Source organism: Cyclobacterium xiamenense, assembly GCF_042140265.1.
Classification (GTDB): Bacteria; Bacteroidota; Bacteroidia; order Cytophagales; family Cyclobacteriaceae; genus Cyclobacterium; species Cyclobacterium xiamenense_A.
Genome location: NZ_CP159481.1, coordinates 1,186,201 through 1,301,543, shown reverse-complemented (window position 1 = coordinate 1,301,543; position 115,343 = coordinate 1,186,201). Strand labels below are relative to the sequence as shown.

Annotated in this window: 104 protein-coding genes, 1 tRNA gene and 1 pseudogene (2 of these 106 only partly in view); 35 read left to right on the top strand and 71 right to left on the bottom strand. The window is 49.8% G+C overall.

Annotated elements, in window-relative coordinates; translation table 11 throughout:
• Positions 1-405, bottom strand: the 5' portion of a protein-coding gene (locus ABWH99_RS05590; protein WP_375585307.1) for a S1C family serine protease. 1,062 nt of this gene lie to the left of the window's left edge; the window shows 405 of its 1,467 coding nt (coding positions 1-405); it begins with the start codon at positions 403-405; its stop codon lies beyond the left edge, outside the window.
• Positions 406-673: 268 nt separating this feature from the next.
• Between ABWH99_RS05590 and ABWH99_RS05585 the strand changes: the two genes are divergently transcribed.
• The 4 genes from ABWH99_RS05585 (at position 674) to hslU (ending at position 7,234) form a co-directional block, all read left to right on the top strand.
• The gene (locus ABWH99_RS05585) at positions 674-1,837 is read left to right on the top strand and encodes a 1-deoxy-D-xylulose-5-phosphate reductoisomerase (protein WP_375585306.1); all 1,164 of its coding nucleotides are present in this window, start codon (positions 674-676) and stop codon (positions 1,835-1,837) included.
• 3 nt (positions 1,838-1,840) lie between these two features.
• Complete coding sequence (gene rseP, locus ABWH99_RS05580; RefSeq protein WP_375585305.1) at positions 1,841-3,160, top strand: RIP metalloprotease RseP; 1,320 nt, start codon at positions 1,841-1,843, stop codon at positions 3,158-3,160.
• Between the two features lie 189 nt (positions 3,161-3,349).
• Positions 3,350-5,836: an endopeptidase La gene (lon, locus tag ABWH99_RS05575; RefSeq protein WP_375585304.1), complete on the top strand. Its 2,487-nt coding sequence runs from the start codon at positions 3,350-3,352 to the stop codon at positions 5,834-5,836.
• Positions 5,837-5,839: 3 nt separating this feature from the next.
• A complete protein-coding gene (gene hslU, locus ABWH99_RS05570) occupies positions 5,840-7,234 on the top strand; it encodes an ATP-dependent protease ATPase subunit HslU (protein ID WP_375585303.1) in 1,395 nt (464 codons plus the stop codon).
• A 14-nt stretch (positions 7,235-7,248) separates the two neighbouring features.
• Here hslU and ABWH99_RS05565 read toward each other — a convergent pair whose 3' ends face one another.
• Genes ABWH99_RS05565 through ABWH99_RS05555 form a run of 3 tightly spaced genes read right to left on the bottom strand, consistent with a single transcriptional unit; the run spans position 7,249 to position 9,824 of the window.
• Positions 7,249-8,340 carry a xanthine dehydrogenase family protein molybdopterin-binding subunit gene (locus ABWH99_RS05565; RefSeq protein ID WP_375586546.1) on the bottom strand — a complete coding sequence of 364 codons (1,092 nt, stop codon included), beginning with the start codon at positions 8,338-8,340 and terminating at the stop codon, positions 7,249-7,251.
• Positions 8,341-8,349: 9 nt separating this feature from the next.
• Positions 8,350-9,366 (bottom strand): resuscitation-promoting factor Rpf1 domain-containing protein, encoded by a 1,017-nt coding sequence (locus ABWH99_RS05560; protein WP_375585302.1) that lies wholly within the window; start codon positions 9,364-9,366, stop codon positions 8,350-8,352.
• Positions 9,363-9,824, bottom strand: coding sequence for a (2Fe-2S)-binding protein (locus tag ABWH99_RS05555; protein WP_375585301.1), 462 nt, complete (start codon positions 9,822-9,824; stop codon positions 9,363-9,365). The genes ABWH99_RS05560 and ABWH99_RS05555 overlap by 4 nt, the downstream gene beginning before the upstream one ends.
• A gap of 298 nt (positions 9,825-10,122) precedes the next feature.
• Between ABWH99_RS05555 and ABWH99_RS05550 the strand changes: the two genes are divergently transcribed.
• From ABWH99_RS05550 to ABWH99_RS05520, 7 genes and pseudogenes are all read left to right on the top strand, one after another.
• Positions 10,123-11,118: a beta-ketoacyl-ACP synthase III gene (locus tag ABWH99_RS05550; RefSeq protein WP_375585300.1), complete on the top strand. Its 996-nt coding sequence runs from the start codon at positions 10,123-10,125 to the stop codon at positions 11,116-11,118.
• A 25-nt stretch (positions 11,119-11,143) separates the two neighbouring features.
• Positions 11,144-11,707 carry an elongation factor P gene (gene efp / locus ABWH99_RS05545; protein ID WP_375585299.1) on the top strand — a complete coding sequence of 188 codons (564 nt, stop codon included), beginning with the start codon at positions 11,144-11,146 and terminating at the stop codon, positions 11,705-11,707.
• 108 nt (positions 11,708-11,815) lie between these two features.
• The gene (accB, locus tag ABWH99_RS05540) at positions 11,816-12,283 is read left to right on the top strand and encodes an acetyl-CoA carboxylase biotin carboxyl carrier protein (RefSeq protein ID WP_375585298.1); all 468 of its coding nucleotides are present in this window, start codon (positions 11,816-11,818) and stop codon (positions 12,281-12,283) included.
• A 31-nt stretch (positions 12,284-12,314) separates the two neighbouring features.
• Complete coding sequence (gene accC / locus ABWH99_RS05535) at positions 12,315-13,676, top strand: acetyl-CoA carboxylase biotin carboxylase subunit (protein WP_375585297.1); 1,362 nt, start codon at positions 12,315-12,317, stop codon at positions 13,674-13,676.
• 195 nt (positions 13,677-13,871) lie between these two features.
• Positions 13,872-16,185, top strand: a pseudogene (locus ABWH99_RS05530) (PSD1 and planctomycete cytochrome C domain-containing protein).
• A gap of 1 nt (position 16,186) precedes the next feature.
• Complete coding sequence (locus tag ABWH99_RS05525) at positions 16,187-17,644, top strand: DUF1501 domain-containing protein (protein ID WP_092173898.1); 1,458 nt, start codon at positions 16,187-16,189, stop codon at positions 17,642-17,644.
• Complete coding sequence (locus ABWH99_RS05520) at positions 17,628-19,811, top strand: c-type cytochrome domain-containing protein (protein ID WP_375585296.1); 2,184 nt, start codon at positions 17,628-17,630, stop codon at positions 19,809-19,811. Before ABWH99_RS05525 ends, ABWH99_RS05520 begins: the two co-directional genes overlap by 17 nt.
• 73 nt (positions 19,812-19,884) lie before the next feature.
• Here the strand turns inward: ABWH99_RS05520 and prfB are convergent.
• From prfB to ABWH99_RS05475, 9 genes are all read right to left on the bottom strand, one after another.
• Positions 19,885-20,992 (bottom strand): peptide chain release factor 2 gene (prfB, locus tag ABWH99_RS05515; protein ID WP_375585295.1). Its coding sequence is split into 2 segments (ribosomal slippage): positions 19,885-20,940 and positions 20,942-20,992, totalling 1,107 coding nucleotides; the frame shifts between segments, so codons are not numbered across the junction.
• Between the two features lie 79 nt (positions 20,993-21,071).
• Positions 21,072-21,584, bottom strand: a complete 513-nt coding sequence (locus tag ABWH99_RS05510) for a hypothetical protein (protein WP_375585294.1) — start codon at positions 21,582-21,584, stop codon at positions 21,072-21,074.
• 24 nt (positions 21,585-21,608) lie between these two features.
• Positions 21,609-22,676, bottom strand: coding sequence for a branched-chain amino acid aminotransferase (locus tag ABWH99_RS05505; RefSeq protein ID WP_375585293.1), 1,068 nt, complete (start codon positions 22,674-22,676; stop codon positions 21,609-21,611).
• Between the two features lie 6 nt (positions 22,677-22,682).
• Positions 22,683-23,231, bottom strand: coding sequence for a cob(I)yrinic acid a,c-diamide adenosyltransferase (locus ABWH99_RS05500; protein ID WP_375585292.1), 549 nt, complete (start codon positions 23,229-23,231; stop codon positions 22,683-22,685).
• Between the two features lie 20 nt (positions 23,232-23,251).
• Complete coding sequence (locus ABWH99_RS05495; RefSeq protein WP_375585291.1) at positions 23,252-23,968, bottom strand: ABC transporter ATP-binding protein; 717 nt, start codon at positions 23,966-23,968, stop codon at positions 23,252-23,254.
• A gap of 83 nt (positions 23,969-24,051) precedes the next feature.
• The gene (locus ABWH99_RS05490; protein WP_375585290.1) at positions 24,052-26,838 is read right to left on the bottom strand and encodes a tetratricopeptide repeat protein; all 2,787 of its coding nucleotides are present in this window, start codon (positions 26,836-26,838) and stop codon (positions 24,052-24,054) included.
• Positions 26,838-27,125, bottom strand: coding sequence for an Asp-tRNA(Asn)/Glu-tRNA(Gln) amidotransferase subunit GatC (gatC, locus tag ABWH99_RS05485; protein WP_375585289.1), 288 nt, complete (start codon positions 27,123-27,125; stop codon positions 26,838-26,840). The genes ABWH99_RS05490 and gatC overlap by 1 nt, the downstream gene beginning before the upstream one ends.
• On the bottom strand, positions 27,122-27,751 hold the full coding sequence (locus tag ABWH99_RS05480; RefSeq protein WP_375585288.1) for a lysophospholipid acyltransferase family protein: 630 nt from the start codon (positions 27,749-27,751) through the stop codon (positions 27,122-27,124). The genes gatC and ABWH99_RS05480 overlap by 4 nt, the downstream gene beginning before the upstream one ends.
• Before the next feature lie 214 nt (positions 27,752-27,965).
• Positions 27,966-29,333, bottom strand: a complete 1,368-nt coding sequence (locus ABWH99_RS05475; RefSeq protein ID WP_375585287.1) for a nodulation protein NfeD — start codon at positions 29,331-29,333, stop codon at positions 27,966-27,968.
• A gap of 147 nt (positions 29,334-29,480) precedes the next feature.
• On the opposite strand from ABWH99_RS05475, the gene ABWH99_RS05470 reads away from it, so the two are divergent.
• The 4 genes from ABWH99_RS05470 to rpmF all read left to right on the top strand — a co-directional run bounded on the left by ABWH99_RS05470 (position 29,481) and on the right by rpmF (position 32,711).
• A complete protein-coding gene (locus tag ABWH99_RS05470; RefSeq protein WP_375585286.1) occupies positions 29,481-30,683 on the top strand; it encodes a LysM peptidoglycan-binding domain-containing protein in 1,203 nt (400 codons plus the stop codon).
• A 178-nt stretch (positions 30,684-30,861) separates the two neighbouring features.
• Positions 30,862-31,884, top strand: coding sequence for a 4-hydroxythreonine-4-phosphate dehydrogenase PdxA (gene pdxA, locus ABWH99_RS05465; RefSeq protein ID WP_375585285.1), 1,023 nt, complete (start codon positions 30,862-30,864; stop codon positions 31,882-31,884).
• Between the two features lie 66 nt (positions 31,885-31,950).
• Positions 31,951-32,502 (top strand): DUF177 domain-containing protein, encoded by a 552-nt coding sequence (locus ABWH99_RS05460; RefSeq protein WP_375585284.1) that lies wholly within the window; start codon positions 31,951-31,953, stop codon positions 32,500-32,502.
• Positions 32,503-32,519: 17 nt separating this feature from the next.
• Complete coding sequence (gene rpmF, locus ABWH99_RS05455) at positions 32,520-32,711, top strand: 50S ribosomal protein L32 (RefSeq protein WP_092173857.1); 192 nt, start codon at positions 32,520-32,522, stop codon at positions 32,709-32,711.
• 74 nt (positions 32,712-32,785) lie between these two features.
• Here the strand turns inward: rpmF and ABWH99_RS05450 are convergent, their stop codons facing one another.
• Positions 32,786-34,351, bottom strand: a complete 1,566-nt coding sequence (locus ABWH99_RS05450; protein ID WP_375585283.1) for a hypothetical protein — start codon at positions 34,349-34,351, stop codon at positions 32,786-32,788.
• A gap of 141 nt (positions 34,352-34,492) precedes the next feature.
• Here ABWH99_RS05450 and ABWH99_RS05445 point away from each other — a divergent pair, with 141 nt between their 5' ends.
• The 3 genes from ABWH99_RS05445 (at position 34,493) to ABWH99_RS05435 (ending at position 38,150) form a co-directional block, all read left to right on the top strand.
• Positions 34,493-35,665, top strand: coding sequence for a 2-isopropylmalate synthase (locus ABWH99_RS05445; RefSeq protein ID WP_375585282.1), 1,173 nt, complete (start codon positions 34,493-34,495; stop codon positions 35,663-35,665).
• 156 nt (positions 35,666-35,821) lie between these two features.
• Positions 35,822-37,096 carry an amidohydrolase/deacetylase family metallohydrolase gene (locus ABWH99_RS05440; protein WP_375585281.1) on the top strand — a complete coding sequence of 425 codons (1,275 nt, stop codon included), beginning with the start codon at positions 35,822-35,824 and terminating at the stop codon, positions 37,094-37,096.
• 16 nt (positions 37,097-37,112) lie between these two features.
• Complete coding sequence (locus ABWH99_RS05435) at positions 37,113-38,150, top strand: metallophosphoesterase family protein (protein ID WP_375585280.1); 1,038 nt, start codon at positions 37,113-37,115, stop codon at positions 38,148-38,150.
• Between the two features lie 7 nt (positions 38,151-38,157).
• Here the strand turns inward: ABWH99_RS05435 and ABWH99_RS05430 are convergent, their stop codons facing one another.
• Entirely contained in the window at positions 38,158-38,508 is a 351-nt protein-coding gene (locus ABWH99_RS05430; protein WP_375585279.1) for a Spx/MgsR family RNA polymerase-binding regulatory protein, read from the bottom strand.
• Between the two features lie 106 nt (positions 38,509-38,614).
• On the opposite strand from ABWH99_RS05430, the gene ABWH99_RS05425 reads away from it, so the two are divergent.
• Together ABWH99_RS05425 and ABWH99_RS05420 are read left to right on the top strand one after the other, a co-directional pair.
• On the top strand, positions 38,615-39,094 hold the full coding sequence (locus ABWH99_RS05425) for a DUF4168 domain-containing protein (RefSeq protein ID WP_375585278.1): 480 nt from the start codon (positions 38,615-38,617) through the stop codon (positions 39,092-39,094).
• Positions 39,095-39,257: 163 nt separating this feature from the next.
• On the top strand, positions 39,258-42,389 hold the full coding sequence (locus tag ABWH99_RS05420; protein ID WP_375585277.1) for a DUF5107 domain-containing protein: 3,132 nt from the start codon (positions 39,258-39,260) through the stop codon (positions 42,387-42,389).
• Between the two features lie 131 nt (positions 42,390-42,520).
• Here ABWH99_RS05420 and ABWH99_RS05415 read toward each other — a convergent pair whose 3' ends face one another.
• Positions 42,521-43,048 (bottom strand): hypothetical protein, encoded by a 528-nt coding sequence (locus ABWH99_RS05415; RefSeq protein ID WP_375585276.1) that lies wholly within the window; start codon positions 43,046-43,048, stop codon positions 42,521-42,523.
• A gap of 221 nt (positions 43,049-43,269) precedes the next feature.
• Between ABWH99_RS05415 and ABWH99_RS05410 the strand changes: the two genes are divergently transcribed.
• Positions 43,270-44,784 (top strand): IS1634 family transposase, encoded by a 1,515-nt coding sequence (locus ABWH99_RS05410; RefSeq protein ID WP_375583274.1) that lies wholly within the window; start codon positions 43,270-43,272, stop codon positions 44,782-44,784.
• Between the two features lie 7 nt (positions 44,785-44,791).
• On the opposite strand, the gene ABWH99_RS05405 is transcribed toward ABWH99_RS05410, so the two are convergent.
• Positions 44,792-45,202, bottom strand: coding sequence for a hypothetical protein (locus ABWH99_RS05405; protein WP_375585275.1), 411 nt, complete (start codon positions 45,200-45,202; stop codon positions 44,792-44,794).
• A 457-nt stretch (positions 45,203-45,659) separates the two neighbouring features.
• The gene (locus tag ABWH99_RS05400) at positions 45,660-46,427 is read right to left on the bottom strand and encodes an energy transducer TonB (protein WP_375585274.1); all 768 of its coding nucleotides are present in this window, start codon (positions 46,425-46,427) and stop codon (positions 45,660-45,662) included.
• Between the two features lie 218 nt (positions 46,428-46,645).
• Here ABWH99_RS05400 and ABWH99_RS05395 point away from each other — a divergent pair, with 218 nt between their 5' ends.
• Positions 46,646-47,206, top strand: coding sequence for a DUF2975 domain-containing protein (locus tag ABWH99_RS05395; protein WP_375585273.1), 561 nt, complete (start codon positions 46,646-46,648; stop codon positions 47,204-47,206).
• A 2-nt stretch (positions 47,207-47,208) separates the two neighbouring features.
• On the top strand, positions 47,209-47,415 hold the full coding sequence (locus tag ABWH99_RS05390) for a helix-turn-helix domain-containing protein (RefSeq protein ID WP_375585272.1): 207 nt from the start codon (positions 47,209-47,211) through the stop codon (positions 47,413-47,415).
• Positions 47,416-47,670: 255 nt separating this feature from the next.
• Here ABWH99_RS05390 and ABWH99_RS05385 read toward each other — a convergent pair whose 3' ends face one another.
• From ABWH99_RS05385 to ABWH99_RS05370, 4 genes are all read right to left on the bottom strand, one after another.
• Positions 47,671-48,051, bottom strand: a complete 381-nt coding sequence (locus ABWH99_RS05385) for a hypothetical protein (RefSeq protein ID WP_375585271.1) — start codon at positions 48,049-48,051, stop codon at positions 47,671-47,673.
• 105 nt (positions 48,052-48,156) lie between these two features.
• On the bottom strand, positions 48,157-49,188 hold the full coding sequence (locus tag ABWH99_RS05380; protein ID WP_375585270.1) for a serine hydrolase domain-containing protein: 1,032 nt from the start codon (positions 49,186-49,188) through the stop codon (positions 48,157-48,159).
• A 126-nt stretch (positions 49,189-49,314) separates the two neighbouring features.
• Entirely contained in the window at positions 49,315-50,424 is a 1,110-nt protein-coding gene (locus tag ABWH99_RS05375; protein ID WP_375585269.1) for an acyltransferase family protein, read from the bottom strand.
• A 16-nt stretch (positions 50,425-50,440) separates the two neighbouring features.
• On the bottom strand, positions 50,441-51,001 hold the full coding sequence (locus ABWH99_RS05370; RefSeq protein WP_375585268.1) for an ankyrin repeat domain-containing protein: 561 nt from the start codon (positions 50,999-51,001) through the stop codon (positions 50,441-50,443).
• A gap of 231 nt (positions 51,002-51,232) precedes the next feature.
• Here ABWH99_RS05370 and ABWH99_RS05365 point away from each other — a divergent pair, with 231 nt between their 5' ends.
• Positions 51,233-53,281 (top strand): helix-turn-helix domain-containing protein, encoded by a 2,049-nt coding sequence (locus ABWH99_RS05365; protein WP_375585267.1) that lies wholly within the window; start codon positions 51,233-51,235, stop codon positions 53,279-53,281.
• Positions 53,282-53,304: 23 nt separating this feature from the next.
• On the opposite strand, the gene ABWH99_RS05360 is transcribed toward ABWH99_RS05365, so the two are convergent.
• The 13 genes from ABWH99_RS05360 to ABWH99_RS05300 all read right to left on the bottom strand — a co-directional run bounded on the left by ABWH99_RS05360 (position 53,305) and on the right by ABWH99_RS05300 (position 65,768).
• Positions 53,305-53,772, bottom strand: coding sequence for a DinB family protein (locus ABWH99_RS05360; protein WP_375585266.1), 468 nt, complete (start codon positions 53,770-53,772; stop codon positions 53,305-53,307).
• A 574-nt stretch (positions 53,773-54,346) separates the two neighbouring features.
• Positions 54,347-54,718, bottom strand: a complete 372-nt coding sequence (locus ABWH99_RS05355) for a VOC family protein (protein ID WP_375586545.1) — start codon at positions 54,716-54,718, stop codon at positions 54,347-54,349.
• Positions 54,719-54,964: 246 nt separating this feature from the next.
• Positions 54,965-55,555: a hypothetical protein gene (locus ABWH99_RS05350; RefSeq protein ID WP_375585265.1), complete on the bottom strand. Its 591-nt coding sequence runs from the start codon at positions 55,553-55,555 to the stop codon at positions 54,965-54,967.
• 133 nt (positions 55,556-55,688) lie between these two features.
• Positions 55,689-56,720 carry a serine hydrolase domain-containing protein gene (locus ABWH99_RS05345; protein WP_375585264.1) on the bottom strand — a complete coding sequence of 344 codons (1,032 nt, stop codon included), beginning with the start codon at positions 56,718-56,720 and terminating at the stop codon, positions 55,689-55,691.
• A 120-nt stretch (positions 56,721-56,840) separates the two neighbouring features.
• Positions 56,841-57,011 carry a hypothetical protein gene (locus tag ABWH99_RS05340; protein ID WP_375585263.1) on the bottom strand — a complete coding sequence of 57 codons (171 nt, stop codon included), beginning with the start codon at positions 57,009-57,011 and terminating at the stop codon, positions 56,841-56,843.
• 64 nt (positions 57,012-57,075) lie between these two features.
• The gene (locus ABWH99_RS05335) at positions 57,076-58,050 is read right to left on the bottom strand and encodes an NAD(P)-dependent alcohol dehydrogenase (protein ID WP_375585262.1); all 975 of its coding nucleotides are present in this window, start codon (positions 58,048-58,050) and stop codon (positions 57,076-57,078) included.
• Positions 58,051-58,355: 305 nt separating this feature from the next.
• On the bottom strand, positions 58,356-59,072 hold the full coding sequence (locus tag ABWH99_RS05330) for a hypothetical protein (RefSeq protein ID WP_375585261.1): 717 nt from the start codon (positions 59,070-59,072) through the stop codon (positions 58,356-58,358).
• Positions 59,069-60,226, bottom strand: coding sequence for a serine hydrolase domain-containing protein (locus ABWH99_RS05325; protein ID WP_375585260.1), 1,158 nt, complete (start codon positions 60,224-60,226; stop codon positions 59,069-59,071). The genes ABWH99_RS05330 and ABWH99_RS05325 overlap by 4 nt, the downstream gene beginning before the upstream one ends.
• A gap of 99 nt (positions 60,227-60,325) precedes the next feature.
• Positions 60,326-61,123: a LytTR family transcriptional regulator DNA-binding domain-containing protein gene (locus ABWH99_RS05320; RefSeq protein ID WP_375585259.1), complete on the bottom strand. Its 798-nt coding sequence runs from the start codon at positions 61,121-61,123 to the stop codon at positions 60,326-60,328.
• Positions 61,124-61,484: 361 nt separating this feature from the next.
• Positions 61,485-62,015, bottom strand: a complete 531-nt coding sequence (locus ABWH99_RS05315) for a DUF1643 domain-containing protein (RefSeq protein WP_375585258.1) — start codon at positions 62,013-62,015, stop codon at positions 61,485-61,487.
• 223 nt (positions 62,016-62,238) lie between these two features.
• On the bottom strand, positions 62,239-64,812 hold the full coding sequence (locus ABWH99_RS05310; RefSeq protein WP_375585257.1) for a penicillin acylase family protein: 2,574 nt from the start codon (positions 64,810-64,812) through the stop codon (positions 62,239-62,241).
• 70 nt (positions 64,813-64,882) lie between these two features.
• Positions 64,883-65,368 (bottom strand): hypothetical protein, encoded by a 486-nt coding sequence (locus ABWH99_RS05305; RefSeq protein ID WP_375585256.1) that lies wholly within the window; start codon positions 65,366-65,368, stop codon positions 64,883-64,885.
• Positions 65,361-65,768, bottom strand: coding sequence for a hypothetical protein (locus tag ABWH99_RS05300; RefSeq protein ID WP_375585255.1), 408 nt, complete (start codon positions 65,766-65,768; stop codon positions 65,361-65,363). The genes ABWH99_RS05305 and ABWH99_RS05300 overlap by 8 nt, the downstream gene beginning before the upstream one ends.
• A gap of 96 nt (positions 65,769-65,864) precedes the next feature.
• Here ABWH99_RS05300 and ABWH99_RS05295 point away from each other — a divergent pair, with 96 nt between their 5' ends.
• Positions 65,865-66,227, top strand: a complete 363-nt coding sequence (locus tag ABWH99_RS05295; protein WP_375585254.1) for a MerR family transcriptional regulator — start codon at positions 65,865-65,867, stop codon at positions 66,225-66,227.
• 150 nt (positions 66,228-66,377) lie between these two features.
• Here the strand turns inward: ABWH99_RS05295 and ABWH99_RS05290 are convergent, their stop codons facing one another.
• The 13 genes from ABWH99_RS05290 to ABWH99_RS05230 all read right to left on the bottom strand — a co-directional run bounded on the left by ABWH99_RS05290 (position 66,378) and on the right by ABWH99_RS05230 (position 78,195).
• On the bottom strand, positions 66,378-67,298 hold the full coding sequence (locus ABWH99_RS05290; protein WP_375585253.1) for an alpha/beta hydrolase family esterase: 921 nt from the start codon (positions 67,296-67,298) through the stop codon (positions 66,378-66,380).
• Positions 67,295-67,462: a hypothetical protein gene (locus ABWH99_RS05285; RefSeq protein ID WP_375585252.1), complete on the bottom strand. Its 168-nt coding sequence runs from the start codon at positions 67,460-67,462 to the stop codon at positions 67,295-67,297. The genes ABWH99_RS05290 and ABWH99_RS05285 overlap by 4 nt, the downstream gene beginning before the upstream one ends.
• Positions 67,459-68,037, bottom strand: a complete 579-nt coding sequence (locus ABWH99_RS05280; protein ID WP_375585251.1) for a YdeI family protein — start codon at positions 68,035-68,037, stop codon at positions 67,459-67,461. The genes ABWH99_RS05285 and ABWH99_RS05280 overlap by 4 nt, the downstream gene beginning before the upstream one ends.
• A 128-nt stretch (positions 68,038-68,165) precedes the next feature.
• A complete protein-coding gene (locus ABWH99_RS05275) occupies positions 68,166-68,870 on the bottom strand; it encodes an endonuclease/exonuclease/phosphatase family protein (protein ID WP_375585250.1) in 705 nt (234 codons plus the stop codon).
• 19 nt (positions 68,871-68,889) lie between these two features.
• A complete protein-coding gene (locus ABWH99_RS05270; RefSeq protein WP_375585249.1) occupies positions 68,890-69,750 on the bottom strand; it encodes a GIY-YIG nuclease family protein in 861 nt (286 codons plus the stop codon).
• Positions 69,751-70,187: 437 nt separating this feature from the next.
• A complete protein-coding gene (locus ABWH99_RS05265; protein WP_375585248.1) occupies positions 70,188-70,649 on the bottom strand; it encodes a hypothetical protein in 462 nt (153 codons plus the stop codon).
• Positions 70,650-70,941: 292 nt separating this feature from the next.
• Complete coding sequence (locus ABWH99_RS05260; RefSeq protein ID WP_375585247.1) at positions 70,942-71,832, bottom strand: cation diffusion facilitator family transporter; 891 nt, start codon at positions 71,830-71,832, stop codon at positions 70,942-70,944.
• A gap of 214 nt (positions 71,833-72,046) precedes the next feature.
• Positions 72,047-73,480 carry an amidohydrolase family protein gene (locus ABWH99_RS05255; RefSeq protein ID WP_375585246.1) on the bottom strand — a complete coding sequence of 478 codons (1,434 nt, stop codon included), beginning with the start codon at positions 73,478-73,480 and terminating at the stop codon, positions 72,047-72,049.
• Complete coding sequence (locus ABWH99_RS05250; protein ID WP_375585245.1) at positions 73,477-74,148, bottom strand: DUF4386 domain-containing protein; 672 nt, start codon at positions 74,146-74,148, stop codon at positions 73,477-73,479. The genes ABWH99_RS05255 and ABWH99_RS05250 overlap by 4 nt, the downstream gene beginning before the upstream one ends.
• A 7-nt stretch (positions 74,149-74,155) precedes the next feature.
• Positions 74,156-74,878 (bottom strand): DUF4386 domain-containing protein, encoded by a 723-nt coding sequence (locus ABWH99_RS05245; protein WP_375585244.1) that lies wholly within the window; start codon positions 74,876-74,878, stop codon positions 74,156-74,158.
• Between the two features lie 22 nt (positions 74,879-74,900).
• Positions 74,901-75,272: a DUF6567 family protein gene (locus ABWH99_RS05240; protein WP_375585243.1), complete on the bottom strand. Its 372-nt coding sequence runs from the start codon at positions 75,270-75,272 to the stop codon at positions 74,901-74,903.
• Entirely contained in the window at positions 75,269-76,300 is a 1,032-nt protein-coding gene (locus ABWH99_RS05235; RefSeq protein WP_375585242.1) for an NAD(P)-dependent alcohol dehydrogenase, read from the bottom strand. Before ABWH99_RS05235 ends, ABWH99_RS05240 begins: the two co-directional genes overlap by 4 nt.
• A 95-nt stretch (positions 76,301-76,395) precedes the next feature.
• Positions 76,396-78,195, bottom strand: a complete 1,800-nt coding sequence (locus tag ABWH99_RS05230; protein ID WP_375585241.1) for a tetratricopeptide repeat protein — start codon at positions 78,193-78,195, stop codon at positions 76,396-76,398.
• A gap of 536 nt (positions 78,196-78,731) precedes the next feature.
• Between ABWH99_RS05230 and ABWH99_RS05225 the strand changes: the two genes are divergently transcribed.
• Positions 78,732-80,246: an IS1634 family transposase gene (locus ABWH99_RS05225; protein WP_375583274.1), complete on the top strand. Its 1,515-nt coding sequence runs from the start codon at positions 78,732-78,734 to the stop codon at positions 80,244-80,246.
• An 851-nt stretch (positions 80,247-81,097) separates the two neighbouring features.
• Here ABWH99_RS05225 and ABWH99_RS05220 read toward each other — a convergent pair.
• From ABWH99_RS05220 to ABWH99_RS05210, 3 genes are all read right to left on the bottom strand, one after another.
• Positions 81,098-81,469, bottom strand: a complete 372-nt coding sequence (locus ABWH99_RS05220; protein ID WP_375585240.1) for a hypothetical protein — start codon at positions 81,467-81,469, stop codon at positions 81,098-81,100.
• Positions 81,470-81,574: 105 nt separating this feature from the next.
• On the bottom strand, positions 81,575-82,354 hold the full coding sequence (locus ABWH99_RS05215; protein ID WP_375585239.1) for a 2-keto-4-pentenoate hydratase: 780 nt from the start codon (positions 82,352-82,354) through the stop codon (positions 81,575-81,577).
• 122 nt (positions 82,355-82,476) lie between these two features.
• Entirely contained in the window at positions 82,477-82,926 is a 450-nt protein-coding gene (locus ABWH99_RS05210; protein ID WP_154853577.1) for a helix-turn-helix domain-containing protein, read from the bottom strand.
• Between the two features lie 129 nt (positions 82,927-83,055).
• Between ABWH99_RS05210 and ABWH99_RS05205 the strand changes: the two genes are divergently transcribed.
• From ABWH99_RS05205 to ABWH99_RS05195, 3 genes are all read left to right on the top strand, one after another.
• Positions 83,056-83,745, top strand: a complete 690-nt coding sequence (locus ABWH99_RS05205; RefSeq protein ID WP_375585238.1) for a hypothetical protein — start codon at positions 83,056-83,058, stop codon at positions 83,743-83,745.
• A complete protein-coding gene (locus ABWH99_RS05200; protein ID WP_375585237.1) occupies positions 83,738-83,947 on the top strand; it encodes a hypothetical protein in 210 nt (69 codons plus the stop codon). The genes ABWH99_RS05205 and ABWH99_RS05200 overlap by 8 nt, the downstream gene beginning before the upstream one ends.
• A gap of 364 nt (positions 83,948-84,311) precedes the next feature.
• The gene (locus tag ABWH99_RS05195) at positions 84,312-85,181 is read left to right on the top strand and encodes an SDR family oxidoreductase (RefSeq protein ID WP_375585236.1); all 870 of its coding nucleotides are present in this window, start codon (positions 84,312-84,314) and stop codon (positions 85,179-85,181) included.
• Between the two features lie 165 nt (positions 85,182-85,346).
• Here ABWH99_RS05195 and ABWH99_RS05190 read toward each other — a convergent pair whose 3' ends face one another.
• The 15 genes from ABWH99_RS05190 to ABWH99_RS05120 form a co-directional block, all read right to left on the bottom strand.
• Positions 85,347-86,636: a hypothetical protein gene (locus tag ABWH99_RS05190; protein WP_375585235.1), complete on the bottom strand. Its 1,290-nt coding sequence runs from the start codon at positions 86,634-86,636 to the stop codon at positions 85,347-85,349.
• Positions 86,637-87,144: 508 nt separating this feature from the next.
• The gene (locus ABWH99_RS05185) at positions 87,145-88,218 is read right to left on the bottom strand and encodes a hypothetical protein (RefSeq protein ID WP_375585234.1); all 1,074 of its coding nucleotides are present in this window, start codon (positions 88,216-88,218) and stop codon (positions 87,145-87,147) included.
• A 243-nt stretch (positions 88,219-88,461) separates the two neighbouring features.
• Positions 88,462-89,433: a hypothetical protein gene (locus ABWH99_RS05180; RefSeq protein ID WP_375585233.1), complete on the bottom strand. Its 972-nt coding sequence runs from the start codon at positions 89,431-89,433 to the stop codon at positions 88,462-88,464.
• A 212-nt stretch (positions 89,434-89,645) separates the two neighbouring features.
• The gene (locus tag ABWH99_RS05175) at positions 89,646-90,017 is read right to left on the bottom strand and encodes a DUF6567 family protein (protein ID WP_375585232.1); all 372 of its coding nucleotides are present in this window, start codon (positions 90,015-90,017) and stop codon (positions 89,646-89,648) included.
• A 115-nt stretch (positions 90,018-90,132) separates the two neighbouring features.
• Entirely contained in the window at positions 90,133-91,035 is a 903-nt protein-coding gene (locus tag ABWH99_RS05170; RefSeq protein WP_375585231.1) for an NAD-dependent epimerase/dehydratase family protein, read from the bottom strand.
• A 113-nt stretch (positions 91,036-91,148) separates the two neighbouring features.
• A complete protein-coding gene (gene hemL / locus ABWH99_RS05165; protein WP_375585230.1) occupies positions 91,149-92,435 on the bottom strand; it encodes a glutamate-1-semialdehyde 2,1-aminomutase in 1,287 nt (428 codons plus the stop codon).
• A 6-nt stretch (positions 92,436-92,441) separates the two neighbouring features.
• Positions 92,442-94,100 carry an ABC transporter substrate-binding protein gene (locus ABWH99_RS05160; RefSeq protein ID WP_375585229.1) on the bottom strand — a complete coding sequence of 553 codons (1,659 nt, stop codon included), beginning with the start codon at positions 94,098-94,100 and terminating at the stop codon, positions 92,442-92,444.
• Positions 94,101-94,251: 151 nt separating this feature from the next.
• Complete coding sequence (gene guaA / locus ABWH99_RS05155; RefSeq protein ID WP_375585228.1) at positions 94,252-95,781, bottom strand: glutamine-hydrolyzing GMP synthase; 1,530 nt, start codon at positions 95,779-95,781, stop codon at positions 94,252-94,254.
• A 78-nt stretch (positions 95,782-95,859) separates the two neighbouring features.
• Positions 95,860-96,858: a ligase-associated DNA damage response exonuclease gene (locus tag ABWH99_RS05150; protein ID WP_375585227.1), complete on the bottom strand. Its 999-nt coding sequence runs from the start codon at positions 96,856-96,858 to the stop codon at positions 95,860-95,862.
• Positions 96,845-97,246, bottom strand: a complete 402-nt coding sequence (locus ABWH99_RS05145) for an HIT family protein (protein ID WP_375585226.1) — start codon at positions 97,244-97,246, stop codon at positions 96,845-96,847. Before ABWH99_RS05145 ends, ABWH99_RS05150 begins: the two co-directional genes overlap by 14 nt.
• 65 nt (positions 97,247-97,311) lie before the next feature.
• The gene (gene greA / locus ABWH99_RS05140; RefSeq protein WP_092173757.1) at positions 97,312-97,785 is read right to left on the bottom strand and encodes a transcription elongation factor GreA; all 474 of its coding nucleotides are present in this window, start codon (positions 97,783-97,785) and stop codon (positions 97,312-97,314) included.
• Between the two features lie 141 nt (positions 97,786-97,926).
• Positions 97,927-98,859: a 2-hydroxyacid dehydrogenase gene (locus ABWH99_RS05135; protein WP_375585225.1), complete on the bottom strand. Its 933-nt coding sequence runs from the start codon at positions 98,857-98,859 to the stop codon at positions 97,927-97,929.
• Between the two features lie 7 nt (positions 98,860-98,866).
• Positions 98,867-100,234: a magnesium transporter gene (gene mgtE / locus ABWH99_RS05130; RefSeq protein ID WP_375585224.1), complete on the bottom strand. Its 1,368-nt coding sequence runs from the start codon at positions 100,232-100,234 to the stop codon at positions 98,867-98,869.
• A complete protein-coding gene (rsmA, locus tag ABWH99_RS05125) occupies positions 100,222-101,004 on the bottom strand; it encodes a 16S rRNA (adenine(1518)-N(6)/adenine(1519)-N(6))-dimethyltransferase RsmA (protein WP_375585223.1) in 783 nt (260 codons plus the stop codon). The genes mgtE and rsmA overlap by 13 nt, the downstream gene beginning before the upstream one ends.
• A gap of 146 nt (positions 101,005-101,150) precedes the next feature.
• On the bottom strand, positions 101,151-101,687 hold the full coding sequence (locus ABWH99_RS05120; protein WP_375585222.1) for a septal ring lytic transglycosylase RlpA family protein: 537 nt from the start codon (positions 101,685-101,687) through the stop codon (positions 101,151-101,153).
• A 168-nt stretch (positions 101,688-101,855) separates the two neighbouring features.
• Here ABWH99_RS05120 and ABWH99_RS05115 point away from each other — a divergent pair, with 168 nt between their 5' ends.
• From ABWH99_RS05115 to ABWH99_RS05105, 3 genes are read left to right on the top strand one after another with little or no spacing between them, the layout of a single operon-like run.
• On the top strand, positions 101,856-103,082 hold the full coding sequence (locus tag ABWH99_RS05115; protein WP_375585221.1) for an exonuclease SbcCD subunit D: 1,227 nt from the start codon (positions 101,856-101,858) through the stop codon (positions 103,080-103,082).
• Positions 103,079-105,952, top strand: a complete 2,874-nt coding sequence (locus ABWH99_RS05110; protein ID WP_375585220.1) for an AAA family ATPase — start codon at positions 103,079-103,081, stop codon at positions 105,950-105,952. The genes ABWH99_RS05115 and ABWH99_RS05110 overlap by 4 nt, the downstream gene beginning before the upstream one ends.
• On the top strand, positions 105,870-106,121 hold the full coding sequence (locus tag ABWH99_RS05105; RefSeq protein ID WP_375585219.1) for a hypothetical protein: 252 nt from the start codon (positions 105,870-105,872) through the stop codon (positions 106,119-106,121). The genes ABWH99_RS05110 and ABWH99_RS05105 overlap by 83 nt, the downstream gene beginning before the upstream one ends.
• Before the next feature lie 92 nt (positions 106,122-106,213).
• Here the strand turns inward: ABWH99_RS05105 and ABWH99_RS05100 are convergent, their stop codons facing one another.
• The 5 genes from ABWH99_RS05100 to ABWH99_RS05080 form a co-directional block, all read right to left on the bottom strand.
• On the bottom strand, positions 106,214-107,422 hold the full coding sequence (locus ABWH99_RS05100) for a glycoside hydrolase family 57 protein (RefSeq protein ID WP_375585218.1): 1,209 nt from the start codon (positions 107,420-107,422) through the stop codon (positions 106,214-106,216).
• 3 nt (positions 107,423-107,425) lie between these two features.
• Entirely contained in the window at positions 107,426-108,706 is a 1,281-nt protein-coding gene (locus ABWH99_RS05095; protein ID WP_375585217.1) for a glycosyltransferase family 4 protein, read from the bottom strand.
• A 10-nt stretch (positions 108,707-108,716) separates the two neighbouring features.
• Positions 108,717-110,633, bottom strand: coding sequence for an amylo-alpha-1,6-glucosidase (locus ABWH99_RS05090; protein WP_375585216.1), 1,917 nt, complete (start codon positions 110,631-110,633; stop codon positions 108,717-108,719).
• A gap of 576 nt (positions 110,634-111,209) precedes the next feature.
• Positions 111,210-111,285, bottom strand: a tRNA-His gene (locus ABWH99_RS05085).
• Positions 111,286-111,362: 77 nt separating this feature from the next.
• Positions 111,363-112,706, bottom strand: a complete 1,344-nt coding sequence (locus ABWH99_RS05080; protein ID WP_375585215.1) for a dihydroorotase — start codon at positions 112,704-112,706, stop codon at positions 111,363-111,365.
• 69 nt (positions 112,707-112,775) lie between these two features.
• On the opposite strand from ABWH99_RS05080, the gene ABWH99_RS05075 reads away from it, so the two are divergent.
• From ABWH99_RS05075 to ABWH99_RS05065, 3 genes are all read left to right on the top strand, one after another.
• Positions 112,776-114,128, top strand: a complete 1,353-nt coding sequence (locus tag ABWH99_RS05075; protein WP_375585214.1) for a DEAD/DEAH box helicase — start codon at positions 112,776-112,778, stop codon at positions 114,126-114,128.
• Between the two features lie 304 nt (positions 114,129-114,432).
• Positions 114,433-115,074 (top strand): hypothetical protein, encoded by a 642-nt coding sequence (locus ABWH99_RS05070; RefSeq protein ID WP_375585213.1) that lies wholly within the window; start codon positions 114,433-114,435, stop codon positions 115,072-115,074.
• Positions 115,075-115,139: 65 nt separating this feature from the next.
• On the top strand, positions 115,140-115,343 hold the 5' end (the start) of the coding sequence (locus ABWH99_RS05065) for a nucleoside deaminase (protein WP_375585212.1). It continues 234 nt past the right edge of the window; 204 of the gene's 438 nt are visible here — the first part of the coding sequence; the start codon lies at positions 115,140-115,142; its stop codon lies off the right edge, out of view.

The following is a 115,343-nucleotide window of genomic DNA, read 5'->3' as shown; positions in this document are numbered from 1 at the left end:
TTCGACTACATGATTGTTGGTGATAATGTATCCATCTTCAGAGAAAATCACTCCCGATCCGGTACTCACCGTCTGTTGAGGTACACCTTGTCCAAAGAAGTAATCAAAAATACTGTACCTGCGAGAATCCTGTCCGGAAAAGTTTTTTATGAACACCACCGATCCGGTGCTTTTCTCTGACGCCTCTACGAAGGAATCCGGGACGCTCACCGGATCGTAAGCGGCCGCTTCCTCTGGTGTATCCCGATTTTCCTCCACCCGAGAGGTACGATATCCCAGGTTTTCAACGATTTCCTCACTCGGAACGACCGGGCGAAGTTCTTGTATCAGCCCGACATAGGACCAGGCACCCAGGATTCCTCCAAAAAAAGCGATGATGGCGGTAACAAAATAGTGTTTTTGCATGACTCCACAATTGGTTTTGAATGGATTAAACGGAAATCCGCGCCAATTCGGCGGATATATTACCATAAATCAGCACGAATGGCCGGAAATCCCTACCCCATGTCTTCCCTTCCGAATTTTATGCCAAAAAAAAGAGATTCCTCAAAAAGCGTAAAAAAAACAGGGAAAACTGTTTTTCCCTTGTAAATTTGTCAGTAGTTTGAATAGAGGCTGCCGTCGCAACCAATTGGATAAGCAATATACTTTTTGACAAAAGTAAAACAACCCCATGTCTACAATTAAAAGAGTCGCCATCCTGGGTTCCACAGGAAGCATCGGTACCCAGGCCCTGGAGGTCATCAAACAACATCCCGAAAAATTTCAGGCAGAAGTACTGACTGCCCAAAACAACAAAGAGCTGCTCATCGAGCAAGCCATCGAATTTCAGCCCAATGCTGTGGTAATTGGAAACGAAAAATGGTACCCGGAGGTGAAGGAAAGACTCGCTGCACAGCCCATTAAAGTTTATACCGGGCAGGAGGCCATTGCTTCCATTGTAGAAATGGATTCGATCGATATTGTATTGACGGCTTTGGTAGGCTACGCGGGACTCATTCCTACCCTAAAAGCGATTTCGGCAGGAAAGCCCATCGCCCTGGCAAATAAGGAAACCATGGTGGTGGCAGGTGATCTGGTAACCCGCCTGGCCAAAGAAAAAGCCGTAAACATCTACCCGGTGGACTCGGAACACTCTGCCATCTTTCAGTGCCTGGTAGGAGAATTTCATAACCCGATCGAAAAGATCATTCTTACCGCCTCTGGAGGCCCCTTTCGGGGAAAAGATCGGGCATTTCTGGAAGGAGTAACCAAGGAACAGGCGCTAAAGCATCCGAATTGGGACATGGGTGCCAAGATTACAATTGATTCTGCTTCCCTGATGAACAAAGGCCTGGAGGTGATTGAAGCCAAATGGCTATTTGGGCTCAAAACCGACCAAATTGAGGTCGTTGTACACCCCCAATCCATCGTTCACTCCCTGGTACAGTTTGAAGATGGATCGATAAAAGCGCAACTTGGATTACCAGATATGCGTATCCCTATACAATTTGCGTTGTCCTTCCCCGATAGAATTAAATCGTCTTTCCCAAGGTTTGACTTTGCAAACTACCCCAATCTTCAGTTTGAGCAGGCAGATGTAAGTACCTTCAAGAACCTTGCTTTGGCCTACATGGCGCTGGAAAAAGGCGGAAATACCGCCTGTTCGCTCAATGCTGCCAACGAAGTGGCAGTGGCAGCATTTTTGCAGGATCGAATTAAGTTTCTGCAAATGTCGGACCTGATCGAACAGACCGTCGACAAAATTGGTTTTATTGAAACGCCAAGTTTGGATGATCTCATCCAAACCGATGAAGAAACGAGAAAATTATCAGAAGAAATAATCAGTAGAATTTAAGGAATGGATACATTAATAATGGTAGCGCAACTGCTACTGGGCTTGTCGATTTTGGTAGGGCTGCACGAAATGGGACATTTGCTGGCAGCAAAACTCTTCGGAATGAAGGTCGAAAAGTTTTCCATCGGCTTCCCTCCTAAAATTGCCGGCTTTCAATGGAAAGGGACCGAGTATTCGATCGGCGCCATTCCGCTGGGTGGCTTTGTAAAAATATCCGGGATGGTGGACGAATCGCTGGATGCCCAACAGATGGCATCCGAACCTCAACCCTGGGAATTTCGGTCCAAGCCTGCCTGGCAGCGATTGATTGTCATGCTGGCCGGCATCATTGTAAATGTCGTGGCGGGTATCGTGGTCTTCGTGTTTTTGGTTTACAACAACGGGGAAACCTATTACTCCCGCGACCAGGTCATCGAGCATGGAATCGTGGCATACGATATCGGGGAGCAGATTGGCCTACAAAAAGGTGATAAAATTCTGGACATCAATGGAATGCCCTACGAGTCGTTAAATGACATCAGTAGCGGAGATGCGCTGCTTAGTTCGGACGGCTATTATACCATTGAGCGGGATGGCGAGCGCATGAAGATTTCCATACCCCGCGGGTTTATCAATTCGTTTTCCAACGAAGAAAGCATATCAAACTTCATCCAAATTCGGTTTCCTTTTGCGGTATTGGATATATTGCCCGATGGGACAGCCAAAGATGCGGGTTTGCAGGCTGGCGATAAGATTCTAGCGGTAAATGATACCGAGATCTACTATTTTGATGAGTTGCAGGCGGCATTGGAAGCGAATAAAGGAGAGGAAGTGGAGCTTACCCTGGAGCGCGACCGGCAAGAGCTGCTCGCTCAGGTGCCCGTAAGCGAGCAGGGCACCATCGGAATCGCTGTAGAAAACCTGCTGAAACCGGTGAAAAAGACCTATTCATTTGCTCAGTCAATTCCTATAGGAGTCGAACGCGCCTTTAGTGTGGTCATCATCAATGCCCGGGCTATGGGGAAAATGTTTACCGGAGAAGTATCGGCAAAGAACGTCAGCGGACCGATAGGGATGGCAAAAATCTATGGATCCACCTGGGACTGGGCAAAGTTTTGGTCCATCACCGGACTGATCTCCATGATTCTGGCGTTTATGAATCTTCTCCCAATCCCCGCATTGGATGGAGGGCACGTGATGTTTTTATTGTACGAGATGGTTTCCGGCCGGAGCCCTTCGGACCGCTTTTTAGAAAACGCTCAGAAAGTTGGGATGGTTTTGCTCCTTGCGATCATGGTATTTGCGATTGGAAACGATATCCTAAAGCTATTTACCGGGACCTGATAACTGCCCTGCCGGAAAACGCTTACGATTGATCCGGCCAGGTTACCCCGCAGATCAACGGATACCTGACAATTTGATCTGCAATGTAACTTGGCACAGGCCTTGGACATTTTACACGATTCTCCGGATCATTGGAGTTTTTTTGTATATTAAAAAATAATATGACAGAACACCTGTCATTATGTCTGTATGAACAATAACGACAATCAACTATATCAATCATTACTGTTGGGCGACTATTCGGGCGAAGGAGATCTGATACAACTGATTACCGAAGATGAGGACGACGGCGCACTAACGGAGGAAGATCTTTCCAAGGAAATCTCCATCTTATCGGTTCGAAACACTGTTTTGTTCCCGGGCGTAGTCATTCCAATCACCGTAGGCAGGCAACGCTCGATCAAATTGGTGAAAAAAGCCCAAAAAGGGGACAAGTTAATCGGCGTTTGCGCGCAAAAAAACCCAAACATGGAAGACCCTTCCTGGGAAGATATTTACCACGTGGGGACGCTTGCAAAGATCATAAAAATGATCGTGCTGCCCGACGGCAATACGACCATCATTATTCAGGGTAAAAAGCGGTTTGAGATCGAGAACGAACTTTCGGAAGACCCCTATTTTCAGGCAAAGGTCCAGTATCTGGAAGAATCCTTTCCACAGAACAGCGAAAAAATAGAAGCGCTGGAGCAATCCCTGAAAGAGGCAGCGTTCAAGATATTGCAGCTGAACCCGGAAATTCCCCGTGAGGCTCAGGTAGCGCTGGATAACATCGACAGCACGCCTTTTCTGACCCACTTTCTTTCCTCCAACATCAACGCTCCGGTCGAATCCAAACAACGACTTCTGGAGATCAACGATGGCATCGACCGTGCCACGCTTTTGCTGGAATTCATGATGAAGGACATCCAAATGCTGGAACTCAAAAGCGAGATTCAGAAAAAAGTCCACACGGATATTGATCAGCAGCAACGGGATTATTTCCTCCGACAGCAGATGAAAGTCCTGCAAACCGAATTGGGCGAAGAAGGCCCGGAGAAGGAGGTAGAAGAACTTCGCGCCAAGGGCAAAAAGAAAAAATGGCCACGAGAGGTAGCGGTTCAATTTGAAAAAGAGCTGGACAAAATCCTCCGGATGAATCCCGCCGCGGCAGAATACCCCATTTCTCTTAACTACGCCGAGGTGTTGGTCGAACTTCCCTGGAACGAGTTTACTCCGGATAATTTTGACCTGAAACGAGCGAAGCGAATCCTGGATCGGGATCATTCCGGTCTGGACAAGGTGAAGGAGCGAATCATCGAATACCTGGCCGTATTGAAATTAAAAAAAGACCTGAAAGGACCCATTCTTTGCTTGTACGGCCCCCCGGGTGTAGGAAAGACTTCTCTAGGCAAATCGATTGCCAAGGCCTTGGGAAGAAAATACGTACGGATGTCGCTAGGCGGATTGCACGACGAAGCCGAAATACGAGGGCACCGAAAAACCTATGTGGGAGCCATGCCAGGAAAGATCATCCAAAACATGAAAAAGGGCAAATCTTCCAATCCGGTTTTCGTTTTGGACGAAATCGATAAGTTGAGTTCTGATTTCCGGGGCGATCCCTCCTCCGCTTTTTTGGAGGTGCTGGATCCGGAGCAGAACAACGCCTTCGTGGATAATTTTCTTGATGTGGAATACGACTTGTCCAAGGTTCTGTTTATCGCAACGGCCAACACTCTGGAAACCTTGCAGCCTGCGCTTCGTGATCGGATGGAAATCATCGAAGTGACCGGGTATACCCTGGAAGAAAAAGTAGAAATTGCCAAAAAGCACCTGGTTCCCAAGCAGCGTCGGGAGCACGGCTTGAAAGCAAAGGACATCGCCTTTTCAAACGAAGCCCTGGTCAAAATTATTGAAGACTATACCCGTGAATCCGGTGTCCGAACCCTGGAGCGGCAGATCGGTAAACTGGTCCGTAATATTGCTAAATCCATCGCTATGGAGGAGCCTTATCAGAAAAGGATTACCCCGCAATTGGTTCGGAAAATCCTGGGAGGTGAGCTATTCGATAAGGAAATTTATCAGGATAATTCACTTGCAGGGGTGGTCACCGGGTTGGCCTGGACCTCGGTAGGGGGAGAAATCCTGTTTATCGAAGCCAGTATCAGCCGGGGAAAAGGCAAGTTGACCCTCTCCGGGCAATTGGGAGACATCATGAAAGAATCTGCCATGACAGCGATCTCCTACCTAAAATCTCAGGCAGAAACGCTCCAGATTGATCACCGTGTATTTGACCAATACGACCTGCACATTCACGTTCCTGCGGGTGCCGTACCCAAAGACGGTCCTTCCGCGGGCATCACCATGCTTACTGCCATTGCATCCGTGTACACCCAACGAAAAGTAAAATCCAAACTTGCGATGACGGGTGAAATCACCCTCCGGGGAAAGGTAATGCCCGTAGGTGGAATCAAAGAGAAGATTCTTGCCGCAAGAAGAGCCGGTATCAAAGACGTGTTGTTGTGCAAACGCAACCAACGGGACCTGGAAGAAATCGACGAAAGTTACCTGAAAGGCGTCAACTTCCATTTTGTCGATCACGTTAGCGAAGTGTTGGATATTGCATTGCTTCCCGAAACAGTGGATCATCCGGTGAAGTTTACCTTTGACAACGACACCCGGACAACCGGAGCAAACTAAAAAATGAAAACCATGAATCATTTGACACCGAAGCAAATTGTTGCGGAACTGGATAAATACATCATCGGGCAGACGGATGCAAAACGAAACGTAGCCATCGCGCTGCGAAACAGGATACGTCGACTCATGGTCAAGTCAGATCTTCAAAAGGACATCGTTCCAAACAACATCCTGATGATTGGTTCTACGGGTGTGGGAAAAACCGAAATCGCCCGTAGGTTGGCAAAAATTGCCAACGCCCCCTTTACGAAAGTGGAGGCATCGAAATTTACAGAGGTGGGCTACGTGGGCCGCGATGTAGAATCCATGGTGCGGGATTTGGTAGAGCATTCCATCAATTTGGTGAAGGAATCCAAAAACGAGGAAGTAAAAGAAAAAGCTGCCCTGATCGTTGAAGACATGTTGTTGGACATATTGATTCCTCCCGTCAAAGGCGCGGGATTTACCGGAGCCTCGTCCAGGGAAAATTTCAACCCCGATCAGGCTTCCGAGCAAGAACTAAACGAAAAGACCCGTGAACGATTTCGTGAGAAATTGAAAAATGGAGAACTGGAATCAAGAAAGATCGAAATAAATGTCAAACAGTCTGCTCCCTCGGGCATTGGCATGATAGGAAACGGCATGATGGATGAAGCGAGCATGGCAGGCCTGCAGGACATGCTCAGCAATATGATGCCCAAACGGAGCAAAAAGCGAAAGGTAAGCATCGGGGAAGCACGAAAAATACTGATGGAAGAAGAGGCGTCCAAGCTGATCGATTTTGACGAGGTAAAAGAGCAGGCCATTCACCTGGCAGAAAACAATGGCATCATATTTATCGACGAAATCGATAAAATTGCCTCAGGATCCCGAAAGTCCGGCGGAGGCCCGGATGTAAGCCGGGAGGGTGTTCAGCGAGATTTACTTCCGATCGTAGAGGGCAGCGCTGTGAATACCAAATACGGCCTTGTCCATACGGATCACGTATTGTTTATCGCAGCAGGGGCTTTTCATGTGAGTAAACCGTCCGATCTCATTCCCGAGTTGCAAGGACGATTTCCGATACGGGTGGAATTGTCCAGCCTGACAGAAAATGATTTTTACCGAATCTTAAAGGACCCGAAAAATGCGCTGACCAAGCAGTATCAAGCTTTATTTGAAGCCGAGCAGGTCTACCTGGAATACACCGATGAGGCCATTCAGGAAATTGCCGCACTGGCTTTCCGCATCAACGAAGAAGTAGAAAACATCGGTGCGCGCCGGCTCCACACCGTCATGAGCCACCTGTTGAACGATTTTCTTTTCGAGGTACCGGATTCCATCGGTCCTAACAGCAAGATCATGATAACCCGAGAAATGGTGGACGAACGACTCAGTTCTTTGGTAAAGAACCGGGATCTCTCACAATACATTCTTTGATGCCTGAACTGTTGTCAGGATTCAGGAACTCGTCCGGTGGGTATCATGGGAAGTTCGTAGAGTTTTACCCCGACCGCATCGTCGATCGCATTTCGAATGGCCGGTGCAATGCAGACAATAGGGGCCTCTCCTGCTCCCGATGAAGGCAAATCTTTGCGGTTTACCAGCAGCACTTTGGTTTTCGGTATGTCTTTGAACCGGGGTACGCGATAGGTAGACAGAAAAGCATTGGATACATTTCCCTGGTCAAATTCCACTGCCTCAAAAAGCGCTCCCCCCAGCCCCTGCAAAACACAGCCGGTGACCTGACTCTCCAGGTGCCGGGGATTGATAATCGCCCCACATTCGAATGCCGTAACTACCGAAACAACACGAAGTTCCCGGGTATACGGATCTATCGCAACTTCTGCAAATGTGGCCACATACCCGCCTTTTACGGCACCGCAGGCCATGCCGAACCCATGGTTGGACGAGGGTTTGTCCCGGTGCCAGTCAAAGGCTTGTCCAGCTGCTTTGATAACAGATTTCAATCGCTCGTCCTCCAGGTTCTTTAATCGAAAATCCATGGGATCGGCACGAACCATTAGGGCAAGGTCATTGATTGTGGATTCCATGGCAAATACATTGGCTGTCGAAGCAAGAGCGCGATAGGACCCTTGCCGCAACGGAGAATCGGATCGGTGGTATTGCTCGTATTTGTTTTCTCCCAGGTAGGGAGAGGTAATGCCTGCACCTCCTGAATTATAATTGTGAAACTCCCAGGAAGCTAAACGGCTTCCTCCCAAGGCTGCTTTCACCCGAATCAGTCCCGCCGGACGGAAATACGCCCACTTAAACTCCTCTTCCCGGGTCCAGGTAACCTTAACCGGTTTGCCCACCGCTTTGGAAAGAATGGCGGCTTCTATTCCAGCCTCTCCGGTGTGTTTCCCTCCGTAACCGGAGCCGGTATCGGGCATGTATACCCGAATTTTATCCTTGGGTAGCGAAAAGGCTCGTTCCAACTCTTCCTGCACACCAAAGGGGCGTTGTGTACCCGTCCATACTTCCAGGGAGCCGTCGCTCCACCGGGCAAGGCCCGCTCTGGGCTCCAGGGGTACGTGCGCGATGTAGTTTATTTAAAATGCTTGTTCCAGCCTTTCGGAGGCAGCGTCGTACGCAGCCGTGATTTGCGCGGGTACAGGCTCCCCGTTTTCGGCAGTTCGCTCCAAATGGTCAAAAAGCGCTGCTCCAGCTACCTGAGGGGAGCGCTCCCATTCGGCTTCCACCGTTGCGAGGGCCATAGCGGCGGTACGGGAATTTTTCGCGGTGACTCCGATAAAGTCTCCTTGCCGTACCACACGAACCCCGGGCAAATTGGCAGCCGCATCCGTATTGGCGCGAACCAGTTTTGCCCCGTATACGGGTGGCCGCAGCACCTTCCCATACAGCATTTCAGGAAGCACCATGTCCGACACGTATTGGTGTTTGCCACGAACGAAATCCTCTCCATTTATTTTCCTTACGGATGTTCCCGCCACGGTCCATTTTTTCGGATCGATGGTTTTTACTTGCGCATCCATAGGGACCAGGAGTTCTTTGGCATTCGCCAGATTACCGTATCCCAATTGTTTTCCGTTGGTTGGGTGCTGCACGGAACCTTTCTCCAGCCGCAGTTCGACTGCTCCGAGTTTCCACGCTTTTCGGGCTTCCTGGAGCAGGATCTCCCGCAAACTTGCCGCAGCCTTTCGGAGGATTGGCGCCATTTGTGGGGTGGTCAAGCTACCGTAAGTACCCCTATCGTACGGGGTTCGGGCGGTATCTCCCATGACCAGCTGGATCGCCGAGACCGGTACGAAAAGCTCCTCGGCTACCACCTGTGTAAGGGAAGTGCGGATGTTTTGGCCGACCTCCACTTTTCCCGTAAATACCGTAATCGCTCCGGTTTCGGATACATGAATCCAGGAAGCAAGTGCATCCGGGTCAGCATGTACGTCATTTTCGGAAAGCAGGGATAAGCCTTCTGAGGCCAGGTAATCGGTCCATACGAAATAGGTGGCGATGCCCGCCCCCATGTATTTAAAGAAATTTCTTCGGCTAAGCCCTCGCCGCGGCAATGACTTTTTCCTGGGTGAGTCAATCGGGGTGGGGTTCATGCCTTGGTATCGTTTTGGGTTAGTTTTTTTAATGCATTCAGGATAGCCGGATAGGTGCAGCACCGGCAAATATTTCCATTCATTCCATCTATTAGCTCCTGTTCGCCCAGGGGTTTTTTACCTTCCACCAGAGCCACGGCTGTCATGATCATTCCCGAGGCACAGTAGCCACACTGAAATACGTCTTCCTCCAAAAACACTTCTTGCACCCGATGCAGGCGCCCATCGGCCTCCAGGCCCTCGATGGTTCGTATGCGTTTGCCCTGGACACTGGTCACCGGGGTGATGCATGCCGGTGTGGGACTGCCATTGACCAATACCTTGCAAGCGCCGCAAGCGGCCTCGCCACAACCATATTTTGTACCGGTGAGCTGTAATTGCTCCCGGAGAACTTCCAGCAAGCTTGGGTTGCCGTCCACGTCCACGGTATATTCGGTAGCATTGACGTTGATTTTCATAATATCATTTGGGTTTCACCATAAGTCACTTAATGTAGGTAAAATATGGAAAAAAAACAATGTAAGACCTTTTGGGAGGTACATCCGATGCTCCCGTTTTTCATTTATTTTCGACATATCCATAAAATCTTTGGTGGACAAGGACATTTTAAATAATTTTGGGCTTCTTAATTTAACACTGTGAAGGCCAACCCCTAAAAAACAGGAAAAAAACCGGAATTCGCCGAAATAAACTGTCGGAACAAAATAGTCGAAAGACAGTCCTACCCGATTCCTTTTTGAGACAAGAACACATTAAATGAAAAAAAGAGCTGTAATTACGGGCGTCCATGGCTGGGTGCCGGAGTACGTACTGGACAATAAAGAATTGGAGACGATGGTGGATACCAACGATGAGTGGATCACCAGCAGGACCGGAATCAAAGAACGAAGGATATTAAAAGGCGAGAATCAGGGAACTTCCGTGATCGGTACCGAGGCGGTGAAAGGGCTTCTGGAAAAAACATCCACCGATCCGGAAGATATTGACCTGATTATTTGTGCCACGGTAACACCGGACATGCTCTTTCCCGCGACCGCCAATATCATTGCCCATAACGTGGGCGCAACGAATAGTTTTAGCTTTGATGTTTCTGCCGCCTGCTCCGGTTTTTTGTACGCACTGACGATTGGCAGTCAGTTTATCGAAACCGGTGCGCACAAAAAAGTAATCGTGATTGGAGCGGATAAAATGTCCTCCATAGTAAACTACGAGGACCGTACCACCTGCATCATTTTCGGCGACGGCGGTGGAGCGGTGTTGCTGGAACCTACCGATGAGCCCTTGGGAGTGATGGATTCCTTGCTCCATACCGATGGATCGGGTGCTGATTTTCTTCACATGCGGGCCGGTGGGAGTCGGAAACCCGCCACGATGGAAACGGTGAAAAACCGGGAACATTACGTGTTTCAGGAAGGGTCTACCGTTTTTAAGTTTGCCGTAACGAAAATGGCCGATGTGAGCGCGCAAATCATGAAGAGAAATCACCTGGAAGGGACAGATATCGCCTGGTTGGTTCCCCACCAGGCAAACAAACGGATCATTGATGCCACAGCAAACCGGATGGGCATCGGGCCGGAAAAAGTGATGTTGAATATTGAAAAATATGGCAATACCACCGCTGGTACCCTGCCACTGTGCCTCTGGGATTACGAATCACGTTTAAAAAAAGGTGACAACTTGATTCTGGCAGCATTTGGTGGTGGATTTACCTGGGGAGCCGTTTATTTGAAGTGGGGATACGATCCAAAATAAAACGCAAACAAATTAATATTCAGATATGGCAAGTACCGCTGACTTTAAAAATGGACTTTGCTTGGTGTTTAACCACGACATCATGTCAATCGTAGAATTCCAACACGTAAAGCCCGGCAAAGGCCCTGCATTTGTAAGAACCAAACTCAAAAGCCTCACGTCGGGAAAAGTATTGGATAAGACCTTTAGTGCGGGGGAAAAGGTCACCACCGCCAGAGTCGAAAAACGGCCGCACCAATACATCTACAACGACGATTTTGGCTATCATTTCATGGATACCGAGACGTTTGAACAAATTCCCATCGAAAAAAACCTGATCGAACGGCCCGAATTGTTAAAGGAAGGTCAGGTAGTAGACATTCTGATTCACGCCGAAACGGAGAAGCCGCTGGGGGTAGAACTACCTCCATTCGTCGAATTGATGGTGACCTATACCGAACCAGGAATCAAAGGCGATACGGCTACAAACACCTTGAAGCCAGCCACCCTGGAGACCGGAGCGGTGGTAATGGTGCCGCTTTTCGTAGATCAGGACATTCTCATCAAAGTCGATACCCGAGACGGTTCCTATTCCGAAAGGGTGAAATAAAGCGGATAGTTCCGTAGAAATTCATTAACTTACCTAGTGTTAATACATAAAAACCAGACGATCGCCTCCCGGAAATCCGGTACCAGGACGATAACTAAATAAACGATTATGAAGGCAAAAGAAATACAAGAATTAATTGACTTTATTTCAAATTCCGGATTGGCCGAGGTTAAAATAGAGACGGATGAATTCAAGCTTTCTATTAAGAAAAACTCGGAAGTGGCTGTAGCGAGAGCAGCCGATATCCCCAGCGCCGCTCCTGCTGCCGTTCCGCAGCCAGCAGCCAGCCAGGCGCCCGACACCAACAACAACCACACTCCTTCGACGGCTTCGTTTCTGGAGGTAAAATCGCCCATGATTGGCACCTTTTACCGTTCTCCCAATCCTGACTCCGATTTTTTTGTCAACGTGGGCGACGTAATTCAAAAAGGACAAACCGTGTGCATCATTGAAGCCATGAAACTTTTTAACGAAGTGGAATCCGAGGTGTCCGGAAAAATAGTCAAAATCCTGGTTGACGACGCTTCTCCGGTGGAATACGACCAGCCGCTTTTTCTGGTTGAGCCTCAGAATTGATTGTTTTTTCCAACCAAACTGACCTAAAAACGTGTTCAACAAAATATTAATAGCCAATAGAGGCGAAATAGCTCTTCGAATCATTCGCACCTGTAAGGAGATGGGGGTAAAAACGGTTGCTGTTTACTCCACCGCAGACAAAGATAGTTTGCATGTGCGGTTTGCCGATGAAGCCGTCTGCATCGGGTCTCCTCCCAGCAAAGATTCCTACCTGAATATTCCCCGCATTATCGCTGCCGCAGAAATCACCAATGCGGACGCCATCCATCCCGGGTACGGATTTCTTTCTGAAAATGCCGAATTTTCCCGAATATGCGAGGAATACAACATCAAATTTATTGGTGCCAGTCCCGAGATGATCAACCAAATGGGCGACAAGGCTACCGCAAAGGCCACCATGGCGGCAGCAGGTGTCCCGACCATTCCGGGCTCGGAGGGTTTGCTGGACTCGGTGGAACAAGGTTTGTCCCTGGCTTCGGAAATCGGCTACCCGGTCATTCTGAAAGCCACGGCCGGTGGAGGTGGTCGCGGCATGCGCATCGTCAATGAACCGGCGGGATTTAAGAAGGCATGGGACGATGCCCGACAAGAGTCCGCCGCTGCATTCGGTAATGCCGGACTTTACCTGGAAAAATTCGTAGAAGAGCCCCGCCACATTGAAATTCAAATCATTGGGGACGCTACCGGAAAGGCCTGCCACCTATCGGAACGGGATTGCTCCATCCAACGGCGCCACCAGAAACTGGTGGAAGAGACCCCCTCGCCTTTTATTACGGATGAGCTTCGGGAAAAAATGGGAAAAGCTGCCATCAAGGGAGCGGAGGCAATTGCCTACGAGGGAGCCGGCACCATCGAGTTTCTGGTAGACAAAAACCGAAATTTCTACTTTATGGAGATGAATACCCGAATCCAGGTAGAACACCCCATCACTGAAGAGGTAACGGATTTTGATCTGATCAAGGAACAAATCAAGGTGGCAGCAGGCCAACACATCAGCGGGAAAAACTATTTCCCGAAACTTTATGCCATGGAGTGTCGCATAAATGCCGAAGACCCAGCCAATGGATTCCGGCCCAGTCCCGGTAAAATTGTCAACCTGCACCTTCCAGGCGGCAAAGGCGTTCGCATCGACAGCCATGTGTATGCCGGATACGTGATCCCTCCGAATTACGACTCCATGATCGCAAAATTGATCGTTAGTGCCCAATCCAGACAGGAAGTAATCGTCCGAATGAAACGGGCCCTGGAAGAGTTTGTCATCGATGGGATTAAAACCACCATACCCTTCCATCTGGCTTTGCTCGAGGACCCCGAGTTTGTTGCGGGTAATTTCACGACAAAGTTTCTGGACACCTTCGATTTTTCAAGGATCAAAAGTACCAAAGAGGCCTGATTTGGTGTAAAAATTGAATTATTGTGTGCAAGACGTTTAAGGGAAGGCTTTGGCCTTCCTTTTTTTGTAGCTCGCCTTGAGACGGCCGGTCTCCGTCCATCCGGTACTTTCGTGGCAATTTTAACTATTGCTTGTAATTTCACGTATTAATTGTGAAATTGTTGGTTGTTAACTCATTAAGAAAGCCCGTAACCGATGCGTAGGTATCCAATTTATTTCCTCAGTGCCCTTACCTTATTGGGAGCTTGCTCCGAAAAGCCTGCCGACGGGGAATACATGGCCTCGGGAGACCAAATCAGCTACAATTTCCACGTTCGCCCCATACTTTCGGACAACTGTTTTGCCTGTCATGGACCGGATGAAAACAAACGGGAATCCGGACTTCGGCTGGATAGGGCCGAAAGTGCCTACGCGGCCCTGAAAGAAAACCCGGACGCCCATGCGATCGTGCCCGGCAAGCCTGCCGCATCCGAAGTGATCAAACGTTTGGAATCCACGGATGCAGCAGAAATGATGCCTCCCCCGGAGTCCAACCTGAAATTGAGCGAAGCCGAAAAGGAAATCATCCGTAGGTGGATCGATCAGGGGGCAGCCTACGAGCCGCACTGGTCCTTTGTGCCACCGGTAAAAGCAGAACTGCCCGAACTATCCGATCCCTCCTGGGCCCAAAACGAAATCGATTATTTTGTCGGGCGTCAACTGGAGCAGCGTGGCCTGGCCCCGAACAGTCCTGCAGAAAAAATGCACTTGCTCAAACGCCTGAGCATCGATTTGACCGGATTGCCGCCGGACCTGGAACTGATGCAATCCTATCAGGCCGACGAATCTTCGGAAGCTACCGAAAAAATCATCGAACCGCCTGTTGGATAGTCCTGCCTTCGGCGAACGCATGGCCGTGCTTTGGATGGACATCTCCCGGTATTCGGATAGCTACGGCTACCAGGACGACAACATCCGCACCCAGTGGCCCTACCGGGACTGGGTCATCCATGCCTTCAATAACAACATGCCCTACGATCGGTTCATCACCTGGCAGTTGGCAGGAGACCTGTTACCCGACGCGACCAAAGAGCAAATCCTGGCCACGGCCTTCAATCGCAACCACAAGTATACCGAAGAGGGCGGCGTGATCCCCGAGGAGTACCGGGTGGAATACAACGTAGACAAAACCAATACCTTCACTAAGGCCATCCTGGGTCTGACCGTGGAGTGCGCGCAATGCCACGATCACAAATACGACCCCATCTCCCAGGAAAACTACTTTCAGCTATACGCCTTTTTTAACAATACCCCCGAAAAAGGCTACGAAGGCGATGTAAGTATCTCCAAACCTGCTAAGAACCCCATCATGTGGATCGAAAAAGAGGACCTGCAGGGCGTGCTTGATTTTGTCAACCACAAAGACACCAGCAATATCATGGTATCGGTCATGGCTGACTTTAAAGACAGTCTCAGGACCACCTATATTCTGGACAGGGGGCTGTACGACCAGCCCACCCGGGAAGTACAGCCATCCACTCCCGAAGCCATTTTTTCCTTTGACGAGAACAAATACACCAAGAACAGGTTGGGTCTGGCCGAATGGACCTTTGCCGAGGACAATCCCCTCACCGCACGGGTCTTTGTCAACCTGATCTGGCAAGAGCTCTTCGGAGCCGGGATTGTGCGTTCGGCCGGAGATTTCGGCATGCAGGGTGACCTGCCCACCCACCCCCAGCTGCTGGACTGGCTGGCAGTGGATTTCCAGCAGAGCGGCTGGGACATCAAACAGCTCATCAAAACCATCGTCAGTTCGGCCACCTATCAGCAGTCGGCGGAAGTAGACCAAAAGAAACTGGAAAAAGATCCGGACAATTTTTACCTGGCGCGCGCCCCCCGGATACGTATGAATGCCGAACACATCCGAGACATGGTGCTGTTTAGCAGCGGACTGATGGTACAGGAACTGGGCGGTCCCAGCGTAAAACCCTACCAGCCGGAAGGGCTTTGGGAAGCCGCTACCTCCGGCCGGGGAGAGCTGGCCGAATACCGGCAGGATGCAGGCAAAGCCCTGTACCGCAGGGGATTGTACACATTTATTAAGCTGACCTCGCCTCCACCCAAGCCCATCATTTTCGATGGGAGTAACCGGGACGTGTGCGAAGTGACCCGAAACCGCACCAATACCCCCTTACAGGCGCTGGCCATGCTCAACGATCCCCTGGTATTGGAGGCCTCCCGGGTGTTGGCCGCCCGACTGCTTGACCAGGGAAAATCCGAGAGCGAAGCGATTGAGGAAGCATTTGCCCGCATCCTCTGCCGTCCTCCCACTGCGGAAGAACGTGACTTATTAACCGACTACTACCGGGAGGAGTTAAAACGGTTTCAACAGAATCCGGAGAAAATCCTGCACGCAGTTAGTGCCGGAGAATCCCCCCTCGGCCCGATGGGAGACACTGCTCAGGCAGCCGCCCTCATGCAAGTAGTAGTGGCCATATACAATGTAGAAGAAGCGATTACCAAAACCTGATATGGAAAAAGAACAATTAGAAAACGGATTGAACGAAAACAGGAGAAAATTCCTGTCCAAGATAAGCCTGGGACTGGGGAGTGTCGCACTGGGCTCGCTTCTGATTCCCGACTTGTTTGATGGAAAATCCCAGCTGGACACCGATAAGCTGATGGCCAGCCTGCCCCATTTCGCTCCCAAAGCCAAACGGGTGATCTATTTGTTTCAAAATGGAGCCCCCAGTCAGCTGGAATCCTTTGATTACAAACCTACGCTGAACAAGCGACTTGGGGAGGAACTTCCCGACTCCATCCGCCAAGGGCAACGCCTAACCGGGATGACAGCCGGACAATCCTCTTTTCCACTGGTCGGTTCGTACCACGGATTCAAGCAATACGGGCAATCCGGAGCCTGGGTGAGCGACCTGTTTCCCTATACGGCCAAAATTGTTGACGATCTGTGCATCGTCAAATCCATGCATACGGAAGCCATTAACCATGACCCCGCGCTGACTTTCTTCCAGACGGGGGCACAGGTGGGCAACCGACCCAGCATGGGCGCCTGGCTAAGCTACGGCCTGGGGAGTGAAAACAACAACCTGCCCAGCTTCTGTGTACTGCTGTCCCGGGGAAAAGGAAACGGCCAGGGTGTGTATTCCAAACTCTGGACCAATGGCTTTTTGGACTCGGTGCATCAGGGCGTGCAATTTTCCAGCGGGGACGATCCGGTACTCTACCTGAACGACCCCGAAGGTATGAATAAGACCGACCGCAGGCGCATGCTTGATAAGATCTCCGCACTCAACCAGATGAATTACCAGTCCTTTGGCGATCCGGAGATCAGTGCCAAAATACAGCAATACGAAATGGCATACCGCATGCAAACGGCCGTACCAGAGGTCACCGACGTGTCCAAAGAGCCCGACAGCATTGTCAAACTCTACGGTCCCGAATGCCTGGTTCCCGGCACCTATGCAGCCAATTGCCTGTTGGCACGAAAACTTTCCGAAAACGGCGTACGATTTGTTCAGTTGTACCATCAGGGATGGGATCAGCACGGCAACCTACCCAACGAAATGGCCGGACAGGCGCTGGATACCGATCAGGCATCCGCTGCCCTGATCACCGATCTCAAGCAGCGTGGATTATTGGACGAAACCCTGGTCATCTGGGGAGGGGAGTTTGGAAGGACCAATTACTGTCAGGGCAGGTTCTCGGCAGACAATTACGGCAGAGACCATCACCCGAGGGCCTTCTCCATCTGGATGGCCGGAGGGGGCGTAAAGCCCGGTATCAGCTATGGAGAAACCGACGAGTTTGGCTACAATATTGTCAAAAATCCTGTTCACGTACATGATTTTCATGCCACCATGCTTCACCTGCTGGGCGTAGACCATGAAAAACTGACCTTCAAACACCAGGGCAGACGGTACCGGCTTACCGATGTGGCCGGTAACCTGGTCAATGACATCATTGCCTGAGTCTTCACCCTCCTTTTCGCACGTTATGTTATCCAATAAATTGAAGGCCATTCTGGGCCAGATTGTATTTGCCGTCAATGTCTTTGTGCTCTTTCTGGTCCTTGCAGAAAACCGGGTGCTCATCCCCGACTGGCTGCATGTATTCGGACGCATGCACCCCCTGCTGTTGCACTTTCCCATTGTGTTGATCCTGATGGCCCTGCTGCTGATCGGCCTGCCCGACTTGCTGAAAAATCAGGAAGACAGCCGTACGTACGGCCGGGACCTGCTGCTGCTGGGTACCCTCACGGCCGGATTTACCGTGGTCGCCGGCCTATTGCTTTCTCACGAAAGCGGCTACGCGCAGGATGCCCTGAGCTGGCATAAGTGGACCGGACTGCTGGTCTTCTGGTCTTCCTCCTTGCTTTATAACTTCCTGCAGCACCCCAATCGGCTGATGATCAAATCCTCCGCGGCCTTTATAGCCCTGATCGTGGTTGTTTCCGGTCACCTGGGAGCCTCCATTACTCACGGGGAAGACTTCATCACCGGACCTTTGAAATCCGACGAACAGCTCGTTGTCAGCCTGGAAGAGGCAGAGGTGTTTGCCCACGTCGTATACCCCATCATCGAAAACAAGTGTGTCAGTTGCCACAAGGCCTCCAAGCAAAAGGGCGAACTGCGTATGGATGAGGTAGAACGCCTGCTCAAAGGCGGCGAATCCGGGCCTGCCATCGTTCCGCATGACCTTGAAAATAGCCTGATGGTGCAACGCATCAACCTTCCCCAGGAAGACGAAGAACACATGCCGCCGGAAGGAAAACCTCAGTTGACCGCCGAAGAAAAATCCATATTGGAAGCCTGGATTCAATCCGGAGCTCCGACAGAAGGGAGGGTACAGGAGCTACCCGATAGCAGCAGCATCTACAGCCTGGCCGTAAACAAATTCAGCGCCCGGCAAGTAAGCTATGATTTTGACGAAGTCTCCTCCGCTACCCTGGAAGAGCTTACCAATTTTTACCGAAAAGTACAGCCCCTGGGACTGGAATCTCCGGCGGTCTCGGTAAGCTATTTTGGCCGGGCTAACTTTGATCCCGGCTCGTTGGAGGAGTTGGCACCGGTACGGGTGCAAACAGTCTCCATCAACCTGAACAACATGCCCCTGGAGGACCCCGACCTGCAATCCCTGGCGGATTTTGTCAACCTGGAAAAACTCTACCTGAACTTTGCCTCCATCCAGGGACAAGGCCTGCAGTACCTCAAAGGACTCGAAAACCTCCAGCTGCTGTCCCTGGCCGGCAATCCTTTACAAGATGATGCCGTGACACAACTGGCGGAACTCAAAAACCTGAAAAAACTCTATCTCTGGAATACCGGCCTGTCGGAAAGCGCCTTGGACGAGCTGCGGGCAGCACTCCCAGGTACCCACATTGAAACCGGGGCCAGCGTCAGTGAAACGGTCCTGACGCTCAATCCTCCCGTGATTACCTTCGACCGCGCATTTTTCCGGGACAAACTCACCGTCCAACTCAGCCACCCCATCGGAGCGACCACCATCGGCTATACCCTGGACGGAACCGAGCCCGACAGCAGCAATCACCTGGTCTACACCGAGCCCCTGGAAATTGACTCTGACAAAACACTCAAAGCCCGCGCCTTTGCGGTGGGATGGATCGGAAGCCAGACCGCCGAAGCAGAATTCATCCAATCCACCATCGCTCCGGATAGCTACCAGATGAATTACCTTCCGGAAGATCGGCACAAGGGAGACGGACAAGAAAGCCTCTTTGATAGAAAGAAAGCCATTCCAGACGGATGGAACCTCAACTGGCTGGGTTTTCTCAACAACCCCCTGGAGGTAGAAATGGATTTTGATACCCCTACCACGATCAACTCGATGGCCTTGTCAATCTGGCAAAATGGTGGCGCCCGGTTTTTTCCACCGAGTGAGGTACAGCTTTGGACCCGGAATAGTCCGGATCAAACCTGGACACTGGCAAAAACTTACCAGCCCCGTCCCCTGACCAAGGAAGATCCCTCCCTGCTGCGGCAGCTGGAGATCCCCTTTGCTGCCAGCGACGTTCGCCACCTGAAGCTATTGGCCAAACCGGTCGAGCGCCTGCCCGCCTGGCACGGAGCCGCCGGAAACAAGGCCTGGCTCATGGTAGACGAAATCGTGATTAACTGACGTTCATTCCCTGCAAGGCAGGTTCATAAAAAAAGGCAATCCTGAAATTGCCTTTTTTTATTGCAAACAAATGCTAGAGGGTATTATCCTTTGCTTCTTCTTCACTTTGAGCAAGCAGAAAGGCTTTGATAAAATCGTTCAGTCCCCCATCCAATACCGTTTGCACATCGGATGTCTCGTGGCCCGTTCGGGCGTCTTTTACCAACTTGTAGGGATGCAAGACGTAATTCCGGATTTGGGAGCCGAAGTCAATTTTCATTTTTCCTGACTCTACCTTCGCTCTTTCCTCGTTCCGCTTATCCATTTCCAACTGATACAGGCGGGACTTCAGCATCTGCATGGCTTTTTCCCGGTTTGCGAGCTGGGAACGTTCCACCTGACAGACAACCACTATACCGGTAGGCTTGTGCGTCAGTTGTACCTTGGTCTCTACCTTGTTCACGTTCTGCCCGCCGGCACCGCCTGAGCGGGAGGTATGAAATTCTACGTCTGCAGGATTGATTTCAATGGTAATGGTATCGTCTACTACCGGGTACACGTATACGGAAGCAAAAGAGGTATGCCGTCTACCGCCACTGTCAAAGGGAGAAATCCGCACGAGTCGGTGTACACCGCTTTCGGATTTTAAAAAGCCGTAAGCAAGGGGTCCTTCAAACTCAAGCGTTGCCGATTTGATACCTGCTACCTCCCCTTCCTGCAAATCAACCTCACGGACCTTGTATCCGTTCTTTTCGCCCCACATGATGTACATGCGAAGCAAAATGGATGCCCAGTCGTTACTTTCTGTTCCGCCTGCACCGGGATTGATTTCCAGCATTGCATTCAACTGATCCTCCTCGCCGCTGAGCATCTTTTTCAACTCAAGATCCTCCACTTTCTGCAGCTGCTTCTGGTACTCTTTCTTAATTTCTTCTTCAGATACCTCTCCAGCTGTATAGAATTCCAACAAGACCTCCAGGTCCTGAACAGCGGTATCCACGGATTCATACTGATTGGTCCAGGATTTACGAGCCTGAATCTGCTTCATGATTTTTTCCGCTTCATCGGGCTCGTTCCAAAAATCAGGTTGAGCGGAAATCGCTTCAAATTCTTCTATTTCCTTTTTCTTCCGGTCGTAGTCAAAGGTACCTCCTCAAGGCCGAAACACGGGCCTTCAAGTCTTTCAACTGGTCTGATGTCATAATTACGTTTATTTTGGTTAAAATTACATGCAAATTTGGTCATTTACTCCCAGAATACCTATCGGGGAACGAAATGAACCTATTTATCTCCGGACGGCTCCAGTAAAATGGTCTGAATCTTATTTCTTCCCTTCAGCTTAAACCGTTTGTACCGCAAGGGCTGAAGGACCAAGCCCAGGCCTACCAGGCTTGCAGCCGTAGAAAGGGTGCCGGTGGAATACCGCAGTCCTCCCTCCGCATACAGGCTATTGATCCCACCGGCAAGCAGCAGCATTCCCCCTGCGGCCATGGAGAGAAAACTGATGTTTGCCAGGGTGCGGTTGCGTTCGTCTTTATCCCGGATATCGATGGCTTCTATCTGTTGCAAGGAAAGTACATTCTCGTCCAAAATCAGAACATCCTGGTGTATTTCGCGAATGTGATCCCGGATATAATAATCCAGCCCCTTTTGCAAATAGACCAACTCATCCCCTACTTCATAAACCTGCCGGGTCTTTTCGTTGGCACCCCGCTGCAGTAGGAGGTAATTTTGGCCGTAGACAACCGGCCCTGCCAGCATACACAACAGAAAAACGCTAAATAGTCGGGGCATGTAGCGGGTGATTGGAAGCACTTTTTAATATTTCATTATCCAGCCTCGCTCGTCTGGTACCTTCCCATATTTGATATCATCGAGCAGCTTCAAAATCCGGTCTGAAAAAGCGTTTTCCGATTTCTCAGGAAGGATATGATCCTTTCCATGAATATTAATGAGACGAATAAAGGCAACTGTAGCTGCCGTACCGGTACCAAAAGCTTCCTCCAGGGTACCGTCGACAAGAGACGCTTCCAGTTCGTTGACCGATAAAAACCGCTCTTCAACCGGAAATCCCATCTCCCGGGCCAGGGTCAACACGCTGTCCCGGGTGATTCCCTTCAGGATGGTGCCGGTGGTAGTGGGTGCAGTAATGAGGGTACCCTTGATCACAAACATTACGTTCATGGTACCGCTTTCTTCGATGTATTGATGGGTTTTGCCATCGGTCCAGAGCAGCTGATCGTAGCCTTCTTTCTGGGCCTTTAAGGCAGGAAAAAGAGATCCGGCATAGTTTCCGGCTGCCTTCGCCGAGCCGGTACCTCCTTCGATGGCGCGGGCATAGTGAGTTTCCACTTTTACGGCCACTGGTTTGGCGTAATATTGCCCGACGGGAGAGGTGAGAATCATGAAGGTGTATTTTCTCGAGGGACGAATACCCAGGTAGTCGTCTGCGGCAAACACGAAGGGGCGAATGTACAGGGAGCAGCCGGGTCTTTTGGGCACCCATTCCCGATCGACTTCCAGCAGCTTTCGCATGCCTTCCATGAATACTTCCTCCGGAACTGCCGGGATGCACATGCGGGCGGCCGATTCGTTGAGTCGGCGTTGATTTGCGTCTCCCCGAAATACCAGCAACTCTCCCGCTTCGTTTCGGTACGCCTTGAGTCCCTCAAAAACGGACTGCCCGTAGTGCAGGGTGGCATTTGCCGGATTGAGCTGCATGGGGCCGTAGGGCTCTACACGCAGGTTTTGCCAGACCCCCTCCTCGTATTCGGCAACAAACATGTGATCACTAATGATTTGACCAAATGCCAACTCATCAAAATTGGTACGCTCCAACCTGGACTGCCGGACTTTCTTAACGCTGATCGTCAATGTCTTATTCATAGGTATCTACTTCTCTGAACGCCAGGTGACTTCATTAACTTTCAATTCCAAGGCGAGTTGCCTGCCCAAAACGAAAAGGTAATCCGAAAGTCGGTTGACGTATTCGGTAATCAAGGGGTCTACGGGAGAGGATTCGGCCAACAATACAACGGCCCGCTCCGCTCTACGGCATACGGTCCGGGCAATGTGGGCAAAGGAAACCACCGGATGTCCACCCGGTATGATAAAATTTCTCAGCGCAGGCAGATTGGTTTCCATGGAGTCTATTTCCTCCTCTAGAAAGGTCACATCTTCCTTCCGTAGGGCAGGTAGTTTAAACGTTTTTAATTCCGGATCGGTTGCCAGTGAAGCCCCGATGACAAAAAGTCGGTCCTGAATGGCGTAAAGTTTTTCGGATCGCTTTTGGTTGACCTCCTGATCTCTCAAAAGTCCCATCTGCGCATTCAACTCGTCAATCGTCCCATAGGCGTCGATTCGCAGGTGGGATTTATGTACCCGGGTGCCGCCTAGAAGCGAGGTTTCCCCCTTATCTCCTGTTTTAGTATATATTTTCATCTGATTTCCATGGAAATGGATTAAACTGCTGACTTGTCTACCACGGTGGGATTGGGATTGACTTCATCCGATTCTACCAGCCCGTCCCGCAAGCGGATGACCCGATGGGCATAATGGGCAATGTCGTCTTCGTGGGTAACCATGATGATGGTATTCCCCTTCTGGTGCAACTCATGAAAAAGATCCATGATATCGTAGGAGGTTTTTGAATCCAGGTTTCCAGTCGGTTCATCCGCCAGAATAATACTCGGATTGTTCACGAGGGCCCGGGCAATGGCCACTCGTTGCCGTTGTCCTCCTGAAAGTTCGTTGGGTTTGTGGTGGATACGGTCGTCCAGGCCCACACTCTTCAATGCCAGAAATGCTTTTTCGTCCCGATCTTTCTTAGTAAACCCTGCATATATCAGTGGGAGTGCCACGTTGTCCAGGCAGGTGGCACGCGGCAATAAATTAAATGTTTGGAAGACAAAGCCAATTTCCTTATTTCGTATTTCTGCCAATTCATTTTCACTCATGTCGCTGACGTCCTTTCCATTCAGCACATATTTTCCAAAAGAAGGTGTGTCCAGGCACCCGATAATATTCATTAAGGTGGATTTTCCCGAACCGGAGGGACCCATAAACGCCACGTATTCTCCCCTATCCACTTCAATGCTTACCGACTTCAGCGCATGTACTTCCTCTGCACCCATGCGGTAAACTTTTTGCAATTCTTTGGTTTTGATAATTTCTGGCATACTGGCAACAAATTTGTAAAATGTGAAGATAGGGGATTAAAGGCAAAAACAGGAATTCCGCAGGTTAAATTATATTAATGGAACTAAAGATACTCCAATTGCAACCAGGTAAGCTCCTCCTGTCCGATCCAGCCAGCCATGATCGCCAGGTTGTTGCTTGCATAATGGTCCAGACCAATGATTCTACAGTAGCGTACCAGTTCAATCCAAAGCAAGGGATCTTTGTTGAATTGACTGGCCTCCTGTAAATGACGGTAACGGTCCTCATCGTCTTCCAGCGTATCCAGGCCGGCTAACACCACCGGAGTCAGGTAGGCATTTCCCGGCCTTACCGCATTCGCCGGGCTACTTTCTGATGCTGATTCATCCAGTATATTTTTTTCGTAAGCCTCTAAAAATGACTTTTCCTCGGTGGAAAGGGTCTGGGATGCGGTTGCAATGGCAAGCAATTCCCTCCGCTCCTCCGCCTCCAGCCAATGCCCCTTCTTCAGTAAAATCTCTCTGGCCAAATACTGCCTGAGTGTTTCGTTCTCCAGCTTCTCCATCGCCGGCATCAATTCATCACCCAACATTTTCAGTAAATCAGCCCGTATGCGGAAAAAAGTAACCGTCTCGTTTGTCAGCAGCGCTCCTTCCGAATCAAACACCATCCAATCCGGAAAAGCCAGCTGCTGTGTCCCGGCGATAAACCGTGCCTCCTCTTCCATACCCCCAAAATACAGGAAAGGCAGGTGAGCCGTTGTAAACTGGCTAAAGCCTTTGAGCGCCGCCTGTTTCCATTCAATGGCTGCTTTTTCGAAATCCCCCTCTCTGGAAAGCACCCAGCCGGCAAAGGCATGGTAATACCCTGCATTCCCGGAAAACCGGAATGCCATGCCATTCAATCGCTTCACTAATTCGTTTATCGCGTCCGCCCGGAACTCGAGCAATAAACGGGACTCGCGAATGCTTTCTTCCTCTGCCAGGGTTAAGGTCTCTCCCTCCGGCAGGTTTTCGATAAGAACCCGAACAGCGGCTTCCGAACCGGGTGCTACCCCAGCCGTTACCTGATTTCGCAACAAGGCCCGATTTACCAGATTTCTTGCCTGCGTCAGCGTATCCAGAGAGAGCGATCCCGGAGCAGGTATTTCCCTCGCATTGAAGGAAGCGAGTAGATTTACCTGCTGCTTCAGGGGAAACGCTGAAAAATCGCCAATCTCTCCGAGTTGATCCTCCTCGATTTCCAACGCTAATACATTTAATGCTTGCGCCGGGTTGGTTTCTTCAAGGCCTCGTAGCAGGTGCAGTGCATCCTGCGGGCGGTTCATCCGCTGGTAGATGAGCGCCAGGTTAACCGAAAGGTAGGGATTGTCCGGAAAGCGGCGCAGGCCCTGTTCCAGGTAATAAATGGCCTCGTTGGTACGCTGCCGCTTATCCATAAGCTGACTGAGCAACAGGATATCCGTCACCCTGGGGTTTTCTTCAAAGCTTCTAATCAGGGTGTTCAATGCCAGGGTGGGTTGGTTTTGTTCCAGGTACAAGTGCGCCGCTGCGAGCAGTGCCTTGTCGTTTCTCCGGTACTGCTCAAAGGCGTTCTCGTACAATACCGTAGCCTCCACCGGCCGCTTACTGGCGTAATAATAGTCTGCCGAAAGTTGGGTCGAAGCAGTGCCAAACTGAACAGCGATGATGCCATCGGCGTATACCAAAAAAATCAACAAACTCATCGCCCCACCCAGGCGCAGGTGAAAGAAGGGGAAAAACGGGGGTCTGTACACAATTTTATCGATTTCCTTTCCGCTATTGATAATGCCGGAAAAATTTACCCAAACGTATAAAACAAACAATAGTCCAAACCCCAACTGGCTGTAAACGAACAGGTGATTCAAGAAATCCACCATGGGGGTATTTGCCGTTGCCATTCCTTTCAGAAGCACCCAGAGGCAAATCGCAAACCCGGTCAGGTAAAACAACTCCCCCACCCAGGGTGCACCGAAAACCTGTGGACTGTTTCGGATTTTATGAAGGGTAACGGGGTAACCCACAATACCCACCAGAAGCACCAAAAGTTGAAATGGAGGCAGGGGGAACCAGCCGTTGAGACTACCGGTGAGGGCTAGCAGCATCAGCCCCATTAGCACCAAATAAAGACCGGAAATAATCGCAAAATGCCAGGCAATTTTGATCCCAACGCCGGCATTTAACCGGGCCAGAAACAGGTACAGACCGGTAAGAAAAACATTGCCAATGTACACCAAAAATCCGCCGGCGATGACCAGGGCCATCAGGCTTCCGTTTTCTGAAAACAACAAGGTGGGATTCGGTACCGAAGAAAAATAAATCAATACTCCCAGGCAGATCGTACCCGAACCGAAGAGAATAAGGGCTCTCCGCCCCGCAGAAAGCGATTCTCCGAAGAAATGGATCAAGGCTGCTGGTAGCAACAAGAATAGCAAAGCCAGGACGAATCCCGAATTGCTGCCCACGGCCCCTATATTGAGTCCATTTATACCACTGACCGTCAGTAACAGAATCAGCAGTGCGGCACCGACTAAGAAGGCATTTCGGTTCAAAAACGTGAGCAACCAAACACCCACCAGGAGTAACATCCAAAAAACCAGGCCCAGCAATTGGGTGGCTATGGGAAAGGATAAAGGGGCTTCTGACACATACTGATCCAACAAAAGCAAATTTTGTGTGAACAGATGCAGGTCGTCCACGCCAGAAAAAAAATGCCCAAGAGGAACCTGAATTCTCTCGACTCCGGTACGAACCGCAAGGGGATGTGAAGTGATTTCGGCGACGTGTAGGACCAAAATCCCAAGCCCTGCCCCGCAAAGGATAAAAAGAACAGGATACTGAACGGCTCTTACCCAGGCATCCGAACGCATTATTCCATTACCTTCGGAACGCGGAAATAATCAGAGTCACGTTGCGGTGCATTTTTCAGCCCTTTCTCGTGATCCAAATGCGCTCCAACTTTGTCTTCACGCATGACATTCACTTCGGATGACATGGTTATCAACGGCTCCACCTCGGAGGTATCCAGTTCGTTTAGTTTTTCTACCCAATCCAGAATCTGCGTCATGTCCCGGGTCATTTTTTTCGCGCCTCGTTCGTCAAACTCCAGTCTGGCAAGGTGCGCAATTTTCTTCAAAGAATTGATATCTATCTTCATGTACGATGCATTTTACTAGTTACAGGAGCGTTGTCCTTCCACAATTGCTCCTGGATGATTCGGTGGCATTTTTCTTTAAGCGGGCCCAGGTCCGCCGCCCCCAGACCCTCCACGGCAAGGGGGGGATGGACGACTACTTTTACGGGCCGGTAGCGCAGCAAAAAGCGGCCATCATCTGGCAAAATTAAATGATTGTAAGATAAAGTGACAGGAATTATCGGAATTTGTTTGTCCAGGGCCGCTTTGAATGCCCCGTCCTTAAACCGTGCCATGTCCGGTGGGCGTTCGCTCGAAATTCCTCCCTCTGGGAAAAATACCACGCTGCTCCCCTGCGCCAGCGCCTCTTTTGCTTTTTGCACGGATACCCCCCGACTCTTCAGGCTGTTTCTGTCGACTGCAATATGCAGATTTTTAAACATGTATCCGAAAAGCGGCACCTTTGCCAGGGAACTCTTGCCGATAAATACCAAATCGAAGGGAATGAGACCCAATACCGGAATGTCCAGGTAAGAGAAGTGATTGGCCACAATTACGTAGGGGGTATTCGCCTTGAAATGGTGTAGGTTCTCTATTCGTACCTTGAAAAAGAGCATCCCAAAAAACACTTTGGACCAAATTCGATTCAATCTCCTGCCCCTGGATTTTACTCCTGAGAACCTCAATGGTGTAGACAAAAACCGGCAGCAACACCAGAAACGTGAGAATAAACACCAGGGACCCATAAAGGGAATACAGCCTTTGGACGATTTTCTTCATTCGAACGCGTACTTTGGGTCTCGAAAATAAACAAAAATCAGGACCCGGACCCGATTCGATTCGATTATCCTGCGGACACCCCCCTTAGGTCTGGACTTTTTTTACCCGGATCGAAGTCCCTTCGGTGCTGATTACCTCGATTTTCTCTCCTTTGTCGATAAACTCACCCCGGGAATACGCGTCGTACATTTCCTCATCAATTAGTACTTTGCCACTGGGCATCAGCCGGGTATGGGAAACCCCCTGTTTTCCAAGCAAGTCGCTGCTGTAAAAGGAAGACGTATACCCCTCTGATTTTTGCTGCGTGCTGGCCAGGGAGATTCTACTGAAACTCTCCCATTGATTGACCTTGGGGGTTAGGGTGAAAATCAATACGGTCGCAACTATTGCTGACAAAATGACCGTCAGCAGGGCCGTAAAAAGTTTTCCGGAGCTCACGAAGGTAAAATCAAATTGTTCGTTGGGTAGCATGCCCGTGGTGAGGCCTGCTAGAATACAGACGATGCCCAGAATACCAAACACACCGAAACCGGGAACCACAAAAATTTCCACCGCAAGCAGGATGATACCCAGGATAAAAACCACCAATTCCAGATTGCTCGCCAGCCCCGTAAGGTAATAGGGAATGAAATACAGTACCACCGCAATGGCGCTGGCAGCCAGTGGAAACCCGATTCCCGGAGTCTGGATCTCGAAATAAATCCCGGCAAATATTACCAAAATCAAAAATCCACTGACAGCGGGATTCAGAAAAAAGGCGATGATGTCCTCGGCCAGTGAGGGAGCGTACCGATAAATTTCGTAGTTATCCAGCCCATTTCGTTCGATAATCTCCTCTATGGAAGCCACTTCGGCTTCGCAAAAACCATTGGCAATTGCCTCGGATACGGAAAAGGTGATCACCTCGCCCGCTTCGGAAATGCCCTCCACCTCCAGGTCTTCGTCTACCATGGCTTCTGCAATCTGTGGATTCCTACCCCGCGCTTCTGCCGTACTGCGCATCATGGAACGCATGTAGGACTGGTATTTGTCCGGGGCGGCCTCACCCCCGCCCCCCATCACTACGGTGGCCGCTCCGATGCTTCCCCCTCTGGCCATGTAAATGCTATCACAGGCAATGGAAATCAAAGCTCCGGCAGACGCTGCATCCTTGTCTATAAAGGAGTGAATCGGTACCTCTGACTCCAAAAAAAGCGTACGTATGTCGTCTGCATCGTTTACCGCTCCCCCGTAGGTGTCCATGTGCACGATGATCATCGCGGCATTTTTCTCGGCCGCGTCTTCCAGCGCCAGGCGAACCTTCCGGTTCATCCGCGGGTCAATATCGCTTTTCATGTCAAACACGTAGACCATCTTCACCGAATCGGCCGCTTCATCGCCTTGCCCCCATACCGGTAGCAGGGGTACTAAGAATGTACTTGCATAAAACAATAAACTTATTGCCAATTTCATTTATTACTAGATTTAATTCCACCTCTTGAATATACCAATAAAAACCGTCATTGTTCCCATTGAACGAAAATGGTGTTGCAATTGATAAAATAAATATGAAATTTGCATGAACATTGGAGATTTCTTATCAGAAAACTGTTTTTAAACATGAAGTGCTGGATTTTGATTTTGGGGATCATCGGTTTCGCAGTCCCCGTCAAGGGAAGCGTGTCGGTGGCGATGGATTCGGTGGGTATCGAGCGAATTGGTGACAAATCTTACATCGTCCACGAGGTGGCCCCTCAGGAAACGTTGTTTGGAATTTCCCGACGCTACGGCACGCCAGTGGGGGAAATTGTCCAGAGCAACGACAACCTGAAATCCGGTTTGAAAATTGGACAACGGATCCGCGTACCGTTTGTGGAAAAGAAAGCCCTCCCGGCAGGCGCGAAATTGCATCAGGTAAAGCCCGGGGAAACGCTTTTCTCTATTTCCAAAACTTACGAGACAACCGTGGATGAGCTCATGAAGTGGAACGAGCTACAGGGTACCGATATCAGTGTGGGGCAAAGCCTGCTTATCCAGGGACTGAAAGAAAAAGAGGAACCCGTTGCGGAAGAAAAAATCGAAGAGACCGTTGAACTGGCGGATCAAAACGTGGGCCTCACCAACGAAAATGTAGGGCCGGTGGCGAAACCTTCCGACAAAAAAATAAAAAAGCAAGCCGAAAAGGCCACCCCGGAAGCGGCTGAATCGGGCACATCCAACCGCACATCCTCCGCCAGTGCACCTACGGTATCTACTACCGGTAATTGGATTTCTCACAAGGTGGTCCAGGGAGAAACCCTCTTCGCCATCGCCAGGAATTACGATGCCAAGGTGCAAGACCTGATCCAGTGGAACGGTCTCTCCTCCAATAATTTACGGATCGGCCAAACCCTTAAGGTAGGGCGCGATACCAATGCCCAAATTCCCGTAACGCAACTTCCCGGGCCTTCGGAACCAACTACCGAGGCTGTTCCCAGCAGCCCCAAATCCGCACCACAACCTGCATCCGCGCAGGGAGGTGCCAGTTCCTCATCGACGATCGATACCTCCACCGCTTTCAAAAACATTTCAGAAAACGGACAGGCGGAAGTAATTGCAGGTACGGGTAACCATAAAAAATACCTGGTGCTTCACCGCACCGCCCCTGTCGGTACCATTATGCGCATTCGGAACGAAGAAAACGACGTGACGGTTTTTGCTCGGGTAGTTGGGGTGCTTCCGGATACCGGTGACAACAACAAGCTGTTGATCAAGGTGTCCAAAGCTGCGTTCGATCAGCTAAAGGCAGTCAACCCCCGGTTTCGGGTGGCCATCTCGTATTGATGGATTTTTGGAACACCGCAGGCGCATGAGCTCCCTGGTCCGTGGTAACGCCCTTCCCGCAGCGCTTTCCCGATCTTATCGGCCTACCGCTCCCGGATTTTACAAATGCAGGGATTCCGGATAAATGGTTAAATTGCGGGAATGGATGAAAATGGTATACACACAGGTTTGATACACGATGAACGTAAGAAAGAATAAACCCGTTATAGGCATAAGTATAGGCGATATCAATGGCATTGGCGCCGAGGTAACGATGAAAGCATTGCAAGACAGCCGCTTGCAGAAGATGATTACCCCGGTGATATACGGTCATGGGAAAGCGATCACTTACTACAGGAAAACGCTGGAAATGAATGACTTCAACTTCATGCAGGTGCGAAGCATTGAGGAAATTCACCATAAAAAAACCAACGTAATCAATGTGGTCCAGGACTCCCCGGAGGTAAATCCCGGTGTAGAAACCAGAGAGGCAGGAAAAATGGCCCTTGCAGCCCTGGATCAGGCCATCGTAGACCTCAAGGCCGGCCACCTGGACGCATTGGTCACTGCTCCGCTGAACAAAAACAACATCAATACGGAGGAAACGCCATTTATCGGACACACGGAATACCTGACAGAGGCCTTTGAGGCGGGAAAAAGCCTGATGTTTATGGTGTCTGAGGACATGCGCATCGGCCTGGTAACGGGACACCTACCCCTTCGAGAGGTGGTATCTTCCATCAATGCCGAGACGATCAAAGAAAAACTAAAAATTATGCTGAAATCCCTGAAACAGGATTTTGGCATTGCGAAACCAAAGATCGCCGTGTTAGGCGTCAATCCCCATGCCGGCGAGGACGGGCTATTGGGCTCAGAAGAGAGAGAAATCATCGAACCGATGGTCAAGGAATTCAAAGACAAAGGAAACCTAATCTTTGGCCCCTACCCTGCGGACGGTTTTTTTGGCATGATGCACCAGAAAAAATTTGATGGGGTTCTGGCAATGTACCACGATCAGGGCCTGGTCCCATTTAAAACTGTGTCCTTTGATTCCGGCGTTAACTATACGGCAGGGCTCCCCATTATCCGCACCAGTCCGGACCACGGTACGGCCTACAACATTGCCGGAAAAAATTGTGCAGAAGCAGGCTCCATGCGCGCAGCCATTTACCTGGCCCACGATATCATTAAACGCAAAAATGACTGGGGTCCAGAGAATTAAAATAAAAAGCGCCCATAGTTTAGAAAACAAAAATTATTCCTTAAATTTGCGGTCTTAATTCGGAAAATGAAATTCATAAGGAACTTCGACATTGACATCATCCGGTTGAAAGAAGGGGAGCATCTGTTCCACTTTGAAATAGGTGAGGAATTTTTGGCTCACTTTGAAAAAATCAAAGAGGTGGTTCATGCAGCTGCCATTCAGGTGGAGGTAAGGCTGGATAAGCGCATCAACCTGATTGAAGTAGATTTCGACGTAAAGGGTACTGTGGGGCTGACCTGTGATAGGAGTTTGGAGAAATTCGACCAGGGAGTTGACGTGCAACACAAAATCCTGTACAAATACGGAGAGGAGGAGAAAGAGATCAACGAGGAGGTTTTTTTGATCACCAAAGACACTCCTGCCATCAACGTCGCCCAGTTGATGTATGAGTTTATTCTCCTGGCTATTCCGGCGAAGAAAATTCATCCGGATCACCGGATCGAGGGAGAAGAAGCGGAAGAAGAAGACGGATGGATTGTATACGAAGCAGGGGACGAAGAAAACGAAGACGATACCAATAAAGCCGAACAAAATCCATTTTGGGAGGCGTTAAAAAATCTAAAAAGTAACGAATAATCTAAAATCAGGTAGATATGGCACATCCTAAAAGGAAAATTTCCAAAACCAGAAGAGACAAGCGACGAACGCATTATAAATTAAACGCTCCCGGTTTGGCACAATGCCCAACCACCGGTGAATTTCACTTGCCGCACCGTGCCTTTTGGCTGGATGGCAAACTGTATTACAAAGGACAGGTCATTATTGAAAAAGAAGTGGTGGCCTAATCGCTCTGAAAATACCTTTTTTGAAACTGCCCGGAAAAAATTTTCCGGGCAGTTTTTTTATCTCTCGCATCCACTTATTTTTCTTTTTCAAGCAAGGACTTCTCCAGAAACTTTTGTCGGATGATCTGCTGTACGGGTCGGTTTTCGATTTTGCTCTCCAGCCAGGAAATGATATCCAGGTACAAAAAAGCCCGTTTTTCGTACGGGTGATGCTCGTATACAATTAGTTTTTCCCGCAGTTCAATAAACGCCGCTTTCAGTTCGTGGTCATAAATCCGGCTTAGGTTTCGAACAAATCGGACCATTTCTTTCTGTACCTGGTGCAAATCGTCCATTTTGATCAAAAACCGGTATACATTCCGAATTTGCCCGTCCAATTTTTCGTCTCGTCCGGCTTCGTAGCTGGCAATCAATTTGAGGATGTGCGCAAAGCACTGCAAGTCCTCCCGAAGTCCATCCTGATTGTTTTGGATCACCTGATCCAGGTAGTAAATGGTCTTTTCGTTGTCCCCATGCCCAAAATACAAACAGGCAACCTTGTAGTGCAGGACCATGAGGTGATGCACGTCCAGCTTACTCCGGAGGGGCTTCATGTCCTTCAACAAGGCCGGCACCACCTCTTCCACCCCTTTGGTGAATTCGCCCTTCAAAAAATGGATGTTCACCAAATTGGAATACAGGTACAAAAACGCCAGAATCCGACTATTGTCATCCATCTCGCATGCGCGGCGCTTGAGGCTCACCTGAAATTCCTCCAGTACCGTCGAGAACCGGTCGTAGTACCCCAGGTAAAAAAGGGTATCCAACAGGTAATGGTAGGCTTTGAGGTAGTTCCCGGTGGCTACATTGATCATGTGGGGGTGGGAATAAAACAGGTCTACCCAATGCTGTGCCGCCCGGTAACACAAGGGAAAGTCCTGAATGATATGAAAATACCATACCTGTGCCTGGTACAGGTACATTTTCTCGTAAAAGCCCAGCGCTGCCAGGTCGAAAGCCGGCATGCTTTGTTTGTAAAACCTTTCTAACATGAGGCGCCCTTCCCGATCCTTGATGTATCCGGTCTTGAGGTAAATACCATACAGCTGAAGTGAAAGGCTGGAAAATCGGTTTTTCAAGTCCACACTTTCGGACAAGGCGGCAGACTCCCGACTGAGTACCTCCGCACGATTCCGGATACTCCGGGTGATGTGTTGGGATTCAATGACTTTTTCCATTTCCACCACCCGCAACATCACCGTATCCAGACCGTATTGACTGGCCATTTGCTTCGCTTTGTCCAACACCTTCAGGCTTTGCATGTACAGGCCCTTGTTAAACAGAATCCGACCAAAGTCAATCTGCTCGTTGAGCTGCAATTCGATATTACGATCGGCGTACAACAACCGCAGGGAGGTTAGGAGTTGTTTGTACAGGTGCGCCTTCATGTTGGGAAGCTGCTTCTTACTTACCGGCACCTTTTCGAGCAGCTGCTTTTCGTCGTAGATCTCCATTTTGTCCAGGACATCAAAAAGCTGCAAGAATTTAGCGCCTTGATTGGAAGAAAGCCGCCTCGCAAAAAGCGTGAAGTTTCGCTTTTCAGAAGGCGATAAACTGGCTATCAAATCAAATAAAGAATCTTTTTTTAAATTGGATATCATGAAAATTAAATTATAAAACACTGATTTTCTGATTTTTATACCAAAATATTGCAAATCAGGCATCGGACATACCAAGGTAATTGAATTTATCGACCCATGCGAAGGTTTTACATTAGTTTCTTCTAAAAAAAACCTACCACCATGGATGAGAATCACGTAATGATCTTTGACACCACGCTCAGGGACGGGGAGCAGGTTCCTGGCTGCAAATTGAATACGCCGCAGAAGATCGAGATCGCCCGTCACCTGGAAGCTTTGGGTGTGGATGTGATCGAAGCGGGGTTTCCCATCTCCAGCCCCGGAGATTTCAAGTCCGTCGTTGAAATTTCAAAACACGTCACCGAGCCCATCGTGTGTGGCCTTTCCCGAGGCGTCAAAAAAGATATCGAAACTGCCGCGGAGGCCCTTAAATACGCCCGGAAACCGCGCATCCATACGGGAATCGGTACCTCTGATTCACACATTAAATACAAATTCAAAAGCAACCGGGAGCGCATCCTGGAATGGGCAGCCGAAGCGGTAGCCCATGCCAAAAAATATGTGGAAGACGTAGAATTTTACGCCGAAGATGCAGGCCGTACGGACAACGAATACCTGGCACGGGTCTGCGAAGCGGCGATAAAGGCTGGCGCTACGGTGTTAAATATTCCGGATACCACCGGTTACTGCCTGCCGGACGAATACGGTGCAAAGATAAAATACCTGAAAGATCACGTGAGGGGCATAGAAAACGTGGTGATCTCTGCACACTGCCACAACGACCTGGGACTGGCCACGGCTAATTCCATCGCTGCCGTTATGAATGGCGCCAGACAAATCGAGTGCACCATCAACGGTATTGGTGAGCGGGCAGGGAATACCGCGCTGGAAGAAGTCGTCATGATCATGAAACAACACCCCCGGCTAAATGTACACAACCGCATCAATGCCAAGCTTCTGAACCCCATCAGCCGGCTGGTTGCCGAACGCATGGGCATGCTGGTGCAGCCGAACAAAGCCATCGTGGGAACCAATGCCTTCGCGCATTCTTCGGGCATCCACCAAGATGGAGTAATCAAAAACCGGGAAACCTACGAAATTATCGACCCCATCGAAGTGGGTGTGGACGAGTCGATGATAGTCCTAACCGCGCGCTCGGGTAGAGCCGCCCTCGCCTACCGCGCTCACAAAATCGGCTATCAGCTTACCAAACTGGAACTCGACAAGGTCTACAAGATATTTTTGGATCATGCCGATCTGAAAAAAGAAATTCTGGACGAAGACATTCATTTCATCATCGCCGAAGCAGGCATACAACAAAAACAGGAAGTATAAGAAACGGGGCATACGCCCCGTTTTTCATGCATCGCTGGCCGGTAGACCCGAACCCTTCCGTGGCAGAGCCCTTCTGCCGGTTGATTCAAAAAAAAGTTGTTGCTTCCGCGGCGGTAAACCCGTAAATTATCCGATCAAACATAACCTCACCCATCCATGAATACCTGGCTTACAACTATAAGCTCCTGGCTGAAGCAGGCATGCACAGTCCTTCTCCTGCTCTCCGGTATCCAAGCTGCTACCGCGCAACAGTACGACCTATTGTTAAAAAACGGGCATGTCATTGATCCGAAAAACGGGATCGATGCTGTCATGGACGTAGCCGTCAAGGGCAACGAAATCGCGCTGGTGCAGAAAACCATTGCGCCAGACCTGGCGGGTCAGGTCATTGATGTCAGCGGTCTGTATGTCTGCCCCGGCCTGGTGGATATCCATACACATAATTTTTACGGACTGGATCCCTACGGGCAGTACAGCAACGGCTACAGCTCCATTCATCCGGATGGATTTACCTTTCCCTATGGCGTGACGACGGTCGTGGACACCGGTGGAGCCGGCTGGCGAAACTTTGTGCAATTCAAGGAACAAGTAATCGATCGGGTCCAAACCCGGGTGTTGGCCATGCTGAATATCGTGGGGTATGGGATGAAAGGCTCCCCCTACGAACAAAACCTAAACGACATGGACCCCAAGATGACCGCTTTGGTTGCCCGTCAATTTCCGGAACACATTGTGGGCGTCAAGGTCGCGCATTATTCCGGGCACCAATGGGAGCAAATTGACCGTTTGGTGGAAGCCGGCGAACGGGCCAATATCCCCGTAATGGTAGATTTTGGCGGTGCCAACCCTCCCCTGTCGCTGGAGACGCTGTTTATGGAGAAGCTTCGACCCGGAGATATCTACACCCATATTTTTGGCGGTGGAGGCTTTGGCAGGGAAGCCATCATCGATAAGGGAGGCAACCTTCGCCCCTTCGTAAAAGCTGCACAAGAGCGGGGAATCGTCTTCGACGTGGGGCATGGCGGCTCAAGCTTTGCCTTCAAGCATGCCATTCCTGCGATGGAACAAGGCATTCAACCGGACGTAATCAGTACCGATAGTCACATGAACAGCATCATGAGCGGCATGAAAAACATGAACAACGTCATGTCGAAGTTTTTAAACATGGGTATGAGTCTGAACGAGGTGATTGCAGCATCCACCTGGATTCCCGCCCAGGTAATCAAACGGCCCGAATTTGGACACCTGACACCCGGAGCAGGAGCCGACATCGCCGTACTCAATATTCTAGAGGGGAACTTCGGATTCACGGAACGGACCGGAATGGGAAAAATGATGGGAAAACACAAATTTGAAACCGAACTCACCATTCGGGGTGGAAAAGTAGTTTGGGACCTAAATGGTCTGACCGCTCCGATGTGGGACGAGTAGGCAAAACAACCTGTCCATGAAACGACGACATTTCTTTCAAAAAGCCGGGGCCCTTTCCGCAGGAATTGCACTGGGCCTGAGGCAAAACAGCGAGGCTGCCGAGTATGCTGCCAATTTCAAAGAGCAGCCCTTTACGGTAGGGATAAATGATTACAAAGTCGACTACTACGTGCCCGGTCTTGGTCAGTCGTTGTCCATTTTGCACGTAACGGACACGCATCTTTGGCGCGACGACGAGCGAGGACAACCCTACCGCCAATTCAGCAAACGAATGGCCGCCGCATACAACGAAACCAGACATTTCCTTACTGGGAAAATCACCCATCCGGAGGAAGCCTTTGAAGCCACGCTGCTAGCGGCCAAAGAAGCAAAGGTGGATGCGATTACCCTTACCGGTGACCTGTTTAGTTTTCCCTCCGAAGCAGCCATCGAATGGGCCCTGGAAAGGCTAGAAGCCGCTGGTATTCCGTATTTTTATTCCAGCGGGAACCACGACTGGCACTACGAAGGCATGGAGGGAAGCTTGCACGAACTGCGGGAGACCTGGATAGAAAAACGCCTGTTACCCCTCTATCAGGGGAGAAATCCGCTGATGTACGCGGAAACCGTAAAGGGAATCAATCTGGTCAACATTGATAACAGCTATTATGAAATTCTACCCGAGCAACTCGCTTTTTTTCAGGAGCAAGTGCGCAAAGGGATGCCCATGGCTTTGATGATGCACATTCCCCTGTATGCGCCCGGGCGAAGTCTGGGCTATGGATGCGGTCATCCGCAGTTTAATGCCGCCAACGATCGCAACTACGAGTTGGAACGACGCCAACGCTGGCCAGAAGCCGGTCACAGCGAGACCACCAAAGCTTTTCACCGGGCTGTTTTTGAAGCGCCTAATCTGCTCGGCGTATTTGCCGGGCACATTCACCGGCAAACGGTGGATTGGGTAAACGGCGTTCCGCAGTTTCTGACACAGCCGAATGCAGCCGGGGGATACCTGGAAGTAAACTTCCTGCCGATGGATCCTGCCGATCAGATAACTCTTTCCCGAACCGTATAAACGCCTGCTAAAGTTTGGCCTTTATTTTTTCTTCGTCCAGACCCGCCTGTAAGCTCCCGTCTTCGAAACGAATAATCGGCCGCTTGATCATGCTGCTCTTTTCCCGCAAAACGGGGATGGCCGTATCCCTGTTTTCCACAGCAGATTTGACAGCTTCGTCCAGCTTCCGGTACGTAGTCCCCCGCTTGTTAACCACCTGCTCCAATCCCAGCGCATCGATGAAACTGCCCAGCAATTCGGCATCGGGTGACTGCTTTTTGTAGTCCACAAAATCATAGGGCTTGCCTGCTTCTTCAAACAAGGCAAAGGCCTTCTTCATCGTGTTGCAATTCTTGATACCGTAAATTTTTGTACGCATAATGGATTTCTATTTACTATGATTTGGTTCGGTTATTTCCCTTTTTTGGAATATTTATTGAGGCTTGTTTACTGAAACAAATTCTAACCGATAAAAGAGTTGATTCATGAATTATTCAAAAGTATCCAAAGTATCCCTTTTTTCCATGCTTTTGGGCATTTGTCTTGCCTTCGACACGGTGGCCCAGCAACAAGTAAACGACAATTTTTCCGATGAAGACTACCAGAAATTTGTAGCCATCAACCAAAGCCTGGTACCCATGCAGGCAGAAGTAGAGGCCAAAATGGTGGGGATCCTGGAGGAAAAAGGAATGGAGGTACCCCGATTTCAGGAACTGATGAAAGCGCAACGTCAGGGCAACATCATGGACGCCACCGACGATCCCGATGAGATCACGATTTTTAATCAAGCCGGACAGGAGATTATGAAAATCCAACAGGAAAGTCAGCAGCAGCTTCAAAATCACATCACCGACAACGGCATGGAAATTCAGAAATTCCAGGAAATGTCCATTGCCTACAACCAAAGCCCAAAAGTCAAGAAAAAAATCGACGAAATGATGGCCGAGGAGAATCGGAAACAATAACGAAAACAACTAAAAAGGGAGTACGTTTACTCCCTTTTTTGGTCGTACCCGATTTTTTCCAACGCCTCTCTATTTCTAAGGACAAGTACCATTCATACCCCTATTTCTACTTTCCTTCGCTTTTCCGGTAGGTGTTTTTGGTGGGTTTTTCTTATATTTCCACATGTTTAACGCACCTACCTTCCCGAAACACTTGTTGTTTACTTTCGCTGCTTGCTTCAGCCTTACGCTTTCCTGGGGACAGGAAGCCCGCATCAGCGAAGCGCCCGTCAGCTACACCACCTACCCCTATTCGGATCCAAGCCCTCTACCCTCGCTGGCGTACAAACCGGATATCTATCCCTATTTCCGGTTTGAAGGGTACAGCGTAGACCCGGTAAAAAAAGACTGGAACCGGGTGACCCTTGAGAACGACTACCTACGGGTAACCGTGATGCCAGAAATCGGCGGCCGGGTCTGGGGAGCGGTAGAAAAATCCACCGGAAAAGACTTCATTTATGAAAACGAAGTCGTTAAGTTTCGCAACATTGCCATGCGCGGTCCCTGGACCTCGGGTGGTATCGAATTTAATTTTGGCATCATCGGCCATGCCCCCTCTACGGCCTCGCCGGTGGATTACATTACCTACGAAAACGAGGACGGCAGCCTGACCTGCGTGGTAGGAACCATGGACCTGCCTTCCCGGACACAGTGGCGGGTAAAGATCAACTTACCCAAAGACAAAGCCTATTTCGAGACCGAAGGGATCTGGTACAACCCCGAGCCCCTGCGTCAACCCTATTACAATTGGATGACGGCAGCAGCCCATGTGGGAGACGATCAGGAATTCTTCTACCCCGGACACATCGCCCTGCAGCACAGCGGCGCCTTGATGGACTGGCCCGTGCAGGAAGGTCGACAGGTAAGTATGTATGCCAATAACGCCTTCGGATCCAGTAAATCCCACCACATGGCGGGATCCTTTCAGAACCATTTTGGAGGCTATTTTCACGATCAGGGATACGGTTTCGGCCATTTTTCCAGTTACGACGACATGCCCGGTAAAAAATTGTGGCTTTGGGCACTGTCTCGCTCCGGCGGTATTTGGGAAGACCTGCTGACCGACGAGAGCGGGCAATACATGGAATTTCAAGCGGGCCGGATGCTCAATCAGTTTTCCCCTTCCAGCCGGCAACCCAGCCCACTGACCAAGGCCGGTTTTGCCCCCTACACCATTGACCGCTGGACGGATTATTGGTTTCCTGTAAAGCAGATCGGCGGCATCAGCGCCGTGACCCAAAGCGGGGTATTCCACCTACAGGAAACCAACGAAACGCTTTCCATTGCCATCAATCCCCTTCAGCCGATTCAGGAAAACCTGCAGGTCTACATCAATGACCAGCCCGCCCAAATCCTTCCCCTGAAAGGACAACCCATGGACGTAATTACCAAAGAGGTGGCCCTGGACGGCCCGATTCAAAAGCTGGAATTGGTTTTGGGCACGGAAAAAGTGTATTCCTGGGCAACCGAAGATCCCATGAAACTGAGTCGGTCCTTTGATAAAGCCGGGGCCGCGCCCCTTTCCGCTACCGAAGCCTTGTATTACAGTGCCCGCCAGGACTATTACAGCAGAGCCTATCCGGAAGCCCAGGCCAAGTACGAGGAAATTCTCCGGATGGAACCGGGACACCCCCAGGCAAACATTGATTATGCCGAACTTCTCTTCCGTTTTGCGCGGTACGAGGAAGCGCTGGAGCAAATTGCTCAGCCCCTTTCCACTGATTTTTTTGACCCACAGGCGAATTTTGTGGCCGGTGGTATTTATCGGGCAATGAACCGGCCCATTGATGCACTGGAAGCCTACGGATGGGCATCCCGGTCCATGGAGTTTCGCTCCGCGGCCTACACCGCCATGGCGGAGATCCATCTCGCTGAAAACAACCTGGACCATGCAGCCGATTATGCCCAAAAAGCATTGGATTTTAACGTGCACAACATCATGGCCTACCAGGTACTGGCCGTCAAGCACCGGCTGGCGGGAGAAAAACAGCCCGCCGCAGATGTCCTGGAAACCCTTTGGGACATTGATCCCCTGAATCACTTTATCCGGTTTGAACAGTACCTCAGCAGGCCTGATGCTGAGGCATTGGAGGCATTCCAATCCTTGATTACCAATGAATTCCCCTACCAAACCTACCTGGAGCTGGCCGCTACCTACCTGAAATACAATCAAAAGACCGATGCCTTAAAGGTGCTCGAAATAAGTCCGGACCATGCCCTGGTAGATCTTTGGAAGGCCTTTCTGGACGAGAAGCAGCAGGAATCGGCACTAGACGCCTTGCTGGCCAAATCCATTGCCTTTGTGCTGCCTTACCGGAAAGAAACGCTCGCTATGCTGAAGCAGGCCCGTGAGAAACGAAGCCACTGGAAGCTCGATTACTACCTGGCCTTAAATCTGATGGCATTTAATGAGGCCGCCCAGGCAGCAAACTTGCTGACCGGGATCGGAGAAACTCCGGAGGAGGCCACCTTTTACCTGAACCGGGCCCTATTGCTCGAGAAAGCGGATAAACGAGATCCCCTTGCCGATCTGAAAAAAGCCTGGGAAACGGATCCGGACCAATGGAGGCATTGGCAGCACCTGGCCCGGTATCGTGCAGAAAACGGAGAGGAAGAAGAGGCGCTTTCCTTGCTAAAAGAAGCCACGAATAGGTTTTCGGGAAATTATGTACTGGAAATGGATTATATCCGGGTACTCAATAGCCTGGGCCAGTACAAAAAGGCAATGGCCCTGCTCGACAAAATCCACGTGCTTCCCTACGAGGGAGCGGGGGAAGGACGGGCGCTCTTTGAGACGGTGTACCTGAACGCAGCGCTGGAAGACCTGCAGGCAAAGCGTTGGAAGTCCGCCCGTACCAAACTGGAAAAATCCCTGGAATGGCCCGAAAATCTGGGTGTAGGAAAACCGTTCACCACGAACGAAACCGTGCAGGATTACTTGCTGGGACTGGTAGCCAAAGCCCAGAACCGGGAGGACATGTTCCGCTCCCACATGCAGCAAGTGGTAGCTGCTACGGCCGACATGTCTCCCAACCGTTCCGAGCAACTGCTGGCCTTGTATGCCCTGGAAGCCCTGGGCGAAAACGAAGCTGCTTCCGCTCTTTGGGAAGAAATCCAGGAAGAGGGGAACGAAGAAACGGTCCGATTTATCGGCGGACTTTACCCGGGCACCGAGGAAGCGATGCGGTCCGGGTCGGGTGATCGCCGGGAAGCGCTCCTGGAAAAGGTAGCAAAAGTAAGGCGGGACCTGCGGTAAGCTGCCGGCAATCGAATCCAGGGATCGGTAAAATAAACCGGCAAGGCCCTGCCCATCGCCCCGTATGCGATTTTTTACCGGGCTTTCGAGAGGCCAACCTGTAGCCCCCTGGGAAACACATAAGGAACGGTTCACCTGTTTTCCGCCCCTTGTAGCTGCTTGAGAATTCGTCTGATTTTTACCTTTACCGAAGCGCTCACTTTTTCCAATGAGTCTTCGCAGAGCAAGCGAAATTCATTTTTTAGCTCGGGAAAACGTTTAACAATCTCAAAATAGGCCGCAAAGGCGGAGGCTTTGACAAACGCGCGATCAGACGACAAATGCTTTCGAACCGCGGGCTCCAAACGCTCTGCCTGCGCATCGGTCAACGAAATTTGGGGAATCATTTGCAGCAGGTGGAGCCGACTTTCCCAAAAGCGAAGTTCTGGCAATTTATTTATGAGTTGGTCGACCTGATCGGATGACAACATTTTACCCTGATCGATGTGATGTTTCAGCACCCAACTGCTGGAAACCTCCACTGCGTGCTCATTTTCTAAAAGCGCGAGGGTGGCAGGGATAAAGGACGGATCTTCCCGGTTTTCCAGGTACAGTTGTCTCAAGTGAGCGGTATGGATCCCGTCCCATTTCAGGTAGGCCGCTTTCAGCGTGTTTTCCATCTATTTTTCAGTTTTCCCGAGGAGTGCATGTCGATCGGCTCTTATTTCAGCAATGAATTCTACTCATCTAACGCCAGCACCAGACATGTGATCAGCTTGAGAGGACCGGGCCTTCCCCTGTTTTGTGCGCGACGTGATCGCTCTTTTTTATATCTATTGATTTTCAGTTATTTACGATTTTTAGATTTGAATTTTGGGTCATGCGGGGCTATTTTTAGCCTATGTTTGTTAGAAAGAACAAGAATAGAAGTGGTTCGGTAAGCATTCAGATTGTCCGAAAGGTTAAGCGGAAAAACAAATTGATCAAAACGGTGGGCATTGCCCACACCAAGAGGGAAGAAGAACTGCTTTTATTGCTTGCTAACAATGAAATTGAACGTTTGAAAGGTGTTTCTGCGCTGTTTGTTGAACATGATGATCTGGTAGTAGAAAGTTTTGTAGAAAGCCTCTCAAACGACCATTTGCAGAAGGTTGGAGCAGAACTTGTTTTAGGCAGGATATACCAAAAAATAGGCTTCCCGCAGGGCGGGTCACTCGATTATTTTAAAAATCTCGTTTTGTGTCGGTTGGTTTATCCTGGAAGCAAGCTAAAGACCGTTGAGTACTTTAAGAAACATCTAAAAGTAGATGTCAGTGTCTATTCTATTTATCGTTTTCTTGACCAGGTGGATCAAAGTCTGAAACCTATTATCGAGAAAACAACTTTTAACTACACCAAAAAGCTTTTGGATGGTCGTATCGGAGTCGTCTTTTATGACATGACTACCCTTTACTTTGAGGCCTCAGAGCCCGATGATTACCGGATTCCGGGTTTCAACAAGGACGGCAAGCATCAGCATCCCCAGATCATGATCGGACTTTTGGTCAGTAACAATGGCTATCCCATCGGCTATCAAATCTTTGAGGGGAACACATCGGAGACAAAAACTTTAATACCTGTACTCCAGAACTTTCAAAAGAAGTTTGATATCGCCACACCCATAGTAGTTGCAGATGCGGCCCTGTTATCCCAAGCCAATATTGATGCTTTGCAAGAACATGGTTACCAATACATACTGGGAGGAAGAGTGAAAAATGAGACGGAAGTCATAAAACAGCAAGTAATTGCCCTTCAGGTAGCCGAAGGCAGGCCACAAGAAATAAAATCAAAAAACGGGAGGTTGATTGTCAGCTATTCAGCAGGAAGGGCTAAAAAGGATGAAAAAAACCGGGAAAAGGGGCTGAAAAGACTGGAATCGAAAGTAAAAACCGGAAAGATCAGCAAGCAACACATCAACAACCGAGGGTACAACAAATACCTTAGATTGGAAGGAGAAGCCAGCGTGAACATTGATTATCAGAAATATAATGCCGATAAAATCTGGGATGGGCTGAAAGGATATATAACCAACACTCTGCTCAGCAGGGAGGAGATTATTGGCCAATATTCACAGCTATGGCAAATAGAAAAAGCCTTTAGAATATCAAAGACAGACCTAAGAATCCGACCGGTTTATCACAGGCTCAGAAACCGGATAGAGGCCCACATTTGTATTTGTTTTGCAGCTTACACGGTATATAAAGAACTCGAAAGGCTTATCATTATTAACCAAATCAGACTATCTCCCGAAAAAGCCATAAACGAGATCAAGGAAATAAAGCAGCTGAGCTATACCTTACCAAAATCAAAAGAGACTAAAACCAAAATCCTAAAGCCTACGAACGAGCAGGAATGGTTATTAAATTTGGAAATTTAATCTTGGGTCATGCGTTGCACAAAACAGGAAAATAGGCCGCAAAGGCGGAGGCTTTGACAAACGCGCGATCAGACGACAAATGCTTTCGAACCGCGGGCTCCAAACGCTCTGCCTGCGCATCGGTCAACGAAATTTGGGGAATCATTTGCAGCAGGTGGAGCCGACTTTCCCAAAAGCGAAGTTCTGGCAATTTATTTATGAGTTGGTCGACCTGATCGGATGACAACATTTTACCCTGATCGATGTGATGTTTCAGCACCCAACTGCTGGAAACCTCCACTGCGTGCTCATTTTCTAAAAGCGCGAGGGTGGCAGGGATAAAGGACGGATCTTCCCGGTTTTCCAGGTACAGTTGTCTCAAGTGAGCGGTATGGATCCCGTCCCATTTCAGGTAGGCCGCTTTCAGCGTGTTTTCCATCTATTTTTCAGTTTTCCCGAGGAGTGCATGTCGATCGGCTCTTATTTCAGCAATGAATTCTACTCATCTAACGCCAGCACCAGACATGTGATCAGCTTGAGAGGACCGGGCCTTCCGAAGCCTGACTTCAATGCAATTAAATTAATCTTTTTGGCTCTCTAATTTAATTAAAAATTAGCTATTGCAGATGAAAGACATCCAAATGTAGCAGGGCCATCACGGCATCCCATGCCGTGTGTCGTGTGGAAATAGCCAGAATTTCGATCTAAGACCAAGCGGGCAATTGGCCCGGGTGGGAGTCCAATAGGCAACTGTCGAATAGACCAAAAATGTCCGTACTCTTCCTTCCTATAATGAGAAATACTATGCGCGTCGGTTACCTTAACGATCCAGAAATTTCTCCAATCCGGCGTCTTTTTTAGCAAGGAAGTATGTCGGAGGTTGAGAATAGTGAAGCCTACCCCAGTCGAAAGCGAATCGGAAGATACATCCATGCAGTGGTGGGACTGCCTTGAAGATCGCGGGCAGGAAGGAAGCCCCCGGTGTATCGATCCAGTACCCTTTCCACTTCTTTGACCAGTCCGGGATCTGAAGAAGCGCGGTTTACCACGGTGCTTTCCGCCAATTTGCCGCGCTCATCGATTTTCAAACCAACCCAGATTTCCCCTTCTGCCCGGTTATTTCTGGCAGATTGGGGATAGGACAGGTTCTTGCCCAGGAATTCATGCCAGACCTTCATGCTAGGTAAACCAGGCTTAAAAACATCTCTATCCACAGCTTCCACTTCTCCATCGGGGGCTATAAAGGAACCTTGGCAGTTTAGTGGGCTATCACAAACCAGGTCGAGCACCAGTTTGTCCCCTACAAATACTTTGGTATAATTGGCATTGTCTTTACGATACTTGAACTGCGTATACATCAAGGTGCCATCCGAGGCATACTGTTTCTCTTCTTCCCATACCGGTTCGAGAGGCTCAGCCGCTTCAAACATTGATTTTTTCGCAGAAACCAAAGCGTAATTAAGGTCATAGGTTTTTTCCACCAATTCCCCTTCTGAAGAAACGGTGACTATTTTGCTGTATGTTTGGCCTTCATCGCCAGATTCTATGGGCAAAAAATGTGCGTCCAGGGGGATGATTTTCCTCTCCTGCGCTTCCACAAGACCGGGGAATACCAAATACCCAAGTCCTACGACTAAACCGAGAATTGTCCATTTGCACTTCATTGTACGAAACTATCACAAATTTGATAATTTATCAACTAGAAACTTATTTCAATACTTAGCTTTTACCTGATACAGCGCCATTTACGCATCGTACTTAAGCCTACACCGCTTGATAAACCAGACCCTATTAGCAGGAAAACCATTAAAATTAATTAGGTTTTTATTGTTTAACAATAAATATTTATTGTTATTTGTCAAACCATGAAAATTCGAAGACTATGAACTGGAAAGAAGCCTGGAAGAAAAAGTGGGAAACCCAACCCATATTGATGTTACTCACCGTCATCATTTGGTCGATTTTTATCGGACTATGTATCAAAGGCGGAACCTTATTGTTTACCTCCATATACAGCCTCTTCAAACCTGAGGTGGCCCAAAACCTTTACCAGGGATTGGATTTGTCGGTGGCCAGGGAATGGCATACGGGATATTACCTGGGGGCTATATCCTTATTGCTAGGGATTTCGATAGCCAAGGCCTATATTTTCTTTTTGGTAATCCGGGTTTTTCTGGCGATTGACCTCCTTCACCCTTTCAGCAAGGAAGTGTCAGTCCTTATTTCCAAAATTGGCAGAGTTACCGTTGAGGTAGGTGTTTTAATCATTATAGCCTCCGGGTATTTTAATTGGTTGTCTTCCCAAACAACATCTAATCCTGCACTCAGTGGATTTTTGGGTGGTGCATTTGAATACCTGATTATGGGTGCCGTTATCTATTCCATTGCGTTGGTCTTCAAACGAGGTGTAGAAATCCAAACCGAAAATGACCTAACTGTATAGCCATGCCCATTGTCGTAAACCTAGATGTCATAATGGCAAAACGAAAAATGTCCCTAAACGAACTCTCGGAAAAGGTGGATATCACCCTCTCAAACCTTTCCATCCTTAAGACCGGTAAGGCAAAAGCCGTCCGGTTTACCACCTTGGAAGCGATTTGCCGGGCCCTGGACTGTCAGCCGGGAGATATCCTGGAGTTTATCGAGGATTGAGGTAATTTGATTTCTGCTACATTCTACATATAATAGGAACTTCAAAGCCCACGCCGATACAAAAGTAATCGCCAAACGAACTGGCAGCGGCTGCAATGGTAAAGGTGAAAGATCCAAAAAACCGCTTCTGACTAATAGGGCTTGAAATGTCTTTTTTCAACCAAGGGACGCCAGCAGCAAACTGGCTCAACCAAAGGGGGAAAGAATCTATAAAAAATAATATTCAGCCAAAACTTCATGCCTGCTTTAATTACATCAGGTCATTGCAACGATCAAACTTGTAACCATTTGGCCAAAGGCAACTGGTGCCCATATGCGTTCGATTTTACTGGGCGTAATGGTATTCATCAGCGTAGCAATACCAAAAAAGACCACCAGCACCCATATCCCTACCGAGGCAATGGACTCGAGCTCCGGAAATAGCCGACCCGCTCTGGCCCAGGCAATGACGATCATCCCGGCCAGAACCAAGGCATTGATCCCCGCTACCACACGCATGTTTAGCGGGTATTTGCCGGGGTACTTGCCACCCATGGAGGCGGCACCCCAGGGCATGCCAGCCGCCAGGCCAAGCTGAAAAAGAATCACGATACTTGTCAGGGCAGAAAAAACGAAAAGGGATACCGTTACTATCATTGCTTTTTCGTAAACAGGCTCTCAATGTACTAAAAATCCGTTTGCAGGTGTTGAAAAATGGAAAGAAATCCGCATTCATCGAAACAAACCGCTTATTTTTTGCCATCAGAGTCCCTGGCGCCTGCGAAGGATTTTACCGATCCGATTGAAGGTGATTTCCGATAATCCCCAGGTGTACCCGTCAAAATTGGTCGTATTCACAAACTGGACCACCACCGTGTCGATATCCTGGTAATACCTGGCGAAGCTCTGGTAACCCGGAATCAGGCCGGTATGCGCGTAAACGTAAATGGAAGAATAGATCTCCTGCTCCTTGTCCGTCAGCAGGGAGCCATCGTTTAGTGCCCGGAGAAAGATTCCTACATCCCCGGCGCTGGCTACCATGGAGCCATAGTCCGTAGTCTTGATATCTTCCTTCACACCCACATAGTATCCGCTCATCAGCTCGTCCATTTTCACCTCATGGATAGAGGCATACGTATTTTTCAGTCCGAGGGGAAGGAAAACCTCCTCCTGCATGTATTGGAATTTACCATACCCCTGCACCTTTTCGATCAGCAGGGAAAGTAAGAGGTAATTGGTATTGGAGTACGCATAGGCTTCTCCGGGTTCAAAATCAGCCGGTCGGTCAAGTATCAATGCCAGTGCCTCCTCGCTGCTGCCGGGCGGGTTGATCCAAAAATCGGGCGTATCCGTGAAGTTGGGAATGCCCGTTCGGTGTTGCACCAGCATGCGAATGGTAATCCGTTCGGCATTTTCAATCCTTCCTGCCAATTCGGGGAAATAATCCGCGAGTGTTTTGTCCAGGGACAGACGCTCCGCAGCAACCAGCTTTGCGATCAGCACCGCATCGTACAATTTGCCGATACTGGCAATCTTAAACAAAGCATCCGGTCGGGCAGGTATTTTCGCTTCCCGATTGTGCCATCCGGCGGCAAAAAACTCCGGCTCCTTTCCGGCTTGATCTACGAACACGATGATGCCATCAAAATCGTGTTTTAGTGCCTGCGATACTTCTTCTTCGACCGAGTCCGGAAGTGGTGCCAACCAGGCAAATAACAGCGTCCAGGGTACAAAATAGAGGGAAATCGGTGTCCCGATAAACAACAGGACTCGGGTGATTTGTTTCGTATTCATCGTTTCAGCTTTGTGTTTCAATAACCCAACCTGACTGCTTTCAGGAGGGCTCGTTTGGGTTTGTACTCGTTATCATCCTGGGCCCATGGCCCAGCTACCTCCCATTTTTTATAGCAGGCAACGTCATTATCCGGGAATGGTACCTTCCGTTTCTACTGCCCGTTTGCCAGGCATCATGGCCCGGCTGGGTTGCTTCTTCATTCCAAACAAGGGACCGAGCAACCCAATTCTGCGGATAAGTCCCTCGTAAAGAAGAAAACATCCGGCAAAGGTCAATCCGCAAATCGCGATAAATTTGACCCAGCTTGGAAGGGCCAGTGGCAAAACCAGAGCAGCTACCGCATACAAGACCACCATGTGGAGGATATAGACCGGGTAGGCCGCCTGACTCAAGTACCTTAGCAATCTACTGGGTCGGTTCAGGTAGCAGTAGCCCAGACCAAAGATGCCAAAAATCCAGCAATTGGACTCCAGAGCCAAAGCATATCCGGGCAGCTTGGTTTCAAAAAAGATGAGCCGGATCAGGTAAGAGGTCAGGGCCACTCCAAGGTATAGCCATTTCCATTGGCCTACCGTTTGCCAGAAAGCTTTTCCACTGTAGACGAATAGAAAGCCAAAGAAAAAGGCCAGAAATCCCAGGAAAAACCCATGCCAGGTCAAGGCATACATCTCAAATACGGCCGGTCGAAGAAGGAGCGCCTCCAGGACAAAAAAGACCGAAATGCCCAACAGGCCGATCGGATGGCCCGTGACAGCAGACAGTCCCTTCCTGAACACCCGTAGCGACTTTCTCTTCAGCAGAAAGAAAAGAGGGGTCAACACCAATACATAGACAAAGATATTTCCTAGAAACCACAGGTGACCCGGATGCGGATAATACTGCAGCGGCAAGGTATAATGATACTGGAAAACAACGGCGTGCAGCGGCGCGATGGCAAACACACCAAACACAAAAGGTAGAAGAATTCTTTTCGAACGGTCTATTACCAATTGCCAGCCATTTCTTCTCCGGATAGCAAAATAGACACCCATCCCGGACACGTAAAACAGGAAGGGTATGCGCCACACGTTCAACAGGGACATCGGTTTCCACAGCCCCTCCATCGGTTCGTTACTTCCGATAAACCCGATAAAGCTGGCCCAGGGCTGAAACACAATCGCTATGTGGTAAATCAGCAGCAAGGCGATGGCCACTACCCGCAGCCAATCAATATCGTATCTTCTTTCGGTTTCCATTTCCTTCATCCTATCGTTATTGTAGCATCATGGCAACGACGGGCCGGGTCTTTTCCAGTTCCCTTAGGTCCAATTGCAAGCCCAAGGGGCCCAATTGCGTTTGCATCAGTTCATATACCGGCTTGACGGCTTCAAATGGCCCCATGACGGTCTCCCTTGGCGTAGCTCCGTATTCGTTTCGAAGGGATTTATCTGCTTCCGCATCCAGCAATGGCTGAACCGTTTCCACACGGCAGAAAAAAGCAGCCACATGCAAGGCCGTGGACCCATCGTTATTTTTAGCGGATAGGTCCGCACCCGCGTCAATCAATTGCCGGGCGATCTCGGTTTTTCCAAAGGTGATCGCGGAGATCAGGGGCGTGGCTCCGCCAAGCGGCTCCTTTATATTGATATCAGACCCTGCGTCAATGTGCTGCCGAACTACATCTACATTTCCTTCCAGTACCGCGGCATGGATATCCATATCCGGTATTTCTATCCCATTTTCATTTTTCCTTTCAGCAGATGGGGAACAGCCGAACGACAAGGCGAGTACCAAGCCCATACAGACAAAGGCATTGATTCTTTTCGTTTTCATTGATTTGTATTTTTTTGGTTGAAATTTTACTTGCTACAAAGCTCGTCGAAGTGTCGAAAACCGGTGTAAGCGGCATGTTGCCAAAAGCATTAAATTTGCAGCGCGCATAAAAATTATGGTGCAAGAATATAAATTATGACGCATCAGCGCGTTTTCCGGAAAGGAAAGGGCTGTTTTCCATCCCTGCGTATTGTCGGAATTATTTGTAAATTCGTTCGTAAAAGCATCCTCATGTCCGACCTATCCATTTCCGGTGAAGCATTTATCGATGCCGTAGAGGCCATTGTCCTGGACAATGTTTCGCGGGAAGGCTTCGGGGTGTCCGAACTGGCGGAAGCGATGCACATGAGCCGATCCAACCTGCTCCGGAAAATCAGGAAATACACCCATCTTTCCGCCAGTCAGTACATCCGGCTGGTGCGTTTGAAAAAGGGAATGGAATTGCTGAACCAAACTTCGTTGACCGTTTCAGAGATTTCCTTTGAGGTAGGCTTTGGCAGCACTTCCTATCTTATCAAATGCTTTCGGGAGCAGTACGGCCATGCGCCCGGTGAAGCCAGAAAAGCGGGTCAGAAAGTCCCTGCCCGCTTGCCTATCCTAAAAAAATACCGGATGCCTTTTTTGGCAGCCTTAGTGGTCCTGGCGCTTGCCGGAGCCTTTTTTTTGGTAAAAAACCTGCTGCTGTACAGCGAGAAGCCACTGGAGAAGTCCATAGCCGTTTTGCCCTTTAAAAACGAAAGCAGCGATTCCTCCAACCTGTATTTTGTCAATGGGTTGATGGAATCCGCCTTGAGTAAACTACAAAAGATCGAAGACTTGCGGGTGGTGAGTCGAACCTCGGTAGAACAATTCCGGAACACCGACCTGCCGGTTCCGCAAATCGCCGAAACCCTTCAGGTCAGCTATATCCTGGAAGGTAGCGGGCAGCGGATTGGGGATCGGATAGTACTAACCGTCCAATTGGTGGAGGCGGAAACCGATCAACCGGTTTGGGCGGGACAATACAACCGGCAAGTGGGGGACATTTTTGCCTTGCAAAACGAAATTGCCGGCGAAATCACCGATGCCATCAAAGTAGTGGTGACGCCTGCTGAACTGGAACGCATCGAAAAGCAGCCTACGGACAACCTCATTGCGTACGATTATTACTTGCAGGCCCTAGAACATATGAATGAACAAAATCGGGAGGGGCTGCTTGCGGCCATTCCCCTGCTCGAGAAGGCAACGGAGGAAGACCCGCAGTTCGCATTGGCTTACGCCAACCTGGCCATTGCGTACTATTACCTCGACATCTATCAGATTGAGAAACAGTACACGGACCGCATCAACAACTACGCCGACAAGGCGCTCCTGTATGACGCTAAATCTGCCGAAAGCCTGATCGCCAAAGCGCTTTACTACCTGCATGCAAAGGAGTTTCGTCTGGCCCTGCCTCACCTGGAAAAAGCATTGGAATACAATCCCAACTCCTCTTCCGTAGTACAGTTGCTTGCGGACTTTTACGCTCGCATTACGCCCAATACTGCCCGGTATCTGGAATACGCCCTGAAAGGCGTTCAATTGGACGTGGGCGGACAAGACTCGGTCACAAAAAGCTATACCTACCTGCACCTAAGCAATGCGCTTATTCAAACCGGCTTTGTGGACGAATCCATCCGGTATATTAACCGGTCATTGGCATTTAATCCGGACAATGAATACGCCCCCTTCCTGCATGCCTATATTCTGTATGCCAAAGATCGGAACATGGAGCGCACCACGGACAGGCTGTTGCAGGAATGGCAACGAGATAGCAGTAGGCTGGACATCCTTCAGGAAGTGGCCAAAATGCATTATTTTCAGGAAGACTATGCCAACGCCTTTGTCTATTACGAGCAGTTTGTTACCGAAAGGGAAAGACAAGGACTGGGCATTTACCCCCAGGAGGATATCAAAATCGGGCTGGTGTACGAGAAAATGGGCTACCCCGAGCGTGCGGGGGAATTTTTCGATGCCTATGCCCGATACTGCGAGGAGGACCAGTCCATTTACAAAAGCGCCAGCATGGCTGTATTGCACGCACGTGAAGGCAAAATAGAAGAGGCCATGGAGCAATTACGTATTTTTTCCAACCAGGACAATTACCAATATTGGATCCTCTTATTTTTCGAAAAAGATCCGCTCATCGCCCCCCTCAAGGATCATCCGGAATTTGAGACCCTGATGCAGCGGATACAGGATCGGTTTTGGGAAAACCATGCAACACTCAAAAAATCACTGGATGCCAAAGGATTGATTTGATGGCAGGCGTGTTTTAGTTTTTTTTAGCCCCATATCTCCGGACGACTGATTTTCATCGTTCGTAAATACGAAAGGAACTGTCCTGCGTGTACCGATTCGTGGTAACCAATCCGTAGTAGATAGGCTCCAAGAATTTTTTCCTCACCATTTCCAGGGTGAACGATTTTGGTTTGGGTTAATTCCGTATCCGAAAATTGGCCAACCGTTTTTAAAAACGCATTTCTATGGGGTTCGGCAAATTCAAGTTCATCGGCAACGCTGCTAAATGGTCGATTTTTCCAGGGTGTTTGGTAGTTTATCATACACTCGTTTCTGATGATACGATTCCATCCATAATCGGCTTCCAACACGTGCCTAACCATTTCCAGGGCAGTCATGGCTTTCTCGTCGGGTTTCCAATGATAATGGCTCTCCGGAAGACCATTCCAAAGCTTAATGCTTCTTTTCCTTATTTCTGCAAAATGTAACAGTATCAGTTCAGATTGAGTCATTTTCTTCGTTTACGGGAATGCCGTTTCGCATTACAGCCATCTCCTACGCAAGAATCATCGCTTTGCTTGGTGCGGTGGGCGTATGGGGACATGATTTCATCCATCAATTAGCTCAGCCAGTTGTTCTTGGGTTCGTTTACGAGCCGTCTTGATCATAGACCAATAAGCTCCCGTTTACGCTCATAGTCAAACCGGTCTCTTCGCGCTGTCCCACCCTAGCCTATTAGCGAATCCTGCGCCTCGTCTAAACCATGTACTTTCACTCCCATTCGTTTTCACCCATCGCATTCGAGTCCAATCGGCATCAATTTTCGTCTTCAAATTAATCATTTCGGATGAAAATCGCTTGCTTTTTTTGCCGTTTCCTTTGGAGGCACCGATTTTAGACGAATAACCGCCAGGGCATCACCCTCTTTTAGCCATTCCGCTGCGCATTTTCGATGGAGATCTCTTGGGAGCCGGTCCGGATCCACTACTGCCCGGAAACTACCCCTATCCGGCCTGCGGATGATTACCCTTCGTATCGTAGCCGCTTCCGGCCGCAAAAAAGACCCGCTCTTCCAAAGGCACGGACTCAGACATGCTGGTCGATCAAAATCACATTTCCATCCGGGTCCAGCATGGTGATGCTGGCGGGACCCGATGTGGTCTCATCCGCTTCTGCCTGCAGTACCACGCCTTTTCCCTTGAGGTGTTGCTGTATTTTTCGTACGTCGTCATACTTCTCGAGTTCGCGTGCGTTCGCATCCCATCCTGGATTGAAGGTCAGGATGTTGTTTTCAAACATCCCTTGAAACAAACCAATCAGCGAATCTTCGTTTTTCATGATCAGGTAATTTTTCTCCAGCTCGCCGGCGAATACCTCGAAGCCCAACTTCTCGTAAAATTCCTTGGAACGGCGAATGTCCTTTACGGCAAGGCTTACCGAAAAGGCTCCTAATTTGATCTGGTTTTCCATGTTTTTTTTATTTTTTCCTGGACGGATTGTCGCTTATTTCGCTATGCCTGCCGTCGATGGACAGCCCCGGCAGTTGCATCCACCCAAGTACTGGTGCGGAGGCAGGGTCTTTCCCGGCTATCGGGCCCCTCGGCATTTCCATTCATAATTTAAGGAATTCTGGTACAAAATGGCGCAGTTTGCGGGATAAAATGCGGGGAAAGAAACGAGCCTTGCTGGATTCGAAGCGCATTACTAAGGTCTTGCGTATTCGATCAATTCCTCCACGTAAAAAAAATCACCCTGGGATTGGGTCAGTTTAATGAAATTTTTAACCGCAGGTGCATACAACCAAACCTCCTCTTCATGGGCATTGTACCCTCTGGAATTGGTGGTTCTTCCGGTGTATTTTATGGTGTATGCCATGAATGTTCCCGCCGCTACCGTTTCTTCCTGGTAACTCAATACCTCTGCCTCCTGACGTTGGCTTCCTGTTGTTCCATCCTGGCTGGTCCAGTTGTTTTCATATTTCCAGGTTTTACCCACTTCCAACGGCCAGTCGTACTTCGGTGTATCGCTAGCATCGGGCCTGACAATATCCGTAACAGGAACGGTATCATTTCCTATGGTCATGCCTAAAACGCCATCCATAGTGACTATTTCTCTGGTATCTTCGCCATCCGAGCGGACTTCTCCCTCCGTGGTAATGCCCTTGTATTTCCAAACCCATTTTTCACCGAGCTTGTAATCGGCAAGCGTTGGTTGCCGGGAGATATCAGATGGCAATGAACGGCTACAGGAACCCATCATTACCAATGCCAAACATAATAGGATGTAACTTTTCATTTTTTGATCTATTTTGAATGTGTTTACTACGCCCTACACCCTTTTTTTGTGTGTTCAGGCGGTTTTGACGATGGTGTACATGGGTTCCCCGCTCGCTTACTGAGGCCGAGAATGGATGCTAACCAGGGTATGGCTAGTTATTTTTTCGGATGATCTTAACCATTCTATTGTTGATTATTTCTGACAGGTTCCAATTGTAAAGCTTAGGATCCGTTGTGCTGTAGAAGGCAACAATTACGGTATCTATATCCTTATGATAGGCTGCAAAACTCTGGTAGCCCGGAACCCAGCCTCCATGTTCGTACTCGTAAATGGAAGCGTATAGTTCCTGTTCTCCGGGTTCAAAAAATGATCCCTCGTTCAAGGCCCTCAGAAAAACACCCACATCTGCTGCCGTGGCGTGCATCCCGTGATCATTTGTCTTGAGATCAGGCGCGTATCCTACATGGTAGCCACTCATTACATCGGCTATATTTACTTCTTTCAGCGATGGGTAGGTGTTTCTGAGCTTAAGGGGGTCTAAAATTTCCTCACGGATAAACTCAAAGTTGCCATACCCCAGCACATCGTCCATGATCTTGTTGATCAACAGGTAATTGGTGTTGCAATATTCATAGTCTTCACCGGGTTCAAAGTTGGCCGGTTTTCCCAGTATCAATGCTAGGCTTTCTTCGTAGGATTCGGTGGGAGAAGCCCAGAAACCCGGTGCATCTGTAAAATTGGGAATTCCGCTCCTGTGCTGAATCATCAACCTTAGCGTGATTTTATCTGCATGCTGGATTTTCCCTTTAAGCTCCGGCAGGTACTCTGCTAGGGTTTTATCAAGAGAAAGCCGTCCATCACCTACCAGTTTTGTGACGGCTACTGCATCATACAGCTTGCTGATACTCGCAATTTTAAACAGCGCATCGGGCTTGGCCGGTGTTTTGGATTCCCGGTTGTGCCAGCCAGCCGCATACTGCTGCGGTGCCTTGCCCCCCTGGTCGATATAGACGATCATCCCGTCAAACCCATGAGCAATTGCCTGCTCCAACTGTTCCGGAATGGTATCGGGCAGTGGAAGGATCCAGGCTTTTACCAACAGCCAGGGAACAAAGAAGAGCGAGGCGATTGATCCAAGGATCAGGACGACTCTCAGCACTTGTTTGGTATATTTCTTTTTCATGATTCGGCAAGTTAAGACGCTTCTTTGTTTTTATCCGGTTCCACAGCCCGATCTACAGGTCGACATTTTCCATTTATTTTTTGCCAGTAAATCATACCGGCGGACCTTTCGGTCTATACCTTAGGCTGAGTCGCTGTCTTTTTGCTGCAGGGAATACCCTAGTGCAGCACCAATGGCAATTCCCAGAGAAATGCCAATCGCAAGGTTGCCCATGGCAATACCTATGGCTGCGCCAAGGGCCGTTCCCATCGCAATTCCCACTGCAATGTATTTTGTTTCCTTCTTTTCCATAATTTTCTGATAAATGATGATCCATCCCGATGAAGCCAAAAGTGCTATTCAGCAGGGGTTCAACTTAGGCTACAGCCAGGACCACGTTTCCTCGCTTGTGCCCCTGTTCCACGTATTTGTGCGCTTCTGCTAGTTGCTCCAGGGGATAGCTTCGATCGAGAATGCCTTTCAAATTCCCGGCTTCAATAATCCCGAGAAGTACCTCAAGCAGGCGCTTCGTTTCTTTCAGGGGCAACGCTCCGGTAGCCGAAAACTTCGCCTTTTTCTTCCCGAAAAGCGAAGTGCGCATCGTATCACCCAACAAGGGCATCCCCAGAACAGGCGAGGCATACACTCCATTCTCTGTCAATGCATGGCGGCATTCCGAAAAAGACCGCGCCCCAACGGTATCGTAGATCAGATCGTAGGCATTGCTGTTCCCGGTAAAGTCCTCCCTGGTGTAATCGATCACCTGATCCGCTCCCAATTCTTTAACCAGGTGGATGTTCCGGTTGCTGCAAACACCGGTTACCTCGGCACCAAAATGCTTCGCAAGTTGAATGGCTGCGGTCCCTAATGAACCTGAAGCCCCATTGATGAGCACCTTTTGTCCTGCCTTAATAGTACCCAGGTTGAGGAGGAAATTAAGGGAGGTGATGCCGCCATCACACATGCCTGCCGCTTCTTCAAAGCTGAGATTATCCGGCAGCTGGGCGACTATTCCGGCTTCAGGGACGGTTACGTATTCCGCATAGGTGCCCATGGTGTCGATGTTCTCACCAAACACTCTATCGCCTACCTTGAATTGGGAAACCTCTGAACCTACTGACGCTACAATACCGGCGAAACCTGTCCCCCAGATTGGGTTTTTCGGCTTCAGGAGGCCGAGCATCAAACGGCCGATATAGGGCCTTCCCGTACGCATCATGACGTCTGCTCTAGCTACCGATGAAGCGTGAATGCTAACCAGGATCTCGTTTGGCCTGGCAATTGGCGGTGCTACGTTATCCAATTTAAATACTTCCGGGGAGCCGTAGCCCGTTGTGATGATCGCTTTCATGATTGACGTGTTTTGGTGACTAACAGAACAAAGATGCGGGAAAAAAGCTGCGCAGGTGTTCGCAATCTCAGGAATAGGTTCGGAATTACATATCCGTACCAAAGAAAGAGGGTAACCCGAAATTAAGGATTCAAAAACTGCCTCAACACCAGGAACGCTTCCAGCTACTGCCCGCCAACCGGGAAACGTATAAAAAGAAGGGCCGAACGCGAGCATTCCCGGCGTAGAATACTGGCTAAATCGAATCAATTGACCGGAGGGATACACGGCTTGAATTCCATGTCCCGACGCGTGTTTCGTCAATTCTAAAAGGTATTCCGTCTCACATAGTGTCGCTTGATGGTTTGGTTGCTATCGGATATCCCCGTCATCCGGAGTTCTTTTTCATTGACCGTTACCCGCCAGCTTTCGACCGTTCCATTTTCCTGGTGAGGAAGCAGGGTGACTTCTGGTTTATGCCCGTGAATATGCCAATACCCGGTCCATCTGTTTCCCTCCGGCGTAAAATTAAGATAGATCCGGTCCCAGCGGATGAATAGTTTGTGCGTATTCTCCGGATCGAAATCCCCTAAAATGGATGTTTCATTTTCGGTGATTTCCACCAATTCCCAAATGCCTTTCAGGTAGTCGGCAGGCGACCGGGGCAGCTCTTCAATCGGCACTAAAGATACCTCAACTTGCATCCCTTCCTCCGCTCGTTGCCAGCGCATGTTTGTTCCATGAAACGATACGGAAAAACCTCCGAATTCGTCCGCTAAAGCTAAGGGATCGGTGGCCGAGTAGCGATTGTTTTCTGCGTCATACTTCCACCGCCCACTTCCGTTTTGCAGCCAGCCATTTCCGACTTGATAGGTGCCATCCGCGTTGATCCGGGTCCACTTTGCCACCGGGGTCATGTTTTCCTCACCAACCGTTACTTTTTCTACCGACCAGAGACCCAGCATCCGTTCCCGTTGAGCGGGAGCGGTAAAGGAAACAAGGATTAAGGTCAGTATTGCCAGGCTTTTCAGTTCTGTCTTCATGGTCTTCTCATTACAATTTTGGTAATTTTTTGAGCGAGATGCATTTCATTCGTTCGGTTTCCTACATTGCTTAAGAAGCTGATCACGTATGCTCCCTGGTTGATATTGATAAGCATGGCTTTGTAGCCATCCGTGCTGCCTCCGTGAATGATGTAGGGTGTATCGATGCCTAAATCACCCATCTTACTTTTGTTTTCTTTATCAACTAGGACCCAGCCGTAGCCATAGCTGACATCTTTACTGATGCCGGCCAGATGGTTTTGCTGTATCAATTCCAAGGATGCTGCTGTCAGCCAACCGGGGTTGTCCATCACCCGAGCCCAACGGCTCAGATCAGCAGCGGTAGAGAATATCCTCCTGCTCAGGCTCAGGTCGATGAACGGGTTTTCCAGCCATTCCCCGGTGGACGCTTGGTAGGTATAGGCTTGTGCCAGTCGAGGGATCAGGCGTTCGTTGAGCCCCTCTGACACCGTGTGTCTCAGGCCTAATGGCTCGGTGAGTTTTTCTTTGAGCAGCTCTGCAAACGGTTTGGAATAGGTATCGGCCAGGATGATTGCCAGCAGGTGGTAGGCGAAATTGCTGTAATGAAACTGCTTTCCCGGTTCGCCGATCGGTGCGAGCCGACTGATGAAATCAACGTAGGCGGCATCGGTAAATCGCGAGCGTTTGAATTTAAGGAAATTATCCTGCCTCAAGTCTTCCGCTACCCCGTCATAATCGGCTAAACCGGCAGTATGCGTCAGCAGCTGGTGCAAGGTGATGTCCGCATGAAAGTGACCCCGATAGGAAAACCCGGAAAGCAAAGCCACCAGACGGTCATCAAGCCTTAGCCGCTCTTCTTCCACTGCTTTTACGGCCAGGGCCGCAATCATCGATTTATTTACCGAAGCGATATCAAGTTTTACCTCTTTATCGAAAGGAATGCCCCAACTTCGATCGGCCAGACCCCAATAGCTCTCATAGATACTCTCCCCGTATTGCGTGATGACCACGCCACCATGAAAGAGGTCCTGCTCAAAATGGCTTTGGAAAAGAGAGTCAAGTTGTTGGGAAGTGGTAGGCATTCCGCCATGCAGCGAGCGGTTGCCTTCCTGCCGACAGCCGATCAGCATCGCAATCCCGGATATACAGAACAGGTAGAATAGCTTTTTCATGAAATTTTCATTTTCAGTAAAGATGTGCGCTGTAAACCTGATTTGGCGAGTGAAAGGGCGGCTTAGGGATAAAAAGCGCCTATTTGTGACGAATAAAAATCAGTCCTTGAGAAACTGTTGCCGATAGGGTTTGGATACGGGTACAGCGGTCCCTTGGACCTCCAGAAAAAGTTTTTCTTTGACTTGTTTCACGGCCTGTATGTTGGGGCGATTGACCAGGTAACTTCGATGCGTACGCAAGATTTCGGGGTAAGCGCTCAGCTCTTGTTCCAGGGCTTTCAGCGGTTTGCGAATAAGGTGTTGTTTGGCCTTTCCGTCTGAGATGTAAGCAATGGTAATGTAGTTTTCCGAGGAGTTGGCATAGAGAAAGTACCGAAGCTTCAGTCGCAACCGATCTTTCCCGTTTTCCGATTGAAAGGTGAGGAAAGGGATCGTCGGCGTTTGGGGAATGGCAATCCGCTTAAGTACCAAATAAAAGAAAACCGGCAGGCCCATCATTAAAGGAAACTCCTTCATGATCAGTCCATAGGATCGCAGGGTCCATTCCTGCCAATTCCAGAAGAAATTAAATAAGAGAAAAATAAGATGGCTTCCCAGTACCACCAAACTCAGGTACCAGAGAAGGAAATGGTGAGGCCGGGTAAGCGTCAATTTTGGCTGGATCCAGCCTTCAAAAGCGGTCAGGTACACAAAGGTCAACAAGCCAAAACTGATGCTTCGAAAAAGATGGGTATGGCCCGAATAAGACAATCCTTGCTGTATACCGTATGCTCCGAAAAAATACAAAAAATAAAACACCGAAAAGCCGGAAATAAGGCCAAAAATTGCGGGAAAGAGCCTGGGAACAAAGCCCATTCCGAAGCTCCTTTTTACAAATGCAAAATGCTCCTTGCTCATCTTCAGTCATTTTTACGCGGATGGTTTGCCACAAAAAGATTTACAAAAGACAATATAGGGACTTGCGGGGCTTGTTCAAACAAGCGACTCGTAATGCGGCCTTGCCTTTTCATGCCACAGGTTTATTGACTGAACCCGAAACTTGAAATAGGGGGTTTACCTAAAACCGGTTAAACATGATCTTTCAAAGTCGCACGGTTCGAACCGATATGACTGGCACAAAACGAAGCGTTTTAGGTCCGGATAGGCTTCAGTAAATTGGCACAGAATGAACCGGAATCAATGGCAGGCAAAAACCGGAACGGGTGGCATAAAATTTATCACCATCTTGCACTTAGCTTTTGGTGGCAAACCGTGCATTTTATCTTTCCCATCCTTGAATTTTCATATATGCCTGTAAGTCGAATTTTGATAGGCCTTGATTATATCCGGGCCTGGAGGGATGTCGAGGATGTAGGCTCTTTGTTAGATCGCCTATTTTAATCCAATTAATATTGTGATTTGATGTTACCCCAACTAGATCATTGAGACACATCAAGAGGTAGCTGCGTATTTTAATATTTCCACCCCATGCCGCTAAAAATGAGGCTGATTTTATGTTTTTTAGCACTGACTGAATTTGAGTTATATTCTCTTGGTGAAGCTCTCTTTTAATCTCTTTATGTAGTGCTTCCGGATAAAGTGTCCTTTGAGCGTAAAGGTTAAGCATCATGAAGCTATCATAATTGTTTCGAATTGCAAATCCATGAACTTTTTTAATTGTATGATCAGGGGTTTCATCATTAGCCTTGTTGGGATTAAGCCCAATCACGAACAAAGGGTTTGATCCCTTCGTAGAGAGAACAAAACGATTCAAACTATCACCCTCGTATATATCAACGTTGTAGTCCATTTTGAATGTTTGCAAACATCCCAACACAGCTCTGTTTTGGAGCTAAGTTGCGTGTATGGGTACGATAAGCAAAACACCTTACCCGTTTTCGCTTTTAAATTAAGAAATTCGGAGGCAAAAACCAGCGGCCCGGTACCCTTTTGCACAGAAAACAGGAAAACATAGCTCCCAATCCTCTAAATGGAACCCTTCTCACCGGCTCTCCATCCATGCCCCCAACATACTACCTCCCCGGGCCCAGAACCGTCCTTTCCACGGCCACGGAATCGATTTTTTCCCGGGAATAGTACAGGGGAAAATACTCATCCCTGGCCCAGGATTCGAATAAATTGGCGTAAAAAGGACTGTCGGGATCGCCGGACTGACCGGGGGCATTGCTGGCCTGCGTGGCGTCCCAGTCTCCCGTGTTCACAATGATCCGAAAGGAAGCACCGGAACTTTGCCGCTTGTTGCTCCCCGTGGAGCCGGGGGTGTAGGCATTGCCGCCCCGCGGCAAAGGTCCCAAATTTAGTTGGGCCTTTACCTGCTCATTCCCAATTGCTCCCAGGCTGTGGACCAGGTACACGTGCTTGAAGCGCTCCTGCCCGTACTGCCAGGCATCCCGGTTCGCTCCCAGGTTTTCCTCCAGGTCGGCCAATCCCTGCGCAAAGGCCTCTGCCAGCAGGCGGTCCCGGCCTGCCTCCGGATCAGGGCCAAAGCGTCCGTCCGGAGCAGCGATCCAGTCCAGGATTTTCTTCAATTGGATCCGGCCGATGGCCTCTCTTCCGACTTCCGGCACCAGGCGTTCGCTAGCCAGCCGCAGCAGCGCATCTTCAAAGGCCACGTAAATGGCGGCCGGAATGGAGTTGGGGTCCAGCCTATGGTCCCAGCCCCGCAGCCGGTCCCGGTCGGCTGCCGCCTTGCCGGAAAGGGAAAGATCCAGCAGGTAAGGTACCAGCAGCCGGGCGGGAATGCTGAGGTAGTCTACCTGCAGTGCTTTCATGTCTTCCATGGTGACGGCATTCTTCGCTTCCAGTACTTCCTCCACCCGATCGCCGCGAAAGGGATCCGACCAGGAAAAGCCGATCGCCTCCCAATGGGTATAGTCGGCAGGCGTCACGTTTTGATTGGCGGTAGCAACGTAGCCTTCCGGGGGATTGACGGTATGGGGCTTTTGGGGAATGGGCAGGTAGCCCTCCCACTCGTAGCTCCCGTCTCCCGGTACGGGCACCAGGCCGCTGAAATTCCGCCGAATGGGCGCGATGCCCACGGCCTGCCAGCCAATGGTACCGTCCTTGTCTGCCCAGACCATGTTCTCCCCCGGAATATGACTGTAGGCACAGGCCTCCCGAAACTCTTCCCAGCTTTTTGCCTGGTCCATGCGCAGGGAAGCCAGGTAGGGAGCACCTCCGGGTTCCAGCCAGGCACAGCGTACCGCATAGGCTCTGTGGTGCACGGAGTCTACATAGGTCACCGGTCCGTGACAGGTGTAGCGCAGGCTAACTTCCTGATCCTCCTGGCCCTTTACCGGGATGGTCTCGGTAAGGATCTCCATGTCCTCCCAGGCCCCATCGTAGCGGTATTGGTTGGGATTCTCCGGATTCAGCTCGTACACGTACAGGTCTTCCCCGTCCGTCCGAAACACGGTGAGTCCCCAGGCCCCGTAGCCGTTATGGCCGATGGAAATGCCGGGGATCTCGGGTTCCCCTCCCCCGATTACATCCCATCCGGGGGCATTCAGATGCACCATGTAGCGCAGCGAGGGAACGGCGATGGTCCGGTGCGGATCGTTGGCCATGTAGGGATGCCCGCTGGCGGTACGCGAACCGTCTACCACCCAGTTGTTGCTGCCCAGGGAAAAAGGCGCCTCCTCCGCAAGACCCGCGGTTTCTTCCGCGCTGCCCATCTCCGGATCACGGTAGTCGGGCAGGATATCGGCAGGCCGGAAGGAAAGGGGGGTTCGGTAGGCCTTGTACAGGGCCAGAACATTGGCAAACAACCCTTCCGGCTCAATCTGCGGATCCAGGGCAATATCGGGGTTTTTGGGATGAAACCACTTCAGGTCTTTGACCTGCGCTTCACCCAGGCGCGCCACGGCCCGCCCCAGGTTCAGTTCCTCTTCTATATTTCCCAGCAGCCCCTGATGCCGGGATATCACCACCTCGGATGTCCATTTTTCCGGCAGGATCCCAAGCATCCGGAAAGGCAGGGGAAGCGCATCGGGTCTGGACCGGATTTCCTCAATGTAAGCATTGACCCCCTCCGTATAGGCCCTAATGATGGCTTCGCCTTCGGGATGGTAGTGATTCATTTCCTCCTGCATGTCTCCGCGAAAACGAAACAGCCGGGTGCCGATGTCCCGCTGCAATTCGGCGGGTCCCAGGATCTCGGCTACCGTGCCGGTGGCCTGCCTTCTCCAGATCTCAAATTGAAAAAGCCGGTCTTTGGCGGCGGCATATCCCTGGGCAAAAAACAAATCGTGTTGGTTCTTGGCGTAGATGTGATTGACGCCCCATGGATCGCGGAGGATTTCTACGGGTTCCTGCAGGCCGGGAAGGGAGATCCCCTCGGTAGGGTTGGATTCGCAGGCCCAAAGAAGGGGCAGGAAGAAGGCAAGGGCAAGGACTCTCATGAGTTTTTTGGTTGGTGCGGTGAACGAAAGAGGGGAAAAACGAGCGAACAGGGACGCCTGACCAAGCCCTTCCGCAAAGAACTGTCCTTTGGCGGGGATCGACCGGAATACTTCTTCTGCGCTAAGGGGAGCCCATTCCCAGGGCAATATACTTCGGGAGGATGCGCCACCCATTTTTCCCTGCATTCAATATACGGCAAAAATACGGATTGCCCAATGCCAGCCGGTACCGGGTTCAAGGGGTACCGGGAACTACCTAGCGCAAGGTTTTCAGGAATTGCAAATAGGATTCGCCGCGGGTTTCTGCCAACTGGTCAAAGGTAAACAGGCCCAGGCCCATCATCAGCAGTCCAAACCCCAGGCCCCGCAGCCATTCATCGCGCCAAAAGACCAGCATCCCTACCAAACCGATCAGAACGATTCCGGATTCGACTCGTTTGATCGTACGGAAGTTTTTCATCACCTGCTCCATGCGGGGAATCTCCTCCCCGGCTATTCCCCGGGAGCTTTCGGTCGATAAGGCTTGCACCCGTTGGATATCTTTCGGAACCCTGAGTACGACCGCGATACAAATCAGCAGCAGCAACAGCGCCAGGGGCAGGGCGGCCTGGGCCATGCCTTTCAGGAAGGGTCTTTCCTGAAACATAAAAAATACTGCGGTACCGATGACGAGCACGGAGAATACGGCCCCCGCCAGGCATTGCTGTTTTTCTTCCAGGAAATACGCGGCTACATTATCCATTTTTTTCAGCTTTTTTTATGGCGAAGATCAGAAGCACTCCAAGAAAGTAATGGGAGGCAATCGCCACCACCACCGTGGTTTTGGCCAGCCTGGTCTGGAATATCCCTTCTGCTTCCAGCAGCCACCACATCAGCCAATCCATGGTGGCACTTGCCAGTTGGTAAAAGGCAAGGCCCCTGGCCACACCCAAATGAGGTTTTTTTCGAAATATCCAGGCAAAATAGCCCATGGTACCCAGGGACAGGCCGATCAATTTGGCGATCCAATGCCCGTCTGGCCCCAGATTCCAGCCGGTGGCAAGGGGTATGAGCGAAGGGGGCAGCATCGCTGCGGCGAAATAGAAGAATTCCAAAACGGCGACCGCCGTGAATAGAAATTTTAAATCCAGTAGTTTTTTCATCGATGGATGGTGGGGTAGAAAGTCAAGATATCACCTATCTTTGCGGGTCACAAGTATAGTGTATGGTCTATACTTTAAATAAATTTTCATTGAACCATGTTGATAAGTGAATTAGCCAAGCGAACCGGCGTCAGCATTCATACGCTGCGGTACTATGAAAACTACGGGCTGTTTGCCGGCAAAGCCGACGAGACGGTAACCACGAATAACTACAAGCAATACGATGAGGGTATCGTGGAGAGGATCGAACTGATCAGGGAAGCAAAGCAAATTGGCTTTACCTTAGCCGAAATAAAGGACTTGCTGGAAGACTGGTTCAGCGATCGGCTACCGCAAGAAAAGAAGGAGGCCGTTTTGAGGGCAAAGATCAACGAAATCGATCGCAGGATTGACCAATTGAAAGAAGTCAGAAAACTGCTACTAGCGGGCATCGAAGACGTTAAAAACGGTAAATGCTAACCGGCAATCGCTAGGTATTTTGCCCCAGATCACAAGCAGAGCCCTGCCAACCCTGGGTCCTGTTACCGTTCCCATGCACCGATTCACCGGCAGGGAAAGGGCTACCTGAAAAAGGACCGCTACGAGGGATCGCCTTGGCAGCAGGTCTTTTCAGGGGAGCTCGTAGCTTTTGAAAAACTCCCACATTAACGAACTTGCGTCAACATGCCTGGTAACCGGCATCGTTGCGAAAGCTTGTCCTCCCGGCCAGGTATGGCCCCCGTCCCGACTGACATACAGGTCAATTTGAACATCGGTATCGCAGTCCGAGTACCTGAAAAAGTCGTAGGTAGCTGAATCGGCAAAAACAGTCTGTTTGATGCGGTTGCACTTGTAGTCCTTTGCTATCAGCATCAGTGTTGAATCGACCGATGGAAATGTAAAGGTAATGAACGAGGCGTCAGAAAAACCTCCGAAATAGGGAGCCGTTGCATCTTGATAGGAATGGAAATGGATGATCGGGACTTTTCTAACCGGATTAAATGGAAAATCCTGCAGCACGCCGGCAACAGCCGATACCGCCGCAAAAGTATGGGGGTACCGGTTCGCCAGGGCATAGGCCAACTGCCCCCCATTTGAAAATCCGGTTGCGTACACTTTTTTGTTATCAATGGATAGATCCTGGTTTAATTTTTCTAGGAGTGAAACGATAAACCCAGCATCGTCTGTTCCGAGCAAGGTCGCCGAGGGGCAACAGTCTCCCGCATTCCAGGTCCTGAAACCCAATCGTTTCAGGCCTTCCGGATAGACAACAATAAAGTTTTCTGCATCAGAAAGTTCAGACAATCCTGACTGAGCTTCAATGCCCTCGTAACCCAGTGCACCACCCCCGTGCATCGCAAAAATCAGCGGGTAGGAAACACTGGGACGATAATTTTCAGGCAAATGAACAAAGAAGGTTCTCTCGATCCCGTCAAAAATCATTGAATCATGATACGCCAAGGCAAGGGCGGGATCGGCAGTAGAACCCTCCTCTGCTAGGCTGCAAGCCAGGAACGTAAAAATCGCTGCCAGGTATAAAAATTTCTTCATTTGAATTTCGTTTCAATCGTTGCCTGCGGCCATAGAAGGTACGAACTATTGACAGCGAATCCCAGGGTACCGAACGGAATATTTTTTAGGTCCTCTGCTTTCTTTTTCAGCCATCCCCCCACATGTGCTGCAGCCAGTGCAATCACCTTTGTTTTTTCTGTCAACTTCCCGGCAATTTTTCACCCCTGGCAGCCAGCTGGGCGAGTTGTTCGATTCTTTTTTGCCTGGTTTTTTCGGTCCGGGCCAGTTTGAGCCATCTCAATACAAACCGTTTGCTGGAGGGATTGATTCCATCAAAAAAGGCGGTCGCCCCCGGGTGCCTTGCGAGCCCATCGGACAGGTCCTGGGGAACAATCAATTGATCTACGTCCTGCATGAAGTCCCAAAGTCCGTTTGCTTTGGAGCTTTCAATGGCTTTTAACCCCGATTCGTGCATTTTTCCGGCTGCAATAAGTTTTGCTGCCCGCTCTTTGTACGTTCCTGCCCAATGTTCCACCTTTCTTTTGGCGATCAATTGCATGGTCCGTTGTGCGTCCAGTTTTCGCCGGATGCCATCGATCCATCCGAAGCAAAGCAGCTCATCGAGCACTTCTTCTCTCGAAACGTAGCGTTGCGGCTCGCCTTTCTTCCAGGTGACCAGCCAGACGCTCTGCGGTTGCCGGTGATGCTGCATCAGCCAGGACCGGAGTTCTTCCGGAGAAGAAACCTCCACTTTTTCGAAATTTTCGGTTTTCGTCATTTTCTTTTTGTGCAAATCGATGCCAGATTACAAACGGTAGGTCAGGCAAGACGTCAAATTCTAGGTATTAGTAATTCAATCTTTCCCAACAGATAGCATCTGTCTGCATTAAATTCAGCATTAAAACTTTAAAATTCGAGAGTGACAGGCAAATGATCGCTGAAATAGAGCCACTGCGATTGTTCACCTACCAAAATCTTTGATTTGTTTGTTAGGAAACTCTTGGATAAGTAAAAATAGTCTATATGGTAGGGCTTATCGGTATTTCGTTGTAGAAAAAACGTCGGTTTTTTTTCGTGTCCCGGTGGTTCTTTCGTCAATTGGTGATAAGCACTGACTACTCCTATCGCTTCCAGTTGATTAGAGCAATCCGAGTGGTTCCACCATCGATCCCATTTATCCCAAATAACATTGCTGTTAAAATCGCCTGCAATAATGATGTTCTCGAAATTATCCTTATTGATTTGAAGGTATTTCCAGAATTGCCCGATGTATCCGAATGTTGGTGAGTTGTTATGATGTGTCCAAACGGCCAGCAGCTGAATTTCTTTATTCACCAAACAAGGAAGGAAGTGTTTTACCGAGTGATCTTCATATTGATCGCTCCAGTTCAACGGTTCGAGCGTATAAGAATGAGAAGCAAAAATTCCAATTCCCTTATTTTTATTTTCGCCAGCCCACAGGTGGTTCTCAGACCATTTACGGTAAGACTTGTCGTTAGACCGCAACGGGTCCTCGCATTCTTGTATCAGGTAAATGTCAGCATCTAGGGTTGAAATCTCATGGAATTTCTTTCTCAATGCGCCATTGCAATTCCATGTCACCAATTTCATTTAGAAAACGTTTTTAGTTTTAGATGGCTTTATTGGATTCAAATTCTTTTAATGTAATTCCGCTGTTCAATTTCCACTCCGTAAGTCCATTTGCATTTCTACCCATTACCATCACTGCAGCGGTTGATGGACTAGAAAAAACGTAATCTTCTGAAAACTCAAGCCAGTTTTCGTTTCTTACCAATATACCGTTTTCGATGAGCTGCTCACGCAGTCTCTTGAAATTGTCCGTCATGGAAGGTACAATTGAATTTGCTGCTTTCGAGCCCAGAAAGACTACAAAGCCGTCCGAAGTGGGTTCTCCTTTCGCATCCGCTCCCCTGGCTGCTTTGATGAAAAAGGTCTCTGATGCCTCCTGTCTTGGGGTTTTAAGTTCTCTTTTGACCTCGAACACCTTGTGCCCGAGCGTATTGATAAGCGTTTTGATATTCTCAATGAACTCCTCCATTTCCGCCCTATCTGATTCAGCAATTGAGGATTGGGTGGGTATTGTGGCATTTTCAATATGGTATCTGTTTACAATCTTCGCCAATTCAAAAAGCCTGTTTTCAAGGTACTTTATATGGGCTTTATTCAAATTTTCATCCTTACTAATAAACACAATGGCTTCGTTCCAAAAGTCCTTCTGAGTTAGTTGCTGAATCAGTCGTTTGAAAACCGTTTCTGCTTCACCGATATATACCAGATCTTTACCGGTCTCATCTTTACCAAAAAGCAAATAAATGCCAGGGTTGAGCAGGTCGGGTCTATCCGAGCAATCCTTAATTTTTATTCGTGGAATCTTATATGCCTTTCCTGTCCAATTTGAAAGTTCACACGTCATTCTGCCGTTAGGTTCTCCGTCGATTAGAAAAAGCTTAATGGTTTTACCAAATTTCATAGTCTATTATCAACGTGTATATAAAGACCCTTATTTCAAGAATCATTTGGTTAGCTAAATTCTTGTATGCAAATCCAAGCCTAAATTAATCATTTCGTACAAAAATTCTCCTTACGTACTCTATTCTTTCATTAGCTTTTAAAGCCCATTCATACAACCGGTTCGTTACAGGGTTCGGGGGTTAATATGAAAGCCGATTGCTCCATCCCCGAAAATACCGGGCAGCCCTGGCAGCAGCGGTGCGGGGGAAAGATGCCGGTGCCGCTGCACCGGCTGCCGTTTCTGGAATCCATTTTTGCTGAACTGCCTCTAGCTGTTGCTTCGGTTGCTAGCTCCCCACTCTCTTCTCCTCTGCGGGTACACGGAGCGTATCGAAGGAATGGCGCTTTTGGTGGCCCGCATCCTGCCGGCCGCAGCAAAGAGCAGCAGCTGACGGTTTATTCCCTATCGAATTCGAATTGCCTGCCTTCTTCTTCTGCCTTCTTATCCATCCCGGCGCCGATGGCCATCCCGATGACCATTCCGATGGGGAGTCCGATCGCTAAAAAAGCCAGGTTGCCAAGGCTGGATCCCAATGTAACCCCCATGGGCAGCCCGAATAAGACCATTCCAAGTGCCAACCACTTATTGCGGTAATGGTTTTTCGGGACCAGGTGGTGTTTCTGTTCCATTCGCTGGATGAGGTAAATTTGAAGTTTTTTACTTGCTTTTTGCCAGGTCCGACCGGTGTCCGACACCGCGTTCATCCGATCAATTTCATCGTTTATTTCAACGATGGTTTCATCGGGCAATTCCTTTGCACGCAATGCCAACAGCAGTTTATCGAGGCGAGTGTACGCCGCATGGGTTTTCCTGTTTTCGGCAATGGCGGTTCGTTTTTTAAGGGCTTTAATTTCCATGGTTTTCTCTCGTAAAATTCGGGGAAGCGCAGGTTGCAACAGGCGAACAGCCTGTGCTCAAACCTGAAGCGGTCGCCTACCCCGGTTTTTCGTGAATGGGGTATGCATTTGCTCCCAAAAGTGCTCCTTCCCAACTCCCTCGGTTGCTTTTTTCGGATTTTCAACCCAATAGAACGACCGGTTTCGAACAGAATTCGATGCGCCATCTCCGGGTAATCCCTGCATTCGCAAGAAGAACAGCAACCCGTAGCGGATTCCGGTAGCAGGACAAGGAGCAGCTGCCAGGAAGCAATCAGGTCGTATCCCTGTACAGTTCACAGGTATTGGAATCCAATTCCAGCTGTAGGGTATGGTGATGAAAATCGTAGCCCTTCAAAGCCTCCAGTGCGCGCTGTCTTACCTGATCTACTTTGCCGTATTCTGAAATATTCTCCAATACAAGATGGGTCGTGAATACATGGCGGGTACCGTCGAGGGACCATACATGCATGTGATGAATCGACTGCACATGCGGCAGGGCCTTAAGTTTTGACCGGATCTCTTCCAGGTCGATTTTTGGAGGAACGCCCTGCAGCAGCAAATAAAGCGTGTCCCATAACCTGCGACCCACTCCATACAAGATAAAAAGGGTGACGCCGATTGACAGCGCGGGATCAAGAAAATACCAATCCCTAAATTGCAGGACAACGGAGACAATCAGCACGGCCAGCCAGCCCAACACATCCTCGAGCAAATGCCAGCTAATGACCTTTTCGTTTAAGGAGCTTGCTCCCCGGGTTCTCCATGCGGCATAGCCGTTGGCAGCCAGACCAATCACCGCTATCCCCATCATCCACAAGGACTGTACCGGCTCGGGATGCTGCAGCCTTCCCACCGCTTCAAGGAGGATGTACACCGAACCACCGATCAACACCAGCGCATTTACCAATGCTCCCAGCAAGCGAAAGCGCGCATACCCAAAGCTAAAGGTATCCGTTGCTCCTTTTCGCGAGGCCTTAGTTTCGAGATACCATGCCAGCCCCAGGGAAAGGGAGTCTCCGAAATCGTGCAAGGCATCCGAAACAATGGCTATGCTATTGGTAAGAAATCCACCGGCAATTTCCAGACAGGTAAATCCAAGGTTTATAAAAAAGGCGATTTTCAGGTTTTTTGTGCCCCCGGTTGGTTCGTGTGAATGGGCCATTGCTTACTTTTCTCTGGTTGAAATCCTTCTAGCACCCCTCTGGTGTTGGCACGGCAGCAATCACTCCCTGTAAAAACAGGTCCCGGTCGCCCCGGGCATAGTGGTCCCCTGCGAAGGCTAGACCATAAATACCCGTACGAAGCCTATCCGCACAGGAAGGAACCGGTGTAGGTTTTGGCTGCGCTGCCTCTTTCCCAAAACACAATCGCCGGGCTCACCGTTCCCGCAGCAAATACTCCCCGTAGCGCAGGACCGAGGGTAACAGGTTCTTTCGGTTCCGGGCACGATCGGTAAAGCCCTCCAACTGTTCCCGGGAAATGTGGCGCCCGCCTACCCAAACCCCCAGCGGTTTCCGAAGCGTGTTTGGATCTTTTAGCGGATTGCCTTCCACCAATACCAGGTTGGCCTTCTTGCCCACCTCTACCGTGCCGGTATTGGCCAGAAAGTCATGGGTTTTTGCCGGATTGACGGTGGCGGTTTGTAGCGCCTCAAAAGCACTCAGGCCGGCTTCCCGGTAAAAGGCCAGCTCCTGATGCATCGAAACGCCGGCCGGAGTGATGCCAATGCCGGCATCGGTACCGGCGACCAGGTTGACACCCGCCTCCTGCAATTTGCGAACGGCAAGCAGGTGAAAGCGGTGCTGCGCCAAAATCTTGCCTGCCAGCAGGGAATCGCCCCTTGCTGCCCCTGCCCAACGTTGGTACTGGGCCTCGCTGTCCACCATCCGGATGAGTGGATTCATGAAATTCAGTTCGGGGGCCTCCAGTATCCGTGCTTCGGTCAGCAGGCGGTAAATATTGTAATACACAACCAGCGTGGGACAGTGTGCGGCTGAGGGAAAGGAGGCGTAGTCCGCCACTACCCGATCCAAACCGGCGGTATCCAATTGGTAGTTCAGGGCCTGCTGCACGATGTCTTCGGTATGTTCCACGCTGACAATCTCGTCCCGCAGGTGTGCCGCATAGGGAAGGGCCGCCGAGGGATGGGCGGCGATGTCCAACTCCTGCATTCGGCACTCCTCCAAAATGGCCTCAAAAAGCTCCGGCGTCAATCCATTGTAGGTTTTGATAAAATCATAGCCCCGGGCCTTGTAGCTTGCCACCTTTTCCCGGGCCTGCGCTACAGAAACAAGCTGCAGGTTATCGTCTCCCGCGTAATCGGGCCCGGTCAGCTTTGGGCCGGAGGTATAGAAGTCCGGCGCCAGCAATTCGCCCTGCCTTATGGATTCCTTCAGGCGCAGGTGCATGGGCTGCCCCCAAAGGTTTCGGACAGAGGTTATCCCGTTGGCCAGGTACAATCCCAATTCCTGGGCATCCCAGACGTGCACGTGCATGTCCGTCATGCCGGGCATCAGGTACCCCTGTTCCCCGTCGATAACCGGGATCCCGGGCGCTTCCAGATCGGGAGCGATCGCGGCGATCTGCCCCTCCCGGACCAGCACCCGTTGGTCGGTGACTACCGCATCGGACGTCATGGGTACGATTTGTACGTTTTTGATGAGGTAATCGCGCTGCTGCCAGGCGGGATGCTCCGCTGTTTTCAGGTAGGAAAGGCTGCGTTGCTCCAGCAGGATCGCCGCCAGCAGCGTCAGTAAAACGACCTGCAGCAACCCAAACGCGATCCAGCTTACTCTTTTGACTCGTTTCATGACAGGCTGGCAACTGGTTGAGAAAAACGCCGACCGACACCTCGGTAAAGCAGCCAAAAGGCAAAGCCAATCTCGGAAAGCGCCATGGGTACGCTCGCCACCGTTTCCATCATTGAAATAGACTCCGCATGGCTGGGAAAGACCGTTCTGCCCAGGTGAATACCGGTATAGCAAGTACCTGCCACCAGCAATAACCCCCCAAAAAAAGAGGGCACGAACCGCGCGCGGAGGGTTAGGTAACCCAGCCCGAGCAGGTGAAACCCAAACAGGATCAATCCTTGGGACCAAACCGTTTCAAAACGCTGCAGCGCCCGCAGTACTTCGGCAGGAGGGGCAGCTGTTTCCATAAGGGCGAGCGCCTCCACCAAATGGGCAACTGCCGCCAGCAATACGAACGCATACACCACCCGGATCAGGGCAGTGAGCGACGAAAGGCGGGGATGGACTTCCCTCAGAAATCCATGCAAGCTGCCTGCTACCAGCAGGTCCAACAACACAATCGCTCCCCAGGCCCCAATTCCGTAGCGGAATAGCAAAGCCGAAGACTGCAGGTTGCGATAGGTTCCCTCCGGACTGCCTGAATCGATCAGACCCCCGTATACATGCCCGTAGGCGAAGCCCGCTGCCAGGGCCATGGCGATCAGTGATAGCCCGGATAAAAGGGCCATATTTCGTTTAGTTCGATTCATCCGCTTTCAATGTACTGGTAAAAAACCCTTTTTTCAACAAATACCCGGTAAGCGTGACTTCTCCCAGGATGGCCGTCACTCCCACCAGGGCGGCCAGCCAGATTTCGTTACCGGGAGCTAGAAAATTGCCAAGCGATTCCATTTCGTAACCAATGCCTGCCAACATCATCAGGAGCCCCAACCAGCCGGGCAGGGAAGATCGGTACAGCAGGAGACCCAGAAGCAGACAGTGAAGGCCAAAAAACGCCCCGGCGATCAGGTAACCTACCCGGTGGGCCTCCATAAAGAGTAGGCTCATCGATTGAAGTTGCGGTGCGTCAAATCCTGTGAGGAAATCCGGTGCCAGAGCGGTCTGTAAGGCCAGGTAATGATTAAGAAGATTCAAGCTACCTATCGCCGGATGAGCCAGTAGCCGCAACACCATTGCCGTCAGCGCCAGCGTCTGCCCATAGGCACGAAACAACTTGAACAACAAGATCGAAATGATCGCATCCAATAAAAAAGCCAGCAGATCGAATACCAATCCCAGGCGAAACAGGCCTTCCTCTCCCGAGATATTCAGGGAGGTGGCCACCGCATCATCCGGAACGATCAAACTACTCCGGATGTACCCTTGGCTGAAGCCAGCCAAAACGATTACCAAAAGGTACATGAGGCCCGTTTGCCTCATGTACGCCTTTCTTTCCGATCGTTCATCTAGTGGATTCATAGCGAAATATCCGTATCCACGTTTATTGGGTGAATTCCACCACCGTCCCACTCACGGTCAGGGTGCGCTTGTAGTAAAAGGGAGGTACCCCGCCCACATGTTCTTCGGTAAGTACATTGGTAATGGTACGGCTACCTGATGTCAAATCTGCCTCCTTGAGCATGGCCGCATAGGCTTCGTTGTAGAGACGGGTGCGATTCGTTCCTCCGAAAATCAATACGTAGTCTACCGATGCCGCGCCGCTGACCTGGCCGATCACTTCGAAATTATTACTGCCCAGGTGTACTTCCGTACTGTTCTGGTTTTGGTTTAAAATCCAGGCCTGATTGACCCCACAAGATCCCAGCCCGATGACAAGTGTCAGGGCAATGATTGCATTTTTTACGTTTTTCATGTTCCTAGTTGTTTTTGTGTGGAAATGGAGGTAAAATCCTCCGAATTGATGATAATGATGTTTCCTTTTTTGTGACCGGAGTCGATGTATTGGTGTGCTTCGGAAAGCCTTGCCAGCGGGTATTGCCGGTCGATTACGGTCCGTAGCTTGCCCGCTTGCTGCAGCTCCAGCACCTCCGCCAAGAGCATGCGAAGCTGATCTTCGGAAAGCAAACCGGTCGCTGCAAAGACGGCTTTTTTGGACGAAAAGAACCGGGTAAACAGCATTTGAGCCAGCAGCGAGAATTTGAGTACCGGGGAATAGTAGGTGCCTTGTTTTTTCAATACTCGTTTGCATTCGGTAAAGGAGCGTTTGCCCAGGGTATCGAAGATGAGGTCGTAGCGGTTGTCACCGCGTGTAAAATCTTCCTTTGTGTAGTCCAGCACACGACGGGCACCCAGGGATTTTACCAGGCCTGCGTTCTTGCCGCTGCATACCCCCGTGACTTCTGCGCCGAGGTGCCGGGCAATCTGTACAGCGGCCGTACCCAGGCTTCCGGAGGCGCCGTTGATCAGAACCTGATCTCCCGGCTTTACCCGAGCGATTCGCTTCAGGTAATTGTAGGACGTCAGGTGTCCGTCGCAGAAGGTGGCCGCCTCGGAAAACCCCAGTGTTTCCGGAAGGGGCAGGAGTACACCCTTCGCTTTGAGACACAGGTACTCGGCATTGGCACCAAATCCAAGCGTTGTTTCGCCAAGAACCCAATCCCCAATCCGAAAATTTCGAACCTGGCTGCCCGTTTCTACCACGTACCCTGCAAATCCGGTTCCCGGTATGGGGCTCTTGGGCTTCCGCAGGCCCAGAAAGATACGGCCAAACCAGGGCTTGCCGGTACGCATCATCGCATCTGCGGTGGTAGCCGAAGAAGTGATGACTTTCACCAATACTTCGTCCGCTGCGGGCTGAGGTCTGGCCACCCGTGTTACCTCCAGAACGGAAGCCGGGCCGTATTTCCTGACCCTGATGGCTTGCATTTTTTCTTTGTTCATGACAGTTCCTCGTTGTTTCGGAACAAAGATGGTCCCTGGAAGCCGCACAGAAGTTCGGAAAAATAAAAAAGGGGTTCGGAATTATAATCCGGAACTCATTCGTCCGATAAACCGCTGTTTTTCTGAAATTCCCTGGGGGTCATGCCGGTCTCTTTTTTGAATACGGTATTGAAAACCGTTTTGGAATTGAAGCCACTTTCGTAGGCCAGGCCGATCAGCGAAATGTTTGCATTGCCGGGATCGGCCAGCAGTTTTTGAAAGTGCGCCACGCGAAACCCATTGACGAAGGCATTGAAATTCCTGCCTTTCTTTTCGTTCAGTAGCCAGGAAAGCTGGTTGGGATGCATTTCCAATTGGCTGGCCAGGGAGCGAAGGGAAAGGGAGGGGTCCAAAAAGGGGCTTTCGGCAGCCATGAAATCAGCCAATTTCCGAAGACAATGGTCTGCCTCCGATTCACTGAGTTCCGAACTATTCCGCTTCGCCGAAGGAGGCGTAGGCTCGATATCGGTATAAATCCGCTGCCGATAGGCCTCAAAACGGGAGCTGCCCCGCAGGTACTCGGCCAGAGGATCGGCAAAGGCAAGTAAGAGAATGGACGACTGCTTTTGGAATAGTTTTTCCAGAACGGAAAACGCCTGATCTTCCTGACGAAGCGTACAGTACACCAAAAACAAATAGGCATGTGCCTGAAAGGAGCTGTCTACAGAGGCATTGGTTTCCAATTCGGCCAGCAAGGCCGGATACTTCTCTGTGGCTCCCTGCATGATGCGAAGCAGGCAGGTCAGTCCCAATTTCTCATCTGGCATGATTCCGTCCGGGTTTCGGTCCACAATCAATGCCTCTGCCCGATCGTATGCACCGCTTTTCAGCAGCACATAAATCAAGGTGATGAGAGCCGGCAGGTTTTTCGCGTTGGCTGCCAACAGTTCTTCCAACAAACACGCTGCTTCGGCAAATGCCTGGGAGCGGTACAAGTAATAGGCCTGGTAAAATTTCGTTTCGGGATTTAGCGGGTCGATGGAGCGGGCATAGTTCAAATGTTCTCCGGCCTTTTTCAAATCATCCTTCAGCATGAACAAAAACGCCAGAAATTGGTGGCCCTCGGCATAGGTCGGTTTGCTGGCGATGGCCTGTTGTGCAAAGCGCATGGCACCGGCAAAGTCGGCCTCGGTAAAAAAGGACTGATTGGCAAGCATGTAATTGAGTGCTGCGTTTTGGGGATCGATTTCGCTGGCACGCCGCAGGGATTCCATCGCCTTGTTCCAGGCGAGCTCCCGTGGGGCGAAGCCTGCCACCGCCAAAAAGCTGTACGCATCGGCCAGACCGGTGTGCGCGTCGATCAGGTCGGGGTCCATCTGAAGGGCCTTTTCAAAATACCCAATGGCCTGATGGGTGTCTTCGGGGTTCCAGCGATTAAAAAGCGATTTACCCTTTAGGTAATGTCGGTAGGCCTCCACCTTTCCAGTGGGCGCCTGTACCAGCTGATCGGCAATGTCCAGGTGCCCAAATTGTTCCCGAAGCTTATCCGCAATCCGAAGACTGATTTCATCCTGAATGGCAAAAAGGTCTTCTAACTTCCGATCCCATCTTTCGGACCAAAAATGGGAATCGTCCGATACGTTGATCAACTGGGCAGTGATGCGTAAGCGATCTCCACTCACCCGCAAACTGCCTTCGAGCAGGTTCGCCACCCCCAATTCCCGCCCAATTTCTGCCACCGGACGATTTTTCCCCTTAAAGAAAAAGCTGGAAGTTCGTGAGGTGACTTTCAGTTGCTCTATTTTGGCCAGTGCATTGATGATTTCTTCCGTGATGCCATCGCAGAAAAACTCGTTTTCCTTTCCGGGGCTTGTGTTGACAAATGGCAACACGGCAATGGATTTTGGGTTTGTCATCGTTCGGTCTTGTGGCGCTGGCAGAGCTACGGTTGAAAGTAGCGAACAAGTGATCTAAGGTATACATTTTTTTTGATAAGGTACCGGTCGGACCGGGTCGGCCTGGACCGGGTCTGGAAAAAACAGCCGGATCCATGCCCTTCCTACCTGTTGGTCGACCCCAAGCTCGGTTCCGGCTCAAGGTAAAAGGCCAACGCTTACACCCGATAGATTTGAATCCGGAAAGACTAGCCGAAAGGCCTGGCTCACACATGCCGTCAATTGTAGGTCCGTTTCAAGAAAGCAGTAACCTTCCTTTCGAACTGATGATGGGGCGGGAAACCAGCACTCAACAAACCGAATAGCGCTGACATCAAAATTGTGGGGCAACAGGCATCCACGAGGATTTCCCGATCAGGTAGCGTTATCTGAACGCCAACCAAGGCAGACTTCCTGTTTTGTGCGCGACGTGATCGCTCTTTTTTATATCTATTGATTTTCAGTTATTTACGATTTTTAGATTTGAATTTTGGGTCATGCGGGGCTATTTTTAGCCTATGTTTGTTAGAAAGAACAAGAATAGAAGTGGTTCGGTAAGCATTCAGATTGTCCGAAAGGTTAAGCGGAAAAACAAATTGATCAAAACGGTGGGCATTGCCCACACCAAGAGGGAAGAAGAACTGCTTTTATTGCTTGCTAACAATGAAATTGAACGTTTGAAAGGTGTTTCTGCGCTGTTTGTTGAACATGATGATCTGGTAGTAGAAAGTTTTGTAGAAAGCCTCTCAAACGACCATTTGCAGAAGGTTGGAGCAGAACTTGTTTTAGGCAGGATATACCAAAAAATAGGCTTCCCGCAGGGCGGGTCACTCGATTATTTTAAAAATCTCGTTTTGTGTCGGTTGGTTTATCCTGGAAGCAAGCTAAAGACCGTTGAGTACTTTAAGAAACATCTAAAAGTAGATGTCAGTGTCTATTCTATTTATCGTTTTCTTGACCAGGTGGATCAAAGTCTGAAACCTATTATCGAGAAAACAACTTTTAACTACACCAAAAAGCTTTTGGATGGTCGTATCGGAGTCGTCTTTTATGACATGACTACCCTTTACTTTGAGGCCTCAGAGCCCGATGATTACCGGATTCCGGGTTTCAACAAGGACGGCAAGCATCAGCATCCCCAGATCATGATCGGACTTTTGGTCAGTAACAATGGCTATCCCATCGGCTATCAAATCTTTGAGGGGAACACATCGGAGACAAAAACTTTAATACCTGTACTCCAGAACTTTCAAAAGAAGTTTGATATCGCCACACCCATAGTAGTTGCAGATGCGGCCCTGTTATCCCAAGCCAATATTGATGCTTTGCAAGAACATGGTTACCAATACATACTGGGAGGAAGAGTGAAAAATGAGACGGAAGTCATAAAACAGCAAGTAATTGCCCTTCAGGTAGCCGAAGGCAGGCCACAAGAAATAAAATCAAAAAACGGGAGGTTGATTGTCAGCTATTCAGCAGGAAGGGCTAAAAAGGATGAAAAAAACCGGGAAAAGGGGCTGAAAAGACTGGAATCGAAAGTAAAAACCGGAAAGATCAGCAAGCAACACATCAACAACCGAGGGTACAACAAATACCTTAGATTGGAAGGAGAAGCCAGCGTGAACATTGATTATCAGAAATATAATGCCGATAAAATCTGGGATGGGCTGAAAGGATATATAACCAACACTCTGCTCAGCAGGGAGGAGATTATTGGCCAATATTCACAGCTATGGCAAATAGAAAAAGCCTTTAGAATATCAAAGACAGACCTAAGAATCCGACCGGTTTATCACAGGCTCAGAAACCGGATAGAGGCCCACATTTGTATTTGTTTTGCAGCTTACACGGTATATAAAGAACTCGAAAGGCTTATCATTATTAACCAAATCAGACTATCTCCCGAAAAAGCCATAAACGAGATCAAGGAAATAAAGCAGCTGAGCTATACCTTACCAAAATCAAAAGAGACTAAAACCAAAATCCTAAAGCCTACGAACGAGCAGGAATGGTTATTAAATTTGGAAATTTAATCTTGGGTCATGCGTTGCACAAAACAGGAGCTACGGTTGAAAGTAGCGAACAAGTGATCTAAGGTATACATTTTTTTTGATAAGGTACCGGTCGGACCGGGTCGGCCTGGACCGGGTCTGGAAAAAACAGCCGGATCCATGCCCTTCCTACCTGTTGGTCGACCCCAAGCTCGGTTCCGGCTCAAGGTAAAAGGCCAACGCTTACACCCGATAGATTTGAATCCGGAAAGACTAGCCGAAAGGCCTGGCTCACACATGCCGTCAATTGTAGGTCCGTTTCAAGAAAGCAGTAACCTTCCTTTCGAACTGATGATGGGGCGGGAAACCAGCACTCAACAAACCGAATAGCGCTGACATCAAAATTGTGGGGCAACAGGCATCCACGAGGATTTCCCGATCAGGTAGCGTTATCTGAACGCCAACCAAGGCAGACTTTCGTACGATTATACTTTTTTGAGGTTTCGAGTCAAAAAGGTAAACGGAGTGATTGGGGAATCGGCGCTTCAAAACTTCTATGAGTTCGTCAATGGTCGGTAATTGTGTTCCCTGAACGATCATCGGTTTTATCGGTTTTGGCGTGTTTGGATTCGAAAAGTATGATTGGGCGTGAGGGAATAGCCCCGAAGCCCTATTTACGCTACTTGTTAGTAGATCAATCGTACCTGTGCGCATCCTGTACACGGACTTCGATTCTCCAATGAGGCATTTCGGATAAATCAGCCCCCACTAACGGTCTTTTCTTTTCCGGGTATGCCCTCATTATATCGCCAATGGATCGGATCATACTCGCTGACTTTCGGGGCACAGTCGGAGGAAAAAGGGCCTGTATTCGATCCGTTAAGCCTGTCGGGCTATTTTAAGAATTTTCTTCGGGTCCCCCTGTTTGCATTCGCGCCTTTTACATTTCCCCCTCCCCAGGTAAGACCGGATTTCCTTTCCCGAAACGGAGAAGTATTCATGCTCCATCCTTTAAATTTGGTTTTTTCAGTGGAAATGCGCTCATCTTTTGCGGGGCTATCTTTGTAGGTGCGGATGATTCTATCAATTCTCCTGGCATGCCGGTAGCGGTCTACGATGATTAGCGGGGCACAAACCAGGAATACCAGCAGTACTCCTGCCAATAGCAGGGCATCGGCAAATGGATTAGCCGCAATCCATCCAATGAGACCAATGATCAGCAACAAGCCGCCTAGAATACCGGAACTGTAAATTATCGTTTTCATCTGCATCAATATTTGGTAGGAGCTGCCGGGACCGGTTTCATAACGCCTGTCGGGAGAAGCTCGCATTTGTCTGGCGGATGGACTCATGCCATCTGGCGCCAACGCTTAATCTTTTGTAAAATAGGTAGATAGACTGCCTACCCTATCGATTTCTATCCTTACCTCTGTACGCTGTGTAATAGGGATCAACTCGACCGGTGAACCCGGAATAACGAGACTGCCTTTTGCCAAATACGTTCCTCTCTCGGTCAATGAATTGACCAGCCATCTCAGTGAATGTAGCGGCCCACCCATAATTTCGCTTGCGGGGGCAGACGCGACTAAATTTTCGTTTTTATACACGCTAAATGCCTCTTCATAAAAGCGTAGCTTCTGAGGAGCTATTTTTTGGCTCCCGATAAGTAGACCTGTATGAATGCCGCCGGAACAGATTAGCTCCTGAATCGTCGGAGGCGTAATCCAGAAGTTGAATTCATGAAGTTCGATTCCTGGACTCACATAGGCTATTGCTTCAATGAGTGCTGCATTTGTAAGATTTTTACCCTGGAGGTCTTTTCCAAGTTTTAGAACCATCTCCGGTTCTATGGCACAGGTAATGTAGTTACTACAGTCAACTAGTTCCTTATTTTCGGTGACATGCGGGTAAAACATCCTCCCATAAATCGGTTCGGTCAAACCAAACTGTTTCCGGATCGCAGCACTGGTACAGCCGACTTTGAATCCGCATGCCTTTTCGCCGGATGCAATTCTTTTTTTTGTCACCAGCTCTTGGACACGATAGGCTTGATCGATGGAAAGTTGGGTTACACCGCGACTACTTCCCTTCCATTTTTTTTCGTAAAAGGAATCATAAAACGAGCGCGCAATACTTTCCTCGTATTCCATGAGAAGATACGTTTTTTTTATTTTACCGCAAAGCAATTACCCAATTATACACACTATCCGGAAAAGGAAGTCGCTGATTGCAAGATTATGTGCTTTTGTTCACAGTTCGTCCGTTTCCCTTTTCATCCGCTTTTACCTTCATACAGGGTAGCAGCCAGCTTTTCCCGGTACTTTTTCTCCAGCGCCCGTGCAAAGGCAGCGCCATCGTTCCGCAGCTGCTGCATTGACTCTCCCTCGACAATGTTCGGGTGAATATCCCGCAGGTGACTATCACTCCAGGTAGCTAGCGCTACCAGGATGGGAGTCAATGCCAATCCCTTATCGGTCAGCAAATAGAGATTGGTCTTTTTGTTATTCGGGCGTTTCGCCTTGGTAACGATACCCAATTCTTCCAGGATTTTCAGCTTGGCCGAAAGAATATTGGTAGCGATGGCTTCTTCACTTTCCGTGAAGTCCTTAAACGTCTCTTTGCCCTCGATGAGCATTTGTTTTACAATCACCAATATCCACTTATCCCCTAAAACATCAAGGGCGGAAGTAAAGGGACAATTGCATCTGAATTCCTGTCGCATGGGGAAGGGAGTTACCAAATAATACTTGCAAAATGAAATTAATTTGATTTATTGCTTGCATTTTGAAAGTTATATTCTACTTTTGCTTGCGAAACAAAAGTAATAATTAATTATTAACGCACAAAATCAATGAAAAAGGCAATCGGCGTACTGCTGCTGTCAGGTATCCTCGCTTCCTGCGGCAGCAATCCATCCAAATCGATCAGCGAGGACGATTCCATAACTACTTCAACCATGACTAACAAAGAGATTGTAGGCACTTTCTTGGGTGCTGTTTTGACAGGTGACACCACAACCATGCATCAACTGGCCAATGCGGATTACATCCAGCACAACCCATTTATCCCGACCGGCTTGGCACCCTTTATCGGAATGCTGCCCGTATTGCAGGAACACGGAACAACCGCTGAAAACATTCGGATGTTTCAGGATGGACAGTATGTATTTATGCACAATATCTGGCGAAACGCGGCGCCTTTCGGGGCGGAGGAGATGGTGTCCTTTGATATCATCCGTTTAGATGAAGGGGGAAAGGTGGCCGAACATTGGGATGCCATGACCCCGGTGGTGAAAGAAACGGCAAGCGGACGGACCCAAACAGATGGCCCAACCACCGTAGAAGACCTGGATAAAACCGAGACGAATAAGGCATTGGCCGTGGCATTGATTGAAGATGTGCTGATGGGTAAAAACCCGGGAAACATCACCCAGTACATCAGTGCCGAGCAATACGACCAGCACAATCCGGGGATTAAAGATGGATTGACGGGTATCGTAGCGGCCGTGGAAATACCTTACCTCGCAAAACAACATGTTTAAATACACGAAAATACACAAGGTGTTAGGAGAGGGGAATTTTGTACTAACCGTAAGCGAAGGTGAGTGGAGTGGAAAAACGCAGGTGTTTTATGACTTGTTTCGGGCGAAAGACGGGAAGGTCGTCGAGCATTGGGATATCATTCAGGAAATACCCACCGAAGGTTTGGCTCACAGCAATGGAATGTTCGGATTTGACCAGTAGAACAGAGAAAGACAAGGACCGATCTGCAGGTTTCAACGGTAGGTCGGATCTTGTCCATTCTTCCCCTCAGGCTACACGAAATTGACCTGCTGTTCCCAAGGAAGGCCCGATGGATTACGAACCGGGTATTGCCTTTTTTGGGGCGTAGGAGTCCAAGCAGGATAGACCGCAGAAACAAAAGGCAAGCAAGACCGAAGGGCCGGGGGCTTTGTGGCGGTTGCCCTAGGGGCAATTTATGGCATGGGTCTGGAGCTTACCGCCCCTCGGGGCTTGCACTTGGTTTTCGGGGCCCTTACCGTTCTCAATTATCCGGCGTGTACCCAGGTTGGTACCTCATCACATTTTAACCAATAAAACCATACAAATGAAGACAATCATCATCACCGGTAGCAGTAATGGCTTTGGCTTACAAGCCGCAAAGGATTTTGCCGATAAGGGCTATCAGGTATTTGCTACCATGCGAAACCCAGATGGGAAAAACGCGGCAAAAAAATCCGAACTCTTAGCCCATTCCTCCCGCATCCATGTGGTGGATATGGACGTGGCGGAGGAAATGTCCGTACAGTTGGCCATGGAAAACATCCTCTCGGCAACAGACACGATCGATGTCTTGCTCAACAATGCCGGCATCATGTATCTCGGCATTACCGAGGCATTTAGTGTGGCTCAGGCTCGTTTCCAGATGGAGACCAATTATTTCGGAGCGATCAGAACCATGCAAGCGGTACTTCCCACAACGCGTAAGGCAGGTTCGGGCTTAGTTATCAATACCTCCTCACTGGTAGGTCGGATGTCTCCGCCGTTTTTCGGAACCTATACCGCTACCAAACACGCCCTGGAAGGGTATTCCCAAGCCCTGCGGTACGAGGTTTCGCCCTTTGGGATCGATGTGGTGCTGGTCGAACCCGGCCCCTTTGGAACAGGATTATTGGCTTCAGGTCAGGCTCCGGACCACGAAGGCGTGTTGGAAACCTATGGAGAACTTGCCGGTGTTCCTGCGGCGATGGGTGAAACCTTTACACAACTGCTGCAGAGCGAAGCGGCACCCGACCCCCAGTGGGTGGTGGACGCCTATTTAACACTGGCAGAAATGCCTTTTGGCAAACGCCCTACCCGTACCGTGGTAGGAATCACCTGGGGGGTGGATAAAATCAATGAATTGACACAGCCCCTTCAGGACCAGGTGCTTAAAGAAATGCAATTGGACGCCATCCTTGGTGGAGCCTCTGCCTGACCGGTCGTCGGTCCCTGCATTTCCCCGATCACAAGGGCTTCGGCTCTTGTGATTTTTTTTATTTCCAAGAGTAAAAATGGGTGGGCAAGCCGCCGTTTTACACGCCTACCGAAGCGCTAAAACTAGCCGGCGAAATTCGGCTCCCCGTTTTCTCTTCTCCCTAGTTCAATCCGGATGGTACACTTCTTCCACCGTCCTGGGTTCCCTTTTCAGAAAATGATATTCCATGAATTTCATGTACTGTTCCCAATCGTACAATTCAAGTCCATGAACACCTGAGCGAATGTGGTACCCGATCGTACTTTTGACAATGGGTTGGTTAATTGCCGGTTGTTTTTCAGAAGCAAATGCCACATTTTTGCTGTAAAGCCGGTAGGCAGGGGCTGCATGGTACGTACCCATCCATTGACCTTTCTGATCCGCCCACAAATCGTGTTGCGCATTACTAACGTAAAAGGGACGCGGTGCCATTGCAGCTAATAATGCGTGTTGGTCCAAAGGCAAGGCGTGTACATCATTCGCGTATTTTGCTGCATTTCTGCAAAGCCAGGTAGGCAGGTGATTGCACATATTTTGTAAGGTTTCGCCGTATTCACGGCGCCAGATTGCATCGGCTCCGTGGCCGGCGGTTGCCAAAAGCGCCATGCCAAATCGCCTGTCCGTGACTGCAGCCCAAAGTGCCACTTTGCCACCGATGGAGGAGCCCAGTGTGGCCACCTGCTCTCCGTTTACGTCTGTATCTGTCTCCAAATAGTCCATGCCGGCACGCAAGGCATAGGCCCAGATGGCAATCATTCCCCACTCATTTTCCTTTGTAAACTGCTGCCCTTCTTCAAAAAACAGCTCTGAAATTCCTCCGCTTACTTTTCCTTCCCTATCTCCCGGATCCATTCCAAATGCCTGATAGTCGATCGTCGCGACCCCGATTCCGCGCTTCATCAACTGATGGAGCGGAATTCCGTTTGCTGTTTCCCCATACCGCTGGGAATCGTTTAGCTTTAGCCCGGTTCGCCTGATGTCAGTACCGGTTGCCAGAAGGATGACCGGAACTTTCTCAGTCGCTTGCCTGGGAACAAAAAGAACCAGCGGCATGGAAACCGCTCCCTTTTCATTTTCAAAGGTTATTCGCACCTCTTTTCTGGTACACAAGCCATCAAAAATGGTTTCGTCCTCGGCGATTAGCTGGAACGATTTTTTGATAGGGCTGGGAGCTGTGGGCACTTCCCCGAACATATTTTGCGCAAAAAAGTCAACGATTTCCGGTCTTCTGATTCTTTCCCATTCTTCAATCGTTTTTATTTTCGTAGCATGAAAGGAGGTAAGTAGTGCGGGAAGCGCGTAGTCCGGTACCTTGGATTCGTCATAATTCGCCTCGAGGTATTTCCCTTCGTACGTTTGGGCGGCAGCATGGCAGGAAAAACCCGCAGAAAAGGCAAGCATTAATAGTTTATACATCCCGTGGATTATTTACTTTTGGTAACAAAATCGCTGATTGCCAAAGGGCTTTACGGACTCCTATCTGCCGCCTCATTCAGTCTTTCCTGAAAGTTTCCCGGGACATTCGTTCAACAACCTTTCCCTGGCATAAGAATGTGCTCGCTTTCCCTCAGCGGTCGGTTTTGCCATGATATTCGCTTCTTACAAGGACGAACCCGATCAGGAAGCGATGCTTCGGCAAGCGGGTTGGTTGCACATGCGCTGCATCCGTTCTTGTCGGTACTAAATGTAACCATTTCGTATACCAATTGCCGCCTTTCCAACACTTTTTTTTCCCAGCGCCTGCCGCTTACTGTACCTTCCGAAGACCTGCTCCTTCCTGCAAGACCTAACCCCCAGCGGGCTATTTTTTAACAAGCAGACCCGCTTCTTCTCCGTTTTTATTCAGAACGTGAGCCATCCAGGAATGCGTCACCGATGCCGATACGAAGGTCGAAAACCGACTCGATGTATTGCATGCCCAACGCTAGTTAAGAAAGTTATTTTTCCACACAGAAAAGGCCCTTCGTTCCTCTCCAGTTTCATCAATAAGACCCGTGTCTCTCCAGAGCTGTCCGATATCCCTGACCTCGTCGGGAAAGGTTTCCCACAGTGCATCAAAATCACGATGCGCCCACCAGATAATGAATTCGTAGCCGTGGGTTCTGGCGTTTTCAAGGATTGTTTCCAGGTAAATACCTTGCTCGTTTTCGTTTCCCTCGATGGATACCTCAAGGGCTGGAATGGTCAGGTTTTCTGCCAGGTGCGCGGTTTCCACCAGCGCTATGGGGCGAATCGCCTGCTTGTGTAAAAATCCCAGGGCCCGCTGAAAGTCGTTCTTTGCGCGAAGATTTTTCAAGAATGGGTAAAAGCTGACCGCCACAAAGTCATTTTTGTTTACATGGGTCATGATGTCCTCCACGTGGGTTTGAGGATCAGAAACGTTCGCTTCGTAAAGGTTGTGCAGGGAAACGGATTCCGATATCTTCAGGTCAGGATGCGATTGCCTGATTCTGGATCGTACATCCGTGATCAGGTTTTTGTAGGCTTCCCATTTTTCCGGGGACCGTAGCTTCAGTTCATTGACTTCGATGGCTATAACCAAGTAATCTGGATGAAACTCGCCTACCAAGTAGCGGATGTGTTTGTAATAGGCCTCTCTGATTGCAGCATCATCCAGGCTGCTGTAATTGGGCGGCTCGCCGCTATAATCAGCGGCAAGTTCTGCTCTGTTCGTATTCAATAAGCTGACGGAAAGTAACAGTTGCTTTCCGGTAATTTTCCTGGCTACCCGTCCCGAAATTTCGTTTGTAAATGCCACCGGCAGCGGCTGCTCGTTTATCCAGGCAGTCCAGGGAATCGCGGTATCCAGGTGTTCGGCATAAATATCTGCGTTCTCTGCAATAAACGAATACGTGTCATCTACGTCTTGTTCCCGGGGACCAAAACTCCAGGAAGTAAACCCCATGGCAAAGTCCCTGGCCTGGCCAAGCTTCTGTTCGTCCGCCGAGCAGTTGCTTAAAAACACAAGGAGTAGGAGTATAAATAAGCTTCTTTTCATCGGTTTGACTGTTCCTGCCCGGGACTGCATTTGACTCCTATCTGCGTAGCAAATCGCCCGGAGACAATAATTTTCCTTTCTCTTCTCCATCCTTTCCCACCAAAACCGCCCGATTTTCCCGATTGACTGCCCAAACAAATGATGCATCCCAAACCCGTTGATTCCGTCGTTCCGAGGTATTCCCTGCTGGCTTGAAACCGGATGTTTCGGCAGGCTTGAGCCGAGGATACAGAATCCCTAATCCTACTGGCTGATCGACCGCTGCCAGCCCAGCGCTCCCTTTTTTAGCAACGCTTGTTTACTCTGGACCATGTCCACCATTCCCAACACCCGATTTTCGGAGTCAAGCTGGGGAATGAGTTGCTCGTTACTAAGGAGTATTTTTTCTGCCAGGTATTCCTTTGAGGCAGTTTCCACACTTCGAAGGGCATCCGTCCGTATCCACTCTCCGCAGATCTCTCTCAGTTCGTTGATATCCAGAAATCGGGCCTTTTCCAGCGTCGTCTGGTCTTTCAGGAGCACCCATCCTTTTTCTGTTTCCTGTGCTGCATGCGGGTCCACGCCAGGCCCTGCTTGTTGGGCATATTCTTTCTGAATGCCTTTTAAAAAATGCTGCACCAGTTGGGTAATCTTCCAGGAATCCGCCTGCTTTAAACAGGTATCTCCTTCCGGGCAAACCTCCAATAAGGCCTCCGTATAGGCCCGGGACAGTTCCGGAAACCGATCCGACAACTGCAATCTCAGACTTCTGGAGTCGATGTAGCCAATAAATTTTTTGTGTATCGAGTCGTGGGAATCGACGAATACCCAGTAGTGAATCCCCCTTGCTTTTGACAAAATCGTGGAGAAAATGTACAGGCGCGACGTAAGCCAGGCCTTCCCTCCGTAGAGGTCAATGCTCGCATAGTCGTAGCTGCCTTCTTTACTGAATTGCTCCATCAAATCCATCACACCGCTGGAAAAGTCGTCGGATTTTACTCCGGTTCGAATGTCTCCGACGTAATCATTGGTCCAGGTAGAGGAGAACTCTTTTGCCGTTTCAAAGGCCAACTCGACGCCCAAAATGCCAACTTTGGTAGTTCGGTCCAACAACCGGGGAATGTATTTTCTAAAAAGGAACAAAACAAGCAGCAGGGTGATCGGCCAAACCAGTTCCTGAAAAAAAGGAATCCAGGTATGCGCGAAGCTTTCGTATGAGTTCGGGGCTGCTGCCATAGGCCAAGGGGTCGCATCGCAAACGACCGAAAAACAGGTGTTTTGGTTGCCTGTACCTACGGCTCTCCTGCCAGAGCAGGCAGCCTTCGGTACTTTCAAAATCAAGATAGAAAAAAATACCGAAAAAATTCCGGGACCGGGAATAAAAAAGCGCAGGGGTTACCGGCTGCCCTTGCGCTTGTTTATTCTTCTTTGGTAGGATGTCGGCTCGGTCACCGGGTAAATTCCACCACGGTACCGCTTACGGTAATGGTTCGTTTATAATAAAACGGTGGAATTCCGCCGATGTGTTCTTCGGTAAGGATGTTGGTAAGTGTGCGCGAACCGGAAGTCAGGTCAGCCTCTTCGATCATGGCCGAATACGCTTCGTTGAACAAACTCCTGCGGTTCTTTCCTCCAAAAATAAGGATATAATCCACCTCGGCCGCACCCTTTACCTGGCCTAACACCTGAAAATTATTACTTCCAAGGTTTACCTGGGTGTTGTTTTGATTCTGATTGAGTATCCAGGCCTGATTGACTCCGCAGGAGCCCAATCCGAAGAGGAGTGCCAGGCCAAATACAGCGTTTCTGATTCTTTTCATAAGGAATGGTAGTTTTCGTTGGCAGGCCCATTCGACAAACGTACGGTTTGTTGGAATTGGCCCGTGGTTTCAATTAATTTACATGGCTGAGGATAGCGGGACCAGCCGCCACCTACTACTCTACTCTCACGTATTTCCGCCAATTGTGTTGTTCTTTGAACCCCAAAACTTCGCGAATTTTTCGGTTCGAGAACAAGGCTTCGTGTTCGTCCAGGTCTCTTGTAACCGGCACCCCCGGAAAGAAACGTTCGGCCAATTCCTTGCTGGGAATGATTGCCCCATTGTGGTCGTTACCCGCGTTAAATACCTGGTAGCCCAGCCCATCTTTTTGCACACATAAATCCACTATCTGTCCCAGGTCACGGGCATCAATGTAGCAAAAGGCATTTCGACGCCGCACCTCGGGATGCTTGAAATAGTACGGAAACAGCTCCTGGTACTCGTGGGGCTCGATCACGTTTCCTATCCGTAAGGCGTAGATATCCGCACCCGACCTTCGCTGGAAAGCCCGGGCCGTTTTCTCATTCACCACCTTGGATAGCCCGTAACTATCCATGGGGTCCACATCGTAATCTTCTTCAAGGGGCAGGGAATGGGGATCGGTAGGACCATCGGAAAAACAAACCCCATAGGTGGTCTCAGAGGAAGCAATAATGATCTTTCGAATGCCCAGCTTCACGGCCGCTTCGATGACATGATAGGTGCCCATGGTGTTGACCCGAAAGGTTTCATTATCCGGATTGATCAGGATCCGGGGCACTGCCGCAAAGTGTACGACTGCATCAAATTTCGGCACCCCATTTCCCGGCTCCAACTCATCCAGGCCGGCATAGGAACTCATGGCATTGAACATTTGTCCGGAATCGGTGATGTCGGCGATCAGGTTATCCACCCCGGGGTGATCCAAGGGTTTGAGGTCCACGTTCATCACCCGATACCCCTGATCAAGTAGGTAGGGGACTACGTGTTTGCCCGCTTTTCCGGATCCTCCGGTAAAGAAAATTCGTTTTTTAGTCATAGGATGTTCGGGTTACTGTTCAGTCCAGTTCAAGGGAAAATAAATGTCTGCTGTGGCCTCCGTAGCCTTATTTTCCATCTGCAACCGTTGATTTAAATCGAAAGACTTTTCTCCTACAGGCTCCTCAAAGCGGTTTCATTGGCATCCAGTAGTTGATCCAGGTGCTCTTGCTCCAGGGCAGTGGATAAAAACAGGCTTTCGTACTGGGAAGGCGCCAGGTAGATACCTTGTTTCAACATGGCGTTAAAATACCGTCCAAATAAGGTCGTATCACAGGTCTGCGCATCTCCAAAGTCCTTTACCTTGCGTTCGGTAAAAAACAGGCTGTACATGCTTCCGATGGCATTGGTGGTATAGGGAAGCCCCAGGCGATCCAAACTGGCATGAATGCCGTTCACCAGGGTTTCGCCGATGGTCTTCAGCCGGGTATAAACGGCAGGATGGTGCTTGAGATGCTGTAGCATGGCCATTCCGGCAGCCATGGCGATGGGATTTCCCGAAAGGGTCCCAGCCTGGTACACCGGTCCCTGCGGAGAAACAAAATCCATGATTTCCTTGCGCCCCCCATAGGCTCCGACAGGCATGCCTCCTCCGATGATTTTTCCCAACGTGGTCATGTCCGGAATGACTCCCAACAGTTCTTGTGCGCCCCCTGGTGCCAGCCGAAAGCCAGTCATCACTTCGTCGAAAATCAACACGATGCCCTCTTCGTCACATATTTTTCTCAACCCTTCCAGAAATCCAGGTTCGGGTAAGACGCATCCCATATTGCCGGCTACGGGCTCCAGAATCATGGCGGCAATTTCATCTTTGTTGGCCTCTACCAGCAGTTTTACCTTCTCCAGGTCGTTGTAGGGTGCCAACAAGGTGTCCCGGGCAGTTCCTTTGGTCACTCCGGGAGAATCGGGATTCCCCATCGTAATGGCTCCCGAGCCAGCGGAAATCAAAAAACTGTCTCCATGTCCGTGGTAGTTGCCCTCGAACTTGATAAATTTCTCTTTACCGGTATAGCCGCGGGCCAGTCGGATGGCTGACATGGTCGCCTCGGTACCGCTATTGACCATGCGGACCTTCTCGACCGAGGGTACCATGCTTGCAATCAACTCGGCAATTTCTACCTCGCGGGCGGTGGGCGCACCAAAGGAGGTCCCTCCTTCCATGGCTTTGATCACCGCCTCTTTTACTTCGGGGTGGTTGTGTCCGAGGACCATGGGGCCCCAGCTGTTGATTAATTCTATGTATCGGTTTCCGTCCTCGTCAAAAATATAGGGGCCCTCGGCTCTGGCGATAAACAAGGGATTGCCTCCCACTGCCTTGAAGGCCCTGACAGGGGAATTTACCCCGCCTGGAATGGATTGTTTTGCTTGTTCGAAAAGGCGTTTGCTTTTTTCTGTACTCATCGGCTTTTATTCTTCTTCAATGGTCAATACCCCCTCTTCCAGCCGCAGCATGGGTATGTAATCGTTGTACCGCACATTTGAGAAATCAAACCCAAATGTCAAATTGCCCTCCTGAAAGCCCCTCCGGTCAAGGTTTTTCCGGAAATCAAATCCTTGGTCGGCGTTGACCACCTGTGCAACCAGAGCGGCCAACTCGTAGCCCAGGTACACAAAGGAGGAGGGATATTCTTTAAATTCTTCCAGGAATGCTTCCCGGAACTCCGTAAGCTTTTCGTCATTGAAATCCACGGTATTGTTTCCCACAAAATGAAAATTCTGGGACTCCATCATTTCGTAGTTGGCGAAATTGAAATACAACCAACTTTCCATGACCACCACGGGTATGCCGGATTCCAGGGATTCCACCAAGGCAAATGTGGGTGAAGCAATATTCGGGTCATCAGAAAAAATCACCATAACGTCCACAGAGGTTTCCTCTTCGTTTCCCAGGCCCAGGCTCTCGAAAAAACCTCGGGTCTCCCGGGTACTCAGCTTTTGGCTTTTCACCACCTCCAGGCCGCTCCTTCTGGCCATCTCCGTGAAAATTCCTGCCAATTGCTCGTCCCGGCTGACGCCCGAATAGGCGAGGGCGATGCGGTTACCCTCAAACCTGCGACAATAATCAATCACCCTTTGGCTGAGCGCCTGCACAGACGGCCGAAACAGGTAAGAATACCCGAATTCCCGGATGTTATCGTCGATGTTCGAAAGGGGATTGATTTGTGGAATTTCGTAAATTTGAGCGAAAGACGCCACTTCGGCTGTTTCATCCGGGTAAAGGGGTCCCAGGATCACATCGGCTTTCTTGAGAAAGGGATCTCTCAGGATTTGGCTTACTTTTTCAGTACTGCGTTCGGTATCGAAGGTTCGGAAATTTATGGCTACTCCCTCGGCCCTTGCCTTTTCAAGGGCCAGCCGAATCCCCTGATACAATTGGAAAACGAAATTATTTTTCTGAAGGGAACTGACTCCGGACCCCCCGTCATAATTAAAGGGCAATACCACCGCCACATCCAATACATTGTCCGTAGCTATTTTGTCTCCTTCCCCCATCCCGGTGTAAGCGGAATTTCTGATCTGCTGGTAAATCCGCTGATCGCCGCTGGAAAGGGAACCCTGGGATTCCAATTTTTCCTTGAGCGCCATCACCAAACCAAGGTTTTCGGGGTACGCCTCGTATTGCAGCAGGAGTAAACTCGTAGCACTCACCTTTAGAAACTCATAGCTGGCCTCGTAGGCTTCCCGTCGCAGGGCTTCGTCGCGAATGGCATCCACGAGCCCTAAGGCCTCAGAAGGGGCAGACAACTGAAAGTGGGTCAGTGCCAGCAGGTAACGGGCCTCGTCTGCGGGCTCCCATGCACCGGGTTCGAGTAGCTGGTTCAACACGTTTCTAGCCAATTCGTACTGCCGGTTCCCATAGGCTGCCCGGGCAAAATGATACCTGGCATATCCGGAAAGTTTGCTGTAACGTTCCTCGTCCAGGTAAGGCCGGAGAAGCTCCATGGCTTCTTCATGGGTTCCCTGAGCGATGAGTCGTTTGGCCCGCTGGTAATTGGTGGTATCTTCCTGAGCGATCAGGCCGACCAACGGAAAGAGGAGACAGGCAACTAACAAGGATACTCTCATAGATGGGGATTGTTTACTTACAGGAGGGTCAAACTTCATACCTGATTTTGCAAAAAAACCATTTTAATCACACGGACTCGAATTTAACAGTTTTTGAGGCAATTTTCCCTAAAAAAACCGGATATCTTCCTTTGACGATCGTTCGGGCCACTTATTCCCATTCAATGGTTGCCGGTGGCTTGGAACTGATATCGTACACCACCCGGTTGACCCCTTTTACTTTATTGATGATGTCGTTGGATACTTTGCCAAGAAAATCATACGGGAGATGAATCCAGTCCGCCGTCATGCCATCGATGGAGGATACCGCCCGAAGAGCGATCACCCGCTCGTAGGTACGTTCGTCACCCATGACGCCCACGGACTGTATGGGGAGTAAAATTGCCCCGGCCTGCCAAACCTGATCGTACAAGCCTGCATCTTTGAGTCCCTGAATGAAAATGTGATCGACTTCCTGCAGCGTTTGCACCTTTTCCGGCGTAACGTCACCCAGGATCCGGATCCCGAGACCTGGACCAGGAAAGGGGTGCCGGCCAATGATCGCATCGGGAATATCCAATGCTCTTCCCACTTCCCGAACCCCATCCTTAAACAGCGTTTTGAGGGGTTCTACCACTTTTAGTTTCATAAAATCCGGCAATCCGCCCACGTTGTGGTGGGACTTGATGGTTGCCGAGGGGCCGTTGACGGAGACGGACTCGATCACATCGGGGTAAATCGTGCCCTGTCCCAACCACTTCACTTCCTGGATTTTGTGGGCCTCTTCGTCAAAAATCTCAATGAACGTCCGACCGATGGCCTTGCGCTTTCCTTCGGGATCGGAAATGCCCCGAAGGGCTTCATAAAATTGCTTTCGGGCATTGACTCCAATGACGTTCAGTCCCATGTCCTTGTAGGAATCCAGCACTTCCTCAAATTCATTTTTTCGCAAGAGTCCGTTATCCACAAATACACAGGTGAGTTGATCGCCAATGGCCCGGTGGATCAGGGTGGCGGCTACGGAGGAATCCACGCCTCCCGAAAGACCCATCACCACCCGATCGGAACCTATGGTTTCTTTCAGCTCCGCTACGGTGATATCGATAAAAACATCGGAGGTCCAATCCTGTGAGCAGCCGCAAATCTGCACCACAAAATTTCTTAATAGATTTTTCCCTTCCGTCGAATGGGTCACCTCCGGGTGGAACTGGATGCCGTAGGTTTCTTCGCCCTGCACCTTGTAGGCCGCAATCCTCACCGAAGGCGTACTGGCAATGATATCAAAGCCTTCCGGCAATTCTTTAATGGTATCTCCGTGAGACATCCAAACCTGTGAGCCGTGAGTCATTTCCTTGAATAGTGCCGCATGGGTATCCAGGTGCGACAGGTTTGCGCGCCCGTACTCACGTATTTCAGAGGGGGTCACGTTTCCACCGTATTTTTGAGCCATTAGTTGTGCTCCGTAGCACACCCCCAATACCGGAATATTGCCTCTGAAAATCGTCAAATCCAGATCCGGAGAACCCTGGTCGCGGACAGAACAGGGGCTACCGGACAGGATGACACCCTTGATATCGGAACTGAGTGGGGGGACATTGTTGTAGGGGTGAATCTCGCAATACACGTCCAACTCCCTGACTCGCCTGGCGATAAGCTGTGTGTACTGTGAACCAAAATCTAGGATTAAAATCTGTTCTGCCATGCGCAAAGGTAATCAGCCCCTGCCAAATCCCGAAACAAAACGAGGGATTTTCGTCCGTTACTGAGCGGTTCCGGAGCCTTAGGTATCTTCGGCATCCGGGGATTCCCCTGTGAAAAGTGTTTGCAAGGCACTGGCATCCAATCCTTTTTCCTGCAAGTAACGAGCGAATACATCGTTGAATCCGTGGGTCATCAAAACCCTTTCTGCACCGGTGGCTTCGATGGCCTGATTCAATCCGGGCCAATCGGCATGGTCGGAAAGCACGAAGCCCGCATCCACCGCCCGCCGTCGGCGCGCTCCGCGTATGTTCATCCAACCCGAACAAATGGCCGTACGGTACGGAGCAAACTGCTTCATCCAGGGACTGCCGGCTGCCGAGGGTGGGGCCAGCACCAAGGCCTGCCCGCGAACCGTCTTGGGTACCGTTGTGGTAAATTTTTCTGCAGGCGGAAGGACAAAGCCATCTGCTGCAAGTGCCTGGTTGGTGTTCCAGATCGCTCCGTGAACAAATACAGGACCTATACCGGTGTCCAGGTGCTGAAGCACCCGTTGGGCTTTACCCAGGGAATAGGCAAAAACTACGGAACAACGGTTTTCTTTGGAATTAGTCGCCCACCACCTGTTGAGCGCACGGAAAATAGTTTCCTGAGGTTCCCATCGGTACACCGGCAGGCCAAAGGTGCATTCCGAAACAAAGGTATGGCAGGGAACCGGCTCGAATGCCGTGCTTAAGCCATCGGCTTCTGTCTTGTAATCGCCGCTGATCACCGTGACTTCTCCCCGGTACTCCAGCCGTACCTGAGCTGATCCGGGTATGTGGCCCGCGGGATGCAGAGAAATCCGGACACCGTTGATCGATTGTGCTTTTCCATAGGGCAGGGTGTCCAGTTCGATCTGGCTTCCCAGGCGGAGTTTCAATACCTCCCGGGACTGATCGTGGGCCAGGTATCGGGACATTCCCCAGCGCGCATGATCCGCATGGGCATGGGTAACTACCGCATTTCGCACGGGTTTCCAGGGGTCGATGTACAAGTCGGCCCGTGGGCAATAAATGCCTTTGTCGTCAAGCGTTATCAACTGCTGCTTTTATCTTTTCGGCAATATCGGCCAATTCCTCCGTGGAAAGTTTCAGCTTGGGGCGGCTGAAATTGATATCATCCATGGAGTGCAAGGGCACCAGGTGGATGTGCACGTGGGGGACTTCCAGGCCGATTACGGCCACGCCGATGCGGGTACAGGAGATCACACGTTCCTGGGCTTTGGCTACTTTTTTTGCAAACAGGTGGAGACTGGTATACAAGGCATCGTCCAGGTCGTACAGGTAATCCACTTCTTTTTTTGGCACGACCAATACGTGTCCTTTGACCAGCGGCATGATGTCCAGAAAGGCAATGTGCTGATCGTCTTCGGCGACGATGTGACCGGGGATTTCCCGATGGATTATTTTGGTAAATACGGAAGGCATGTTGCAGGCAATTAATTCGTTGACTTGAAACAAAAAATCCCGATGCTACGCAATCGGGATGAAAGTTAATAACTGATGTCCAGAATCTCAAATTCGAGCTTGCCGGCGGGCGCCTGTATCTCTGCGACTTCCCCCACCTTTTTGCCCATCAGCCCTTTTCCAAAAGGAGAGGCCAGTGAGATTTTATTGGCTTTCAGATCGGCTTCTTCTTCCGAAACCAAGGTGTACGTCACGGTCATGCCGTTTTTTACGTTCTTGATTTTTACGGTACACAGGATACCCACTTTGGAGGTGTCCAATTTGGAGTTGTCCAAAACCCGTGCATTGCCCAGCACATTTTCCAGTTTGGCGATTTTTAATTCCAAATGACCCTGAGCATCTTTGGCGGCGTCGTATTCCGCATTTTCACTCAAGTCTCCTTTGTCCCGAGCCTCGGCAATCTGTCTGGCAATGTCCGATCTGCCTTTCGTTTTCAATTGATGAAGTTCGTCCTTGAGCTTCTTCAATCCTTCTTCCGTGTAATATTGTATGTTTCCCATAGCAACTAATTAATGGCCTGATAATAAATAAAATAACGGTCTCAATCTTGAGACCGTTTCCATATGCTTCCTGTATTTCGTATCAACAAAGATAAAATAAGAATTCTTATTTTACAATTTCAAGGGCTAATTATTGGGGGGTCAGCCCTCCCATTGCCCGGCAATCTTGGCGACCAGGACCTGGTTGATTTTACGGTAAGACTCCCGGGTCCAGCCCGCTACATGGGGCGAAAAAAGAACATTGGTTCGCTGGGTGAGGGCATTAAAAGAAAGCCGCTCGCTCGCGGTCAAGGCCTCGAGCTTTTCCTTCTCCAATACGTCCAGGACGGCTCCTCTCAATTGACCGTTCGCCAGGGCCTCGTTCAGGGTGTCCAACCGAATTACTTCTCCACGGGCCGTATTGATCAAATAGAAGGGTTTGCGAAAACCTGCCAGCACTTCCTGGCTGAAAAAATACCGGGTATCGGGCGTAAGCGGCACGTGGATGCTCAAGACATCGGCTTTCTCCTGGAGGGTTTCGAAGCTGCATTCCGAAACCCAGGAATCGCCAAAACCGGTTTTGTACTTGTCATAAGCGAGGATTTCTACCCCAAAGCCCCGAAGGCGTTGCGCGAATGCCGAGCCCATATTGCCGTATCCAAAGATGCCCACGGTCTTGCCACACAATTCCTCCCCCCGATTGCCCTCCCGGTCCCAAATGCCCCTTCGCACCTGTTGATCGGATTGCTGGTAGTGATTGAACAAGGCCAGCAGCATACCCAGGGCATGTTCGGCCACCGCGTCACGGTTACCCTCTGCTGCGTGGTGAAGGGCAATCCCATTTGCTTCCAGGTAGGCCAGATCGATGTTATCAAGCCCAGCGCCTGCCCTTGCCACAAATCGGAGTTGGGGTGCTGTACGCAATAATTCCGCGTCAATGGGGGTTTTGGACCGAATGATCAGTCCTTCGTAGCGGGCTAAAACAGCCAGGATCTCTTCCCGGTCTATCTCCGGCCGGTAATCTACCCGATGCCCTTTCTCCTCTAGCAAAGGCACAATGCACTCGTGCATTTGGTCGATGATCAATATTCTCATGTGTCAATTATAGGTTCAATAGTAAGGTCGCCACTGCAAAATATACGCCAAGGCCCAGCAAATCGTTGGCGGTGGTAATAAACGGACCCGAGGCCATGGCCGGATTGATGCCCAATTTATCCAGCACGATGGGCGTGAGCGTGCCCATAAACGAAGCGAGCAGGACCACACTAAACAAGGCAATGGCTACCACGAGCCCAAATTTGGTCTCCTGTCCGTAAAGAAAAACCACGGTAAGCAAAACAAAGCCTGCCAATACCAATCCATTGAATACCGCAACCAGCAATACCTTGAAAAAACGTTTGGTCAGGCTGTCCTCAAAAACCGACTTGTTCGCCAGACTCTGCACCACCAACGTAGAGGACTGAATCCCCACGTTTCCCCCGGTAGCGGTAATCAGTGGAATAAAAAAAGCAAGAGCCGTAACGGCACTCAGGCCCTCTTCAAAAAAACCAATGAATCCCGCCCCGATAAGTCCTCCTACCATTCCGATAAACAGCCAGGGCAACCGAGCCCGGGAAAGGCGGTACACAGAGTCGGACTCCTCCACGTCGTCCGAAAACCCCGTCATGGCCTGAATGTCCTCATCTGCCTGCTCCCGAATGAGGTCAAGAATGTCGTCTACGGTAATCCGTCCCACCAGTTTGTTTTTCACATTCACTACCGGCACCGCTTCCAAGTCGTATTTTCGCATGATCTCTGCTACCTCTTCCCCTTCCATGTACGTGGGAACGGAGATGATATTGTCTTCGTAGAGGTCCGCGACCCGGGTATCGGATGCCGCCAGGATCAGCTTTTTTAAGGCCACTCTTCCGAGCAGCTTTTCCTTGTTATCCACCACGTAAATCGAAAAAATCTTTTCCACGTTTTCTGCCTGCCTGCGAATTTCTTCGATGGTCTGTACTACCGTCCAGTTGAGGTTGGCTTTAATGATTTCCTTGGCCATCAATCCACCGGCGCTGTCCTCGTCGTAGCGCAGCAGCTCAATGATATACAGTGACTTTTCCTTCTGCTCCAGGTGGCTAATGACGGCTTCCCGGTCGTTTACCACCAATTGATTCAGCACGTCCACCGCATCGTCTGAATCCATGTGATCAATCAGGGTAGCCAGCTCTTCCGGCGGCATGGCGGTAATCACCTTGTATTGGGAATCTTCGTCCAGTTCGATCAGGATATCCGCCGAAAAATCCGGATCCAATGCCCGCAACACAAAGAGCGCCTCCTCCATGTCCAACTCGTCCAGCAAGGAGGCAATGTCCGCCTTATTGGCTTCCTGCATGGACTCCTGAATAAACGGGATGTGTGCTTCTTCGATACTTTCCCGAAGCATTTCCAAGTATTCCTTGGAGAGTTCAAATGACTTTATTGCTTCCAAGATGATTCCAGTTTTTGAGTTAAATAAACAAAATCGTCCACACCCAATTGTTCTGCCCGCAAATCCAATAGTTCCATGGATTTGAATGCTTCGGAGAGGCCCATGGGCTTCAGCGCGTTTCGCAGGGTTTTTCTGCGGGTGTGAAATGCCTGTTTCACCAACCTGAAAAACAACTTTTCGTTACAGGGAAGCTCCTGTACCGAATTCCTTTTCAGACGAATGACGGCACTGTTTACCTTGGGTGGTGGATCAAAGACATCCGGAGGTACCGTGAACAAATACTCTGCCACATAAAATGCCTGCAGCAATACACTCAAAATCCCGTAGGTTTTATTGCCCTTTGGGGAAGTAATTCGTTCGGCTACCTCTTTTTGCAGCATGCCTACTACTTCCATCACCCGATCCCGCTCTTCGAGCACCTTAAAAAAAATTTGACTGGAAATATTGTAGGGGAAATTTCCAATGATGGCGTAAGGTGCCTTGTACAATTCCCGGTACTTGCCAGCCAGATAATCCCCCTCCAAAATGGTAAGCGCCCGCCCCGCATATTTTTCCCGCAGGTAGCTGACCGATTCGGAATCGATCTCGATCAGGGTCAATTCCCAGGGCTTTTCGAGCAAATAATCCGTCAAAACCCCCATGCCGGGACCTATTTCCAACACGTTACGGGTATCTCCAAATCCGGTAAGCGAGCACGCGATTCGTTCGGCCACCTGCAGATCGCAGAGGAAGTGTTGTCCGAGGTGCTTTTTGGCTCTTACTTTGCTCATAATAGACGGTAATACGCAGGAATTGGAGTCAACAAAAGTAAAACAATAATCTGTAACGACCATGCACCCATCCAATCTGTACGGATCGCTGCCGGCCTTCCGGACGAAAAGGATGCGTCACCAAATACGGTCGCCTACTGCCCAGGTTACGGAAATTGTCTGATTGGTTTTTTGATCGATTCCCTATCTTTCTTGTACGCAACATCAAAAAAATAGCTTCGTAACCGAATATCTTTTGGCACCTCCCGGTACTGCTCCCGCACCCAGTCGATTGCCTGGTGACTGAGCAATTCCAAACGCACCGGCACGATCCCGTCGTTTATCATGTCCAGGTGGGTGGCCACGCCCTTGGACAAATCAATGATGCGCGTGGATGACTTGGGAAGGCGATCGTTGATCCGAACGATGGCCTGATAGCCATTCTTTGTGTTCGTCACTTTCACCAGGGTACCAAAAGGCAGGTGCTTGTGGGCGGCAGTGAATTGCCACATATCAAAAATCTCACCGTTTGCTGTCATTCGCTGGTGAAACCTCTCGGCGTAAAAACTGGCTATCCCTTCCTGGATTAGTAACAGGGAGTCGGGAGCGGTAAAGGGAGACTGAGCCCTCGACTCCACAAGCGGCCCAAAGGCAGCCAACAAGGCCACCACCAACACTTTCATTGCACCATCCATCGCATTCATTCCAGGTAAAACAATCTCGACACCCGTCAAATTCCAATCAAATAAATGGATTTTTGCTAAATAAACCTGAACCGCTGGCTGTAAATTTTGGCAAATAGCCTTTGCCCTGCTCGGAGTTTGAAGTAAATTTAAGCATCAATTAAACTTTTAGCATTTGGTATACCGCCCATGAAACTCTTACACACGGCAGATTGGCATTTGGGAAAAAGACTTCAGGACGTGTCCCGCCTGGAAGAGCAGAAATTGGTGCTGGAAGAAATCACCGACCTGGCAGATCGGCACGAAGTAGACCTGGTGCTGCTCGCAGGAGATGTCTTCGATACGTTTAACCCCAGTCACGAAGCGGTAGAACTTCTTTACAAAACCCTTCGGAAACTTTCCAAAAACGGCGATCGTCCCATCGTGGTCATTTCCGGAAACCACGACAGCACGCAGTTTATTGAGGCCCCCGACCCACTGGCCAGAGAACTGGGAATCTTCTTTTACAGCCGGTACGATTCGGTAATTCCTACGGGAAAACTGGAGAACGGCTCGGAAGTACTGTTCTCGGACAATGGCTTTGTCTCCCTCAAATTGCCTCGCTACGATTTTCCCGTCCGGATCATTCTGGCCCCTTACGCCAACGAATTGCTCCTGCGTACGTATTTGGGCGAAGCCGACCGGGAAGCAGAACTGCGAAAAGTACTGGCGGACAGGTGGCAGGATATCGCCGATCGGTACTGTGACGAGCAGGGGGTCAACCTTTTTCTGGGACACTTCTTTTTTGTCAAAGAGGGAGAAAAACCCGAGCCGGAACCCGAAAGTGAACGCCCCATTCTCCACGTGGGTGGTGCGCAAGCGCTGTATACCTCCCAACTTCCTGCCCAGATACAATACGCAGCCCTGGGCCACCTGCACCGCTACCATGCCTGCAGCAACGAGCCCGTCCCGGCAGTCTATGTAGGCTCTCCACTGGCCTATTCCTTCAGTGAAGCGGGGCAGAGCAAACAGGTGGTGCTCGTGGAAGCGGTCCCCGGTAAACCCGTTCACTACCAACCCTTACCCCTCTATCAGGGCCGTACATTGGAAAGAAAAACCTTTGATGCCCTCCCCCCTGCCCTGGAATGGCTGGAAACCCATCCGGATTGTTTTGTGGAGCTTACCTTCCAAACCACGCACTCCATTGACGCAGCAACGCGGCGTAGTCTGATGAATGCCCACGACGGCATCATCAACCTCATCCCCCTGATCCAGTCCAAGGAACGGTCCGGCACACAGCAACTGCAGGTACAGGACCTGGAACGGGACATGGACAGCCTTTTCCGGATGTACTACCAGAGTGAAAAAGGACAGCCTCCCAACGAAGAGTTACTGGGCATTTTCAACGAAGTGATCTCCCAACCTGACGCCTCATGATCCCCGAAAAACTTACCCTGCAGGGGCTCTATTCCTACAAAGAACCCCAAACGATTGACTTTTCCTCCCTGACAGCTGCCGGGCTCTTTGGCATATTCGGGGCGGTAGGCAGCGGAAAATCTTCCCTATTGGAAGCCATTCTCCTTGCCTTGTACGGCAGTACGGAGCGGCTCTCCGATAAAGGCGAAAAAAACAGCATGATCAATCTTCAGAGCGAGTCCCTGCTGATCGGTTTTGAGTTTCGGGCAGGGAAAAACAACCAAAACCGCTTCCTCGCTCGGTATCGCGTCAAACGTAACCCCAAAAATTTTGACGAAATACGTACGGCCGAACACCACTTCTACCGCTACGATGAAGGCGAATGGGTTCCCATCCAGGAAAAGGCAGAAGCCATCCTCGGCATGAAAAAAGAGCACTTTAAACAAACGGTGATCATTCCCCAGGGAAAATTCCGAGAATTTATCGACCTGACCCCCGGACCCCGGGCCTCCATGATGAAGGAGTTGTTCGGCCTGGAACGATTTGATCTTTCCGCGAAAACGGGCATGCTGTTCAAAAAGTCCAAAGAGGAAATGATCAAACTCGAAACCCGTTTGGAAGCCTTGGAAACCTTCTCTCCGGAAAAACTGGTAGAAGCAGAAAAAGAAGCCAAAACACTGGAGCAGCTGGTCAGAGAAAAGGAAAACGCCTTTGATAAATCGGCCCGACACCTGCAGGAAATGGACCGGTACCGGGAAAAACATCGGGAACTTACCCAATCACGAAAAACCTGGGAAGTACTCGAAGAAAAACGTCCGGAAATCGAAAAAAAGAAACAGGAACTTACGAATTTTTTACGGGCTAAAACCTATCTGTTCCCCGTATGGGAAAAAATATCCGAAGAAGCACTCGCCCTGGAAGAGGCCACTGTCGGAACCATCAACTGCACCCGGTTCAAGGAACGGTACAAAACGGAGATCGAAACCTTGCAACAACAGGAAACGGAACTCAAAAACAAAGTTAACCAACGCCCACAACGCGAGGCAAAAATCCGGGACCTGCAGAAAGTATTGGAAATTCAGGGCCTGAACCAGCAACTCCGCACGCTTCGGGAAACCCTCAACTCCCTGAAACCCCGGCTGGAAGCTTCGCAGCTAAAATTCCTTTCGGAGCAGGAAGCCCTGGAAAAAATGGAGCAGGAAGCCGAATCCCTCGAAATCGCTGACGGGCATCAGGAGCTGGCAGCACTTCAACAGGAAAGCAAGGAATGGAGGACCCTCCTGGCCCAAAAAAAATCCCTGCAGGCGCGGCTGGAAACGCTACAGACAGAAGCAAAGGAGATTGCCCGGGAGATTGACGCAACCCAGGCCCTCCAGCCCGCTGCGCATGCCGGCATGGACGAATGGATGGATGCCCAAAAAGAGGCCATAAAAGTTCTGGAGCAGAAAAAAGACGAGCTGATCGCAAAAAAAGCCCTGCAGTCCCATGCCCATGCCTTGAAGGAAGGAGAAGCCTGTCCGTTGTGTGGCTCACGAGAGCACCCCTCCCCGCTGTCGGCCAGTCCTGCCGGCGACCAAGCACTGACACGCGTTCAGGAATCGCTGCAGAACTCCCTGGAAGAATTGGAGCACACACGGGTGCTGGCGAGAAAGCTCCTGCTACTAACAACCAATCAGGAACATCAGGGAGAACAGGTAGCGCGTACACAGCAGGAACTGGAGCAAGTGCAGGCACACCTGGACCAACTGCTGCAAAACCTGGCTGCTAAAGGGATCCAGGGAGCAGAAGGCCTGGAGGTCCAACGGGAGCAACTCGAAGAACGGCTGCGCCAACAAGCCGCACGCCTGACAAACCTACGGGAGCTACGAAAGCAAAAAGATCGGCTTGGAAAGGAAATTGAAGAAGATCAAAATCAATTCCGGGAAGTGGAACAACGGCAATTTGGCCTTCGCAGCAGGCTGAAAGCAAAGGAAGAGGAAATCTCGGACCGGGATTTTGTTAGGTCCTACCTGAATACCTCCTCCGGTATCATTCAGGAAACGATCGAAAAAGTGCAGCAGGACATACTGGAGACTGCCCAGCTATGGGATGGAAAACAGAAAGTACTACGCGATACCCAAAGCAAAGCCGCCACCAACCTGGCTAACCTCCATAATTTTGAACAAAAAAAAGAAGCCTGCCAGCGAAAGCTGGAAAGCCTGAAAGTAGAATACGCGCAATTACTACAGGAATACGGATTTTCAGACAATGAAGAACTAACTGCACTCTACACGAGCAAGCTGGATACCGAAAAAACGGATCAACAGATCCGGGAATACGAACAAAACTGTTCGGTGGTGGCCTCGCGCATTGCCGAATTGGAGAAAATAGAGGAAGTGGTGGACTTCCAGCAGGAAGCCTACGACCGCCTTTCCTCAACGCATGCAGAGGCAAAAGATGCACTGGATCGGTTAAAAAACCAGCTTACACTCCTCTCGCAGTCCCTTAGCGAGATTCGGGAAAAACTATCCCTCAAGGCTGAACTCAGCCAGAGCGCGGATAAACTGCAGACCCGCCTTACCTACCTGAAAGAATTGGACCAGCTATTCAAAGGTAGTGGATTTGTCAAGTACCTGAGTCGTATTTACCTGCAGGAACTCTGCAATACCGCCAACCTTCGTTTTTCCAAGCTGACCAAAAACAGCCTGAGTCTGGAAATCGACGATGCGAAGTACATTTTGGGTTACCGACCACCTCAATGGAGGCAAAAAACGTTTGTTAAAAACCCTTTCCGGGGGACAAACCTTCCAGGCCTCCCTCTGTCTGGCTTTGGCACTGGCAGAAAAAATCAAATCCCTGAACCAGGCCGACCAGAGTTTTTTCTTCCTGGACGAAGGCTTTGGTGCGCTTGACCGGCAATCCTTACGGGTAGTGTTTGAAACGCTGAAAGCATTGCGTCACGAAAACCGCATAGTCGGTATCATCAGCCATGTAGAGGAACTGCAACAAGAAATCGCGGTCCATGCCACCATTGAACTGGATCCTGAAAAAGGGAGTCAGGTGCGGTACAGTTTTCGTTGACAAGACACCGCTCCACCCTTCCCCTGGCAAGGAGAAGTTGCTTCAACTGGCGGAAGGCGAGCGGCAAACGCTCGGTGGAAGCGCGTCAGGCCTTAGCCCGAGACCGCTGCCCGTTCTTCCTGTTTGAGTCGCAGAATAAAGTCACTAAGCACGTTCATGTAATTAATAAAGGCTTCGTAGGGGCTTTCATAGGGGCTAAAGTATGCGTGAATATCGCCGTCGGAAAAAAACTTCGTACACATGTAATAGAAGTGGTCGCTGGTCTGCAGGTAGCGCCAATCCCGGTGAATTTCCGGATCGTTGGATTTCTTTACCTTTGCTTCCAGTTCGAAGAGCCGGTCAAAGGCTTCGTCCTGCAGATCATTACCCAGCCAGGCCGTCAAATCCCGTTCTTCGTCCGCCCAGGAAATCGGGATGGGCACGTGAATTTTTCCGACAGGGGAAGCGTTAGCAATCACTTCGGAGGGCGTAGCAAACGTAAAATTGGTTTGATTAAAAACGGCATCCGGTAAGTGCCGCATGAATTCGAATATTCCCGTCTCCTTCCACTGGTGCTCTCCAAAAGTTTCGTAATCCATAAACAAATTGATCACTTCGTCCTCGGCGGGTACCTGGTTGAGCCAACCCATGAATTTATCGGTGGTGAGGGGATAGTCGGACCATTTCTTTTCCCCAAAACGAAAGGCAATGTCGTCGCTCAACCGGAAATTTTTTAAGAGTACCTTTAGTTTGGGTTCGTTGGCATTCAGGTACACAAAATTCGGGCTTTTCCAGCCCAGAATGTGCTTGGCTCCCTCCGAAAGGATGGCGTCAAAGCCCATACCGGCGACCATTTCTCCGATGCTGTCGGAGTAAATAAGCTCGGTATTCCGAAAAACCCTCGGGGTATACCCGTTAAAATGCTGCTTAATTTTTTCCTGATGCAGCCGAACCATGTCTTTAAATTCCGACTCACTTTTCAAGGCACATAGGGAATGCGCATAGGTCTCGTTTAGCAGCTCTACGTGACCTGTGGCTACCAATTCCTGGAAACTGTGCAACACCTCCGGAGCATAGGTCTCCATCTGGTCAAGGATGGTTCCCGACAGGGAAAAACATACCTTAAACCTTCCGTCAAACTTCCGAATGAGTTCCAGCAGCAATTGATTCATCGGCAGGTAGCACTTTTTGGCTACCTTGTTCATGATGTTTCTATTGGCGTAATCGTCCCAATAATCGTGATCATCGCCAATTTCAAAAAATCGGTAGGGCTTTAGTCGAAAAGGCTGGTGTACTTGAAAATAAAAACAAATGGTTCTCATATCCTATAGATTTACGGTTTCTTTATATATATCGATGACCTTTTTGGCCACATGTTCCCATTTGAGCCGCTTTAGTTCTTCCCTGCCCAGCTCCCGAAACATTTTTGAAATGCCATTGTAATGCAACAGCGCAAAAATGGCATCTGCCATGGCGTCAATGTCCCAAAAATCCACTTTGACGGCGTTTTGGAGTACTTCTGCCACTCCGGATTGTTTGGAAATAATTACGGGAGTATTGTGGCGCACGGCCTCCAATGGCGAAATTCCGAACGGCTCGGATACGGAAGGCATGACGTATACATCGCTTAGCGCAAACATTTTGTCCACATCGTCTCCTTTGAGGAATCCGGTAAAATGAAACTTGGTTGCGATACGCAATTCGGCCACTCGCTGAATCATTCTGTTGAGCAAGTCTCCGGAACCAGCCATCACAAAACGAACATTGTCGTCTTTTCGAATGACTTTATGGGCCGCTTCGACAAAATACTCCGGGCCTTTCTGAAAGGTGATGCGTCCCAGAAAGGTGACGATTTTTTCTGGTACTTTCTTTTCTTCCTTCGATTTGATGATGCTGGTATCCAGGACGGCATTGTGCACCACCGTCACCTTTTCTTCGGGTATCCCGTATTTCGATACAATGGTGTTTTTGGTAAGTTGGCTGACGGCGATGATTTTATCGGCGGCTTCCATGCCGGCTTTTTCGATATCGTATACCCGCTGATTCACCGTTTGCCCGGACCGGTCAAATTCGGTCGCGTGTACATGGGCGATGAGGGGCTTTCCGCTCATTTTTTTGGCGGCAATTCCGGCAGGAAACGAAAGCCAGTCGTGCGCATGGATCAAATCAAATTTCTTGTTTTTCGCGATTTGAGCGGCCACCAAAGCATAACGGGAAACCTCCAGAATCAGGTCTTTGCCGTATTTACCACTAAAGGAAAATTTATTGGAAAGTACGCTGGATTCCAACTCGTCCTGATCCTTTAGTAGCCGTTCGGTATGGTTGTGGTATTCCTCCGGACTCAGGTAGGGAATCAAAAAAGAACTTACTTCCAGATAGGTAAGGTTTTTCCAAATGTCCCTGAAACGACGTTCCCGGTAGTCGATTTCCACATCGCTGGCGTTGACAAATTCGGCCAGCGGGTCCTCGTCTCCCCAAAGCTTCGGAACTACGAAAATCAGGTCTTGTTTGTGGTGGGCCATTCCCTTTACCAACCCATAGCAGGCAGTACCTAAACCTCCGGAAATATGGGGAGGAAATTCCCATCCAAACATTAAAACTTTCATAAAAAACCTTTTAAAGATTGTCGACTAAATATTTCATCCGTAGCAATTCCCCCACGCTCCACGCCTGAGAAATTGCCCCCTTCGGCCTGTGAGGAGGATCCCCATCGTAGATTTCCGCGATGGCGCCCACTCCGTACTGGGTCATCACCCCATCAAAGCTACTGATCATCTGCTCCACCAATTTTTTGCCTTGTTTTCCATGCAGCTTCAGGTAGCCCTCGGCAAAATGTCCCAATAACCAGGGCCAGGCGGTGCCCTGGTGGTAGGCATTGTCTCGCTCGTACTGATCACCCTGGTAATAACCTTTGTAGCGGGGATCACTAGGGGCGAGTGTTCGGAGGCCCCGATTGGTAAACAAGTTATTTTTGACCACCTCCAACACCTGGTCCTTTCGCTCGTTGCTGAGCGGACTGTAGGGGAGCGATGTGGCAAATACCATATTTGGCCGGATGGACCAATCCTTCTTCTCCCCTTGCACCACGTCGGCCAGGTAGCCTTTCTTTTCGCTCCAAAATTCGGTGACAAAGGACTCCTCAAGCCTGTCCGCCAATGTCTTTGCTGCCTCTTCTTCTGAGAGTTCGTGGTAGAAACGCAAGGCATTGTACCACAGCGCGTTGATTTCTACCGGGCAGCCCATCCGTTGGGTCACCGGGCCGTCCTTGGTGACGGCATCCATCCAGGTCAGCGCGATGCCCTCTTCTCCCCCACACAACAGGCCATTGTCCAATACGTGGATGTTGAAGGCAGTTCCCCGTAGGAAGCCGTCAATAATCCCCTTTAGTTTATCCAGGTAGCGAGTACGCACAGTTTCCGCATCCCCGGTAAAAATCACGTATTGCTGCAAGGCCCAGAAATACCAAAGGGGGGCATCGATGCTATTCATGTTGGTCATGACACCGCTACCGACGTTCGGAAAAAGGGCGCCTTTCAGGTCCCGGGACATGGAGTCCATTACGTCCAGAAAGGTCTTTTTGTCATCCATGGTCAGGGTAAGGCCCGGTAAGGCGATGAAGGTATCTCTTCCCCACCAGCCAAACCAGGGGTAACCTGCAATGACCCGTGTCTCCCCATTCCGCCGGCTGATAAACTGCCCCGCCGAATTCTTGAGGCAATTGACGAAATTATCCCGGGGAATCCGCCGGCTGATTTCCTCCTTGAAGGAATCCTGTAGCTTTTCGGGTGCTGCCTCTTTCAGGCCGGCCGATAAAATGACCGACTCGCCTTTTTCAATACTAAATTCGAAATACCCCGGTACGTACAAGTCTTCCTGGTAGTCGTATCCCCGCTCTATTTCCCGAATGTATTCGATGTTGTAAAACCAATCAGGAACGGGCACAAACACGTTTTCCTTCGAAATTTGAAGGGAAAGTGGATCATAGGCCTCGTACAAGCGAAACTGCACGCCATTTTTAATTTTCTTAATTTTTTTATTGACGTAGGTATTGGCCTTGGACAGGGAATGGTACCCCCGAAATGCCAAAAAAGGGCTTACCCGCAGTTTGGTGGGAATCAGCGCATCCACCAGGGTGTATTTCACCATGACCCGATCCGCCGTCGAATCCAGAATGATTTCCTTTTCCAGGACCACCCCCCCTACCCGGTACCGGAGTTTCGGAATGGGCTCGGAATCAAAATCCTCCAGGTATTTGTGTCCGCGAGGATAGTAGTTTCCGGGGTACTTATTGATACCCAGATTAAACAAAGCGTCCTTTTGTGCGATGGTTTCGTGCAGATTGGAAAGCAGTACGTGTAACTGTCCATCTATCTGCGGCTGGGGCGCCACCAAAAGCCCATGGTATTTTCTTGTATTGCAGCCGATAATCGTCGTACTCGTGTAGCAACCGGATCGATTGGAACGGATGATTTCCTTTTCTAAAGAATAATTTAGGTTAATGAGTTGCGTCTTATCGAAATGTATATAGCTCATTTAAACAAAAGTTTGTGGTTTTTATAAAAATACTTGAATACTTCGTAAAGAAAAATTAATGGCGGAAAAACTACTCCAAATACCTTCAAAAATGGGGAACCCTTCTTAGCCAAAAATTCGTCCACAAAAAAAGGGACAACTTGCCCCCTTTCTCTCGGTTTATACGCCCCTGTCGATCAAGCACTTTCTTTCTGAATTGCTTCCAAATTTCGGATCGACTCTTCAAATTTCACCATATACAAATGCACCTGGTTCAAATTGACATACCTTATTTGCGGAAATTTTTTAGAAGGTTGAAATAATTTAAACATGACTTGCGAAAATTAATTGAATCCTATGCTACCCGATACTCAAATTATATGCCATAAATTTAACCTCACCGCACCACTGCAGACCCTTCCTGTGACGAAAGAACAGTAAGGGGCACTCCAAGGCAACAGGCGCCACCCCAACTGCCTTTTCCCCGGGCCTGGTTTTACCCGATTACCGGGACGACCAACGAACACCCGCCGGAAAAAGTTGCCTTCCCGGAAAAAGGGAAAAAAAACAACCCTCCCGGTAGCGGGGAGGGTCTGAGGGTGAAAGACCGGGTTCGAACCGGCGACCTCTGGTGCCACAAACCAGCGCTCTAACCAGCTGAGCTACAATCACCATTTTTCACGTTTCCAATGCGTTTATTGGATGGGAAGGCAAAGGTAATATGCTTTTTTTAGTCAAACAATACATTTGCTATACATTTCTGGAAAATTTAAGGCGTTGCCCTTGCCGTTCTTCATGAAAGGTTCCGTTCGCGTACGCAAGGTGTCCGGAAACGATCGTATGGGTGATTTTAGATCGAAACGTTTGCCCCTCAAATGGCGACCAACCGCACTTGGAGAGTACATTTTCACGGCTTACTTCCCAGGGATCATCCAGGTCCACCAACACCATGTCGGCATGGTAACCCGGACGCAGGTAACCCCGCTTTTCGATTTCAAAAAGGATCGCCACGTTGTGACTGCTTTTCTGCACAATTTGTTCCAGGCTGATCTGGCCTTTGTGGTACATTTCCAACAGAGCCGGCAGGCAATGCTGCACCAAAGGCCCACCCGAAGGAGCCGAGGTGTAGGGATGGGACTTTTCTTCCAGCGTGTGTGGCGCATGGTCGGTTGCCAGTACGTCGATGTGCCCGTCAAGCAGCCCCTTTAAAATCTCTTCCCTGTCTTTGGCGGTTTTAATAGCCGGGTTCCATTTAATCAAATTCCCTTTGGTTTCGTAATCTTCCTCTGAAAACCAGAGATGGTGTACGCAGGCTTCGGCAGTAATCCGTTTTTCCTCCAGGGGAAGGTCCTTATCAAATAATTTGACCTCTTCGCCGGTACTGATGTGTAGCACGTGCAGTTTGCTGCCGTACATTCGTGCCATATCGACCACCGTTTTTGACGCATCGTAACAGGCCTCCCAGGATCGTATTTTCGGATGGAAACGCACGGGTATGTCCTCTCCATATTCCTCTTTATATTTTTCCAGATTTGCTTTAATGATGTGATCGTTTTCGCTATGGGTGGCGATGATCGTGGGACTGTATTTGAAGATCTGTTCCAGGCTATCCGGATTGTCCACCAGCATATTGCCCGTGGAAGAACCCTGAAAAACCTTCACCCCGCATACCGTTTGCGGATCTACTTTTTTAATAGTCTCAATATTATCGTTGGTAGCGCCCAGGTAAAAGGAATAATTGGCAAGGGATTTTTTGGCCGCCAGGGCAAATTTGTCTTCCAGTAAATCCAAGGTAGTCGCTTGCGGTACGGTATTGGGCATTTCCATATAGCTGGTAATCCCACCGGCTACGGCTGCTTTACTCTCGGTATAGATTTCTGCCTTGTGGGTCAGGCCTGGCTCCCGAAAGTGCACCTGATCATCGATCAGACCAGGCAGCAGGTATTTTCCGCCGGCATCTATCTCCGTATCCGCTTCGTGTCCCGAGAGGTCTCCACCCACTGCAAAGATCAATCCCTCTTTAATGTAGAGATCGCCCTGCATAATCTTACCTTCATTCACTATATTTGCATTCCGGATTAAAATTCTTTTCATACCATCGTTCTTTGAGAGAAAGGGTCGCGCGAACCACCCCGTTTAATCGTTTCATAAAAATAGAAAATCATGTCCGATCAACTGCAATCTTTTGACAATTTTAATCTCAACAAGCAACTTTTACGCGCAGTACAGGAAATCGGCTACGAGAAACCCACCCCCATACAGGAAAAAGCCATTCCCCTGGCCTTGTCCGGTCACGACCTTCTCGGCATCGCCCAAACCGGCACCGGTAAAACCGCTGCTTTCGTACTCCCAGTCCTGTTTAAAGTCAAATACGCCCAGGGACAACACCCGCGGGCACTGATACTGGCACCCACTCGGGAACTGGTCATGCAAATCGAAGAAGCGATTATAGGTTTTGGTAAACACACCGACCTACGCTACGTTTGCCTGTACGGTGGACTGGGCCCCAAACCGCAAATCGAAAAAGTACAACAGGGCGTGGACATCCTCATTGCCACCCCGGGGCGCTTTCTCGATCTCTACAAAAAGGGCGTGGTATACACCCGGGACATCAAAACCATGGTACTGGACGAAGCGGACAAAATGCTCGACATGGGTTTTCTTCCGCAAATCCGCGCCATCCTGGAAATTATTCCCGTGAAACGGCAAAACATGCTATTTTCTGCGACATTCAGTGATAAAGTCGAAAATCTGTCGCACGAATTTCTGGAATTTCCAGAACGCGTAGAAGTAGCTCCTCAAGCCAGCACGGCAGACACCATCGACCAATACAAGTACTACGTACCCAACGTCCGGACCAAACTGGACCTGTTGGAAAAAGTCGTAAACGGGCCTGGGTTTGACCGCGGCATCGTATTTACTAAGTCCAGAAAGAATGCCGAGGAGGTGTTTCGCTACCTGCAGCATCGGCAGGTTGGAAGTATTCGGGTCATCCATGCAAACAAAGGCCAAAACACACGCATCAACAGCATGGACGAATTTAAAAAAGGCTTGGTGAAAATCCTGGTGGCTACCGACGTGGCTGCCCGGGGACTGGACATCAGCATGGTCAGCCATGTGGTAAACTTCGACGTGCCGCTCATCTACGAGGATTACGTCCATCGAATTGGCCGAACAGGCAGGGCAGAGAACGAAGGCACAGCGCTGACCTTTATCAATCCAGCCGAAAGCTACCACTTCGAAAAAATTGAAGCGATTATTCGCAAGGAAGTTCGGGAACGACGCCTCCCAAAAGACATTCCTGCACACGAAACCCCCTTTGACGAGCAGCAAGGCTACGAACGGGAAATCGATAAACAAAAAAGAGGGGAGGATCCGGAATTCAAGGGTGCTTTCCACGAAAAAAAATCCTACCAGCCAGCCCGGGTGGAGAAACCGAAAAAACGTGGCAATAAAAACAGCAAAGCAAAGCGCAACAGAAACCAGATGAAAACCAAGGGAAAGTACAAAAAATAAGCCCCACTGCTATTCTGCTATTCGGGAGAAACCCCCCCATCCTTTTTTTTAAAAGCCTTCTTTCGCTGATACACAGAAAAATGCGATTTAAAAATTTAAAATTGTAAATTAAATATTATATAGATTTTTTTACTGATTTTTTTCCGAAAAAAACTGCTATTATTTCGATTTTGTCAGCGATATTTGTCCCCAGAACACTGCACGATTTTTTCAGGAGCAGCTAGCAGCGGACGATCCCGGTAGACTTTTCAAAGATCCGGGAGAGGCAGGAGCCCCTGGAATTCCTAACTTATTAATGGAAACCATGAAAAACGTAGTTGGAATCTTTTTTTGGTGCAGCCTGCTCGTTTTAGAGGCCGGCGCACAAGTTCATTTTTTTAAAAATGCCGAGGTTGAAAGCCTCGTGGAAAATCACGAAACCATCGCCACCCTTCCATTTCAGGCCCGGGTGACCTTGCCTCCGAATCAAATGCAATCGCTTTCGGCCGATGAGCTCGCTTCGCTGGAGCGTCTGGAGGGGCAGAGCATTCAACAAGCACTTTTCACCTGGTTTCAGAACCACAAAGAGAAGGGGGAACTAACGGTAAACGTGCAGGACCCAGCGGTCACCAATAGCAAGTTGACTGCCGCAGGAATAAGCCTGCACAATTACCAGGACATCGCCCCCGCGCATCTGGCAGCCGTACTCGGGGTAGACGCCATCGTCATTGGTAGTTACGAGACCAACCTGCCCCTCGCAGCCCGTTCCCCACAGGACCGGGAAGGGAAGACTCCCGGAGAAGCGAATCTGGCCGTTATCAATTTATTCATCTACAACGCTGCAGACGGGGAATTACTGGTTCAGTTCCACAACGGTATCTATGGATCAAAAGCGCGTCTGAACGACGGGCTCATCGAGGCGCTCTTGAAGAAAGTCTCCCGCAAAATGGTGTATGCCAAAACCTAGCGGTCCAACCTGAGTATTCGGAAGAAAATTTTTCGTACTTTCAGGGGAAACCCACGGAACAAGGAATGGATAAATGGATGGAGGCAGCGATCGACGAAGCAAAAAAGGGCCTGGATGAGGGCGGAATCCCCATCGGATCGGTGCTGGTATACCAAGACAGGATTATAGGCAGGGGGCATAACCGGCGCATCCAAAAAGGAAGTTGCATCCTTCATGGAGAAATGGATGCCCTGGAAAATGCCGGCAGACAACCCGCTGCGGTGTACCGG

What these genes read in the sequence shown, in the direction of transcription:
- ABWH99_RS05585 (WP_375585306.1), top strand. Translation starts at nt 674, where the DNA reads ATGTCTACAATTAAAAGAGTCGCCATCCTGGGTTCCACAGGAAGCATC.
- rseP (WP_375585305.1), top strand. Translation starts at nt 1,841, where the DNA reads ATGGATACATTAATAATGGTAGCGCAACTGCTACTGGGCTTGTCGATT.
- lon (WP_375585304.1), top strand. Translation starts at nt 3,350, where the DNA reads ATGAACAATAACGACAATCAACTATATCAATCATTACTGTTGGGCGAC.
- hslU (WP_375585303.1), top strand. Translation starts at nt 5,840, where the DNA reads ATGAAAACCATGAATCATTTGACACCGAAGCAAATTGTTGCGGAACTG.
- ABWH99_RS05560 (WP_375585302.1), bottom strand. Translation starts at nt 9,366, where the DNA reads ATGAACCCCACCCCGATTGACTCACCCAGGAAAAAGTCATTGCCGCGG.
- ABWH99_RS05555 (WP_375585301.1), bottom strand. Translation starts at nt 9,824, where the DNA reads ATGAAAATCAACGTCAATGCTACCGAATATACCGTGGACGTGGACGGC.
- ABWH99_RS05550 (WP_375585300.1), top strand. Translation starts at nt 10,123, where the DNA reads ATGAAAAAAAGAGCTGTAATTACGGGCGTCCATGGCTGGGTGCCGGAG.
- efp (WP_375585299.1), top strand. Translation starts at nt 11,144, where the DNA reads ATGGCAAGTACCGCTGACTTTAAAAATGGACTTTGCTTGGTGTTTAAC.
- accB (WP_375585298.1), top strand. Translation starts at nt 11,816, where the DNA reads ATGAAGGCAAAAGAAATACAAGAATTAATTGACTTTATTTCAAATTCC.
- ABWH99_RS05525 (WP_092173898.1), top strand. Translation starts at nt 16,187, where the DNA reads ATGGAAAAAGAACAATTAGAAAACGGATTGAACGAAAACAGGAGAAAA.
- ABWH99_RS05520 (WP_375585296.1), top strand. Translation starts at nt 17,628, where the DNA reads ATGACATCATTGCCTGAGTCTTCACCCTCCTTTTCGCACGTTATGTTA.
- ABWH99_RS05510 (WP_375585294.1), bottom strand. Translation starts at nt 21,584, where the DNA reads ATGCCCCGACTATTTAGCGTTTTTCTGTTGTGTATGCTGGCAGGGCCG.
- ABWH99_RS05505 (WP_375585293.1), bottom strand. Translation starts at nt 22,676, where the DNA reads ATGAATAAGACATTGACGATCAGCGTTAAGAAAGTCCGGCAGTCCAGG.
- ABWH99_RS05500 (WP_375585292.1), bottom strand. Translation starts at nt 23,231, where the DNA reads ATGAAAATATATACTAAAACAGGAGATAAGGGGGAAACCTCGCTTCTA.
- ABWH99_RS05495 (WP_375585291.1), bottom strand. Translation starts at nt 23,968, where the DNA reads ATGCCAGAAATTATCAAAACCAAAGAATTGCAAAAAGTTTACCGCATG.
- ABWH99_RS05490 (WP_375585290.1), bottom strand. Translation starts at nt 26,838, where the DNA reads ATGCGTTCGGATGCCTGGGTAAGAGCCGTTCAGTATCCTGTTCTTTTT.
- gatC (WP_375585289.1), bottom strand. Translation starts at nt 27,125, where the DNA reads ATGAAGATAGATATCAATTCTTTGAAGAAAATTGCGCACCTTGCCAGA.
- ABWH99_RS05475 (WP_375585287.1), bottom strand. Translation starts at nt 29,333, where the DNA reads ATGAAATTGGCAATAAGTTTATTGTTTTATGCAAGTACATTCTTAGTA.
- ABWH99_RS05470 (WP_375585286.1), top strand. Translation starts at nt 29,481, where the DNA reads ATGAAGTGCTGGATTTTGATTTTGGGGATCATCGGTTTCGCAGTCCCC.
- pdxA (WP_375585285.1), top strand. Translation starts at nt 30,862, where the DNA reads ATGAACGTAAGAAAGAATAAACCCGTTATAGGCATAAGTATAGGCGAT.
- ABWH99_RS05460 (WP_375585284.1), top strand. Translation starts at nt 31,951, where the DNA reads ATGAAATTCATAAGGAACTTCGACATTGACATCATCCGGTTGAAAGAA.
- rpmF (WP_092173857.1), top strand. Translation starts at nt 32,520, where the DNA reads ATGGCACATCCTAAAAGGAAAATTTCCAAAACCAGAAGAGACAAGCGA.
- ABWH99_RS05450 (WP_375585283.1), bottom strand. Translation starts at nt 34,351, where the DNA reads ATGATATCCAATTTAAAAAAAGATTCTTTATTTGATTTGATAGCCAGT.
- ABWH99_RS05445 (WP_375585282.1), top strand. Translation starts at nt 34,493, where the DNA reads ATGGATGAGAATCACGTAATGATCTTTGACACCACGCTCAGGGACGGG.
- ABWH99_RS05440 (WP_375585281.1), top strand. Translation starts at nt 35,822, where the DNA reads ATGAATACCTGGCTTACAACTATAAGCTCCTGGCTGAAGCAGGCATGC.
- ABWH99_RS05435 (WP_375585280.1), top strand. Translation starts at nt 37,113, where the DNA reads ATGAAACGACGACATTTCTTTCAAAAAGCCGGGGCCCTTTCCGCAGGA.
- ABWH99_RS05430 (WP_375585279.1), bottom strand. Translation starts at nt 38,508, where the DNA reads ATGCGTACAAAAATTTACGGTATCAAGAATTGCAACACGATGAAGAAG.
- ABWH99_RS05425 (WP_375585278.1), top strand. Translation starts at nt 38,615, where the DNA reads ATGAATTATTCAAAAGTATCCAAAGTATCCCTTTTTTCCATGCTTTTG.
- ABWH99_RS05420 (WP_375585277.1), top strand. Translation starts at nt 39,258, where the DNA reads ATGTTTAACGCACCTACCTTCCCGAAACACTTGTTGTTTACTTTCGCT.
- ABWH99_RS05415 (WP_375585276.1), bottom strand. Translation starts at nt 43,048, where the DNA reads ATGGAAAACACGCTGAAAGCGGCCTACCTGAAATGGGACGGGATCCAT.
- ABWH99_RS05410 (WP_375583274.1), top strand. Translation starts at nt 43,270, where the DNA reads ATGTTTGTTAGAAAGAACAAGAATAGAAGTGGTTCGGTAAGCATTCAG.
- ABWH99_RS05405 (WP_375585275.1), bottom strand. Translation starts at nt 45,202, where the DNA reads ATGGAAAACACGCTGAAAGCGGCCTACCTGAAATGGGACGGGATCCAT.
- ABWH99_RS05400 (WP_375585274.1), bottom strand. Translation starts at nt 46,427, where the DNA reads ATGAAGTGCAAATGGACAATTCTCGGTTTAGTCGTAGGACTTGGGTAT.
- ABWH99_RS05395 (WP_375585273.1), top strand. Translation starts at nt 46,646, where the DNA reads ATGAACTGGAAAGAAGCCTGGAAGAAAAAGTGGGAAACCCAACCCATA.
- ABWH99_RS05390 (WP_375585272.1), top strand. Translation starts at nt 47,209, where the DNA reads ATGCCCATTGTCGTAAACCTAGATGTCATAATGGCAAAACGAAAAATG.
- ABWH99_RS05385 (WP_375585271.1), bottom strand. Translation starts at nt 48,051, where the DNA reads ATGATAGTAACGGTATCCCTTTTCGTTTTTTCTGCCCTGACAAGTATC.
- ABWH99_RS05380 (WP_375585270.1), bottom strand. Translation starts at nt 49,188, where the DNA reads ATGAATACGAAACAAATCACCCGAGTCCTGTTGTTTATCGGGACACCG.
- ABWH99_RS05375 (WP_375585269.1), bottom strand. Translation starts at nt 50,424, where the DNA reads ATGGAAACCGAAAGAAGATACGATATTGATTGGCTGCGGGTAGTGGCC.
- ABWH99_RS05370 (WP_375585268.1), bottom strand. Translation starts at nt 51,001, where the DNA reads ATGAAAACGAAAAGAATCAATGCCTTTGTCTGTATGGGCTTGGTACTC.
- ABWH99_RS05365 (WP_375585267.1), top strand. Translation starts at nt 51,233, where the DNA reads ATGTCCGACCTATCCATTTCCGGTGAAGCATTTATCGATGCCGTAGAG.
- ABWH99_RS05360 (WP_375585266.1), bottom strand. Translation starts at nt 53,772, where the DNA reads ATGACTCAATCTGAACTGATACTGTTACATTTTGCAGAAATAAGGAAA.
- ABWH99_RS05350 (WP_375585265.1), bottom strand. Translation starts at nt 55,555, where the DNA reads ATGAAAAGTTACATCCTATTATGTTTGGCATTGGTAATGATGGGTTCC.
- ABWH99_RS05345 (WP_375585264.1), bottom strand. Translation starts at nt 56,720, where the DNA reads ATGAAAAAGAAATATACCAAACAAGTGCTGAGAGTCGTCCTGATCCTT.
- ABWH99_RS05340 (WP_375585263.1), bottom strand. Translation starts at nt 57,011, where the DNA reads ATGGAAAAGAAGGAAACAAAATACATTGCAGTGGGAATTGCGATGGGA.
- ABWH99_RS05335 (WP_375585262.1), bottom strand. Translation starts at nt 58,050, where the DNA reads ATGAAAGCGATCATCACAACGGGCTACGGCTCCCCGGAAGTATTTAAA.
- ABWH99_RS05330 (WP_375585261.1), bottom strand. Translation starts at nt 59,072, where the DNA reads ATGAAGACAGAACTGAAAAGCCTGGCAATACTGACCTTAATCCTTGTT.
- ABWH99_RS05325 (WP_375585260.1), bottom strand. Translation starts at nt 60,226, where the DNA reads ATGAAAAAGCTATTCTACCTGTTCTGTATATCCGGGATTGCGATGCTG.
- ABWH99_RS05320 (WP_375585259.1), bottom strand. Translation starts at nt 61,123, where the DNA reads ATGAGCAAGGAGCATTTTGCATTTGTAAAAAGGAGCTTCGGAATGGGC.
- ABWH99_RS05315 (WP_375585258.1), bottom strand. Translation starts at nt 62,015, where the DNA reads ATGGACTACAACGTTGATATATACGAGGGTGATAGTTTGAATCGTTTT.
- ABWH99_RS05310 (WP_375585257.1), bottom strand. Translation starts at nt 64,812, where the DNA reads ATGCAGGGAAAAATGGGTGGCGCATCCTCCCGAAGTATATTGCCCTGG.
- ABWH99_RS05305 (WP_375585256.1), bottom strand. Translation starts at nt 65,368, where the DNA reads ATGGATAATGTAGCCGCGTATTTCCTGGAAGAAAAACAGCAATGCCTG.
- ABWH99_RS05300 (WP_375585255.1), bottom strand. Translation starts at nt 65,768, where the DNA reads ATGAAAAAACTACTGGATTTAAAATTTCTATTCACGGCGGTCGCCGTT.
- ABWH99_RS05295 (WP_375585254.1), top strand. Translation starts at nt 65,865, where the DNA reads ATGTTGATAAGTGAATTAGCCAAGCGAACCGGCGTCAGCATTCATACG.
- ABWH99_RS05290 (WP_375585253.1), bottom strand. Translation starts at nt 67,298, where the DNA reads ATGAAGAAATTTTTATACCTGGCAGCGATTTTTACGTTCCTGGCTTGC.
- ABWH99_RS05280 (WP_375585251.1), bottom strand. Translation starts at nt 68,037, where the DNA reads ATGACGAAAACCGAAAATTTCGAAAAAGTGGAGGTTTCTTCTCCGGAA.
- ABWH99_RS05275 (WP_375585250.1), bottom strand. Translation starts at nt 68,870, where the DNA reads ATGAAATTGGTGACATGGAATTGCAATGGCGCATTGAGAAAGAAATTC.
- ABWH99_RS05270 (WP_375585249.1), bottom strand. Translation starts at nt 69,750, where the DNA reads ATGAAATTTGGTAAAACCATTAAGCTTTTTCTAATCGACGGAGAACCT.
- ABWH99_RS05265 (WP_375585248.1), bottom strand. Translation starts at nt 70,649, where the DNA reads ATGGAAATTAAAGCCCTTAAAAAACGAACCGCCATTGCCGAAAACAGG.
- ABWH99_RS05260 (WP_375585247.1), bottom strand. Translation starts at nt 71,832, where the DNA reads ATGGCCCATTCACACGAACCAACCGGGGGCACAAAAAACCTGAAAATC.
- ABWH99_RS05255 (WP_375585246.1), bottom strand. Translation starts at nt 73,480, where the DNA reads ATGAAACGAGTCAAAAGAGTAAGCTGGATCGCGTTTGGGTTGCTGCAG.
- ABWH99_RS05250 (WP_375585245.1), bottom strand. Translation starts at nt 74,148, where the DNA reads ATGGCCCTTTTATCCGGGCTATCACTGATCGCCATGGCCCTGGCAGCG.
- ABWH99_RS05245 (WP_375585244.1), bottom strand. Translation starts at nt 74,878, where the DNA reads ATGAATCCACTAGATGAACGATCGGAAAGAAAGGCGTACATGAGGCAA.
- ABWH99_RS05240 (WP_375585243.1), bottom strand. Translation starts at nt 75,272, where the DNA reads ATGAAAAACGTAAAAAATGCAATCATTGCCCTGACACTTGTCATCGGG.
- ABWH99_RS05235 (WP_375585242.1), bottom strand. Translation starts at nt 76,300, where the DNA reads ATGAACAAAGAAAAAATGCAAGCCATCAGGGTCAGGAAATACGGCCCG.
- ABWH99_RS05230 (WP_375585241.1), bottom strand. Translation starts at nt 78,195, where the DNA reads ATGACAAACCCAAAATCCATTGCCGTGTTGCCATTTGTCAACACAAGC.
- ABWH99_RS05225 (WP_375583274.1), top strand. Translation starts at nt 78,732, where the DNA reads ATGTTTGTTAGAAAGAACAAGAATAGAAGTGGTTCGGTAAGCATTCAG.
- ABWH99_RS05220 (WP_375585240.1), bottom strand. Translation starts at nt 81,469, where the DNA reads ATGAAAACGATAATTTACAGTTCCGGTATTCTAGGCGGCTTGTTGCTG.
- ABWH99_RS05215 (WP_375585239.1), bottom strand. Translation starts at nt 82,354, where the DNA reads ATGGAATACGAGGAAAGTATTGCGCGCTCGTTTTATGATTCCTTTTAC.
- ABWH99_RS05210 (WP_154853577.1), bottom strand. Translation starts at nt 82,926, where the DNA reads ATGCGACAGGAATTCAGATGCAATTGTCCCTTTACTTCCGCCCTTGAT.
- ABWH99_RS05205 (WP_375585238.1), top strand. Translation starts at nt 83,056, where the DNA reads ATGAAAAAGGCAATCGGCGTACTGCTGCTGTCAGGTATCCTCGCTTCC.
- ABWH99_RS05200 (WP_375585237.1), top strand. Translation starts at nt 83,738, where the DNA reads ATGTTTAAATACACGAAAATACACAAGGTGTTAGGAGAGGGGAATTTT.
- ABWH99_RS05195 (WP_375585236.1), top strand. Translation starts at nt 84,312, where the DNA reads ATGAAGACAATCATCATCACCGGTAGCAGTAATGGCTTTGGCTTACAA.
- ABWH99_RS05190 (WP_375585235.1), bottom strand. Translation starts at nt 86,636, where the DNA reads ATGTATAAACTATTAATGCTTGCCTTTTCTGCGGGTTTTTCCTGCCAT.
- ABWH99_RS05185 (WP_375585234.1), bottom strand. Translation starts at nt 88,218, where the DNA reads ATGAAAAGAAGCTTATTTATACTCCTACTCCTTGTGTTTTTAAGCAAC.
- ABWH99_RS05180 (WP_375585233.1), bottom strand. Translation starts at nt 89,433, where the DNA reads ATGGCAGCAGCCCCGAACTCATACGAAAGCTTCGCGCATACCTGGATT.
- ABWH99_RS05175 (WP_375585232.1), bottom strand. Translation starts at nt 90,017, where the DNA reads ATGAAAAGAATCAGAAACGCTGTATTTGGCCTGGCACTCCTCTTCGGA.
- ABWH99_RS05170 (WP_375585231.1), bottom strand. Translation starts at nt 91,035, where the DNA reads ATGACTAAAAAACGAATTTTCTTTACCGGAGGATCCGGAAAAGCGGGC.
- hemL (WP_375585230.1), bottom strand. Translation starts at nt 92,435, where the DNA reads ATGAGTACAGAAAAAAGCAAACGCCTTTTCGAACAAGCAAAACAATCC.
- ABWH99_RS05160 (WP_375585229.1), bottom strand. Translation starts at nt 94,100, where the DNA reads ATGAGAGTATCCTTGTTAGTTGCCTGTCTCCTCTTTCCGTTGGTCGGC.
- guaA (WP_375585228.1), bottom strand. Translation starts at nt 95,781, where the DNA reads ATGGCAGAACAGATTTTAATCCTAGATTTTGGTTCACAGTACACACAG.
- ABWH99_RS05145 (WP_375585226.1), bottom strand. Translation starts at nt 97,246, where the DNA reads ATGCCTTCCGTATTTACCAAAATAATCCATCGGGAAATCCCCGGTCAC.
- greA (WP_092173757.1), bottom strand. Translation starts at nt 97,785, where the DNA reads ATGGGAAACATACAATATTACACGGAAGAAGGATTGAAGAAGCTCAAG.
- ABWH99_RS05135 (WP_375585225.1), bottom strand. Translation starts at nt 98,859, where the DNA reads ATGAGAATATTGATCATCGACCAAATGCACGAGTGCATTGTGCCTTTG.
- rsmA (WP_375585223.1), bottom strand. Translation starts at nt 101,004, where the DNA reads ATGAGCAAAGTAAGAGCCAAAAAGCACCTCGGACAACACTTCCTCTGC.
- ABWH99_RS05120 (WP_375585222.1), bottom strand. Translation starts at nt 101,687, where the DNA reads ATGAATGCGATGGATGGTGCAATGAAAGTGTTGGTGGTGGCCTTGTTG.
- ABWH99_RS05115 (WP_375585221.1), top strand. Translation starts at nt 101,856, where the DNA reads ATGAAACTCTTACACACGGCAGATTGGCATTTGGGAAAAAGACTTCAG.
- ABWH99_RS05110 (WP_375585220.1), top strand. Translation starts at nt 103,079, where the DNA reads ATGATCCCCGAAAAACTTACCCTGCAGGGGCTCTATTCCTACAAAGAA.
- ABWH99_RS05100 (WP_375585218.1), bottom strand. Translation starts at nt 107,422, where the DNA reads ATGAGAACCATTTGTTTTTATTTTCAAGTACACCAGCCTTTTCGACTA.
- ABWH99_RS05095 (WP_375585217.1), bottom strand. Translation starts at nt 108,706, where the DNA reads ATGAAAGTTTTAATGTTTGGATGGGAATTTCCTCCCCATATTTCCGGA.
- ABWH99_RS05090 (WP_375585216.1), bottom strand. Translation starts at nt 110,633, where the DNA reads ATGAGCTATATACATTTCGATAAGACGCAACTCATTAACCTAAATTAT.
- ABWH99_RS05080 (WP_375585215.1), bottom strand. Translation starts at nt 112,706, where the DNA reads ATGAAAAGAATTTTAATCCGGAATGCAAATATAGTGAATGAAGGTAAG.
- ABWH99_RS05075 (WP_375585214.1), top strand. Translation starts at nt 112,776, where the DNA reads ATGTCCGATCAACTGCAATCTTTTGACAATTTTAATCTCAACAAGCAA.
- ABWH99_RS05070 (WP_375585213.1), top strand. Translation starts at nt 114,433, where the DNA reads ATGAAAAACGTAGTTGGAATCTTTTTTTGGTGCAGCCTGCTCGTTTTA.